Consider the following 110,172-nt stretch of genomic DNA (forward strand, 5'->3'; position numbering starts at 1 on the left):
AACGGCCCAGGCGGCAGGATGCCGGTCGCCGGTTTCAAGAACAAGTTTGTCGAGCTTCTCGGACGCTGCGGTGTTCATGATTTCGGCGAGGATCGTCTTGCCGACACCCCGGCCTTGCCACAACGGCAGCGTGAACATGCGCTTCACTTCGCCGACTGACGAGGAATGCCGTTTCAGCGCACCACACCCGATGACCTTGCCCTGATCGCGCGCGATCCAGACAGTGACCGATGGCTCGGCCATCTGCTCGACGGTCAGATGATAGCAGGCCTCGGGCGGCGTAAGCGCATGCAGGACAGAATTCAGCTCGGCGACAAGGTCGCGAACTTCGTCCTGCAGCGGACTTTCAACGGCGATCGTGATAGCCAAGGCCTACTCCAACACTTTCGGCACGAGGAAGAAGTTCTCGTCGGTGGCCGGCGCGTTGGCGACGATGTCGGCGGCCTTGTTGCCATCGGTGACGGCGTCGGCGCGCTTTTTCATGTCCATCGGCGTGACCGACGTCATCGGCTCGACGCCGGAGACATCGACCTCGTTGAGCTGCTCGACGAAGCCCAGGATCGCGTTCAATTCGCCGGTCATGCGCTGGGCATCGTCCTCGCTCACCGCAATACGGGCAAGATGCGCAACGCGCTTGACGGTCTTGAGATCAACGGTCATCGAAAAACTCCGGAAAGCCGGTAAATTGGTCTGGTCGGGCTATAACGGCGCGGCGCGGCGCGCGCAACATGGATGATCATGCTCACGGCATGGTGACGCCGTCGCACAGGTAATAAGTGCCGGCATTGTCGGTCTGGCCACCCTCGGGATCGACGTCGCGGACCGAGGAGAGTTCCAGTTGGGTCGGGCTCAGTTCAAGGATGGAAAGCACGTCGGGAAACAGGTGCCCGGGCTCCTGGCACAAAGCGGTCACCGCCCAAGCAGGCGAGCGCGTTGCCCTGGTGACGTTGAGGAATTCGCAATTGTATTCGACGCTTTCGATGCCGCGTGCCGACAGCACCAAGCTCCCGGCGTCGATCACCGTCTGTAGCGATTCTTTCTTGGCCTGGGCGCAGAGTTCCTCTGATTGCAGGTAGACGCCCTTGATGGCGTCCTCGGCGGATGCCGTCGAGACGCTGAACACGACAACAGAAAACGCCAGGACAGATCGCCAGTTTTTCATCGCCAATCCCCCATCCCGCGGCCCACCGCGCTCGATCAGATATCTATAGCTACGCCCACTTTCGGCAGCACCACATCGGCGCCCGAGCCTGCGAGACCATCGACGAATTTTTCCGCGGTCTGGTCGATGATCGGGAAGGTGGCGAAATGGCACGGCACCACGGTTTCGAATTTGAAGAAACGCCGGCAGGCAAGGGCCGCCACCGCACCGCCCATGGTGAAGCGGTCGCCGATCGGCACAATGCCGATGGCAGGCTCATGCAGTTCGTTGATCAACGCCATGTCCGAGAAGATGTCGGTGTCGCCCATATGGTAGAGCGTGCGCTCCTGGGCGAAATGCAGCACCAGGCCGCCAGGATTGCCGAGATAGGTGTTGGTGCCGCCAGGCCCGCTCGCCGAAGACGAATGCTGTGCCGTAACGAAGGTGGTGGTGAAGCTGCCGCAATCGACAGTGCCGCCGATATTGCCTGGATTGATCGCCTTGTCGCTGACGCCTTTGCCCACGAGATACATGCAGATCTCGAAATTGGCGACGAGCATGGCACCCGTCTTCTTCAGGATGGCAGCGGCATCGCCGATATGATCGTCATGGCCGTGGGTCAAAAGCACATGGGTGACGCCCTCCGCCGCCTGCTCCCAGGATTTGCCCCATGACGGGTTGCCGCTCAGGAACGGGTCGATCAGGATCTTGGCATCAGCCACTTCGATGCGGAACGCCGAATGTCCGTACCAGGTCAGCTTCATTGTTTCGGCACTCCTCGCAATTTCGTTGTCTAAAGGATAGAACGCGCCAAGCCTCTGTCAAAGGGGCTAAATCAAAAGGAAAGCCGCTTGGCCATAGCCACCATTGAAGAGTTGCCCGCGCTGCTAGCCGGCGGCAAGACGCTGGCCGGGCTCGACCTCGGCGACAAGACGATCGGTGTTGCCGTCTCCGATCGCGGTCTGTCATTCTCGCATCCGCGCCAGGTCATCATCCGCAAGAAGTTCACGCTTGATGTCGCGGCACTGCTAGCCATGCTGGCCACGGAAAACACCGGCGCGATCGTGATCGGCTTGCCGATCAATATGGACGGTTCCGAGGGCCCGCGGGCGCAAAAATCGCGCTCTTTCGTGCGCAACGCGGCCAATTTGACCGACTTGCCATTCATCTTCTGGGACGAACGGCTATCGACTGTTGCCGCTGAACGGGTGCTGATCGAGATGGATGTGTCACGCAAGAAGCGTAGTAAGCGGATCGATTCGGCCGCAGCCGCTTTCATCCTGCAGGGCGTGCTTGACCGGCTTCAGACGCTAGGCGCCGATTCGGCCGAAAAATAGCGCGCCCGCAACACTCTGGCCTTCTCGGCGATTTGCTTGCGGCGGCGGTACGCCCAGATCGACAGCAGGATAAGCGTATCGAGGAAGAAGGCCTTGCCCATCATCCAGGGGATCGTCGTCGGATCAACCCCGAGCAATTCGCCATAAAGATCGAAGATCGCCAGGTTGAATGCGCGGCTCAGCAGCGGGTAGCCGAAGTTGAGATCGTTGATCGACAGGAAGAACCAACCCCAGAAAAGCACCAGCGGTGCAGCCCAAATGCCGAGTATGTAGCGCATCAGACGCACTCCTCCGCACGCGGCTTCGCGACTTCAGTGTCCGGCAAGTGGGTGGCAAAGGCCCGCATCGGGAATCCTGCTTCTTTGAAAAAGACAGTGAGCCCTGCGTTCGCACCATGCAACGTAAACCATTTATTAAGGTTAACGGGATGCGAGCCGTTCCATGCCGCCGCGAAAACGGCGGCGTCTGCTCTCAGCCGACCTGTGGATAAAGCGTGTCGATGATCAACCGCGAATCATGGCGGGCATCAAGCATGCCGTAAGTGCCGCGCCATTGGCCGGCGAGTCTGGTCTCGATGAAGGCGTCGGCGATGCGCCCTGCCCCCATGCGACGCAGCTCCGCGGCGGCTGCCGAGATGGCGAGCTGCTCGGTGAGAATGCGTGCCGAGCCCTCGTCGGAACTCGCAACCTGCATGGCGGCCCTCAGAACGCCTGATATGCTGCGCCCACCCGCGCCGAGGTCACGTTCGATACCGGCAAGTACGTCCTCGAACAGGCTTGGCGCACGCTGAAGCACACGCAGCACGTCGAGCGCCATGACGTTGCCAGAACCTTCCCAGATCGCGTTGACCGGCGCCTCGCGGTAGTAGCGCGCCAGCGGCGCCTCCTCGACATAACCGTTGCCACCGAGGCACTCCATCGCTTCATACAGAAGTCCCGGCGCGATCTTGCAGACCCAGTATTTGACGACAGGTGTCATGGCGCGCGCAAAGGCGGCCTCGCCACGGTCGGAAGCCGCCTCGTCGAACGAACGCGCCAGCCTGAAGGCAAGGGCCGTGGCGCCCGCCACATCGAGCGCCATGTCGGCCAGCACACGTTGCATCAAAGGCTGGTCGACGAGATTGGCACCGAAAACCTGGCGGTGACGCGTGTGATGGACAGCCTCGGCGAGCCCAGCCCGCATGAGCGCTGACGAGGCGACCGCGCAGTCGAGCCGCGTCAGCGTCACCATGTCCATGATCGTCTTGATACCGCCGCCGGGCTCGCCGACCAGATCGCCGATGGCGCCCTGGATCTCGACCTCGGCGGAAGCGTTGGAGCGGTTGCCGAGCTTGTCCTTGAGACGCTGGAATTCCAGCCCGTTGGATGAGCCGTCGCTCAGGATGCGCGGAACGAGGAAGCAGGTAAGCCCCTCCGGCGCCTGCGCCAGCATCAGGAAAGCGTCGGACATCGGCGCCGACATGAACCATTTGTGGCCATTGAGCCGATAGAAGCTGCCACCGGCGCGTTCGGCCTTGGTGGTGTTGGCGCGCACATCGGTGCCGCCCTGCTTTTCGGTCATGCCCATGCCAAGCGTCAGCCCGGCCTTCTCGATCGGTGGCTTCTGCGCCTGGTCGTATTTGCGGGTGGTGACGCGCGGCGCCCATTCACGAAACAGCTTCGGGCTCGCCATCAATGCGGCCAGCGAAGCGTTGGTCATGGTGATCGGGCACAGATGCCCACATTCGAGTTGCGCGGTGAGATAAAAGCGCGCGGCGCGCACCTGGTGGCGGCGGCCGGTCTCGGTGCCGCCGTTTTCCCAGACGGACGAATGCAGACCACCTGATATCGAGCGGCGCATCAGCGCGTGATAGGCAGGGTGGAACTCGACCTGGTCGATGCGTCGGCCCTGACGGTCGTGTGTCTTGAGCTTTGGAACCTCGCTGTTGGCCAGCCGCGCGAGGTCCTGCGCCTCCTGGTTCAGCACGAAACGGCCAAGCCCGTCCAGGTCGCGTCGGACCGGCTCGGAAAAGCTCTCTGCAATCTGGATCAGCAGCGGATCGCCGCGCCAGGCATTGCTGCCCGTCAGCGGAGGGGGCTGGTTCGGCACGTCCTGCGTCACGCCTTGTCCTTCATCGGTGTGGGCAACGGGCACGAATCCGCAGCCATGGCCGGCTTTATAGCCGAAATGCTTATCGATAGCTTATGGCCCAGCTTGGAAGCGACGAAAATCCCGTGGGAGAACTTTCATCATTGAAATGCCGGCTTGCGGGTCACTTAAGCACAGCCTATAGCACCGCCTTGAGATGACAGACCTTTCGTCCCTGCCGCCCTACCCGCACCGCCATCTTCTTGGCATCCGCGACCTTTCCCCGTTGGATATCGAAATATTGCTCGACCGCGCCGACGCGGCCGTGTCGATTTCGCGCCAATCGGAGAAGAAAACGTCGACGCTGCGCGGGCGCACCCAGATCAATCTGTTCTACGAAGCCTCGACGCGCACGCAGTCGTCGTTCGAGCTCGCGGGTAAGCGCCTCGGCGCCGACGTCATGAACATGTCGGTGGCAAGCTCTTCTGTGAAGAAGGGCGAAACGCTGATCGATACGGCGATGACGCTGAACGCGATGCGGCCCGACATTTTGATTATCCGCCACCAGTCGGCGGGAGCCGCAGCCCTGCTTGCGCAGAAGGTCGGTTGCTCGGTGGTCAATGCCGGCGACGGCGCGCATGAACACCCGACACAGGCACTGCTCGACGCGCTCACCATCCGCCGAGCCAAGGGCCGCATTGCCCGCCTGACCGTGGCGATCTGCGGCGACATCCTGCATTCGCGCGTCGCCCGCTCCAATATCCTCTTGCTCAATGCGCTCGGTGCGCGCGTCCGCGTCGTCGCACCTTCGACGCTGCTGCCCTCCGGCATCGCCCAGATGGGTGTCGAGGTGACGCAGTCGATGGCCGACGGCCTCAAGGATGCCGATGTCGTCATGATGCTGCGCCTGCAGCGCGAGCGCATGGCCGGTGCCTTCGTGCCCTCGGTGCGCGAGTACTTCCGCTATTATGGCCTCGACGCCGAAAAGCTGAAGGCTGCGAAACCCGACGCGATGGTGATGCATCCGGGACCGATGAACCGCGGCGTCGAGATCGCCTCGGAGATCGCCGATGGTCCGCAAAGTGTCATCCAGGAACAGGTGGAAATGGGCGTCGCCGTCCGCATGGCGGTGATGGAAGCGCTGCTCGACCCACGCCGCAATCGCGACGGACACAACGCATGAGCATCACGGTTTTCCAGCGCGCCCGCATCGTCGACCCCTCGCGCGGCATCGATGAGACCGGCTCGGTCATCGTCGACGGCAAAAAGATCGTGGCTGCCGGCGCCGACGCGCTCAACCAGGGCATCCCAGGCGGTGCCGAAGTGGTGGATTGCGCGGGCAAGGCGATCGTGCCCGGACTGATCGACGGCCGTGTCTTCATCGGCGAACCGGGTGGCGAGCACCGCGAAACGATTGCCTCGGCAAGCATCGCTGCAGCATCAGGGGGTGTTACGTCCATCGTCATGATGCCTGACACCGACCCGGTGATCGACAATGTCGCGCTGGTCGAGTTCGTACTCCGCACAGCCAAGGAGACGGCATCGGTCAACGTCTTTCCGGCTGCCGCGATCACCAAGGGTCTCGACGGCCACGAGATGACCGAGTTCGGCCTGCTGCGCGAAGCGGGTGCAGTCGCCTTCACCGATGGCCGTCACACGATTGCCAGTTCGATGGTGATGCGCCGGGCGCTGACCTATGCACGCGACTTCGACGCGGTGATCGCGCATGAGACTCAGGACGCAGACCTTGCCTCATCGGGCGTGATGAACGAAGGCCTCTACGCCAGCTGGCTCGGGCTGTCGGGCATTCCGCGCGAGGCCGAGACCATCCCGCTCGAGCGTGACCTTGCGCTCGCCCGTCTGACGCGCGGCAATTACCACGCCGCCAAGATTTCGACCGCGATGGCGGCAGCTGCCGTTTTGCGCGCCAAGGCTGACGGCGCCAAGGTCACCTCGGGCGTTTCGATCAACAGCCTGTCGCTCAACGAAAACGATGTCGGCGAATACCGCACCTTCTTCCGCCTGGCACCGCCCTTGCGCGCCGAGGAAGACCGCATCGCCATGGTCGAGGCGCTGAGGGACGGCACGATCGATCTGATTGTTTCCTCGCACGATCCGCAGGACGTCGACACCAAGCGCCTGCCCTTCGCCGATGCCGCCGTGGGCGCTATCGGGTTGGAGACGCTGCTCGCCGTGGCATTGCGGCTGCATCACAATGATGACGTGCCTTTGTTGCGCATCATCGAAGCACTTTCGACCGCTCCGGCAAAGTTGTTCGGCCTGCCCGGCGGCACGCTGAAGCCGGGTGCCATGGCCGATCTCGCGCTCGTCGATCTCAACGAGCCGTGGGTGGTGCGAGAGGCCGACATTCGCTCGCGTTCCAAGAACACCTGCTTCGAAGGCGCCAGGCTGCAAGGCAAGGTCTTGAAAACCTTGGTCGCCGGACGCACAGTGTTTTCGGCCTGACCGGCCACGGGGGAGTAGACGTATCTTGATGCCGGATGACATTTTTCCGACGGCGCTGCATGTCCTGATTGCCGCTGCCGTGTTCGGCTATCTCTTGGGTTCGATTCCGTTTGGTTTGCTGCTGACGCGCGCGGCCGGCCTCGGCGACGTGCGCAAGATCGGCTCCGGCAATATCGGCGCAACCAACGTGCTGCGTACCGGCAACAAGAAGCTGGCGGCCGCAACGCTGTTGCTCGACGCGCTCAAGGGCACCGTAGCCGTGGTCATCGCCGCGCGCTGGAGCCACGACGCCGCCATCGCCGCCGGCTTCGGCGCCTTCATCGGTCATCTCTATCCTGTCTGGCTCGGCTTCAAGGGTGGCAAAGGCGTCGCCACCTATCTCGGTGTGCTATTTGGCCTGTCGGGGTTTGGCGCGCTGGTCTTCGCTGTCACTTGGCTGCTGGTCGCCTTCGCCAGCCGCTACTCCTCGCTCGCCGCGCTGGCTGCGGCTGTTGCGGTGCCGATCGCACTTTATATGATCGACATGCCCAAGGCCGCTGGCCTGCTGGCGCTGATGAGCGTCATCGTCTTCTTCCGGCACCGCGCCAACATCTCGCGGCTGCTTGCCGGAACAGAATCGCGGATCGGGTCAAAAGGATGAGCCAATCCGCTGCCGGGCCGCATCTCAGCGACCGGCAGCGGCTTCATTGGCTGCGCCTCATTCGCACCCCAAATGTCGGCCCGGCGAGTTTTCGCGGGCTGATCGACCGTTTTGGCTCCGCCGAAACCGCAATCGAAATGCTGCCCGAGGTCATGATGTCGGGCGGCGCGAACCGGCTGGTTCGCATTCCCTCCGTCGCCGAAGCCGAAGCGGAACTGGAGTTGGCTCGCAAATGCGGGGCGCGTTTCGTCGCCATCGGCGAGCACGACTACCCCCAGGTGCTCAAGCGCATGGACAATCCGCCGCCGCTGCTCGCGGTCAAAGGCACGAGCGCGGTCTTCGGTCTGCCACCGGTGGCCATTGTCGGTGCGCGCAACGCCTCGCTTGCCGGCATCAAGATGGCGCGCATGCTGGCAGCTGAGCTCGGCCGCAATGGCTACTCCGTCATTTCGGGCCTGGCCCGCGGCATCGACACGGCGGCGCATCAAGGCAGTCTCGACACCGGCACTGTCGGTGTTTTCGCCGGCGGGCTCGACCGCCCCTATCCGCCTGAAAATGCCGATCTTTGCGACGAGATCGCCGAGCGCGGCGCGATTGTTTCCGAAATGCCATTCGGCTGGGAGCCACGCGCCCAGGACTTTCCGCGCCGCAACCGCATCGTCGCCGGCTTAGCACTTGGGCTGGTGGTGGTCGAAGCAGCGAAACGTTCGGGATCGCTGATCAGCGCGCGGCTTGCCGGCGAAATGGGGCGGCTGGTCTTTGCCGTGCCCGGGTCCCCGCTCGACCCGCGCGCCGCCGGCACCAACGGATTGCTCAAGGATGGTGCAACACTGGTGACGGAGGTCGGTGACATCCTGGAGGCGCTGGTGCCGCTTGTGGGGGGCAAGCCCCTGCTGCCAACCAGCCTGGAAGAGCCGCCGGACTTTGCTGCGACACCGCCGCCGGCAGATGGCGATCGTGCCCGTGTCATCGAGGCGCTGGGGCCGGTACCAGTGGAAGTCGACGAGCTGATCCGCCACACCGGGCTGCACCCGGCGCAGATTTTCATGATCCTTCTGGAACTCGATCTTGCTGGCCGGCTCGAACGCCACTCAGGCGGACGTGTTTCGCTTGTTGATCCCGACATTTGACGGCCGCTCGCCGCGGGCGACATCGCCGGCCTCGACATAGGCCATCTCGATCAGATAGGCGAGCATGCCGCAACCTTCGGCATCCGCCATGATGCGGAGTTGCCCCAGCATCGACTGGATGTAGTCTAGCGTTTCGGCTCGCCTTTGTGTTGGCGCCGGCTTGTGCATCAATGGCTTTCCCTCTGCCGCCGCGTGTTGAAGCGCGAGATTCAGCTCCGATCCAGAGCCTATCCAGACGCAGAAAACGGCCTCAACCGGCAATGGCAGAAACGTATCAAATCTACTAACAATTGCAATGCAGACAATTAATACACCCTGGGTTGTATTCCCGCCATCCGCTGCCGTTTTTGGGTCCCTCCCCTTGACCGAACCGAAAAGCGCGGCCATGTGACGTGCGAATTGAAAATTCTTCGCCACGCGCCGTAGCCGTTGTTTTGGCGCTTCACTGGAAAATCAGACACATATGGACGTCGTTGTCGTCGAGTCACCGAACAAGGTGAAAAGCATCAACAAGTATCTGGGTCGGAACTATAAGGTTCTGGCCTCGTTCGGCCATGTCCGCGATCTGCCGGCGAAGGACGGCTCGGTCAAGCCGGATGACGATTTTGCCATGTCCTGGGCAGTCGACGCCGCGTCGGCGAAACGGCTGAACGACATTGCCAAGGCCGTCAAGGAGGCCGACGGCCTGATCCTCGCAACCGATCCGGATCGCGAAGGAGAGGCAATCGCCTGGCACGTGCTCGAGGTGCTGAAGCAAAAGCGCGTGCTCAAGGACAAGACGATCAAGCGCGTCGCTTTCAACTCGATCACCAAGCAGGCGGTGCTCGAAGCCATCGCCAATCCGCGTGAGATCGACCCTCAGCTGGTCGACGCCTATCTGGCGCGCCGCGCACTCGACTATCTTGTCGGTTTCACCCTCTCGCCTGTCTTGTGGCGCAAGCTGCCGGGCGCTCGCTCGGCCGGCCGCGTCCAGTCGGTGGCGTTGCGTTTTGTTTGCGACCGCGAGACCGAGATCGAGCGTTTCATCCGCGAAGAATACTGGCAGGTCGCAGCCATCCTCGGCACACCGCGCGCGGAAAATTTTGACGCAAAGCTGACCGTCTTTGACGGCAAGAAGCTGCAGAAGCTCGACATCTCCTCGCAGGCAATGGCCGACGACATCAAGGCGATGCTCGATGGGGCGAGCTTCAAGGCAATGTCGGTCGAAGCCAAGCCGACCAAGCGCAATCCGGGACCGCCCTTCACCACCTCGACGCTGCAACAGGCGGCATCCTCGGGCCTCGGCTTCTCCGCAAGCCGCACCATGCAGGTCGCGCAGCGTCTCTATGAAGGCATGGAGATCGGTGGCGAGACCGCCGGTCTTATCACCTATATGCGTACCGACGGCGTGCAGATGGCACCCGAAGCGATCGAGGCCGCCCGCGAGGCGATCGGCAAGGAGTTCGGCGCAAAATACCTGCCCGAAAAGCCGCGCCAGTACACCACCAAGGCCAAGAACGCCCAGGAAGCGCACGAGGCCATCCGGCCGACTGATTTTTCGCGGACGCCAAGCGAGATGCGCAAGTTTCTCGATGCCGATCAGGCGCGGCTCTACGAGATGATCTGGAAACGCGCCATCTCCAGTCAGATGCTGCCGGCCGAGATCGAGCGCACCACCGTCGAGATCGAGGCGCGCAATGGCGCCAGGACCGCCGGCTTGCGCGCCATCGGCTCCGTCACCCGCTTCGACGGCTTCCTCGCCGCCTATACCGAGCAGAAGGATGAGGATTCAGAGGACGAGGAAACCCGTCGCCTGCCCGAGATCCGCGCCGACGAGACGCTCAAGCGCGAAGCCATAAACGCCACGCACCATACCACCGAGCCGCCGCCCCGCTATTCCGAAGCGAGCTTCATCAAGAAGATGGAAGAGCTCGGCATCGGCCGTCCCTCGACCTATGTGGCGACGCTGAAGACGCTTGAAGACCGCGACTATGTGAAGATCGAAAACCGCAAGCTCATGCCCCAGGCCAAGGGCCGGCTTGTGACCGCCTTCATGGAGAGCTTTTTCCGCCACTATGTGGAATACGACTTCACTGCCTCGCTTGAAGAAAAGCTCGACGAAGTCTCCGACGGCAAGCTCGCCTGGCGCGACGTGCTGCGCGATTTCTGGAAAGACTTTTCCGGCGCGGTGGACGAGATCAAGGAACTGCGCGTCACTGACGTTCTTGACGCGCTGAACGAAGAACTCGCGCCGCTGGTCTTCCCCGAACGCGAGGACGGCTCGAACCCGCGCATCTGCCCGAAATGCGGTACCGGCAATCTGTCGCTCAAGCTCGGCAAGTACGGCGCCTTCGTTGGCTGTTCGAATTATCCCGAATGCGGCTTCACCCGTCAGCTCGACGGCCCCGGCGCGAATGGCGACAATGGCGGTCTCGAAGACGGCACCAAGGTACTGGGCACCGACCCATACACCAGTGAAGAGATCACGCTGCGCAGCGGTCGCTTCGGGCCCTACATCCAGCGTGGCGACGGCAAGGAAGCCAAGCGCTCCAGCCTGCCCAAGGGCTGGACGCCGGCATCCATCGACCATGAAAAGGCGCTCGCTTTGCTGGCGTTGCCACGTGACGTCGGCCAGCACCCCGAAACCGGCAAGATGATCTCGGCCGGTCTCGGCCGTTACGGCCCGTTCGTGCTGCACGACGGCGCCTATGCCAATCTCGAAAGCATCGAGGACGTGTTCTCGATCGGCCTGAACCGCGCCGTGACCGTGATTGCCGAAAAGCAGGCCAAGGGCAAAGGTGGCCGTGGCGGCGGTACGCCGGCTGCGCTCAAGGACCTGGGCGAGCATCCGGCCGGCGGTGGCAGCATCACCGTGCGCGATGGCAAATACGGTCCTTATGTCAATTTCGGCAAGGTCAATGCTACCTTGCCGAAGGGCAAGGATCCGTCCACTGTTACGGTGGAAGATGCACTTGCATTGATCGCTGAAAAAGAAGCGAAAGGCGGCGGGGCCAAGAAGCCGGCCCGCAGCGCAGCCAAGAAGCCGGCCAGCAGCGCAGCTAAAAAACCCGCCAGCAAAGCCAAAAAGAAGGACTGACGGCCTTGGCGCGAAAGATCACCGGACGAAACGCCGGCACCAGACGCGCCGCAAGCGACGAGGTCCGTGGCAAGGACGTCTATCGCCCATCGAGGGACGAGATTCTGCGCTATATCGCGGAGAATCCAGACCGCAGCGGCAAGCGTGACATCGCCAAGGCTTTCGCGCTCAAGAACGACGATCGCATCTGGCTGAAGCACCTTCTGCGTGAGTTGCAGGACGAGGGCCTGCTCGAAAAGAGCCGCAAGCGGCTGTCGCGCGTCGGTGCGTTGCAACATGTCGCCGTGCTCGACATTTTTGGCCGAGACGCTGAAGGCACGCTTCTGGCGCGCGCCTCCGAACAGCCTGACGGCCCGATCGTCGCCATCAAGCTGTCGCGCGGCGGCAATGGCCCGACGCCTGGCGTCGGCGACCGCGTGCTGGCGAAAACCTTCCCCATCGAGGATCACCTCGGCGACGACAACGAGCCGGCCTACACCGCGCGCGTGATGAAGATATTCGAAAAGCGCAGCGACACCGCGCTCGGCATCTTCCGAATCCTAAAAGATGGTACCTTCCGCATCGAGCCGGTCGAGCGCCGCCAGCCTGAGCTTGTCGTCGACAAGGATTCCCAGAACGGCGCCAAGGAGGGTGACCTCGTCGAAGTGGTCCCCGAACGCGCCAGCCGCTACGGCCTGCCGCGCGCCAAGGTGGTCTCTGTCCTGGGTTCGCTGACCAGTGAGAAGGCGGTCTCGATGATCGCCATCCACGCCCACGACATTCCTCACATCTTCCCCGCCGACGTGCTCGCCGAAGCCGAAGCGATCAAGCCGGCAACATTTGATCATCGCGAAGACTGGCGCGAAGTGCCGCTGGTCACCATCGACCCAGCCGACGCCAAGGACTATGACGACGCGGTCTATGCCGCGCCAGATACGGATGAGAAAAACCCGGGCGGTTTCATCGTCACTGTCGCCATCGCCGACGTCGCGACCTATGTCCGGCCCGGCACGCCACTCGACAATGAGGCCTTGAAGCGCGGCAATTCAGTCTATTTCCCCGACCGTGTCGTGCCGATGCTGCCCGAGCGCATCTCCAACGATCTGTGCTCGCTGCGCGAAGGCGTCGACCGTCCGGCACTTGCCGTGCGCATGACGTTTTCGGCGGAGGGCCGCAAGGTCAGGCATGCCTTCCACCGCATCATGATGCGGTCTTCGGCCCGCCTCGCCTATCCGCAGGCGCAAGCTGCCATCGACGGCATGCCCGACGACAAGACCGGGCCGATCCTGGAGACCATCCTCAAGCCGCTCTGGGCGGCCTATGACGTGCTCAAGCGCGGGCGCGAGAGCCGCCAGCCGCTCGAACTCGACCTGCCCGAGCGCAAGATCCTGCTCAAGCCGGATGGCACAGTCGATCGTGTCATCGTTCCCGATCGCCTCGACGCCCACAAGCTGATCGAGGAGTTCATGATCCAGGCCAATGTCGCCGCGGCCGAGACGCTGGAAAACAAGAAGCAGAAGCTCGTCTACCGCATCCATGACGGCCCATCGCTCGCCAAGCAGGAATCGCTGCGCGAGTTCTTGCAGACCATCGGCCTGTCGCTAGCGCGTGGTGCCGAGATGCGGCCTGCCCAGTTCAACGGCATTCTCGAGCGCGTGCGTGGCGAAGACAACGAACAGCTCGTCAACGAGGTGGTGCTGCGCTCGCAGAGCCAGGCCGAATACAACCCCGACAATATCGGCCATTTCGGCCTCAATCTGCGCCGCTACGCGCATTTCACCTCGCCGATCCGCCGCTATGCCGACCTGATCGTCCATCGCGCGCTGATCGCCTCGCTGGGTTTGGGCGCCGGCGGACTGACGGCTTCCGAAGAAGCGCGGCTGGAAGAGATCGCCGGCCTGATTTCGCAGACCGAACGCCGCGCCATGGCGGCCGAGCGCGAAACTGTCGACCGGCTGGTCGCCGGCTTTTTGGCTGAGCGCGTCGACGAAACTTTCGACGCGCGCATCTCGGGCGTGGTCAAGGCGGGACTATTTGTCCAATTGCCTCAATACGGCGCGGATGGTTTCATCCCCGTATCATCCTTGGGTGACGACTATTACCACTTCGACGAAGCCGCCCGCGCCCTTTTCGGGGAGCGTACCGGCAAGGGCTACCAACTCGCCGACCGCGTCGAAGTCAAGTTGGTCGAGATTGCGCCGCTGGCCGGTGCCATGCGCTTTGAAATGCTGACCGAACCGAAGCCCCTGCCCGGTTCGAAGCGGTCCTTCCACAAGACCAAGGGGCAGCGAACGCGTGCCCGCGCCTCCCAGCCACGGCGAGGACCGCACGGCAGGAGATGACGATGACTGAACAGGTATTCGGCGGCGACCATCAGCAGGTCGCGCGTGAGCCGCGCCCGGTGTGGCAGGCGATCAAGCGCGGCCTGTTCTGCAAATGCCCGAATTGCGGCCAGGGCAGGCTGTTTGCCTCTTTCGTCAAGACCGTCGACCGCTGCGAAGTCTGTCACGAAGAGATCTTCCATCATCGCGCCGACGACCTGCCCGCCTATCTGGTGGTCGTCATCGTCGGCCACATCGTAGTCGGCGCCTTCATGGCCATCGAGGCGACCAGCACGCTGGCGCTGTGGCAGCATCTCTTGATCTGGGTGCCCCTGACGATCTTCTCCGCGCTCGCCCTGCTGCGGCCGATGAAAGGTGCTGTGGTCGGCATGCAGTGGGCGATGTATATGCACGGCTTCGGTGGCGAAGACGACGTGATCGAGGCGCATCCCGAAGCCTGAACAAGCGCTGGCGCAATGCCCAAGGGCAAGCAAGCGCTTCCGTCCACTCCGACATTCCGTTAGGACAGCCGCGATGGATGGCATTAGCAAAGCAGAACTCGACAGGCTCGAAGCCAGGGAGATGGCGAAAAGCGCTGCCCCCCTGCGGCCGCGTGACGCCGCCACGCTGATCCTGCTCGACCGCAAGGGCGATGACGTGCTGGTGCTGATGGGCCGGCGCCACATGAAGCATGCCTTCATGCCGGGAAAATTTGTCTTTCCAGGCGGCCGCACCGACCCTGCAGACAGCCGAATCAAGGTGGCTGATGAGCTTCACCCCGATGAAGCCGAAAAGCTGCGCGCCGGCACGGGCCGTGTCAGCGTTGCCCGTGCCCGCGCGATTGCACTTTCGGCGATTCGCGAGACCTATGAGGAAGCGGGCCTGTTGATCGGCCGGCGCGCCACATTTTCGACCACCAAGGCCGACTGGCAAGGTTTTGCCGAACATGGCGTGGCACCTGCCTTGGCCTCCTTGCGCTTCATCGCGCGTGCGGTGACCCCTCCGGGACGCGTCCGCCGATTCGACACGCGCTTCCTGTCGGCCTGGCGCAGTGACGTCGCGGTAGAACTGCCAGATGGCGGGCCGACCAACGAACTCGAGGAGCTGGTCTGGCTGCAGCTGGCAGACGCCATGCAGGCCGACATTCCGGCTATCACCCAATCGGTTCTCGGCGATCTCCGGCAGCGGCTCTTGATCGACCCCGGGCTTAGGCCAGGCGGCGAAGTGCCGTTCTACCGCATGTTCAACCAACGCTTCCGCCGCGACATCCTTTAGGCTTTGCATGACTGAGACCATCCAGCAGGCTGAAAACCTCGAACGCGTGCATTGGCGCTCGATTTCAGCGGCGATCGCCTCGATCAGCGTCGTCGGCATCGCTATCGGACTTGGCATACCGCTGCTCAGCGTGATTCTCGAATCGCGCGGCTACTCATCCTCGATGATCGGCCTCAACACGGCGGTCGCCGGCATTGCCTCGATTGCGGCAGCGCCGTTTGCAACGCCGATCGCCATACGTTTCGGCGTCGTTTGGACGATGCTCGCTATGATTGTCGTCGGCGCGCTGGCTTTTGTCGGATTCTATTTCGCGCAATCCTTCTGGATGTGGTTTCCCTTGCGCGCTGTGCTGCACTTTGCGCTGACTGTGCTGTTCATCCTGTCGGAGTTCTGGATCAGCACCTGTGCCCCACCGCATCGGCGCGGCCTGGTGCTCGGCATCTACGCCACCGTGCTGTCACTGGGCTTCGCGGCAGGTCCGTGGCTATTCTCGCAAGTCGGCAGCAGCGGCTTCCTGCCGTTCGGGCTGACCTTCGGCTTCGTCATGATCGCCACGATTCCGGTGCTGCTCGCGCGCAGCGAAAGCCCCAAGATCGTGTCCACGGGCGGCACAGGTGGTTTCTTTCGCTACATCTGGATCGTACCGACCGCGACAGCGGCAGTGCTTGTCTTCGGTGCTGTCGAAACGGGCGGCTTCGCACTGTTTCCGATCTATGGCCAGCGCATCGGTTATTCCGAGGCTGACGCTGCCCTTCTGCTCACCATGATCGGCCTTGGCAATTTCATGCTGCAGATTCCGATCGGCATGCTGAGCGACCGCATCGGCGATCGCCGCAAGCTGCTGTTGATCTGCGCCCTCGTCGGGCTGGCAGGCACCTTGGCGATGCCGCTTCTGACGGTCAACTGGCACCTGATGGCGGGCATGCTGTTTGTCTGGGGCGGCGTTGTGGCAGCGCTCTACACGGTCGGCCTCGCGCATCTGGGTTCGCAGCTTTCAGGCCGCGACCTTGCCTCGGCCAACGCTGCCTTCATCTTCTGCTACGGATTCGGGATGATTCTGGGACCACAGGTGATCGGTATCTTCATGGACGTCTTCGGTCCCAACGGTTTCGGTTGGGCGCTGGCCGTGTTCTTTGGCGGATATATCGCCATCGGACTGGGCCGAATTGCCGTGAAATCGCGTGGATAACGCTCCAAGGCTTGACTTTCTAGGTACGTTCTTTATGTGTCCCGCAGGTTTTCCGCGTCCGGGTTGTTTTCCCGTCCTGAGGCGGGTGCAACTCCAGACAATTAACGGACGAGAATCATGGCCAAGGCTGCAAACATCAAGATCAAGCTTCTGTCGACCGCCGACACCGGTTTCTTCTACGTGACGAGCAAGAACAGCCGCACGAAGACGGAAAAGCTGTCGTTCCGCAAGTACGACCCGGTTGCAAGGAAGCACGTCGAATTCAAGGAAACCAAGATCAAGTAATCTGGTTGCCGATCGGAATTCCAAAACGCCGCCCATTGGGCGGCGTTTTTGTTTGTCTTGATTCTCTTGGCCTGCGGTACGTCAATAGTTGGACCCGGCTGGCGCCTCTCGCCGACGCCTCGTCCGGACGTGTTGCGTCGCCACAGTGCCGACGACAGCAGCACCCATGGGCTCAGTTTTCGAACACGCGACGCAACAATTCACGAAGCGTCAGGTCGTGATCGAACCGTCCGTGGCGGAGGAAGTTCAGCGTCTGCGCGATGACCAGCGGATTGTTCATCATGAAGGTGTGCGTCGTCGGCAGGACGATGTGGTCTTTCATGCCATCAAGCTTCGTGCTTGCGACCGAAACCTTGCCGTCATTCGGGCCCTTGAACATGCCCGACAGGATCGGGTTGACCGAACGGTCGCCAGCGATGATGCCGAGTTCGAAATCGGCGGCGCCCAGCTTGTTGGGTAGACTGTTCGACCCAGTGCCGAGTTGGCCCCCCGCTGGACCATTGAGCATTTTGAAGAGCCTGAGGCTCCCGAATGTGTCCACCACTTCAGAACCGTGGTTGGGCGGCCCGAGCATGACGACGCGGCCGAGATTTTCGGGACGGTTCCGCATCAGCCAGACCCGCACCAGTATGCCGCCCATCGAATGGGTCACAAAGTTGACTTTGCTGGCCTTCCCGCATTTCGCCACCGACGCATCGACGTAGGCGATAAGCTTGTCGATGGGGGCTTCGGTCGAAGGATAGGTGTCATTGACGACGGCGTAGTCGACGGCGCCCAATGTCTCTTCCATCAGGAGAAAGGACGTATCGCTGCGTGACAGGCCATGCAGCATCACCACGCATTCCTGCGCGAAAGCGGCTGGAGAAAACAGCAGAAACAGGAGTGTCGCCAAAAGACGCATCGACACAGTCAATCCCAACCCTGCCGATGTCCCAAGCAGGTGAAACTACCGTATGAAAATCAACTGATTTGAAAAAGAGATAAGGGGGCCGGTCGGCGTCTGACAGCGGTACGAGGAGGCCACTATGTGCCAGTGCCGGCCGGCCGACCCCACGGACCCAGGAGATGCGGCGGACCTGAGCATCATGGGGTATGAATTGGGCTCTCCGGCCTGTGCTCCTCGCGCCGACGCCCGTCCTTCTTTCCACTCCACAGTCGCGCAAGACTTCTTGAAAATCAACACTTTCTTAACCACAGCTACCAAATCTCTGGGGTTAAGGTAAACAATTCAGCTTAATGCACTTGACCGTCGGCGCGCGATTCTCGGTCAGGCCGCACGCGCGACCACACGGTTGCGACCACGCGTTTTGGCATCGTAAAGTGCCAAGTCCGCGCGCTTCATCAGCCCGGCGACCGTATCACCTTCCGGCCAAAGTGACGAGACACCGACGCTGACCGTAACCGACACGCCCATCTCGGCGCCGCCGATCGCAAATGGTGTCTTTGCGACCTCCGCGCGGATGCGCTCGGCCACCATTTCGGCAAGCGCTGCTTCGGTGTCCGGCATCACGATGACGAATTCCTCGCCGCCAAATCGGCAAGCGAGATCAATGCCTCGTACGCTTTTCTTCAGGCGCCGAGCGAATTCGCGCAGCACCTCGTCGCCGCCATCGTGACCAAATGTGTCGTTGATACGCTTGAAGCGGTCGAGATCGGTGATCATGAGGGAGAGCGGCCTGCGACGTGCAGCTGCCCGCTCGACAAGCCGCGGCAGGTGGCTGTCGAGATAACGGCGGTTGTGCAGCCCCGTCAGACCGTCCGTCACCGCCATTTCGATGGTCTGGCTGACACTCTGCCTGAGCTCTTCATTGTAGCGCTTGCGGCGCACCTGCGTGCGCAGCCGTGCAATCAGTTCCTGCCGGTCGAGCGGACGCACAAGATAATCATTGATGCCGAGCTCGAGACCACGAATGATGAGTTCGTCCTCACCCTTGTTGACCAGCAGCACGATCGGCAACGAGCGGGTGCGGTCGAGGGATCGCAGCTGCGAGCACAGCCGCAACGGATCGAACTCGGAAAATCCTGTCGACACGATGACGCACTCGTAGGTGCCTTCGGCGGCATTGAAAATCCCGGATTGCGGGTCGGCGGCGATATGCGCCTCGGCCGCACCATCCAGCAGGGCGCAGATATGAGCCGCTGACGATGTCATCTCGTCGATCAACAGGACCTTCGGCAACGCTCCCTGCAGCAGGTCGGGGCGGGCCAGCATCTCGTCCATGCCGATGTTGTGGGTGGTTGAGGCGCGCAGCCGCAGCTCATCGGTCAGAACCTTGAGGCGGACCAGGCTTTTCACCCGCGTGATCAGCTGCAGGTCGTTGACCGGCTTGGTCAGGAAGTCATCCGCGCCGACATCGAGCCCGCGCACGCGATCGGTGACATGGTCGAGTGCCGTGACCATCACGACGGGTATGTGAGCCGTGGCTGGATCGGCCTTCAGGCGGCGGCAAACCTCGAAGCCGTCCATGCCTGGCATCATCACGTCGAGCAGCACGACATCGACCTTGCCGTCCTCGCAGGCGGCAATGGCGTCGGGACCGTTGAAAGCGGTCAGCACCTCGAAATATTCGGCGAGCAGCCTGACTTCGAGCAGCTTCACATTGGCCGGTATGTCGTCAACGACGAGGATGCGCGCGGTCATACTAATGCCTCGAGCGAGCCGGCGAGCACATCAGGCATCGCCCAGATAAGATTTGATCGTCTCGATGAAGCGCGGCACCGAGATCGGCTTTGAAATGTAGGCTTCGCAGCCACCTTGCCTGATCCGCTCCTCGTCGCCCTTCATGGCGAAAGCGGTGACGGCGATGACCGGGATCGTGTGGAGGTCGTCGTCTTCCTTCAGCCATTTGGTGACTTCGAGGCCAGAAACCTCAGGCAGCTGGATATCCATCAAGATGAGGTCCGGGCGGTGCGTGCGCGCAAGGTCGAGCGCTTCCAAGCCGTTGCGCGTGCGCACGGTCTCATAGCCGCTTGCTTCGATGAGGTCGCGAAAGAGCTTCATATTGAGCTCATTGTCCTCGACGATCATCACTTTCTTAGCCATAGCGTTCCGCCTCGATTGCACACCACGTCGTAGCGGCAATCATCATGCGCGCCGGACGCGCACACCAACCCCGAATCCGACGTTAACTCAAGAACATTACGAAACGTAAAACGCCCTTGCCAAATCACGGATCGTTGCGCGGCTGCTTTACAGGTTGCCGCAAGGCCCGCTTGCGGCTACTCCCGAGGCAGGTCGAACGAAGCGGAACCCGATGCAAAAGAACCAGCAATCGCAAGAGAGCGCCCAGGCTCTGGCCATTCAGGCCCTGGCTTTCGTTGCCTCCGACCCCGAGCTTCTGCCGCGTTTTCTGGCCATCACAGGTATTGAAGCGCAGCACATCCGCCGCGCGGCGCAAGAGCCGGGCTTCCTTGCCGGCGTGCTGCAGTTCATCCTTGCCCACGAGCCGACGCTGCTGCGTTTTTCGCAAGAAGCCGGCATCGCACCTGGTGACGTCGGAGTTGCCGCGCGCACGCTACCCCTAGGCGACAACGATCACGAGCATTCGGCATGAGCGAAGATCCTGAAACCGCACGCCAGATCGCCGAGCTTTCACGCGACACACGCCCGCTGCTGGTGCTCGACGTCGATGAGGTATTGCTGGAGTTCATGGTTCCATTCATGCGCTTCCTCGACGCGCAAGGACTGGCATTCCTGGCAAAATCCTTCCGCCTGACCGGCAACATCGTTGAGCAGAAAACCCAGGCCCCGCTTGAACAAGCCGCGGTATCAGCCCTGCTCGACGGCTTTTTCCACGCCCAGCGCGAATGGCAGACAGCGGCGATGGGTGCTGCCGACGCCGTGGCCGGCCTGGCTGGCCATGCGGAGGTGGTGATGCTGACGGCGATGCCGCATCGCCATCGCGACATCAGGCGGCTGCATCTCGATGCGCTGGGCTTCCCCTACCCGTTGTTGACCACGGAAGCGGCGAAGGGACCGGCACTCAGGCAGTTGCGGGGTGAAAGCGGTCGCCAGGTCGCCTTTGTCGACGACATTCCGCACAACCTCGTTTCGGTGCGAGACGCGGTTGCCGACGCACATCTGTTCAATCTGATGTCTTATCGCGAGATGCGGCTGCTGCTGCCGCCCATGCCGGACGGCATCGTCATTGCAGACGATTGGGCCGAAGCCGCGCCGAAGATCGCCGCGGCCCTCGGGCTCTAATATTCGCCCAGGCTGCGCCACCAGTCGCGTCCGGAATCGAGCCTTTCGATGCCGGCGCTATCAAGTGCTGCCGCCCATTCGGTCGCCGATTTGCCGGCAAGCATCAGATCCGGCGCGATTTCGGCCAACGGAACCATGACGAACGCCCTGTCGAGCATGCGTGGGTGCGGTATCTCCAGCCCGACATCGCTGACATTGCTGTTGCCGAGCAACAGCACGTCAATGTCGATGAGTCGCGGACCCCAGCGCTCTACACGCACGCGTTTGAGCCTGCGTTCGACCTCAAGGCAAAGATCGAGCAGTTCAAGCGGCGCCAGCGAGGTCGCGACCTCGGCGGTGACGTTCAGGAAATCGGGCTGATCGACCTTGCCCCAGGGCGGCGTGCGATGAAGCGAGGAGACAGTAACCACATGCGTACTGCCGCTGGCGTCGAGCAGATGCAGTGCTGCAGCCATCGATTTCGCCGGATCGCCGAGATTGCCGCCGAGGCTGAGAAAGGCTCGCTCCTCAACCTGGCCAGACAACGGTCACCTCTACGTAATCCAGAACGCCGGGCACCGGGGCATTGGGCTTGCGAACCGTGATTTCAGCGCGCTTGATCTGCGGAAAACGCGCGGCAAGCGCCCTGCCGCATTCCTGTGCCAGTGCTTCGATCAGGAACCGGCGCTGGCCGGTGATGATCTTTTCAATGACCTGGAAGGCGACGCCATAGTCGACGGTGCTCTGCATCGAATCGTCCTCCAGCGGACGGTCCGGATCGACAGTCAGTTCGGCATCGACATAGAAGCGCTGGCCAAGTGTCTCTTCTTCGTCGAGCACGCCGTGCCGGGCAAAGAAGGCGCAGTTTTTCATTCGGATAAGATACATCTGGGTCAGCGTCCCGGCAGGTTGGTCTGGCGCGCCAGCATAGCATCGGCGAATGCCAGCGCGTCCACGTTGATTGCGACATTATGGACGCGAAATATATGCGCGCCCTGCATGCGGAGTATGACGCTCGTCGCCGCCGTGCCGGCATCGCGCTCGACAGCGTCGCGCCCGGTGACATGGCCGACAAAGCGCTTGCGCGACGTTCCGGCGAGCAGCGGGTAGCCAAGCTCGGAAAGCTCGGAAAAGCGCGCCATCAGGTCGAGATTTTCGTCCGCGTCCTTGGCGAAGCCAAAGCCTGGATCGAGCATGATCTGCGCGTCGCTGACGCCAGCTTCGGCGGCGATCTCAAGCGAGCGGCGGAGGAAAAGAAACTGATCGTCGATCACGTCGGGCAGTTTGTCGCGATCGCGGCCGGTATGCATGACGACAAGCCCCGCCCCGGTTTGGGCAGCAACCTTGGCGATGCCGGGCTCGCGCTGCAGGCCCCAGACGTCGTTGACGATATGCGCGCCGGCGGCAACGGCAAGCCGCGCCGTCTCCTCGCGATAGGTATCGACCGAAATCAGCACTTCGCCCGACTTGGCAAGCGCAGCGATAATCGGCAGCACGCGATCCTGTTCGTCGGCGGCGGAAACAGGCGCCGCACCGGGGCGCGTCGATTCACCGCCGACATCGACGATCACCGCACCTTCGGCCACCATGCGGCGGGCCTGCTCAAGCGCGCGCTCGGGCGCATTGAAGGCGCCACCATCGGAAAAACTGTCAGGTGTGACGTTGAGGATGCCCATGACAAGCGCCCTGTCGCCGAGGTCGATATGGCGCCCATGCGCCAATTGCCATCGTTTGTCGGTCATGCCGTCGCCACAAAAGAATTCCAGAGCACAGACCACGTCACGAAATATCAACGCTTGCAGCTTCAACTCACTGCACGGTCACTTCTGCGGCACAATCCATTCATTGCGCCGCCAACGCCCCTAACGCAAGGTCGGCCAAGAGGCAACACAATGAAGCATCTCTTCCTCGCTGCCTTGCTTGCCGGGGGCATCTGCATGCCCGCCCAGGCAGCAACCGTTTCGAAATCCTACAGCTATTTTACCATCACCGGTAAGACGCTCGACGAGATCGAACATCAGCTGATGACGCGTGGTCCCGAGGTCAAAAGCACTGGCGGCCGCCATCCCGGCGCGACGCAAATGGAGTTCACCAGCCGCATCGGCTACGCAGAGGTCAAGGGCGGCTGCGCCATCGTTTCGGCCCAGGTCACCGTCAAGGCCAAGGTGATCCTGCCGCGCTGGCGCCAGAGCGGCAAGACGCCCCAGGACGTCAAGCTGATCTGGAACACGCTGTCGGCCGACATCAAGCGCCACGAGGAAAGCCATGTGGTGATCGCCAAGAACCATGCGCGCGAGCTCGAGCAGGCGTTGAAAGCGATCGGCAAGCAGAAGTCCTGCGAAATCGCCGCGACCAAGGCCAAGGCGACGAGCAACCGCATTCTCAATGACCATGACCGCGCGCAGGAAGAATTCGACCGCATCGAAGGCATCAATTTCGAAAGCCGCATCATCAGGCTGCTGCGTTATCGCATGGAGCGGATCGACGCCGGCAAGATCAGGGGCTGATCGCCGCCTCCAAGACAGCCTTAGTCGGGAACGCCGAGCTTCTTGTGCAGGCTGGTCGACGAGGTTGTGTACTGGAAGACGATGCGTTCCTTGGGGCTGACGATGTGTTTGGCCGCTTGCGCCATCAAAGCTGCCTCGTGAAAACCCGACAGGATCAGCTTGAGCTTGCCCGGATACCAGTTGATGTCGCCGATGGCGAAGATGCCCGGCACCGATGTCTCGAATTTTTCGGTGTCGACCGGAATCTGGTTTTCGTGAAGGTTGAGGCCCCACTCGGCCACAGGCCCCAGCTTCATCGTCAGCCCGAAGAACGGCAACAGCCGCGTGCAGGCAACCTCGACGTCGCCTTCAGCACCCTTGATCGTGATCGCCCGCAACGCGCCACCCTCGCCTGAGAGCGCCGACACCTGCCCGATCACCAGGTCGATGGCGCCCGCGTCGCGCAGCGCGTGCATCTTGTTGACGCTGTCGGGTGCTGCGCGGAACTCCGGCCTGCGATGGACAAGCGTGACGCGCCTGGCGATGGGCTGCAGGTTGAGCGTCCAGTCGAGTGCTGAATCCCCGCCGCCGACCACGACCACATCATGGCCACGGAACTCTTCCATGCGCCGGACGGCGTAGCGAACACTTGATCTCTCAAAGGCCTCGATGCCGGGGATCGGCGGGCGCTTGGGCTGGAACGAGCCGCCGCCGGCGGCGATCACCACCACCTTGGCCTCGAAAACCTCGTTCTCGTCGGTGGTGACGCGAAAGCCGCCACCCTCAAGTTTCTCCAGGGCAGTGACCATGCGATTGAATGTGAAGCCGGGTTTGAACGGCGCGATCTGCTGCAACAGCTTGTCGACCAGTTCCTGCGCCCCGATCGCGGGATAACCCGGAATGTCGTAGATCGGCTTTTCCGGGTAAAGCTCGGCGCATTGCCCGCCAGGCCGGTCGAGAATATCGACAAGATGGCAGCGCATGTCGAACAGGCCGAGTTCGAACACGGCAAACAGGCCGATCGGGCCGGCACCGATGATCAGGACGTCGGTAGTGGTGATATCGCTCAAAACCGCCTCGCCGCTCACGCATGCATATGGAGAATGTGCATGACATGTTGCGCCATGCCAAGCGCGGCGCGGATCGGTGGGGCTAGCCCTGGCGCTCCGGAACGGTGACGACGAGGCCGTCGAGCTCGTCCCTGACCTTGATCTGGCACGACAGGCGTGAATTCGGACGCACCTCATAGGCGAAGTCGAGCATGTCTTCTTCCATGGCCTCAGGCTCGCCGACGACCGAAGTCCAGGCTTCGTCGACATAGACATGGCACGTCGCGCAAGCGCAGGCACCGCCGCACTCGGCCTCGATGCCCGGCACAGCATTGCGGATGGCGTTTTCCATCACGGTCGAGCCATTTTCGGCTTCAACTTCGAAACGCGTGCCGTCATGGGCGATGTAGGTCAGCTTGGTCATGCTCGTTCCTAAGAAAAGTCACCCGGCAGATAATCACTCCACCGTGCAAGTCAACTGCCGCGCGAAAGCGCCGCCTGATGTCGGGTTTGCGATCTAGCGGCTGATCGCGGCGATGAAGTCCCTGACTTCGTCGATCAGACGGGCAAGCCGCTTGATCAGCACCGCGTCGTCAGGATGCGCCTCGATCTTGCCAAGGCAATCCGCGATCGGAAATGCGCCGACGCCGCGCGCCGCACCTTTGAGGGCGTGGCAAAGCCTGAGGCGCTCGGCCAAATCAGCCGTGACGATCGCGTCACGAACCGAAAGGGCCTGATGAACAAACATGTCGAGCACCTCGCGCTCGACATCGCGATCACCAATTGTCTGGCGAGAGAGGTGTTCAAGGTCAATGGGGCGGGCATGTGCTGCGGTCGAGGATTCTCCTCCCGGCATGCCGAAAGCCACCGAACCGGTTTCGCGCGTTACCATTCAACCTTGCCTCACCACTCGCCCATGGGTTGGTAACCTAGGGCGACCATGTGGATAACCCGTTAACCCGACAAAGCCCGCTAGCCTGCGGAATCGAGGCCAACAATCACGCCAGTGTTAACCTTATATTTAAACTTTTACGTATCGGGGCGAATGCATGTTTTCTTTACCCGATTGTGTCACTACGATACGGGCGGTCCATATTGAGCCTCGGACGCGGTCAAAAATAGGACAAAAAGTCCAGAGATTCCGCGTCTTTAGTACAGGGTAGCGTAGGCATGGCGAAAAAATCCACTCCGACAAAAAGCTTCGATCTCGACGTAGCCAAGGAGCTCGAGCAGGCGCTCGACCTCGATTTGAGCAGCGGCGATGGCGGCCTCGACATGGCCGCGTCGATGGACGATCTCGAAGCGCAGATTTCCCAGGCAGCCGAGGAACTGGCGCGCGAAAGCGACAAGCACAAGCCGGCGGCGCCCAAGGCGCCCCCAGCACCCGCAGCCGCGCGCGCTCCAGCAGAGCCCCAGCCCCAGGCACAGTTGCGCGCTGTCGAAACCAAGCCGTTGCAGCCGGAAGGTTTCAAGCCGGCCAATGACGACCGCCAGAAGGATTACAAGTCGCTGCTGCACAGCCTCAACCGCCGCGCCTCCAGCACCATCTACTGGATGGTCGGGCTTGTGTCGGTTGCCTGGGTCGCGGGCGCTGTCGCGCTTGCCGACCGTATCGTCACGCCGAGCATCTGGACCATCCGCTCGGTAGACGACGCGCTGGCACGCCCGGGCCTGTTGATGCTCGTCGTCGCCACCATCGTTCCGATCGCCCTGTTCTGGGCCTTTGCCGCGATGATCCGCCGCGCCCAGGAAATGCGTATTGCCGCCCAGTCGATGACCGAAGTGGCCTTCCGCTTGGCCGAGCCGGAGAACATGGCGCAGGATCGCGTCATGATGGTCGGCCAGGCCGTGCGTCGCGAAGTGGCTGCCATGGGCGAAGGCATCGAGCGGACGCTGGCTCGTGCTGTCGAGCTCGAAACCCTCGTCCATACCGAAGTCAACCAGATCGAACGCTCCTACTCGGAAAACGCCGCCCGTATCCGTTCGCTGGTCGATGGCCTCGGCAACGAGCGCGAAGCCGTGGTCTCGCATGCCGAACGTGTCCGTGCGTCGATTTCCGGCGCGCATGAGACGCTGCGTGACGAGCTCGGCTCGGCAAGCGATATCATCCGCGATAGCATCCTGAACGCCTCGACCAAGCTGTCGATGACGATCACCAATTCCGGCGACACGCTCATCGACCGCATCAACGAAGGCGGCATGGGCCTGTTCGAGGCGATCGACAACCGCATGGACACGCTCGGAGACCGCCTGTCGACTTCGGGCGAGGCCTTCGCCAGCCTGCTCGACACGCGCATCGCCAAACTTACCCAGAGCACCGACGAGGCGACCCGGTCGCTGACCGAGCTGCTCGACGACCGTACCTCGGGCATGGTTTCTCTGCTCGGCGGCGCCGCCAAGACGCTCAACTCCGAGTTTGAGGCCAATTTGCACGGCATCGAACGTACATTGGCCGAGCGTGGCCAGGCGCTGATCGGCGAATTCCAGACGCGCGCCGAGGCGCTCGACACCGGCACAGCCAAGCTCAATGCCGCGCTCGAAGCCCGCGCCCGCCAGATCAATGAGACGCTGGTCGAACGTGCTCGCGAGATCGCCTCGACCTTCGTCCAGGGTCGCGACTCGCTGACCGCGGTGATCGACCAGGGCAAGGCCCAGATCGGCACCGACCTCGCCGACATCATCACCTCGACCTCGACAATGCTCGAAACCCGCGCCAGCGATTTCGCCGGCCGGATGGAAGCCGCTCGTCATCAGGTGTCGAGTTCATTCGACGGCGACATCCAGCGTCTCTCCGACGCCCGTGTCGGCATCGAACAGGCGGTCGAAGACCACACCCGCAAGCTTTCCGAGGCGCGCGACCGCATGGCCGCAGCGCTCAGGGACGACCTCAGCAAATTCGCCGAGGGACGCGCCAGCATCGAAGCCGCCGTCGGCTTCCAGGTGCAGAAGCTCGCCGAGGGCCGCAGCCTGATCACGCAGGCCCTCTATGACGACATGCGCAAGCTGGACCAGTCGCGTCAGGTTATCGACGACACGCTCAGCAGCCAGTTCCGTCAGCTCGCCCAGGGCCGCGAACAGCTGGCGCAGGCGCTCGTCGAAGACTCTGAGAAACTCGTCCAAGCTCGTACGAATATTGACGAAATGGTCGCTGGCCATGTCGGCAAGCTGGCCGAAGGCCGCAATATTCTTTCGCGTGCGCTTGAAGCCGACCTCAACAAACTCGCCGACAGCCGCAGCAGCATTGACGGCCTGGTCGCCGGTCAGGTCGAAAAGATCGCCGAAGGCCGCGCCATCCTCGCCAACGCGCTTGAGACCGACCTCGCCGGTATCAAGACGCTGGTCGACGGTCATTCGTCGAAGATCGCGGCTGACCGCGCCGAGCTTTCCAAGGCGCTAGAGACCGACCTCGGCGGAATCCAGGCCCTCGTTGACGGCCATTCGTCCAAGATCGCAGCTGACCGCGCCAGCCTTTCCGACAGCCTCCAGACGGACATCGCAGCCGTCCATGGCCTTATCGAGGAACACGCCGGCAAGCTCGCAGACGAGCGCGTCCTGCTCTCCAAGACCCTGGAGTCGGACCTCGCCAAGCTGGCGGACAGCCGCGCAGGCATTGACGGCCTTGTTGCCGGCCAGGTTGAAAAGCTTGCCGAAGGCCGCGATATCCTCAAGCGTGCGCTCGAAACCGATCTCAACACCATCCACAGCACGATCACCTCGCACTCCGAGAAGCTCGCCGCAGACCGCGCGATGCTTTCACGTTCGCTCGAAACCGATCTCGACAATGTCTCAGGCCTGGTGTCGAGCCATGCCGAGCGGCTGGTTGCAGAACGCGGCGCGCTTTCCAGGGCGCTGGAAGACGACCTTGCCAAGCTGGCCGAAAGCCGCTCGGGCATCGACGGGCTCGTTGCAGGTCAGGTCGAGAAACTGGCCGAAGGCCGCGATATCCTCAAGCGCGCGCTCGAAGCCGACCTCAATGCCATCCGCAACACCGTCGCTTCGCAATCGGAGAAGCTTGCCGAGGACCGCGCGGTGCTTGCGCGTTCGCTCGAAGCAGATCTCGACAGCGTCAAGAGCCTGGTTTCAAGCCACGCCGAACGCCTCGTCGCCGAGCGCGGCACCTTGTCCATGGCACTCGAGGACGATCTCGCCAAGCTGGCCGAAAGCCGCTCGGGCATTGATGGCCTCGTGGCCGGTCAGGTCGAAAAGCTCGCCGAAGGCCGCGACATCCTTCGCCGCGCACTGGAGGCCGACCTTGCCAGGATCGACGGCATGATGCTCGGCCAGGTCGACAAGCTCGCCGCCGGCCGCGATACGCTGACCAGAGCGCTGGAAGCCGATTTGGCCATGCTGAACGACAGCCGCGCCAGCATCGACAACATCGTCGCTGGCCATGTCGGCAAGCTCGCCGAGGGTCGCGACACCATGGCCCGCGCGCTTGACGAAGATCTCGGCAAGCTCGGCGATGCACGTCGCGACATCGATCTCGCCATCGCTGGCCATATCGATCAGATCGCGGCACGCCGCGTCGACATCTCCGACGCGATTGCCGGCGACATCGAAAAGATCGAGGAAACCTTCCGCCGCCAGACCGGCGTCATCGAAGAGCGCACCAGCACCATGGAACGGGCGCTTTCGCTGGGCGTCGACAATGTCCGCGGCGTGCTTGAAAAGAGCGCGGTCTTCGTGGCCGGCGCCCTGCGCGAAAAGGTCATGGAAGTGACCGCAGCTCTCAACGAAGAAGCTGGCCGCGCCTTCACCGACGCCGACCGCCGCATCGCCGAGCGCGCCGAGCAGACATCGACCGCCCTGCTCGCCCGTGCCGAAGACATCGCCCGTGCCTTCGACGACGCCGACAGCCGTCTTGCAGCGCGCGCCAACGAAACCTCGAACGCCCTCCTGGCACGTGCCGAAGAAACCGCCGACACACTGTCGGCCAAGGCAGGCGAGATCGCACGCACCTTCGATACAGCCGACCGTTCGCTGATCGCGCGTGCCATCGAAACGGCGGATGCACTGTCGGCCCGCGCCGGCGACATCCTGCGCAACTTCGACAGCGCCGACGAACGGCTCGGCATGCGCATCGGCGAATCCGCTGACGCACTTGCAGCCCGCGCCGCCGAACTCGGTCGCATCTTCGACGCCGCCGACGAAAAGCTCGCCTCGCGCATTGCCGAAGGTGCGGATTCGCTCGGCAACCGTGCCGGCGAACTCAGCCGCATCTTCGACGCAGCCGACGAGCGCATCGCCGCTCGTGTCGCCGACAGCTCGGCAACGCTCGGTAGCCGCGCCGGTGAAATCGTGCGCAACTTCGAACAGGCTGACGAACGGCTCGCCGCACGCGCCACGCAAACCGCTGACACCCTTGCTGGCCGCGCCGCCGAAATCGGCCGGACCTTCGAGGAAGCCGACAGCCGGATCGCCGCCCGCATCGACCAGACAGCCGACTCGCTGCTTAACCGCGCTGGCGAGATCAGCCGTGCCTTCGAAGAGGCTGACAGCCGGATTGCCGCGCGTGTCGACAAGACGGCCGATTCGCTGCTTGGACGCGCCGGCGAGATCAGCCGCGCCTTCGATGAAGCCGACAACAAGATTGCCGCGCGCGTCGACAGCACCTCGCAGTCTCTGCTTGGGCGCGCTTCGGAGATCGGCCAGGCATTCGACGAAGCCGGCCAGCAGCTTGCAGCCCGCATCGCCGAGAGCACCTCGGGCATCGGAGCGAATGCCGCGCTGATCGCCAACGCGTTCACCGAAACCGAACAGCGCGTCGTTGCCCGCGCCCATCGTACATCAGCCGATCTCGATGCCCGCGCTCGCGCCATCGAAGAGACGCTGGCCAATGTCGATGAGCGCCTCGCAGCCGGCGCCGAAGGTGTTGCGGCTCGCATCGGCGAGCACCTGACGAGTGCCGAAGCCCGCCTCGCCTACGGCGCGGAATCGATGGGCCAGAAGCTCAACGAGCAGGTCGCACAGGCCGAGGCACAACTCGTCGCCCGCGCCAATGTGGTGGCAGAGACCTTCACCGCGGTCGGCCAGCATATCGGCCAGAGCACCAACGAGGCCGCTCGCACGATCGGCACCAACACGCGTGAACTCAACGCCATGCTGGCGGAACGGTCGAACGAGATCGCCAAGATCCTCGACGAGACGGCGCGGCCGCTGGTCGATCGCTTCGCCGAAAGCGGCAACGAGCTGCACCGCAGCATGGAACAGGTCACCGCGCGTGCCACCGAAAAGCTGCGCAGCGAAAACGCAGTCCTTGTCGAGGCGCTTGCCAACCGCACCGCCGAGACCTTGTCCGCTGTCGAAGGCGCACGCTCGACGCTCGCCGAAAGCGTGGCCGATCTCATCGGCCGCATGACGGCGTCCAGCTCGCAGCTCGGCAATCTTATCGATCAGGCTGCCGCGAACCTCGCGAATGTCGACGATCGTCTGACCGGCAGCACGACGAACTTCGCCGCGACAACGGAAAAGGCCGCACAGACCTTCTCCAGTGCCGCGCGACTGGTGGATACCAACACCAATCGCCTGACCGACCTGTCGTCGACAACGTTGCGCGAAGTGGCTTCCATCGCCACCAAATTCGACGAGCACAGCCGCCTGCTGTCGAGCGCTTCCAACCTGCTGTCTTCGGCGCAGAGCAACCTCGAGCACACGCTCGAGCGCCAGTCGTCGCTGGAAGACCTCGCCGTCGGCCTGGTCAAGAAGTCGGAAGACCTCGAGCGCGTCATGCAGTCGTTCGAGCGGCTTGTCGGCCAGACGCTGGAGAACGCCGAAGGCAAGACCATGGAATCGGCGGACAAGATTCGGCTCGCCATCGCCGACGTCGTCGAAACCGCGACCAAGCGCTTCGCCGACGCCACCGAAGACATGCGCCGCACCGCTGGCTCCATCAAGAGCGAGCTGGAAAGCACCCGCGCCGAGCTCAAGAAGGGCGTGCTCGACATGCCTGCCGAGGCCAAGGAATCGACCACGGCCATCCGCCGTGCCGTTTCCGAGCAGATCAATGCGCTCAAGGAACTGTCGGCGATCGTTGCCAAGTCGGGTCGCACCGTCGATGTCTCCGATGCCTCGCTGCGTAACCCGCAGCCGCAGCCGACGCGCCGTCCTGCTCCGCAGCCCGAGCGTCGTGAGCCGCCGGCACCTTTGGGCGGCACGGCCCTGCGTGGCGCGCTCGACATCGAGCGCCCTGCTCCCGCCCAGCCGCAACAGCAGCCGGCGCGTGAGCCGACCAGCCGCGGCCAGCAAGGTGGATGGGTGCGTGACCTGTTGACCGGTGCATCGCGCGAGGAACAGCCGGCTCGTCCATCAGGCCAGCCCGAACCGCGCGCCGTGCCAGCACAGCGTTCGCCCATGCATGTGGTCGAGTCGCTCAACTCGCTGTCGGTCGACATCGCCCGCGCCATCGATCACGATGCCTCGATCGAGCTTTGGGATCGCTATCGCCGCGGCGAACGCGACGTCTTCACCCGCCGTCTCTACACGCTGAAGGGCCAGCAGACCTTCGACGAGATCCGCCGCAAATATCAGTCCGATGGCGAGTTCCGCACGGCGGTCGACCGCTATTGCGACGACTTCGAGAAGCTGCTCAAGGACGTCTCGCGCAACGACCGCGACAACGTCATGACCAAGACCTACCTGACTTCGGATACGGGCAAGGTCTACACCATGCTGGCACATGCGGCGGGCCGCCTAAAGTAAGGCGGCGGCAAGCCGCAAGGCAGTATGGCAATAAGGCAGTAGGGCAGTAGGTTCGGTACCTGCTGCCCTTTTGCTATCTGCGCTTCGTGCTTTGGGGGTGGCGGGGTGTCTCGCGACACGCGCGACTGCGCGTCGTCCAGGCGGCCGCCAAGGGCGGGAATGCGATCAAAACAGGGATTGGCTTACGGCAGCGACTTTGTGCTTACTGCCCTATTCCCTCACTGCCTCAATCAGATAATGGATTCAGTCCACTTGACGATTTCGGACGCGGCCTGGCCGAAGGCCCGGTCAAGCGCTGCCGCATAGGCACCGTTGCCGGTGCCTGAAACCGGCGCGCTGGTGGTGAAGACACGCGAGGCACGCACCTGGCCGGTGCGATCGTTCAGGAGCCTGACGAACAGTTCGACTTCGGCGCGTTCGCCGCCGTTGACCTTGATTTCGAAGCTGCGCAACTCGACGACAACCTGAAAGTCGATTGCAAGGCCCTCGCCGGGCTTGCCGACGCCTATGAAGCCGCCGGCACGCTGGAACGTCTCCGCCAGCCGCGCCTGCACGATTCGCGGCAGCCGATCGGACCACTGCGCACCCTTGAGGAACTGGATGGAGCCGGGCGACGGCTTGATGACGATGCTCTGACCGTCGAGCGATTTGAGCGCCGAGGGTTCGGCGATGAGAATCTGGCGATGGCTCGATCCGCCGCGCCCACTCACCGCAGGCGCCGTAAGCTCGTAGGTGTCGAGCGGCGGCGGCGTGGCAACGAACAACGAGGTACAGCCAGACAGCGCAAGCGCGGCTGCTGTCAGCAGCAATGTTGATCTAGCAGCCTTCACGTGCTGTCCCCGAACAAGACTCAAGCCGCGTCGTGCGCGAACCACCCTCAACCACGTTCATGGTGCGGCATGCCGGCGATGTCAACGACGCACCCGTCCGTCGAACTCGCGCACACTGCCTTCGCCACCGGTGATGATGCGTTGCGGGTTGCGCTCCAGATCAGAGACTGCCTGTTCGATACGGCTGATCGAACGGCGGCTGTCCTGCACCAGCGACTCGACATCGCGTAGTCCCTGACCCGAGAAACGCGAAAGCCCGTCCATAATGGTCGCGAGCCGCGAGTTCAGTGTGTCGGCAACCTGCTTGAATGATTTTAATGTCGCGCTGGCATCGGACATCACGCCCTGCGCCTCGCCCGAGCCAAGCAGCGTGTCGACCCTTGCAAGCACGCCGTCGACGCGGACTGAAGCCTGGTTCAGGCGCGAAGTCAGTTGTTTGGCGTCCGAGATCATCTGGTCGATGTCGTCGGCACGGTTGCCGAACTTGTCGGTGACCTTGGCCACGTCGGCGGCGGCCTTGTTGGCGTTTTCACTGGCCTGTCGGATGTTGTCGAGCGATGCACGCACGCTTGCGGCGTCGACGCCTTCAAGCACACCGTCGACCTTGGTCAGCGTCTGCTGGGTCTTCTGGGCGAAATCGTTGATCGAAGCGACGGCAGTGTTGACGCCCTTGACGATGCCGTCGAGCTGGTCACTTTGTGCGCTGAGGTTCCTGGTGAAGGTGTCGACGCTGGCGACGATGTTCTTGACCTTGTCCGGGTCGACGGATTTGAGCAGCCCTTCGGCCGCAGTGATCGTGCCGTCGAGCTTGCCCGAGACCCCCGACAGTTCCTCCGACAGCGCGCTTACGCTCGCCAGGAATTTGTCGACGCCATCGGCGTTGCGCGCCAGCGATTCGGAGAATTTCTGCGCGTTGTTGACGGTATCGGTCAGCGGACCACGGACATCGTTGGTGAAGCCTTCAAGATTGGTCAGCACCGTATCGGCGCGCTTGAAGATGTCCTGTGCGGTCTGGAGCAGGTTGGTGACGGCGGACGGATTGGCGATGATCTCGGCGATCTTGCCTTCCGCCTCGGCCTGGTCGAGCAGGTTGGGCTCTTTGACGTTGGCGCCTTTGAGCTCGATGTTGGCCTGGCCGGTCAGGCCGGCCAGGCCGATATCGGCCTGGGTCGACCGGGTGATCGGCGTCAATTTGTCGATCTCGGTGTCGGCAATGGCGACCTGCGGGTTGGTGATGTCGAGATAGACGCGACGGACATCGCCGACCTTGACGCCATTGAACAGCACGAAGCTGCCCCTGGCCAATCCCGACGCGGAGCCAGGAATGCGCACGCGCAACGTCACCGTTTCGCCACGATCGCCGATTGCCGCCGTCCAGTAGACGAAAGCAAAGGCGGCCAGGATCGAAAACAGCGTGAAGATGCCGACGATGACGTAGTTGGCCCGGGTCTCCATCACATCATTCCATTCTATGCCCTTGCGGCAAGATCAAGCTGCCGTGCCCGTTTTCCGCGGAAATAAGACCTTACCCACGGTTCTTCGCTCTTAAGCATGTCGTCGATCGTGCCTTCGATCAGAACCTTCTTGTTGCCGAGCACGGCAACCCGGTCGCAGACCGAAAACAGGCTGTCGAGATCGTGGGTGACCATGTAGACGGTCAGCCCCATCGTGTCGCGCATCTTGCCGACCAGCTCGTCGAACTCGGACGCACTGATCGGATCGAGGCCTGACGTCGGCTCATCGAGAAAGACGATGTCGGGATCGAGCGCCAGTGCGCGTGCCAGGGCCGCGCGCTTGATCATGCCGCCGGAAAGTTCGGAGGGGAACTTGCGCGCCGCATCCGGCGGCAGCCCCACCAACTCGACCTTGAGCATGGCGAGTTCGTCCATCAGCTTTCTGGGCAGATCGAGATATTCGCGCATCGGCACCTGAACGTTTTCCAGCACCGTCAGCGCCGAAAACAATGCCCCGTGCTGGAACAGCATGCCGAGCCGCATGTCGATCCTGAGCCGCTCTTCCTCGCTCGCAGTCTCAAGATCGACGCCGAACATCTTGATTGTGCCGGACCTTTTGCGGACCAGACCAAGGACAGTGCGCAACAGCACCGATTTGCCGGAACCTGAAGCACCTACGAAGCCGAGGATTTCGCCACGTTTGACATCGAGATCGAGCTTGTCGAGGATGACCTTGTCTTCGAAGGCGACCGTCAGGCCGCGCACTGAAAGCAGCACCTCGCCTTGGGCGTCCTGGATCTGGCTCAACGCCTGGATGGTCTTTGCGCGGCTTGCCATGTCAGAAACTGATCGCTGCGTAGAACATGGCAAACAGGCCATCGAGGATGATGACGACGAAGATGGACTTGACCACCGATGCGGTGACATGACGCCCAAGCGACTCCGCGCTGCCGCCTACCTTCATGCCCTCGACAGAAGCAAGGGTGCCGATGATCAACGCCATGAACGGCGCCTTGATCAGGCCGGCGGAGATGGTGCTGAGGTCGATTGCCAGACGCAGGCGATCGATGAAGGCGGCCGGCGGGATGCCCGAATAGAGCCAGGCTGCCACTATGCCGCCACCGAGGGCCGCGAAATTCGCGATGATGGTGAGGCACGGCAATGCGATCACCAGGGCCACCAACCTGGGAAAGACGAGCACGCCGATCGGGTTGAGACCAATCACGGTCAGCGCGTCGACCTCTTCGCGCATCTTCATCGAGCCGATCTCGGCGGTGATCGCGCTGCCCGAGCGGCCAGCGATCATGATCGCTGTCATCAGCACGCCGAGTTCGCGCAGGACCAGCACGCCGACGAGGTCGACGACGAAGATGTCAGCGCCAAAATAGCTGAGCTGGTAGGCGCCCTGCTGGGCGACGATGCCGCCGACGATGGCCGACATCAGCACGACGACAGGAATGGCGCCGACGCCCATGCGATCGATCTGGTTGAAGATGGCGGCCGGGTTGACTGCATGACCGCGCCCGAGCTTCATCTGGGCGCCGCGGATGGTCGCGCCAAGAATGTTCATCGAGGCGAGGAAATCGTCGCGCATCTCGTAGACGCGGCGACCCATGGCCTCGAGCAAACGCATGACGACATTGGGTGCGCCTGCCCCGGCCGATTCGCCTTCCCGCCGCACCGCATCGCTGACGGCGCCGAGAAGGATCCTGGCCACATCGCTGAGGCCCTCCATCTTGACCTCAACGCCCTTTTTCTCGTTGGCGCAGACGAGCCGGTCGATGACCCAGGCACCGGCGGTGTCCATCTTCTCGATTCCGGAAAGGTCGAGCGCCAGCGTCGCAAAGCCCTTGCGCGCCTCGATCTTGCGCATTTCGGCATCGATGAAGGCAACCGTGCGGGTGGTCCAGATGCCTGTGAACACGCAGGCAAGCACGCCTTCACGCTCCGCCACCGCAACCTGCGGTCGGTGATCCTGGCCGTCGGCTGCCCCGCCGCTTGCTTCCCGTTTGCCGATGGTGAACATGGCACCTTACTTAACGCGTCGGCTGCGCCATGTCGATTTTCGCAACCGCGCCAAGCAGTTGAACGGAGAAGATTTTCATGTCGCGTGTCCTTTCGGTCGAAGATGAGCGCTTTCCCATCGCCGGAACGTTCACCATCTCGCGTGGTTCCAAGACCGAAGCCGAAGTCATCACCTGCACGATTGCCGAATCAGGCTTTGTCGGACGCGGCGAATGTGTGCCCTACAAGCGCTATGGCGAGACCTTGGGAAGCGTGCGGGAGCAGATCGAAACGGCGCGCCGCGCTGTCGAAGATGGCGCCTCCCGCACTGACCTGCTGAGCCTCATGACGGCGGGCGCGGCCCGCAACGCCGTCGACTGCGCCTTGTGGGACCTGGAGGCGAAAACAAGCGGCACACACGTCACGTCGAGGCTCGGCCTTACCGCGCCGCGCGCACTTGAGACAGCCTATACGCTGTCGCTTGGCGAACCAGACGCGATGGCAGCACAAGCACGTGCCAACGCCGCGCGGCCTCTGCTCAAGGTCAAGATCGGCGGCGACAATGACATTGCCCGCATCCGCGCGGTGACCGAAGCAGCTCCCAACAGCCGCATCATCCTCGACGCCAATGAAGGCTGGACCGATGCCAATATCGTCGAAAACCTTGCCGCGGCAGCCGAACTCGGCATCGCGCTCATCGAGCAGCCGCTGCCGGCCGGCGCCGACCAGATCCTTGGCAGTATTCCGCATCCTGTGCCGATCTGCGCCGACGAGAGCGTTCACATCGCCGCTGATCTCGGCAAGCTCAAAGGGCTATACGATGCGGTCAACATCAAGCTCGACAAGTCGGGCGGACTGACGGCCGCCCTCGAACTGCGCGACCAGGCTCGCGCCCTTGGCTTCAAGGTGATGGTCGGCTGCATGGTCGGAACGTCGCTCGCCATGGCGCCTGCTGTGCTGCTCGCCCAGGGCGCCGATTTCGTCGACCTCGACGGTCCGCTGCTTCTGGCGAGCGACCGTTCGCCCGGGCTTATCTACGAGGGCTCAATGGTGTCGCCGCCCCTGCCCGAGCTTTGGGGCTGAACGGGACGCCAGCACCACAAGCACGATGGCACAGGCAGCGACGACGGCCATGAAATAGAAGCCGTCGGCGCCGAACCGCTGGTAGAGCGGGCCTGAAAGCAGCGTCACGATCGCCATCGACATGCCATTGGCGAAGTAGGCAACACCTTGAGCAGCACCCGTGCGCTCTTCGGGTACCGACTCGGCGATCAGCTTCTGTACGCCGATCAGCACCAGCGCGGTCGACACCGAATGCAGGCTTTGCACGGCAAAGAAGCCGGGCACGCCGAGCCCAAGCGGCCAGATCAGCGGATAGGCAATCCAGCGCATGATCGCGCCGATGCCGGCCAAAATGAGCACTGAGGCAGTGGATTTGGAGCCGAACAGGCGCGTGAAGAACATGAACATGACGATTTCGGTGACCACGCCCCAGCTCCACAGCAGGCCGACCACGGTTTCGTTGATGCCAAGCGATTTCCAGTAGATCGACACGAAGCCGTAGAGAAAACCGTGGCTTCCGATGATGACGCCGGTACCTGCGGCCATCAGCAGGAAATAACGGTTGAACAGCTTGGGCGCCGCCTGCTGCATGTCGGTCGCCGACAGCGGCGAGGCAAGCCTGGGCCGGCCGAGACGTGGCGTGATGAACGACATCAAGAAGCAGCCGAGCAGGCCGATGGAGATAATTACCGGCACGGCATCGGCCCCTGTCAGCGACAGGATGAAACCCGCGCCAAGACTGCCAGCCAGAAAGGCGATCGAGCCCCAGATCCGCATTGCCGCATAATCGGAACCGAAGCGGCGAACGCCTGAGAGCGCGAGCGAATCGGCGATCGGCGAATGCGGTGTCCACACCACTGAAAGCGCGAGCGAAACGGCGAGTACGATGAGATAAGTCGGTTCCAGGAAGTAGCCCAGCGACAGCAGCAAAGCCGAGGCGGCGAGGAAGATGAAGACGTTGGCACGGTCCTTGGCACGGTCAGCCATGGCCGCGATCAGCGGCGTGGTGATGACGCGCAGAAACATCGGCGCCGACAAAACGATGGCGATCTGCTCGGGATCGAAGCCTTTTGCCTCAAGCCACAGCGGAAAGTACGGCAGGTGCACGCCCATCGGCACGAAAAGTGCCGCGAAAAGCAGTGAGATACGCAGTTCGAAGCGCTGCGGCTTGATCTGCTGTTCTGGCGTGAGTGGCGGAAGCTTCATGGCGAGTATGCGTGTCCGGGCGCGACCCGAACAAAACAAGCCTCACCGATTTGCCTGATCCATTACCATGGGTGCCAGCCGCACGAAAGCCGCCGGACCTGCCGAAGCAAGCAAAGGTTGGGCCACACACCTGATGCAGTGTCGACCAAGTTTCATCGCGGGACTTTCGTCCACGCCGAGACGTTGTGCCCGCCGCAACACGAACGGCGTTGGGCGCGACGAACCGATGTCGGCATGGCCGGGTCCCGCCCGCCTTTGGCGCGAGATGCAAGTCGAATCACACATGGCTGCTTTTCCGCTCAGGCGGCCTTGTCGACGCGCTGGTCGACGACCATTGGCGCGAAGGGTTCGTTGACCAGCTTGCCGGCCAGGACATGCGGCCAGCGCAGGATGACGAAGGTGCCGTCGAAATCTTCCGCCACCGCTGTGCAGTTTTCGACCCAGTCGCCGGTGTTGATGTAGGCGATGCCGCCGAAATTCTCGATCGCCGGATGATGGATATGACCGCAGATGACGCCGTCAACCTCCGAGCGCCTGGCTTCGTCGGTCAGCACGTCCTGGAAGGCGCCGATGAAGTTGACGGCCTTCTTGACCTTGACCTTGGCCCAGGACGAAAACGACCAATAAGGCATGCCGAAGGTGCGGCGAAAGCGCGCCACCAGACGGTTGAGGGCCATGGCCGCGTCATAGGCAAAGTCGCCGAGATAGGCGAGCCAGCGCGCGTTCTGCACCACGGCGTCGAACTGGTCGCCATGGATGACCAGGAAGCGCTTGCCGTCGGCGGCCTCGTGGATGGCGCGGTCGGCAACGACGATGCCGCCGAAATGCACGCCCTGGAACATGCGGGCGAACTCGTCGTGGTTGCCGGCGATGTAGGTGATGGCAGTGCCCTTGCGGGCCTGGCGCAGCAATTTCTGCACGACATCATTGTGCGCCTGCGGCCAGTGCCAGGTGCGGCGCAGACGCCAGCCATCAACGATGTCGCCAACGAGGTAGATGCTTTCGGCTTCGTGGTGGCGCAGGAAGTCGATCAGATACTCGGCCTTCGCCGCCTTCGAGCCGAGATGGACGTCGGAGATGAAAAGCGTTCGGAATCTGCGTGTGCTGGTGCCGGACATGGCATTCCACCCGTTGCTGTCGCGGTGGCTATGCCCAGATTCATGCAACAGGCGTATGACGGTTGCGGCAGTCGCCCCTTGGACATAGGGTGGGCCATCACCGACAGGAGACGGACATCATGGATCTCGGAATCCGGGGCAAGAAGGCAATCGTGTGCGCGTCGAGCCGTGGGCTCGGCAAGGGTTGCGCGATCGCACTCGCCGAAGCGGGCTGCGAGCTTTTCCTCAATGGCCGCGACGCCGGCGCGCTCAGCCGAACGGCGACGGAAATCCGCCAGCGATTCGGCGTGAAGGTGACGGAAATCCTAGGCGACGTCTCCAACCCCGAGGTGCAGAAGGCACTGCTCGCCGCCTGCCCGTCTCCCGACATCCTGGTCAACAACAATGGCGGGCCGCCCTATCGCGATTTCCGCGAACTCGACCGCGCCAAGATCCTGGAAGGCGTGACCAACAATATGGTCACCCCCATCGAGCTGGTCAAAGCGGTGATCGACGGCATGGCCGAGCGCGGCTTCGGGCGCATCGTCAACATCACCTCGCTGTCGGTCTATACGCCCATCCCCGGCCTCGACCTGTCGTCGGGCGCGCGCGCGGGCCTCACGGCATTTCTCGCGGGCGTGGCGCGCACAGTCGCCGACCGCAACGTGACTATCAACAATATGCTGCCGGGCAAGCTCGACACCGACCGTTTGCGCGGACCGCATGAGCCGGGCAGCATCGAGGACCCGGCGCAAGGGGCAGCAAGACGGGCAAGGCTGAGTGCGGAAATTCCCGCTGGCCGACTCGGCACGCCGGAAGAATTCGGCCAGATCTGCGCCTTCCTGTGCTCGGTTCATGCCGGATACATGACCGGTCAGAACATCCCGGTCGATGGCGGGCTCTATGTCAGCTCGTTCTGAGCACCACGAAAGCTGAAACGACATCTCAGCAAATTACGTCAAGCGGTTGGAATGATTGCCATTCCAACAATTGAAAGTGATTCAACTGCCGTCTGGTCGTTGACACCTCGAAAAATGCCATGGTCGTGCTAATAACGGCCTTTGAAGCGGAATCTGTAAGGAGCTAGATATGACCGGGGACAACAAGAAGAAGGAAGCGCTCTCCGATCTCGATCAGGCCGCGCTCTTTTTCCACAAGTACCCGGTTCCCGGTAAGCTCGAAATCCAGGCGACCAAGCCACTTGGCAATCAGCGCGACCTGGCGCTTGCCTATTCGCCGGGCGTGGCCGCGCCCTGCCTCGCCATCAAGGACGATCCCGAAACCGCCGCCGACTACACCGGCCGCGCCAATCTCGTCGCGGTGATCTCCAATGGCACCGCCGTGCTCGGTCTTGGCAATATCGGCCCGCTGGCGTCCAAGCCGGTGATGGAGGGCAAGGCTGTCTTGTTCAAGAAGTTCGCCGGCATCGACGTCTTCGACATCGAGATCGACGCGCCCGAGATCCACCAGATGGTCAGCACGATCTCGGCACTGGAGCCTACCTTCGGCGGCATCAACCTCGAAGACATCAAGGCGCCCGAATGCTTTGAAGTCGAGGAGCAGCTCAAGGCCAAGATGCGCATCCCGGTCTTCCATGACGACCAGCATGGCACCGCGATCATCGTCGCAGCCGCTGTGCTCAACGGCCTGGAGCTTGCCGGCAAGAACATCGAGGACATCAAGATCGTGACGTCAGGTGCAGGCGCTGCCGCGCTCGCCTGCCTCAACCTTCTGGTATCGCTCGGCGCCAAGGTCGAGAATATCTGGGTCACCGACCGCTTCGGCGTCGCCCACAAGGGGCGTGTCGAGGAAATGGACCGCTGGAAGGATCCTTACGTCAAGGACACCAATGCGCGTGTGCTGGCCGATGTCATCGGCGGAGCCGACGTCTTCCTTGGCCTGTCCGCCGCCGGTGTGCTGAAGCCCGAACTGCTCAGCCAGATGGCCGAGAAGCCGTTGATTTTGGCGCTGGCCAATCCAAAACCCGAGATCATGCCGGAAGAGGCACGCGCCGCCCGTCCCGACGCGATGATCTGCACTGGCCGTTCGGATTTCCCGAACCAGGTCAACAATGTGCTGTGCTTCCCCTACATCTTCCGTGGCGCGCTCGACTGCGGCGCGCGCGCCATCAATGAAGAGATGAAGATGGCCGCCGTGCGCGCGATTGCGGCGTTGGCGCGGGAAGAACCGTCCGATGTCGCCGCGCGCGCCTATTCCGGTGAAACACCGACCTTCGGTCCCGATTTCCTCATTCCCTCGCCCTTCGACCCACGGCTGATCCTGAGGATCGCGCCGGCCGTGGCCAAGGCTGCCTGCGAAAGCGGCGTGGCGACCCGCCCGATCACCGACTTCACCGCCTATATCGAAAAGCTCAGCCGCTTCGTCTTCCGCTCAGGCCTGGTGATGAAGCCGATCTTCTCCAATGCCAAGCAGGCAGCATCCAAGCGTGTCATCTATGCCGACGGCGAAGATGAGCGCGTGCTGCGCGCCGCCCAGGTGGTGCTCGAGGAAGACCTGGCCAAGCCGATCCTTATCGGTCGTCCGCACGTCATCGAGGTGCGGCTCAAGCGCTACGGCCTGCGCATCCGTCCCGGCATCGACTTCGAGGTCATCAATCCCGAGGACGATCCGCGCTATCGCCATTATGTCGACCACCTGATCGACCTCGGCGGCCGCCAGGGCATCACGCCTGAGGCCGCGCGCACCATGGTGCGCACCAACAACACGGTGATCGCGGCCATCGCCCTCAAGCGCGGCGACGCGGACGCCATGATCTGCGGGTTGGAGGGGCGTTTCGAGCGCCACCTGCGCAACGTCACCTTGATCGTCGGCGCCCGCGATGGCGTCAAGGATCGCGACCTGTCAGCGCTTTCCATGCTGATCACGCAACGCGGGGTGCTGTTTTTCACCGACACCTATGTGACCGTCGACCCGACCGCCGAAGAGATCGCCGAGATGACGATGCTTGCGGCCGACGAAATCCGCCGCTTCGGCATCGAGCCCAAGGCAGCGCTGCTGTCGCACTCGAACTTCGGCTCGCGCGATTCGTTGAGCGCGCAAAAGATGCGCGAAGCAGCAGCCATCCTAAAGCGCATCGCCCCCGAACTCGCCAGCGACGGCGAGATGCATGGCGATTCCGCGCTGTCGGAGGTGCTGCGCCAGCGCGTCTACCCAAATTCGACGCTGAAGGGCGAAGCCAATCTGCTGGTCTTCCCCAATCTCGACGCCGCCAACATCGCGCTGACCACGGTCAAGACGATGATGGATGCGCTGCATGTCGGCCCGATCCTGCTCGGAACCGCCCAGCCCGCCCATATCCTGACGCCGTCCGTCACCTCGCGCGGCATCGTCAACATGACGGCGCTGGCCGTCGTTGAGGCGGCGCAGCTGGCGCACGCGACGAACTGACCTCCAATCCGAGGTTAGCCGTTTCCAAGGAAACGGTTAACCTCATCGACGCTAGGGTTGAGTCTACCCTTGCAAGGAGCGGCATGCTCGGGCTCGGCACAACAGGATTGTCGATGATGCGGCCAGGCTTGGCCTGCCTGGCGGTAGCCCTTTTGACGCTTGCGACCGGGTCGTCGATTGCCGCCTCGCCGCAATGCCTCAATCTGGAGGCCGAACTGGCCCGCCTGCCCGCGCAGACGACCAGCAGTTTCGTTCAATCAGACGAATTTGCCGTTGCTGCCAACACCCAGCAGGACCAGATCGACCTGGCCCGCATAAAGGCCTCGGATCTCGGCTGTGGCCGCGCCATTGCGGGCGACATGATCGCCCAATGCGCCGCCTTGAATGCCAAGATCGCCGAGATGGAGAACAATCTCGGCAAACTCGACCGACAGCCGATGCGGCCGAACAAGAATGCGCGGCGCGAGCGCATCCGCATTCTCGATGCGATGCAGTTGGCGGGCTGCAACGACCAAGACGACGAGCAAGAGGACGCTGCCACCAGCACGGAACCGCTCGAAGACCAGATCCGTGAGGCGATCATCCGTGGCGGCAGTGTGGAAAACCTGAGCCCCACCGAGAGCTATCCGCAGCACATCGTGATCAGCAGAAGCCAGGAACAGGCCAACGGCGACTACCGCACGCTCTGTGTGCGAACCTGCGACGGCTATTTCTTTCCCATGTCCAACGCTGCCGGTCTCCAGGATTTCCAGCGCGATGAGAAGAACTGCGAAGCGAGCTGCCCGGGAACCGAGATCGAGCTTTTCTATCACCTCAATGAGGGGCAGCTGCAGGACAGCATGGTCTCCGCCCGTTCCGGCCAGCCCTACCGAAACCTGCCGACGGCCTACCGCTACAAGCGGGTTGATCTGCCGCGCGTGCCGGCATGCGGCTGCAATGTCAGCCAAAACAGGAGTTTTTCCGTCATCGCCGGCGAAGGGCGCCCAGTTCCGAGCGCCCCGCAGGCCAAGCCGGTGGTGGAGGCCCCTGTTGCCGTCGCCCCGCGCCCGGCGCTTGATGCGAACCGCAAGGTCAGGGCCGTCGGGCCAGCGTTCCTTCCCGACCCACAAGCGGCAACAGATCTGCGAGCTCCGGGCCTGACTCCAGCCCGGTGAGCGCAAGCCTCAGTGGCATGAACAGCGCCTTGCCCTTGCGGCCAGTCGCTTTCTTCACCGTGGCCGTCCAGTCCTTCCAGACGTTGGCGCCCCATGGCTCTTCCGGCAAAAGGTCCAGCGCCTGGCCAACGAATTCGCGATCCTCTTCGGCGAGCTCTGCCACCGGCTGTGGTCCCTCGCGCAGGATGCGCCACCAGGATGCAGCATCCGACAGCCGGTCGAGATTGCCCCGCACCGCCACCCAGAACGCCTCGGCATGCTCGCCGCTGACGCCGAGCAGCAACAGCCGGTCGCGAACCTCGTCAAACGACATGTGGTGCAGAAGCGTCCGGTTGAGGACGACCAGCTCGTCGGGATCGAATTTGGAGGCCGACTTGGAGGTCGCCGCCGGATCGAACTTTTCGGCAAGATCCAAAAGATTGGGAACCGCCGTCACATTCTCGGACGTGCCCACGAGCACCGCGAGCGAGGCAACCGACATCGGCTCGATGCCGCGTTCACGCAGGCTTTCGATCGACAATGCGCCGGTGCGCTTGGACAGGCCCTCGCCTGAGGCGGTGGTCAGCAAATTGTGGTGGCCGAACACCGGCGGCTCGGCGCCGAGCGCTTGGAACAGCGCGATCTGCACGCCGGTATTGGTGACATGGTCGTCGCCGCGAATGACGTGGCTGATCTCCATCTCGATGTCGTCCACCACAGATGGCAGCGTGTAGAGATAGGTGCCATCGCCGCGCACCAGCACCGGATCGGAGAGCGACGCCAGATCGACTGTCTCTTCGCCGCGAACCAGATCGTTCCAATGGACCTCGGTCCGCTCGGTTTCGAACGGGTCGGACTTGAAGTTCGGCAGCAGGAAACGCCAATGCGGCTTGCGCCCGTCCTGCTCGTAGGCGGCACGTTCCGCCTCGGTCAGTTTCAGCGCCTCGCGGCCATAGACCGGCGGCAGGCCGCGTGTGCGGCGCACCTTGCGGCGCAGGTCGAGTTCCTCAGGCGTTTCATAGCACGCATAGAGCACGCCAGCCGCCTTGAGCTTGTCGACCGCCGCATCATAGCTGGCAAAGCGGCGCGACTGGTATTCGGTCTGATCCGGGAAGATGCCGAGCCAATGCAGGTCGTACAAAATCGAGTCGGCGAATTCCTGGCGCGAACGCTCGACATCGGTGTCGTCGAAGCGCTGGACGAAACGTCCTTGGTGCTTGAGGGCAAACAGCCAATTGAACAAGGCCGTGCGCGCATTGCCGATATGGATGCGGCCGGTGGGAGAAGGGGCGAAGCGAACTGTAACTGTCATGATCGGGGCGTAGCGGATGGCTCGTTTGTTGACAAGGCAGCGCCCCCGCACCTGACCTTCAGAATTAACGCAAGCTCAGCTTGAATGGAAGCCGGCCAAAGGGCCGACACCTGCCCGAAATGAAAAATGGGCCACGATTTCTCGCGGCCCATTTGCGGCTCAAACAAGCCCTTTGGTAAGCTCGAGCGCCTGGCGTTCGAACAGGCGGCGGTAGATGCCGCCGTCGCGCCGGACCAGCGCTTCGTGGCGGCCTTCCTCAACGATCTTGCCGCGATCGAAGACCAGCAACCTGTCGAGCGAACGAACGGTCGACAACCGATGCGCGATGACCAGCGTCGTGCGCCCGACCATCAGCCGTTCCATCGCCTCCTGGATCAGCACCTCCGATTCCGAATCGAGGCTGGACGTCGCCTCATCGAGAATCAGGATCGGTGCGTCGGCCAGGAAGGCGCGGGCAATCGCCACGCGCTGGCGTTCGCCGCCCGACAGCTTGACGCCGCGTTCGCCGACAAGCGTGCCGTAGCCCTTGGGCAGGCGCTCGATGAAATCATGCGCGCTGGCAAGCTTTGCCGCGTGTTCGATCTCAGCCTGCGTCGCGCCCGGCCGGGCATAGGCGATGTTCTCGGCCAACGAACGGTGGAACAGGATAGGCTCCTGCTGGACGATGGCGATCTGCGAACGCAAAGACGATTGTGTCGCCTTGGCGATGTCCTGCCCGTCGATCGTGATCCGGCCTCCGCCGACATCGTAGAGCCGCTCGATCAACTTGACGAACGTCGTCTTGCCCGAGCCGGAGTGGCCGACAAGACCGACGCGCTCGCCCGGCTTGATCGACACCGAGAAATCCCGGTAGAGCGGAAGCGCGTGCGTGCCATAGTGGAACGTCACATTGTCGAACTCGATGCCGCCGTCGCGGATCTGGATCGGCTTGGCGCCAGGACGATCGGCGACGCCGAGCGGCTGGCCCTGGATGTCGACAAGCTCTTCCATGTCGTTGACCGAGCGCTGCAGGTTGCGGATGTGCATGCCGACATCGCGCAGATAACCCTGAAGCAGGAAGAACGAGGTCAAGACGAACGCGATGTCGCCTGCACTTGCCCGCCCGCCGGCCCACAGCATCAGTGCAAAGCCGATGATCGCCGCGCGCAGCAGAACCAGAGTGACGTTCTGCGCCGTGCCGTTGATCGTACCACGCACCCAAGTGCGTGCGGTGCGGTTACGCCACTTGGCGATCACCTTGGCGAGCCGCCCTTCCTCGCGCTCCTCGGCGCCAAAAGCCTTGACCACCTGATTGCAGCTGACGGCATCGGCCAAGGAACCGCCGAGCCGCGTGTCCCAACGGTTGGCGAGGCTCGCGGCCGGCGCGACAAAACCGAGCGACATCACCACTGTCTGGGCGATGAAGATGACCGAGCCGGCGGCAACGATCAGGCCCATCAGCGGCCAGTGCCAGCCGAGCAGGATGGTCGAGCCGAGCAGCATCACGAAGGACGGCAGCAGCGCAACCAGCAGCGTATCGTTGAGCAGGTCGAGCGCCCACATGCCGCGCGTCACCTTGCGCACTGTCGATCCGGCAAAGCTGTTGGCGTGCCAGTCGGTCGAAAAGCGCTGAATGCGATGGAACGCGTCCTGGGCGATGTCGGACATCATCTTCAACGTCAGGTCGATGATGCCGATAAAGGTGATGTGACGAAACACCAGCGAACCGGTCGCCAGTGCGAGCAGCGTGAAGAACGCCGACAGAGCGGCGTTCCAGGCGACCTCGTTTGTCGCCGCACCGCTTGCCACAGCATCGATCAGCCTGCCCGCATAGAGCGGCGTCAAAACGTCGGCCATCGTCGAGATGAGCACTGTCGCCGCAATCAAGACGATCCGCACAGGCTGATGCCGCCAGTGCTTGAAAGTGAACCCTAAAACACTGCGAAACGCACCGCCGCGCAGATCGATACCAAAACGAGCCATGATGCCATTGAGGCGCCGGAACCGACGCCATCCCTAGAAATAGATGTTCAAAGGCGCGACGAATAATTCGTGTCGAATCAGGAAGTCGCGGTACGGGAGCGTCGGAAATAATGGACGCCGAAAGCTGTTCGCCGGGTCAGTGACCCCGGTTCGAACCTCGGGAGGACATGTCATATTCTGGCATTCAGACCTCCCTGCTAGTGGCCGCGAAGAGTTTGCTTATAACTGAGCATTTTTGCTTAGCCAAGCCCCGCTCTGGACCGAAGCCTGTTGTGCCAGAAACGACACGCGAAACGAGCCCTCTTGTGCGATAGATAAGTCTATGCTTATCTCAACGCATGAACGAATCCGATGTTTTCCGTGCCCTGTCCGACCCGACCCGCCGCGCCGTGCTCGACCGTCTGATTGCTGGTGCCAGAAATGCCACCGAGCTGCGCGAAGGCCTGGAGATTTCCCAGCCGGCCGTTTCGCAACACATCGCCGTGCTGCGCGGTGCCGGCCTGGTCAAAGAGGAACGTGCCGGCAGGCATGTGAACTACTCCGTCAATCCCGATGGGATGCGGCCGCTGTTCGACTGGCTGACACGCTACCGTGCTTTCTGGCCGGACCGTGTCGAGAGGCTGAAGACGCTGCTCAAGGAAATGGACCAATGATGGACGCTCACTGGCAGGACAAAAGCGGCGAAGATATCGTTGTCGAATGCGAGCTGGAGGCCACTCCGGAAAAAGTCTGGCGGGCGCTGACCGTGCCAGAGCTCGTCGCGACATGGCTGGACGTGCCGGCAGTCGAAATCGGTGACCGTGACGAGGCTGGACCGGCCTATCGGATTGTCGAGGCCCTGCCCTATTCGCGCGTGCGCTACGCCTGGAGCGATAGGGCAACGACCGAATCGGAAAGCTTCGTCACCTTCGACCTGTCGCTGAACCCTGATGGTGGAACCTCGTTCCGCCTGACCCACAGTGTGGACGTGGCGCGGACCGTTGTGGCCCCGGCAAATTCGAACAGCCCGCCGCTGATGCGTCTCGCCGCCTAAGCCCCGAACAAATCAACGATCGAAAGGATTTCGCGCATGCGCGACACGATGCAACTCGTCCCTATGGTGGTGGAGCAGTCGCCACGCGGCGAACGCTCATTCGACATTTTTTCACGGCTTTTGCGCGAGCGGATCGTCTTCCTCAACGGCGAAGTCGATGACAATTCAGCGTCGCTGATCTGCGCGCAATTTCTGTTTCTCGAATCCGAAAACCCTACCCGCGAAATCTCGTTCTACATCAACTCGCCCGGCGGCGTGGTGACGAGCGGCTTTGCCATCTACGACACGATGCAGTTCATCCGCTGCCCTGTTTCGACGCTGTGCATGGGCACGGCGGGTTCGATGGGCTCGTTCCTGCTGATGGCCGGCGCACCTGGCAAGCGCATCGCCTTGCCGAATGCGAGCGTAATCCTGCATCAGCCGAGCGGCGGCTTTCGCGGCCAGGCTTCCGACATCGAGCGCCATGCCGAAGACATCATCAAGCTCAAGCGCCGGATGACGCGTCTTTACGCCGAGCATTGCGGCCGGACGGAGGAAGAAGTGACGCGCGTGCTCGACCGCGATTTCTTCTTCACCGCCGACGAAGCCAAGGAATGGGGTCTGGTCGACCACGTCTATGACCGCCGCGAGACCGTCGAAGGCTTTTCGGCAAAGTAGCTGGTTCCAATCAAGCCTCGACAGGTACCGCCGAGACCTGGCTTCGCGCGCGCACTCGCCGCGAAGCCAGCAACAGGACAAATGAAACGGCGAAGCAGTAGATGCCCATGGCCACGATCTGGCCGGGATAGCTGACGCCACTATCGATCAGATATCCGGTCAGGCCCGGGCCGATGGCCGAGGCGAACACGCCGACCGCAACGATCAGCGCCCGGATCGAGCCGAGATATTTCAGGCCGTAGACTTCGGGCCAGACGACACCAAACAGCGTCGTTGACAAACCGTTCGAAACGCCAAGCAGCGCCATGAAACCGAAGGCACCCCATTGCGCGTCGACGAGGCCCAGCAACAGGCAGGCGAAGCCCAGGGGCAGCAACACGAAAGGCAGCAGCGATACGCCGGAAAAACGGTCGATGAGCTGGCCGACAACCAGCGTGAAGGCGGCATTGACCACCGCCGTCACCAGAAAGGACGAAGCAAAGACCTCAAGCGACCAGCCACGCAATTCCACCAGATAGACCTGATGGAAGAACAGGGTCGTCACGATCAAGCCCGGCACCATGACGCCCAGCAGCAACAGGTAGAAAATCGGATCGCGGACCACCTCGGCACGCGTCCAGTCGCGCGCGTCGATCCGGCGCGCCACGGGATCCGACGAGCGCGGCTTTCGATCTGTAGCCACCAGCAACGCGATTGCCGGCACCGCGATCAACGCCAGCACAGCTGCCGCCAGCAGCCAGCTGTTGCGCCAGCCAACGGAGGTGGCGAGCAGCACAAACCCCATCGGGATGATCGCATCGCCCGCGTTATGCCCAAGAATAACTGTCGAAAGCGCGCGCCCCCTTTGGGCCGAAAACCAACGTGCGGTCGCGGTGTAGGCGGAATGCACCATCATGCCCTGGCCAAACAGGCGCAGGAGATAGATGGTCACAAACAAAAGCACGAGGTGCTGGGACAGCGCCATCGATGCGCTTGCGAGCGCCAGCATCGGCACAACGAACAACACCACCTTTTGCACGCTGTAGCGATCAACGATCTGGCCAAGGCGCGGCAAGCTCAACGCGCTGGCGAGCGTCGCGAACATGTAAAGCGTGCCGAACTCGCCATGCGACAGCCCATAATCGCGGCGGATGTCGCCGGCCGACAGCGCAATGAACGATGTCATGCCAAAGGTCGAAAAGAAGGTGAGCAAAAACCCGCCGGCCAGCCAGCGCGGGTTGTCTCGGACGAAGGCTATGTAAGACACGCGCTCTGTCTATTCGGCCGGCTGCCGCGTCAGGCGCATGTACATGCCGTCGTTGGAAACCTCGAAGCCGAACTTGTTGTAGAGGGTATGCGCGTCGCTGGTGCGCAGGCTCCAGCCCGTCACGGTCGCAAGGTCGGGATGATCGAGCAACGCCTGCATCAGCTTCTTGCCGATGCCCAGCCCGCGATGTTGGGGCCAGACGATGACGTCGCAGACATAGGCAAAGCAGGCATAGTCGGTGACCGCGCGGGCAAAGCCTACTTGCAGCCCGTCTAAATAGGCGCCGACACAGAGCGAGTTTTCGAAGGCGCGGCGATTGAGATCGTCGCTTCGCCGCGCACCCCAATAGCTCGCCTTGATGACTTCCGACGTCCTGCCGAAATCGATACGCGACAGGTCAAAGCTGATCTCGACCGCAGTCATAGGCATTCCTTCCGGCGGCGCTTACCGCAATATATTGTTCAGAGTCAGAGCCTTATCCGCGATCCCTGAACCTATTTGTGATCGGATAGCGCCGGTCGCGACCGAAATTCTTCTTGGTGATCTTCACGCCCGGCGCTGCCTGCCGCCGCTTGTATTCGGCGATATAGAGCAGATGCTCGATGCGGTGGACGGTGTCCCGGTCATGGCCGCGCGCCACGATCTCGTCGACGCCCATTTCGTTTTCGACCAGGCATTCCAGGATGTCGTCGAGTGCCGGATAGGGCGGCAGCGAATCCTGGTCGGTCTGGTTGGGCCTGAGTTCCGCCGACGGCGCCTTGTCGATGATATTTTGCGGGATCACGATGCCGGAGGGACCGAGCGCACCGGGCGGCACATGGGTATTGCGCCAGCGCGACAGGGCATAGACCTGCATCTTGTAGAGGTCCTTGATCGGGTTGAAGCCGCCATTCATGTCGCCATAAAGCGTGGCGTAACCGACCGACATCTCGCTCTTGTTGCCGGTGGTCACCACCATCGAACCGAACTTGTTGGACACCGCCATCAGGATCGTACCGCGCGCGCGAGACTGCAGGTTCTCTTCGGTGATGCCCTCTTCGGTGCCCTCGAACAGTTGCGTCAGTGCGTGCGAGAAGCCGTCGACAGGTTCATGGATGGGTACGATGTCATAGCGGCAGCCGAGCGCACGGGCGCAATCTTCGGCGTCCTTCAGCGAGTCACCGGAGGTGTAGCGATAGGGCATCATGATCGCCCTGAGCCGCTCTTCGCCGAGCGCGTCGACGGCAAGGGCAGCACAGATCGCCGAATCGATACCGCCGGAAAGACCGAGCACGACGTTCTTGAAGCCGTTCTTGTTCACGTAGTCGCGCAAGCCAAGAAGGCAGGCGCGGTAGTCGGCCTCTTCCCGCTCGGGGATCTTCGACATCGGGCCTTCGACACAGGACCAGCCCTGATCGCTGCGCTTCCATGTGGTCATGGCCAACGCCTCTTCGAACTGGCTCATCTGGAAGGCCAGCGAGTGGTCGGCGTTGATCGCAAACGATGCGCCGTCGAAGACAAGTTCGTCCTGGCCGCCGAGCTGGTTGGCATAAAGCAGCGGCAGGCCACTTTCGATGACCTGGCGGATCGCTACCTGATGGCGCACGTCCATCTTGGCGCGGTAGTAGGGCGAGCCGTTGGGCACGAGCAAAATCTCAGCACCACTTTCGGCCAGAGTCTCGCAAACGCCGAGTTCGCCCCAGATGTCCTCGCAGATCGGGATGCCGAGGCGCACGCCGCGGAAATTGACCGGTCCGGGCATGTCGGGACCCGGCTGAAAGACGCGCTTTTCATCGAACTCGCCATAGTTGGGCAGGTCGACCTTGAAGCGCTCGGCAATCACCTTGCCGCCATCGGCGACGATGATCGCGTTGTGCACCCCGCTCTTGCGCTTGAGCGGCACGCCGATGATGACGCCGGGGCCATTGTCGGCCGTGTCCTTGGCAAAATCTTGCGCCGCACGCTCGCAGGCCGCTAGGAACGCCGGCTTGAGTACCAGATCCTCCGGCGGATAACCTGCCAGGAAGAGTTCGGTGAACAGCACCAGATCGGCACCCTGACGCGCCGCGTCCGCCCGCGCCTCGCGTGCCTTTGCAAGATTGCCCGAGATGTCGCCGACCGTCGGGTTGAGCTGGGCGACAGCGATGCGAAGGACGTCGGGAATGGATTTTTTCGTCATGTCAGCGATTTAGCCTGCGTATCTGTGTCGGGCAATGCCGTTCGATTGGACCATCATTCGCCCATATAGGAGCGCAACTCGTCGGCCGAGTGATTGACGCCGATCGACATCGACAGGATGCGCGAGATATGTGCCCGTGGCAGCTTGGTCTTCGCCGCCCACTCGTTGATCTGAATCTGAACCTTGGCGAGATCCTTCTTGGAAGTGGCGCTTGCACCTATGTCGAGCCCGGCGTCGCGCAACGCCAGGATCATGTCCTGCGACATGATGAACGTATCCCATCCAAGCCAGCGCAACAGATACTGGCCGGTGTTGCCGCCAAGCCGGCTGCCGTGCTTGCCGAGATAGGCTGTGAGGCCGACTTGATCGTCGGCAGGCCATGCAGCCAGGAATTTGCCGAAGCCGCCATACTCCTTCGACACTTGTTCGACGAAGGCCGCGTTGTCGCGCACCGACCTGATCTTTTGCGGATTGCGCACGATGCGTTTGTCCGAAGCCAGATCGTGCCAGAAATCGTCGGGCTGGAACAACAGGCGCTTTGGCTCGAAGCCGAGGAAGGCTTCCTCGAAGCCCGGCCATTTCTGTTCGATGACGCGCCAGACAAAGCCCGCCGCAAAGACCCGTTCGGCCATGGTGGAAAGAATACGATCGTCGCTGATCTTGGCGAGCATTGCATTGTCGGACGCTGGGCCAAGCAGCGACTTCAGCACCGCTTCGCCGCCCTTTCGCTCGGCTGCCCGCGCCCTGATCTTTGCGAAATCTGCCATCTGGTCTTCCCTCCTCGCCGCATCGCAGCGCGATATGCCATCATCTTGGTATATGGATATGCGGCTGCCAAGCTTGCGCCTTCATTGCGGAGTGGAAGATGGACCCTCGCAGAACCGGCACGCGGAACCGCATCGACGCCGAACGCGATTATGCAGTAAACATCACGGCCGGGGCTGAGATCATGGCGTTGCGCGAAAAACTCAATGCAATCGGCAAGCAGCTCGGACGCATCGCAACGCCAGTCACAGGCAACGCATCCGCGCAATGATCGAGACCCTCCACCATCTTATCGAGCGCTTCGGGTTGCTGGCCGTTTTCATCGGCTGCATGGCCGAAGGCGAAAGCGTGGCGATCCTCGGCGGCTTTTTCGCCCACCAGCAGATATTCGCACCGTGGCAGGTTTTTGCAGTCGCATCCGTCGGCGCCTTTTTGGGTGACACGCTGTTCTTTGTCCTTGGTCGCCGATTCTCCGGCCATAAATGGGTGCGCCTGCTCAGGCGCCGGCCCGGCTTCAGCCATGCCTATAACATGGTGCAGGCCCACCCCAATCTGTTCGTGCTGGCCAACCGCTACATCTACGGGATGCGGCTGGCAGGCGGTATCGCCGCCGGCCTTTCACGCATCCCGATCATGCTCTTTGTTGTGCTCAACGCGCTGTCAGCGCTGGTCTGGGCCGCGATCTTCGTCAGCCTGGGTTATGTTTTCGGCCTCGGCGCCGAGCACATCATCGGCGACACGCTGAAGGGTCATCACCGCTTGCTGATAGGGCTGGGTATCGGTGTGGCTGTCGCGATCGTGGCATGGCTGCTCGCCCACCACATCGCCAAGAAAGAGCCGCGCGAATAGACGTCAGCCGACGCCGAGCGCGCGGTCCCCACGGTCGAGAATAAGCGGAATGATCAGGTCCTCTTCGTCGTCGAGGTGCCGGGTCAGCATGGCGACCAGCCGCGCATTTTCATCGGCATAAGCGTCGGCGGCAAAACGCTGCTTGTCTTCACTCTCCTGCAGCGCACGGAGAAACGCATTGGCGGTTTCCGCGTTGCGCTCCAGCGCCTCGTGGATGAGATGATGGTCGGCGTCGAGGATCTCGAAACCGCGCTTCAGCCGCGTCTCGGCATTGGCGAAGGCCGGGAAATAATGCTGGTCCTCGACATTGTGATGGCCATCGAGATTGCCGAGGAAGAAGTTGAGCCGCGGCGCGAACCAGTTGGCGAATTCAGGCGCGTCGAGCCGACCCTCGCGATAGTCGCCAATGCCTCCGGTCAGCGTCCCGCCCAGTTCGCGGAACATGTCGTGGCGCTGCAGCCACATCGATGCCATGCCATGGACGTTGTCGTGGGCGCGCCAGTCTTCGCGCGGATATTTCTCGACCAGCCAGCGCAGGTCTTCGGGCAAGCCAAGTCGGGCTTCGAGATGATGAGTGTTGGCCAGATCAGCCATATGTCGGTCTCCTTTGGTGACCGACATATGGGAACGCGCACCTCAGATCGGAAGACCGAGCGCGCGCTCGACGATGGCGAAGCCCCAGAAGCCGAGAACGATGACGATCGAGATCAGCACGGCGAGCGAGCCGCAATCCTTGGCGAGCTGGATGTCGATGTTGAATTCGCGGCTGACAGCGTCGCAGGCTGCCTCAATCCCGGTGTTGAGCACTTCGACAGTGATCAGAAACAAGATCGAGCCGATCAGCAGCGCGTAACCGCTCCAGGTGCCGGCGACGAACCAGCCGACAGGCAATGCTGCGATGAGCAGCATGATCTCCTGCTGGAATGCCGCTTCGGTGCGGATGAGCCGCGAAAACGCGCGCACCGAATTCTGGAAAGCCTTGGCCAGCCGCTCCATGGAATGCCCTTTCAACATCTTCGAAAGGGCATCATGTAGCGGCTCGGCGGTCAGTCGAACAGATAGGAATCGTTGGCAAAGAAGCCGTGATCGACCGAATCGTGCACGCGGCGCCCCTTGGCACCCTCGCCTGCCGCCCCATAGGCAAAGAAGATCGGCATCAGATGTTCGTCGGTTGGATGGTTGTCGGTCGGGAACGGCGCCTTGGCGCGCCAATCCAAAAGCGCTGCGGTATCGCCTGATACAAGCTTGCCGGCGAACCAGTCGGTGAAGGCCTGAACCTTGCCGGCGAGCGCCGGATCGGGCTCCGCCCCACGTCGCAACCGGCTGAAATAGGCCCGCAGATTGTGCGTGATATGGCCCGATCCGATCAGCAGCACGCCCTCGTCGCGCAACGGCGCCAATGCCTTGCCGATGGCATAGTGCCATGCGGCGTCGCGATTGGGGTCGATCGACACCTGCACGATCGGAATGTCGGCATCCGGAAACGCCAGCTTCATCGGCGTCCAGGTGCCGTGGTCGTAGCCACGCTTTTCATAGGTGTGCGGATTGAGCCCGGCAGCCTCGATCATGCCGAAGACCTTCGCCGCAAGCGCGGGTTCGCCCGACGCAGGATAGACCATCTTGTAGAGTTCCGGAGCAAAACCACCGAAATCATAGATCATGCCCGGCTTGGGGTCGGTCACCACGGCAACGCCATCGGTCTCGAAATGCGCAGATACGATGACGATCGCCTTGGGCTTCGGCATCAGCTGCGAGACGGTTTCGAGATAGTGGCGTGCCGGCGTTTCGGCCAAAACGATATCGGGGCCGCCATGCGAAATGAATAGTGTGGGCAACGAGCTCATGTTCTTTCTCCTTGCCTGCAATATATGCGTCATCGATTGTTTAGAGCAGACCGCTGCCAAGCGACGAAGCGTTCACCAATTGAGAACAGGATCGAGACCTTCGTTCAATCTTCCGCCAAGGCGACGTCGAGCCGCGCACAGGCGCGATCCCTGATGCGAGTTGTCCACAGCCTTCTCCCCCACGAGCCGGACCTGGATTGATCCTGGTCGAGAAACCATGCGCGAGGATTTGCGATATTGGGCATACTGGCCCACGCCGCACCACAGCTGGCAGAGTGAAAATACACCCTGTGGTAGAAAAATAGCCGTGACAGGGCCGCAAATTAAGGAAGCCTTAGCAAGCCTAAATTAGATATCAACGCAAGCGAGGAGCGCAGAGGGGACCTGCGCCATTGCAAGCTTTCTCTTTCACGCCGCTCGCGCCCCCGACCGGTTGCCCGCCAGCTTCACGCCGGCGCGCCGCCGGCCGCTTGGCCAACTGAAACGGGACATAAATGCATTCTGCAGCCGCCCCGACAGACCGAGGCAACGATATTGCGAGCACTGTCGTGGCAACCATGGGCCAGATGGGCGTCATCGGCCTGCCGCGCAACTACGAGATCTTCTACGAGGCGCTGACCGGGGCCAATCCGGCGCTCTCCCTGGAGGTCATCGCGCTCGGCAATCGCCCAACCCAGGAACAGCTCGACCTGCTTGGCCAAAAGTTCTTCGCCCAGAATCACGGCCAGGGCATTGTCGAGCAGGCACGTGAAGTGCTTGCCCGCGAACTGGAAGGCGTCGCCAGCCTGCTGCGCAACGAGCGCACCCATCTGGAACGCTACGGCAAGGTGCTTGACGAGACATCGAGCGGGCTGAACAGCCGCACCGCCATGTCGCAGGAACTGCTGCAGAAGATCGTCGGCGTGATGTCAGTGGCGACCGCGTCCACCATCGACCACGGCAAACACGTGGCAAGCACGCTCGGCGACAAGTCGAGCGAACTCGAAAGCGTCAAGTCGAAGCTCGAAGAGTACAAGAAGCTCGCCGACACCGACCCCCTCACCCATATCTGGAATCGCCGTGCCTTCGACAAGCGGATCGCCAGAATCTACAACGACAACAAGGGCATCCTGTTCAGCGCGCTGATCCTGGCGGATATCGACCGCTTCAAGGACATCAACGACCGGCACGGCCATCCGGTTGGCGACAAGATCTTGCGGATCATCGCCAGCATCTTCCAGTCCAGCGTTCATCGCGACATGTTCGTTGCCCGCACTGGCGGCGAGGAGTTCGCGCTTATCGTTGAGGGCACCACCGAGGAAGCCACCTTCGAGATCGCCGACAGGGTTCGCCTGCTGGTTGCGCAGACGCAACTCAAGGAAATCCAGCCGGGCGTGAACTGTGGTCAGGTGACGGTCTCGATGGGCGTGTGCATGGCATCCGACGCAGAGAGCGCCGAAGACCTCTATGCCAAGGCTGACCGCGCGCTGTACCGTTCCAAGCTGATCGGCCGCAACCGCGTCACCCGCTACTCGACGATCGCCGAACGCCAGGGCAAGAACTGGATGCTCTACAAGAAGGATTGACGCGAGGCTCGCCCTCGCAACGCCCGCCTCTTTCCATGGGAATATTTCTGGACTATATTTGCCAGAGAAATGGAGAGTTCGATGCGAAGTCATCCAGGTCGAGAGACAGTCACGGCACCCAGCGCGGTCATCACCAAGGCGACGTTGCGCGCCGCCGATCTGCTCGGCATCACCGCCAAGGTGCTGTCCTCGATCATCGGTGTGTCCGAAGCCACAGTCTCGCGCATGCGCAAGCAGGAGTTCGCGCTGGACGCCGGCAGCAAACCGTTTGAGCTCGCCGTGCTGTTCGTGCGCCTGTTCCGCTCACTCGACGCCATCGTCGGCGGCGACGACCCGATAGCCCGGGCATGGCTGCGCAACGAAAACACGGCACTTGGTGCCGTACCGCTCGAAAAAATCGTGACCATAGCCGGGCTTGTCGATGTCATCGCCTATCTGGACGCCCGCCGCGCTCTCATCTGAGGTACGCACTCTCGACGGCCGCTGCTGGCGGCTGGTCGAAGCACAGCACCGCGTCTCGACCTTGAAGCTTGTCGACGATCTCGATGAGCAGGCAGCGCTCGAGGAGCTGATCGAAACGACCAAGCCGGTCGTTCCGCTCGAATGCCGGCACCTGCACTATCTCCTGGCAACGCCGTTCCGCTATGGCTCGAACTATCCCAGCGGATCGCGTTTCCGCCGCTCAGGCAAGACACTCGGCGTCTATTATGCGGCGGAAAAGGTGGAAACCGCGGTCTCGGAAATGGCCTTCTACCGACTGCTGTTTTTTTCGGAGTCGCCCGATACACCCTGGCCGAGCGATGCCGCCGAGTACACGGCGTTTTCGGCAGCTTTCAAAACGGCACGCGCCACTGACCTGACCGCACCGCCGCTTGCCCAGCACTCGGAAGGCTGGACGCATCCGACCGACTATGCCGCCTGCCAGCAACTGGCCGATACGGCCCGCGAGGCCGGCATCGAGGCAATCCGCTACCGCTCGGTGCGCGCGCCGGCTGGCGGCGCCAATGTCGCTTTGCTGACCTGCCGGGTCTTCACCAAACCCATACCTGTGGAGCGCCAGACCTGGCGCATTCGGCTCGGCCCGTCAGGCGTCCAGGCCATCTGCGAATTCCCCGAAATCCGCATCGGCTTTGACCGAACATCCTTCGCGGCCGATCCACGCCTTCAGCACATGCGCTGGCAGCGGAAATGAAAAAGGCGCCGGTCGAGACCGGCGCCTTTTCGATTCTTTGAACCGCGCTTGCGGATCAGGCGTTGGCGGCCTTCTTCACCGGCGTCGGCGCGCTCTTGCGGAGCAGTTCCGAAACCAGGAAAGCGAGCTCGATCGCCTGGTCGGCGTTGAGACGCGGGTCGCAATGGGTGTGGTAGCGATCCTGCAGCTCTTCCGCCAAAATGGCGCGGGCGCCGCCTGTGCATTCCGTGACATTGTTGCCGGTCATCTCGACATGGATGCCGCCCGGGTGCGTGCCCTCGGAGCGGTGGATGTCGAAGAAGCTCTGCACTTCGCTCAGGATGCGGTCGAAGGGCCGCGTCTTGTAGCCGGCAGCGGTGATCGTGTTGCCGTGCATCGGGTCGCACGACCACACAACCTTGCGGCCTTCCTTCTCGACGGCGCGGATCAGCTTCGGCAGGTGATCGCCAACCTTGTCGTGGCCGAAGCGCGCGATCAGGGTCAGACGGCCGGCCTCGTTTTCCGGGTTGAGCAGGTCGATCAGCTTCAGCAGGCTGTCAGGCGTCAGCGAGGGACCGCACTTGAGCCCGAGCGGGTTCTTGACGCCACGGCAGTACTCGACATGGGCATGATCGGGCTGGCGCGTACGGTCGCCGATCCAGATCATGTGGCCCGAGGTCGCGTACCAGTCGCCCGAGGTCGAGTCGACGCGGGTCAGCGCCTGCTCGTAACCAAGCAGCAGCGCCTCATGGCTGGTGTAGAAATCGGTCTCGCGTAGCGCGTAGTTGGTCTCGGACGTGATGCCCACCGCACGCATGAAATCCATGGTCTCGGTGATGCGGTTGGCCAGAGCCTCGTAACGCTCGCCCTGCGGGCTGTTCGATACGAAGCCGAGCATCCACTGATGCACGTTCTCAAGGCTGGCGTAGCCACCCTGGGCGAAGGCGCGCAAAAGGTTCAGCGTTGCCGCCGACTGCCGGTAAGCCATCTCCTGGCGCGCCGGATCGGGGATGCGCGACTTCTCGTCGAAGGCCGGGCCGTTGATGATGTCGCCGCGGTAGCTTGGCAGCGTCACGTCGCCCTTGGTCTCATTGTCGGACGAACGCGGCTTGGCGAACTGGCCGGCGATACGGCCGACCTTCACCACCGGCTGCGCGCCGGCGAAAGTCAGCACGACCGACATCTGCAGAAAGACGCGGAAGAAATCGCGGATGTTGTCGGCGCCATGCTCGGCAAAGCTTTCGGCGCAATCGCCACCTTGGAGCAGGAATGCTTCGCCATTGGCAACGGCAGCAAGCTGCTTCTTCAGCTTGCGGGCCTCACCTGCAAAAACCAAGGGGGGAAAGGTTGCGAGACGGGCTTCCGTTTCTGCGAGCGCCGCAAAGTCCGGATAAGCCGGGACCTGCTGGATCGGCATGCTTCTCCAGGAATTCGGTGACCATTTCGTCATGTTCGCACCTAAAAAGTTCGCTAACGGGCACCTCACCCGCGCCATAGCCCGCCATTGCGGGAACGCGGCTCCTTACACGATGAGGAGCCCCTAATCTACCCCGGAACATGCCCGAGATCGAACGTTTCCCTGCGGAAGGTTACAAGTGGCCGCAACGTCAACCGTCGACGCGCGCACCGTCCTTCACCAGATAGGTCGGCTTGTACATCGTTACCAGTTCTTCGGCGGCCGTAGGGTGCACCGCCATGGTGCGATCGAAATCGTCCTTGGTCAGTCCAGCCTTGAGCGTAATGCCCAGCAGCTGCGCCATTTCGCCGGCGTCCGGACCCAGCACATGGGCGCCAAGCACCAGCCGCGTGTCACCGTCGACAACCAGCTTCATCAGCATCTTTTCCTGGCGTCCCGAAAGCGTATGGCGCATCGGGCGGAAGCTGGTGCGGTAGATTTCGAGATGCTTGAAGCGCTTGGCCGCGTCGTCTTCCGACAGGCCGACGGTGCCGATCTCGGGCTGCGAAAACACCGCGGTCGCCACGCAATCGTGATCAGGCTCGGTCGGGTTGTTCTTAAACGCCGTCTCGATGAAGCACATCGCTTCGTGGATCGCGACCGGGGTCAACTGGACGCGGTTGGTGACGTCGCCGACGGCCCAGATATTCTCGACATTGGTCCGCGACAGACGGTCGACGACGATCGCGCCCGCCCTGTCCATCGCCACGCCGGCAGCTTCGAGCCCGAGGTTTTCGGTATTGGGCGTGCGGCCGATGGCCAAAAGCACCTGGTCGACGGTCAGCGACTGGCCTGAGCTGAGCTTGACGTCGAGCCGGCCGTCGCCGCGCTTGACCACCTCCTGCGAAACGGAATGCAGCAGGATCTTGATGCCCTTCTGCTCCATCGTTTCATGCAAGGTGCGCCGGAGATCCATGTCGAAGCGGCTGAGGATTTCCTTGCCGCGATAGACCAGGGTCGTTTCAACGCCGAGCCCGTGGAAGATGTTGGCGAACTCGACGGCGATGTAGCCACCGCCCTCGATCATGATCGCCTTGGGCAATACCGGAAGGTCGAAGACCTCATTGGAATAGATGCAGTGCTCATGCCCCGGCAGTGCCGGGTGCGCGGCGGGCCGTCCACCGGTGGCGATCAGGATCTGATCGGCGGTCACGGTGCGGTTTTCCGCCTCAAGCCGGATGGTGTGGCTGTCGACCAGCACAGCCCGCGACTGGATCGTTTCGCCGCCCGAGCCTTCGACATTGCGCTTGTAGATCGCCTCGAGCCGCGAAATCTCGCGCTCCTTGTTGGCGACCAGCGTGCCCCAGTCGAACTTGGCTTCGCCAACGGTCCAGCCATAGCCGGCAGCGTCTTCGAAATGCTCGGGGAACTGCGAGGCATAGACATAGAGCTTCTTGGGCACACAGCCGCGAATGACACAGGTGCCGCCGAAACGGAACTCTTCCGCCAGTGCAACGCGCTTGCCGAGTGCCGCCGCAACGCGCGCTGCGCGCACCCCGCCCGAGCCGCCGCCGATGACGAAGAGATCGTAGTCGTACTGGGGCATGATGTCCTTCCTGCGGTCAGAGCCAGCGCGCGCATTTGATGCTCGCGCAAAAGTCGCTCCAAGTCTTTGAAATTGCGCATCGCATTTGATGCGCCGACGGTCCGGTCACAGGTAGTGGCAGCAGCGCCAAAAGAAAAGCCCGGCAATTGCCGGGCTCCTGGATCGTGACCGTTGGTCGCGGCGGATCAGTTCTTGGGAGCAACCGGTGCGGTGCCGGCAGCAGGGGCCGCGCCGTCGGTTGCAGCAGGCGCTGCGCTGCCCATAACGGCCTTCAGCTGCTCGCCAACCTGCTCGGAGAGGTCACGGGCGATGCCGTTCTGCCAGATCTCGGCAGCCTTGACCAATTCACGCGAGGCGATAGGGCCATTTTCGATCAGCTTCTTGCCGGCTTCCGAATTGTAGAAGGCGGCGATATCGGTGAGGTTTTGTTCGGAAAAAGCCTTGGCATAGGCAAGTGCCGACTCACGCTCGAGGTCGGCACGGCGCGACGCCATCGCCAGCGTCTTTTCGTCGACGGTATTGGTGATCACTTCCTGCATATCGGGGTTCTGCTGGATCAGCTGCTGCTTGAGGGCAGCGGCGGCCTGCGGCAGGATCGCATCAAAGCTGTCGGTTGCGTGGATCGCAGCAATCGCCGCATGCGCTGCCTTGAGGTGGGATTCGCCGATCTCCTGGGCCTGGGCCGAGAATGCGACGGCCGCGAATGCCGAAGCCGCCACCATGACGGAGAAGCGGCGAAGCCGGTTTGTCAAAATCATGATGAATAGAACTCCTGTTTAGCGGGTCGGATGGACGGTTCTGACACCATCCGAGCCGGCGATGACGGCAACGGTAGCCAGACCCAGAAAGAGACCGTGCTCCACCACGCCGGGAATGGCATGGAGGGCATCGGAAAGCGCTCTTGTATCGGGAATGCGGCCAAAAGATGCATCGATAATGAAATGTCCACCGTCGGTTACGAAGGTTTCGCCACCTGCCTTGCGCAGCACGAGCGGCCCCGAAAGCCCGAGCTTGGCGGCAGCCTTGGCGATGGCGATTTCGGTGGCCCTGAGACCAAACGGATTGACCTCGATCGGCAGTGGGAAACGCCCAAGCGTGTCGACCAGCTTGGTCTCGTCGGCAATGACCACCATGCGCGCGGAAGCGGCAGCCACGATCTTTTCGCGCAGCAGCGCGCCGCCGCCACCTTTGACCAGCGTCAGGGCCGGATCGATCTCGTCGGCACCATCAATAGTGAGGTCGAGTTCGGGCGTCTCCTCGAGCGTCGACAGCGGCACCGAAAGTTCGCGGCACAGCGCTGCGGTGCGCTCGGACGTCGGCACGCCGATGACCTGCATGCCGGCGGCGACCTTCACCGCGAGCAGCCTGACGAACTCCTCGGCCGTCGAACCAGTCCCGATGCCGAGGCGCATTCCGCTCTCGACATAGCCCAAGGCGGCGCGTGCCGCCTCGATCTTCAAAGCCTTGGCATCCATGACTGTTCGTAAAATCCTCGAATATCAGGCTTGGCTCCTAGCATTTTTGCCCGTTGGGTCAAAGGCTTTATGACCCCTGCCTTGCGCCATGACCGGCCCGGGGCTATCGCCTGTGCAACGCGCAAACTTTTGAAAGTGAGCAATGTCCAAACCGATCATCGTTTTCGATCTCGACGGAACGCTTGTCGATACCGCTCCCGACCTGCTCGACAGCCTGAACCACACGCTTGTCGCCGGTGGCCTGGCGGAAGTCGACGACACCGCTTTCCGTCGTTTTGTTGGTCAAGGTGGCCGGGTGATGATCGAGCGCGCCTATACAGCCCAGCAAAAGCAACTGGCAGCCGCCGAGCACGATCGCCTGCACGACATTTTCCTCGATCATTACACGGTCAACATTCCGGGCCGCTCGCTACCCTACCCTGGCGTGGTTGCGGCGATGGACCGTTTTGCCGAGGCCGGCTACCTGCTCGCTGTCTGCACCAACAAATATGAAAACCTCGCCAGGGGCTTGATTGGGGCACTTGGGCTGTCCGACCGCTTTGCTGCCATCACCGGTCCTGAAACCTTCGGCATCCGCAAGCCTGACCCCAGGCATCTGACGGAAACCATCGCCAAGGCTGGCGGCGACGTGTCGCGTGCCGTGATGGTCGGCGATTCGGTTACCGACATCGATACGGCCAAGGCAGCCGGGATTCCTGTCGTGGCCGTCGATTTCGGCTACACCGAGCGCCATGTGCGTGAATTCGAGCCTTCGGTGATCATCTCGCACTATGACGAACTGACGCTTGGCATGGCACAAAAGCTGATTGACGCAGCAAGTCGCTAAAGTCGCCTTGACACGACTCCCAGCCCTCCCCTATATCGCCCGAACGTTCGGCCCTTGAGGCCTCGGACGGGCGATTAGCTCAGCGGGAGAGCACACCCTTCACACGGGTGGGGTCGCAGGTTCAATCCCTGCATCGCCCACCATTTTTTCAAGCACTTAGCCAATTCTGAAATTTCCCTTGCACAGTTTCCGCACAGTTTCAGCCGTCAAAATGTTCGTCGTTCGATGTAGCGTGCAATTTCGGTTGGCGTGATTGCGCGACTTCAGTCGCTATCTGACAACGAAGCGTTGATGGCCGTTGAACGCATCGGCGGCCAGGTTCGGGTAAAAACCTCCCGCTTGTGCGGTAACGGGCACCTCCAACGGCAACAACCTCACCACCATTTGAGTGGCCAGATAGTTCGGCCTAACCCGAATGGAGCAGATGCATCGCGTGTGCGCCTGATGTCATGATTGTGATAGCTGGGAGCCGTTTTCCCGCTGTGGCCGACGCACTGATGCTCCCCGCCCGGCGTTCGCAGTGCGCCGGCCACTCCTAAACCTTCGAAAATGCAAAACCCCGCCGACCGAAGCCAGCGGGGCTGTTGCCTGAGGCGGGAACTCAAACTTGCCCGCCGCCGCCCGATGGGGATGCATTGTGTTGAAAATAGGCCCAGCAGGCGGCAAGTGCTGGATTGGCGTGGATTTTACGCGATCAGGCGACCTTTGTGCGGTCCCCTCACCCCTTGGAGAACCACGCCTCAATCCATTGAGCTAATTGCAAATGAGGCCCCTAAAGCGCAACATTTGCATCTGGGCGGATGGAGCGGCCGACGCGACGCCGTACATCTTCTAAATGAGTGTGGCGTCGGCCATCCGCCAGCTTCTTCCTCAAAATGCAACCGACCACCCCTCATCCGCAAGGCAGAGCCAAGCGCCTGCCCTTGACCTGCTTCGTCATCGCCCCACTTTCTTTGGCAGCTGCCGAAAGTCGGCAGCTTTCGCTTGCTCAAAACACGCCCAAGAAAATGGAGGAAGTGATGAGAGCCAAGGCTTTCAACCGCCCGCTATTCGTCAAGCACGAACACGTCGTTCGCGAACTCGCCTGCATCACCGACGCGATTGCCTTTCTGGCAGACTGGCCCGAAAAACGCCGGGGACCGATCTACAGCGTCGCTGCACGCGCTTGCCAGGCAGCGCGCAGCGGTCAGTTGCCGATCGAAGGCGCGCGCAGTGCCGTGCAGAGTTTCGCAAGGTCGGCAAACATCCTCGAGCAAGGCCCCGTGTCGGTCGCGCCGTGGATGGTCACGACCAAAAGCGGACGCGGTGGCCTGCCGGTCTGAGGGATGACGCGTTAGACAAAAAAATCAGATGCTCGGCACCCGTGCAGCGTCGGTGCGTGTCATGGCCTCCTTCAGCCGTGCATCGCGGTCATAGACATCGCCGAAATATTCGACCTTGCCGTTGAGATCAGGCCAGGCGGTGAAATAGGCGACATAGACGGGGATCTTGCGCGTCACCCTCTCAGAGGAGTGGCCCTGCTTGAGCTTGGCCGCGATGTGGTTGACATCGGTGCCAAGCACGGCCGCTGCCATGCCGCGCGGATCGGACAGGCGGATGCAGCCATGGCTGAAGGCACGGTTGTCGCGGTCGAACAGCGCCTTCTGCGGCGTGTCGTGCATGTAGATCGCATGTTTGTTTGGGAACAGGATCTTGAGTTCCCCCAGCGCATTGGCCTCGCTCGGGGCCTGGCGCACGCTGTAGGGCACCTTGGCGCCATACTGGCCCCAGTCGATCGCTGACGAGGGAATGCGCCTGCCGCTGGAATCGGTGACCTCGTAGCCGGCACGGTCGAGATAGCTCGGATCGTTGCGCAGGCGCGGCAGCATCTCGTTGACGATGATCGACTGCGGCACGCCCCAGTAGGGATTGTAGTCGACCTGCTCGACATCATCCTGGAAGAAGCTTGTCTGGTTGGTGGTCTTGCCAATCACCGTCTTCATCTTGAGCTTCTCGACGCCGCCGTCGATGTAGCTCGCCGTGTAGGCTGGCTGGTTGATGAAAACGCGCGGGCTACCGAGATCGGACGGCAGCCAGCGCAGCTGTTCGAGCGCGACAAGCACCTTGTCCAGGCGGTCGGCCTTGGACGTGCCGGCAAGGATCGACACCGTGCGCGGACCAACGACGCCGTCGGCCTTGAGCCCTGCCCGCTTCTGCACCGCCTCGATGACCGGCACCAACTCGGGAGAATAGACCTCGCTGCTGGCGAGCCGGGCAAGGGTCTCGCCATATTCGCCGCCCATCTCGTCGTCGAGATCGCGGGCGATCAGATGCAGAAGCTTGGGCAGTTCAGGGTTGGTCTCGCCCGGCTTGAGCAGCAGCTTGGGGTCAACGACAATGTCGTTTTCCTCGCTCGCCCTCAATGCTTCGAGCTCGACGCGCAGCGCCTTGTATTCCGGGTTCTGCGGGTGCTTCGATTCGAGGAAGGCGCGAACATCCGGCGTCTGGCTGAGCGCCTTGAGCGTGGCCACCATGTCAAGCGGCTTGGGCGCGAAATCGTAGTAGCCAGAGATGCGGTTCGGATCGATCCTGCCGCCTTGCGCATCATGCACATAGCGAAGTACGCGCGCTGACATCGCCATTTCGAAGCGGATCAGTGTCTTCAAGCGGTCTGCCGCATCGTCGGTCGCGTAAGCGGCGGGCGGCACCGAAACGGCATAGTCAGCCGGCATCAGCCCATGGCTGGCGGCGTCGCTCAAGGTGCGGATCGCCTCTTCGGCGCGGGCGTTGGCAGCGTGGCCGCTCACCCAGATGAAATCGGGATTGGCCGAATAATAGTCGAGCAGCGCCTTGGCGATGTCTTTTTCGGCAACGAGGTCGAACGCGTTGAGGCCGGCGAGCGCTTCGCGGAAAGCGGTACCGGCAAGCGACGGGTCCAGCGATACCGACTGTGTGCCAGCGACCAGCTTGGAAAAATCGACAGTCACCATCGGGTCGGTCTTATAGGTGTAGTAGGACGGCGCGCTGATCTTGGCTGCCGGGGCTGGCGCCCGCTTCTTCTGCGGCGAGGGAGCTGGAGGAAATTCGCGCTGCGGCTGACGCGGCTCGCGGCTGTTGTTGCCGCCGAAAAGCATTTGGAACAAACCCTGCGCGCCCGCCTGCGGGGCGCCCATGGCGAGCGTCGCGGCCAGGGCGGCCAGCGGAAACGAAATCGGCTTTTTCAGGAAAGAAAACGTCATAAAACACCCAACCTCGCCGGAAATTGCATCGGAATCTCCACGCGCCAGTGGAAGAATTCCAGTCGCCGCATGGCTGATGTAAGGCGCGACTGTCTCGATTCATACCGATAACGTTAAGCTTCCATAAATTTCCCGATAGCTGTTGCCGAACAGTTTCACATCATCGTGAGGCAGCCAGACCGAGGGCACAAGCCACAGTTAGGATGGCAGGTCCTGCCGCTTCATGCGATCATTTGGGCAACAAGAACGACGCTCAACAGGATCGACGCGAGGGAACGATGAAAAAGGGTTATCGGGAGTTGCTCGACGAGGCCAATGCGGTGGTCGAGGTGGTGTCGCCGGAGGAAGCGGCAACGCTGCTCGACGATGCCGGCACCATCTTCGTCGACCTGCGCGATCCGCGTGAAGTCGAGCGCGAGGGCAAGATTCCGGGCGCCCAGCATTGCCCGCGCGGCATGCTCGAATTCTGGATCGACCCGGAAAGCCCCTACCACAAGCTGTTCTTTTCGAGTGGCAAGAGCTTCGTGTTTTTTTGCGCCGGCGGCTGGCGCTCAGCGCTTGCAGCAAAGACGGCGCAGGAGATGGGGCTGGAGCCGGTCAGGCACATTCTCGGCGGCTTCACCGCCTGGCGCGCCGCCGGCCTGCCGACCGAACCGGGCGGCAAGAAGAGCTAAGCTAAGCCGCCACGGCGAAGCCTTGCCGAGCGCTTGACCTCGCCCCAGGGGCTGACCCTAGACATGGCTCATGACCGATTCCTATCTTCTTGCCGGACGTTTCGGCGCCGCCACACGCCTGTCGCCAAAGGCGTTGCGGCTCTATGCCGAACAAGGCCTGCTGGTGCCGGCCTATGTCGATCCGCAGACGGGCTATCGCTACTACGCCCCCGAACAGGCGCCACGTGCGCGGCTGATCGCCAGGCTACGGCGGCTCGGCCTGCCGGTGGCGCGGGTCGCACATCTCGTCGAGCTCACGCCCCAGGCGCGCGTGGTCGAGCTGCAAACATGGCTCACCGCGCAAAACGATTTTTTGGCCGAGCAAGCTGAGGGTGTGCGGGCGCTTGCCCGGCAAGCCGATGGCGGTGAACCGGCATTGGTCGCGGCGATCGGTCTGCGCGAGATAGCGGCAAGCAAGGTCGTGTCCCGCCAACGCCAGGTCTGCGTCGAGGCCTTGGACGATTTCATAGCCCGCGCCGAGACCGATATCCGCGCGCATCTGCATGCCCAGTCATTGCCGAACGACGGGGCGATGAGCGTGCATTTTCACGACCTCATCAGCCGCGACAACGAAGGCCTTGTCGAGGTCGCCATCGCCTATCAAGGCAGCCTCGAGCCAGCGGACGACCTGCGCATCAGGCTGCATCAGGCGCAGCGCGAGGTCTATATGCCGGTGCCCAAGGCCTATGAGGATTTTCCGCTCATCCTGCGCGTCTACGACGCCTTGGAAGCGTGGCTCGACGCACGAAGCGATCTGAACTGCATCGACAGCCCCTACGAGACCTATCCCGGAACAGCCGGCGCACGTTTCGATGTCGCCTATCCGATCACCCAGTAAGAGAGACCCCACCATGACGCATTTTTCCTACGCGGGCTCCGGCCCGTATTGCTACGCCAATTCTTTCGCGATGATGTTCGGGGCCGAGGCCCCCTCCATAGCCGTCATCGAGGTCGCCACCGGCAGCCCGTTCGGCATGCAGATGATCGGCGGAACGTTGCCGTTCTTCGATCCTTATGGCTGGGATCCCGAAAAAGGTTTTGAAGACGCGCTTTCGGCGCTTGGCTGGACATCGACAGTCGCCCAGGGCGGCGAGGCTGACGAGGCCCTGGCCCGCCTCAAGGCGGCACTTGCTGGTGGACCGGTGTGGATCGGCCCGGTCGAGATGGGGCATCTCCGTCACCAGCCCAACATGCGAGGTCCGATTGAGGCCGACCACTATGTCGCCGTGATCGAGATCGATGACGAGCGCGTACTGATGCACGATCCGCAGGGCTATCCCTACGCCAGCCTGCCGGTCGCCGACTTCATGGCAGCCTGGAGCGCCAAGACGCTGATCTATGGCACGCCCTACACCATGCGGACGGATTTCAAACAGGTTGCGAAAATCGCGGAAATCGACACCATCAAGGCGTCGATCCCAGCGGCGATCCGCTGGCTGTCGATGGAGGGCGATCTCGGCATGCCCGCGGGGAGCCTCGGCAATGGCCAAGCTGCCGAAGCGCTTGCGGCACGCATCGACGCCGGATGCGATGACGCGTTGCGCGGCCATATGATCCATTTCGCGGTCAGGGTCGGTGCCCGCCGCGCCGCCGACGCCGCGACGTGCCTTGGGCGCGCCGGCTATGCCGAGGCGGCGCAGATTGCGGATAGGCAGGCGCGCCTCATCGGCGCAATGCAACATCCGCTGGTCGTCGGCAACGACGCGGCGGCTGCGGCAGCACTTCGTGATCTGGCGCCGACCTACGACATGTTGCGTACGGCATTGCAAAAACAAAACTGAATGCGGGCGTGAGCCTTCGCTATTGAACGTTGGTGAGTTCGGGCGCGTGGGCGAGAAAACCGACCGCCTCGTCCACCACCTTCGCGGCAGACAAGATACGCCTGTGACCGAGTCCGTCGGCCCAGAGAAGCCTGACATGGCCGCCCGCGCCAGCGATGGCGCGCGCGTCCGTGGCCGGCACCTCCCTGTCGTCGGGTGCGTGGATGACGAGCGTCGGAACTGCCATGCGCATCAGCAGCCTATGGCTGACAAAATGGCTGAGTGGCGTGCCGGTGACGCGCTCGACCTGGCTCGCGATGGCATGTTGCGATTTCGGTCCAAGCTTGATGTAGCGGCCGAAATCCTCAAACAGCTTGGGCATCGAATCGGGCGCTGAAATCAGCACAAGCCGTGCTGTTGCCAGCGGTGCGAAGCCCTTGACCGTGCCGGCAGCGGCGTTCACCGCAACCGCCCCACCGAAGGAATGGCCGACGATCGCCTCAAACGGGCCGAACCACTGGGCAGCGACGTCAGCGGCTTCGACCGCCTTGGCCATGTCGAGCGCGCGGCCGAGTGAGCCGCCATGGCCCGGCAGGTCGAGCGAAATCACCCGATGGCCGGCATCCCGGTAGCCTTCGATCAGGGCCCGCATATATTCGGTGCGCGAGCGCCAGCCGTGGATAACGAGCACCGTGCCTCGATCACGGCTGCCCTGAGCAGCACGAAACTCATGCATCGCCACGCAGCCGCGTTGTGTCTTGATTCGGTGATGGCGGGCCTCCGCCATGAAATCGGAGGCCTTGGCGATGGCACGCTTTTCGCCGTCGGACAGAGATCGTTCGCTTGGCGTGCGCCGGAAAAGCTCAAATGCCACACGGCCCGCGAGACGTGGCGAAACCAGCTCGGCCATAGCGAACAGCCGCTGGATGACCTTCAGCCCGATTGATGCCATAGTGATCGCCCATCCATAAGTTCAATCATGAACATAATAGTTCAATCATGAACAATAAGCAAGATTTGCCGTGGGACAACCCGCGGTTCCGCAACTGGGTCGCGGTGGCGAAAGCGTGCCACTCGATGGAGCGTGCCTTGGCGAGCGCGCTGCAGCCGCATGACCTCAAGCCGGCACAGCTCGATGTGCTGATGAACCTGTACCGCCATCCCGGCATGTCGCAGCACGATCTCGCCCGCAAGCTTTTGGTCGGGCGTTCCAACATCACCATGCTGTTGCCGCAACTGGAAAAGCGCGCGCTGGTCAGCCGCGAGGCCGACGCCAAGGACCGCCGCATTATGCGGCTGACGCTGACCGGAGACGGCGAATCTCTGTTGATGCGGGCGCTGAAGACCTACGGCGCGCTGATCGAAAAGGCGATGAGTGCCTCGACGCCTGAGCAATGCGACCTGATCGGGGCGCACATGCTGCGCGTCGCCGACGCCTTGAAGGAATAGCTGCTCAGGCCGGTGCCCTGGCAGCCCGCCTGCCCCGTGGCGCTTCGGCCTTGCCCAGCGATCTGACATAGCCGAGCGCAGCCGCGCCGAGGCCTGTCGCCAGGATCCACCATGCCGGCCGGATGGTGTAGGAAAACTGCAGATTGGCCCAGAGCACCCGGCTGGGCGGCACACCGGTCGCAAGCCCATACCAGGCCACCTCGACCACGACAGTCGAAAGAGACGCTGCAACTGCGATGCCGATGAGCACAAGCGGCGACGTCAGGCTGAAACCGCGCCACTGCGCCAGCCGGTAAAACATCAGCAGCATGAAGAAGCCTGCCATCAAGGTCGGCTGATAGACGTCAGCTTTGGACTGCATGAAGAAATGCAGCGCCGCCAGGATGCCGATGCCATAGACGATCTTGTGCAGCCGGTTCCAGTTGCGCCCGAGCTTCTTGATCGCCGCATCGGTCGACGTCGCACCCAGAATGGCCAATCCGACCAGCGCGACAAAGCCAATGGTGAGATAGATGCGCAGCGCGATCTCGCTGACCACGCGCAACACATCCCAATTCTGGTCGAAGAAATAGAGCACCAGATGCCCGAGCGCGTAACACAGCGCCGCCACCCCGAGCATACGGCGGATGAGGATCAGCTTCGGCCATTGCCCGATGCGCCGCAGCGGCGTCACCGCCAGCGACAACAGCAAGAAACGGATCGCCCAGTCGCCGGTTTCATGGATCGCCGCCGTGAACGGTCGCGGGCCAAGCAGCGTGCCGGCGCCGGCCCCTTTCGGAAAGCCTGCGAGCGCGTAGTAGGCGAGCAGCAAAACCGGCATCAATGTGCCGGCAAATGCCGTTGCTTTTAACGGCGAGAATTTTCCGGCGCGGTCTGTCCAAGGCGTCATGCGAAAGCTCCAGCAGTTTTGCCGGTATACGTCGCCAAAGCCGCCCGAGTTACACCGGCCGCAATCACTTTGTTTTGAGGCTTAGCGATGGGCCGCAAGCAGAAGCATCATCGGCCGCAGCCGCTCTTCCGCCAATGCTGGCCACGCCTCGATCTGGGCATCGCTCGGTCCCCACTCCTCGACATGGGCAATGGTGAAGCCAAGGCCGATCAACAGATTGAGATAGGTGCCGATCGTGCGATGCTGTTTGATCACTCCCTTGGCGAGCCAATTGGTGCTGCGGCGCCCCTCCAGCTGATAGTTGTCGACCGGCCAGGTCTTGTTGCCATCGGCATCGACCGACCAGCCCGGATGCGTCGGTGCGGTGTAGATCGGGTGCTCCACCGAGGCGACCAGCCGACCGCCGGGCACAAGCGCCCGATGCACATTCGTCAACATCGCGGGCAGATTTTCGATGTAGTGGAATGCAAGCGAACTGTAGGCCAGATCGAATGAGGCTTCCGGCAGCGCAAGCTTTTCGAGGTCCGCGCGTTCGTAAGTGACCGCCGCATCGGGCGTCATCTCGCGGGCGCGGGCCAGCATTTTCTCCGAAACGTCGAGGCCGAGCACTTCGGCAGCACCCTGCTCGCGCGCCCAGCGGCTGAACCAGCCGAAGCCGCAACCCAGATCCACGACCCTTCGGCCATTGAGATCAGGGACAAGTGCACGCAAGGCCGGCCACTCCGGCGCGCCTGCCAAGCCTTCGACGGATCGGTTGAGGCGGCTATAGCCTTCGAAGAAATCAGGATTGTCGTAGATATTCTGGGTCATGGAAGCACTCACGTGTAAGGCAGCAGCCTACCACATCGATTTTTTGGCGCGCTCGGGCCATTCGCGGTCATAGGTTTCGCCGTCGATGCTTTCGCGGCTGGTGACGGCAAGGATCTGCCCGGGTGTCGGCAAGGATTTCGGATCGACATGGCGTTCGGGGTTCCACAGCTCGGAACGAACGATGGCGCGGGCACACTGGAAATAGACCGCATCGACTTCGATCACAGTCACCGAGCGCGCTGGCTTGCCTTCGACGGTGAAGGACGCGCACAGCTCGGCATCGACGCTGATGTGGGCGCGACCGTTGACCCGCAGTGTCGTACCCGACCCCGGCACCAGAAACAGCAGCGCCACGCGCGGGTCGCGGATGATGTTCTTCAGCGAATCCGCGCGATTGTTGCCGCGCCGATCGGGCATCATCAGCGTACGGGCATCGTAAATACGAACGAAGCCAGCCAGATCGCCGCGCGGCGAGCAGTCGAGCCCCTCAGGTCCGCTGGTTGCCAAGGACACAAAGGGCGAAGCCTCGATGAAGGCGGCGTATTCGGGAATGACGTGGTCGAGTTCCTTGACCAGCGACGTTTCGCCGGGAAGGCCGTAAAGCGTTTCGAGTTGTTCGACCGTTGAAATGACCGACATCGCTTGCCCCTCTTGCTTTGCTCCCGCTGCCCTTAGCCGGCCAATGTGAACTGCCAAAGACAGTTACCGCTCGCGGCTCAGCCCCTTTTGCGCCAGCTCGTCGACATATTCCTGCCAGCGCTTGTCCTTCTCGTGGCCGAGCGTGTGCAGGTAATTCCAGGTGAAGATGCCGGTGTCGTGGAAATCGTCGAAGGTGATGCGCACGGCGTAGTTGCCCACCGGCTCCATCTTGAGGATCGCAACCTCCTTCTTGCCGGGAACCGTCACCCGCTGCTCCGGCGAGTGGCCCTGCACCTCGGCCGAGGGCGAAAGCACGCGCAGCAACTCGGCTGAAAGCTCAAACGGGCGATGGTCCGGAAAGGTCACCGTCAACAGCTTGCGGTCCTTGGAGACCCTCAATTCCTTCGGTGCCGTCATGATCCGTCCTGCCGTTTTGAGCTGCCCTTCACTACTGCGCTTCGAACGCCGCGAAAAGCACTATCACCGCGCCAACGAGACAAAGAGTGCGGCGCTACCCCAGGGCAACAAACTTTCATCTTGATTGACAGGCTCATGCGTACAACATAGCCGTAATATACGGGCGTCGAACAAGACGCCACAAAACGGGAAACGGAAGCGCAGACCATGGATATGATCGATCCTTTCGGTCGCTCGATCAGCTACCTGCGCGTGTCGGTGACCGACCGCTGCGATTTCCGCTGCACCTATTGCATGGCCGAAGACATGGCCTTTCTGCCCAAGAAGGACCTGCTGTCGCTCGAAGAGCTCGACCGGCTCTGCACGGTCTTCATCGAAAAGGGCGTCAAGAAGCTGCGTCTGACCGGTGGCGAACCGCTGGTGCGCAAGAACGTCATGCACCTGATCCGCCAGCTGTCGCGCCATCTCGAAAGCGGCGCGCTGGAGGAATTGACACTAACCACCAACGGCTCGCAGCTGTCGCGTTTCGCCCAGGAGCTGGCCGATTGCGGCGTGCGCCGCATCAATGTCTCGCTCGACACGCTCGACCCCGACAAGTTCCACGCCATCACGCGCTGGGGCCATCTTGCCAAAGTGATGGAAGGCATCGACGCCGCCCAGGCGGCCGGCCTGCACATCAAGCTCAATGCTGTTGCGCTCAAGGGTTTCAACGACGCCGAGATCCCCGAAATGCTGCGCTGGGCCAATGGCCGCGGCATGGACCTGACCGTCATCGAAACCATGCCGATGGGCGAGATCGACGCCGACCGCACCGACCAGTATATGCCGCTGTCGCTGCTGAGAGCCAATCTCGAGCGCCAGTTCACGCTGACCGACATTCCGTTCAAGACGGGCGGTCCGGCGCGTTATGTCGAGGTTGCTGAAACCGGCGGCAAGCTCGGCTTCATCACGCCGATGACGCATAATTTCTGCGAGAGCTGTAACCGGGTGCGGCTGACCTGCACCGGCACTCTCTACATGTGCCTCGGCCAGGAGGATGCAGCCGACCTCAGGGCGCCGCTGCGTGCCTCCGAGGGCAACGACCTGTTGTCGAACGCCATCGATGAGGCGATCGGGCGCAAGCCCAAGGGCCATGACTTCATCATTGACCGCCGCACCAATCGTCCGTCCGTCTCCCGCCATATGAGCGTGACTGGCGGCTAAGCAGCGCCGTAGCCGACACGGGCCGTGACGCCGAATGATGCCTGGTCCAGCCGATTGGCATTGCTGTTTCGCGCACCGGTGCTAAAGCCGTAGAAACAGCAGCAACGGAAAGCTCAATTGCCACTTTCCTCGAATATTCGCGGCGCCATGTTCATGGTGGTCGCGATGGCCGCATTCACCTTCAACGACACGCTGAGCAAGCTTGCGTCCCAGACGATCAATCCGGGCCAGCTGATGCTGGTGCGTGGGGTGTTCGCCACCACTCTGATCAGCCTTCTGGCCTGGCAACAGGGCGCGCTCAAGGGTTTTCGGCAATACTGGCACCACATGGTGCTGCTGCGCCTTGTCGGCGAGGTCGGCGGCACGGTTTGCTTTCTCGTGGCCCTCCCGCATTTGCCGCTGGCCAACATTTCCGCCGTGCTCCAGGCACTGCCGCTCGCCGTCACCATGGGCGCGGCACTGTTTTTGGGCGAGAGTGTCGGCTGGCGCCGCTGGCTGGCAATCGCCGCCGGCTTTGGCGGCGTGCTGATCATCGTGCGTCCCGGCTTTGAAGGCTTCAACGCCTTTTCAGTGCTGGCACTGCTTTCGGTTGCCTTTTGCGCGGTGCGCGACCTTGCGACGCGCAGAATCCCCGGACACATCCCTTCTTTGTTCGTCTCGACCACCACGACGATCATCATCACCATCACCGGCGCACTGACGATCGTGCCGTTCGGCGGCTGGGTGCCGATGACATTCGACCTCGTCTTGTTCCTCGCCGGGGCGGCGGTGCTGGTGCTGTTTGGCTACCAGTTCGTCATCATGGCGATGCGCGAAGGCGAAATTTCCTTCATCGCGCCGTTTCGCTACACAGCTCTCATCTGGGCGATCACGCTCAGCATCGTGGTCTTCGGCGACGTCCCTGACTTCGCTATGATCGCCGGTGCCACAGTCATCGTCGCTTCCGGCCTCTATTCGCTCTATCGCGAACGCGTCGTCGGCAAGGGTCGACCGGCAGCGGACAGCACAAGCGCCTCTATGGCGCCTGACGGGGTGTAGTCATGGCGATACAGATCGCAGGTCTGATCCTCGCCGGCGGCCGTTCGAGCCGGATGGGCGGCAACGACAAGACATTGCTGCCGCTCTTTGGGCGTCCTTTGATCCGCCAGGTGCTCGATCGTCTACAGCCGCAGGTGTCTCCGGTTGTCATCAACACCAACGCTGATCCGTCTCAGTTCGCTGGCCTCGGTGTGGAAATCATCGCCGATACGATTGCCGGCTATCAGGGACCGCTTGCGGGAATTCTTGCCGGGCTGGAATGGGCGGCCAGCAAGACTGGTGTCACTCACCTCCTCAGCGTTGCCGGCGACACGCCATTCTTTCCGACCGATCTTGCCCGGCAACTCGCCGCGCGCGCTGCTGAAGGGGGAGCCGTGGCAGCCTCCAACGGGCGCGTGCACCCGACTTTCGCGCTATGGCCGGTTTCGCTTGGTGAAGCGCTTGCAGCCTTTCTGGAAAGCGGCGATACCCGAAGGGTGATGACGTTCATCGAGCAGGCAGGCCTAGACGTGGTGGATTTCCCGATCGAACAACGCGGCGCAACCACTGTCGACCCGTTCTTCAACATCAATACGCCCGAAGAACTCGCTGAGGCCGAACGCCTTTTTGGCGGAGCCAACTAATGGCGCATCGGGTATTCGGCATCACCGGCTGGAAGAACTCCGGCAAGACGACCTTGACCGAGCGCCTGGTGACGGAACTCGTCGCGCGCGGCTGGAGGGTCTCGACGATCAAGCACGCCCACCACGATTTCGACATCGACAAGCCAGGCGCCGACAGTTTTCGCCATCGCGAGGCTGGCGCTACCGAAGTCGCCATCGTGTCAGGTCGCCGCTGGGCGCTGATGCACGAATTGCGCGGCGAGGACGAGCCCACACTCGACGAGGTCTTGGCGCGGATCGCGCCTTGCGACCTGGTGCTGGTCGAGGGTTACAAGCGCGAGAACCATCTCAAGATCGAGGCACGCCGGCTGGAGGCCAAGGACCGCTCGCCGCTGACCTCCAAGGATCCGGCGATCGTTGCGATTGCATCGGATCATCCGGTCGAGGGAGAGCTGGTGCCGGTGTTCGGCATCGACGACATCATGGCGATTGCCGACTTTGTCGAAAAGCGGTGCGGCCTGAAGATCACTGACGCTACGTCAACTTAGTTGCATAGTGCCAGCATCGCAAAAGCCCTTTTCACGATTGATTTTTAACTGAAAACAGTGGGAGTATCCCCGCCATCGGCGGAGATCATCCGCCCAACGGCCGCAATGGACAGGAACCGGCCGGACGGTAACAGAGAGGAACATTATGCGTATTTCCAGGATCGCCTTGGCCGCCTCGGCAGCACTCGCGCTGACCATCGGCATGGCTCAGGCGCAAGAAAAGAAGCTCACGATCGCCACCGAAGGCGCCTACCCTCCCTACAACAATCTGACCCCCGACGGTAAGCTCGTTGGCTTCGACGTCGACATCGCCAACGCGCTCTGCGACGAGATGAAGGTCAAGTGCGAGATCGTCGCCCAGGAATGGGACGGCATGATTCCGGCGCTCCAGGCCGGCAAGTTCGACGCCATCATCGCGCAGATGTCGATCACGCCCGAGCGCAAGGAAAAGATCGACTTCTCCAAGAAGTACATCAACACCCCCGCCGTGATCGCCGCTCCCAAGGACACCGACATCAAGGGCGTGACCAAGGCCGACCTCGCTGGCAAGACCATCGGCGTCCAGGGCTCGACCATCCACTACAACTATGCCGAGAAGGTCTTCACCGACAGCACGGTCAAGTCCTATCCGAGCGCGGAAGAGTACAAGCTGGACATCATCAACGGCCGCGTCGACGCAGTCAGCGATGACCTCGTGTCCATCCAGGGTTGGCTCGACACCCCAGATGGCGCCTGCTGCAAGATCGTCGGCACGATCCCGAACATGCCTGAAATCCATGGCGAAGGTGCCGGCGTCGGCGTCCGCAAGGGTGAAACCGCGCTTGCCGACCAGTTCACCACGGCGATCGCAGCCATTCGCGCCAACGGAAAGTACAAGGAAATCAACGACAAGTACTTCAAGTTCGACGTTTATGGCGATTGAGCCGACCAGAGGCTGACGAGATTGAACAGGCGGCGGGACAAGTTCCCGCCGTTTGTCTAACATAGGCACAACAACAAGCCGTCATTGAAGGCGGCGGCATTCCCGCAGCGGGAATGCAATGGGGATAGTCTACCGATGCAAAGCGTTTGGGCGCTTCTGGGTTTCGGGCCCGACGGATGGGGAAACGCGCTCGCCTATGGCGTGCTCGTCACCGTTTCGCTCGCTGTGGTAACGTTGCCGCTGGGGTTGCTGATCGGTTTCCTGGTCTCACTCGCCAAGCAGTCGAGCGAACCGTCGATGCGGCTCGCCGGCAACATCTACACCACCATCTTCCGTGGCCTGCCGGAACTGCTGACGCTGTTTTTGGTTTTCTATGGCGCGCAGATCGGCATCCAGCAGATCGTACAATTTATCAGCCCTGGCACGACTGTAGATATCAACAGCTTCGTCGCCGGCATGGTCGCGCTCGGCGTGGTGTTCTCGTCCTACGCCAGCGAGGTTTTTCTCTCGGCCTTTCGCGCCATCCCGCGCGGCCAATATGAAGGCGGCTATTCGATAGGGCTGTCGCCGCGCCAGACCATGCGGCTGGTGATCCTGCCGCAGCTCGTGCGCATCGCCCTGCCCGGCCTGGCCAATCTCTGGCTCATCCTGCTCAAGGACACGGCTCTTGTGTCGGCAATCGGACTGACCGACATTTTGCGCCAAGCCAGCATCGCCTCCAGGGCAACCAAGCATGCCTTCCTGTTCTTCGGAGTCTCGTGCCTGATCTATCTCGTGCTGGCCATCATCTCGTCCTTCGGCATCAACGCCATAGAGCGCTGGGTCGGCAAGCGGGAGGCGCAACGATGAGCTCGACCAGTGAGCCAACGGCAAAGGCACTGCGGCCAGTGGCACCGCCTCGCGGATGGTCGCGCGAACGTATCTTCGGCTGGGTCTTTGTCGCCCTTTGGATCGCGCTAGGCCTTGGCCTTGTCACCTATCTGTTCAGCGCCTGGAATCCCGACCTCTTCGCCAAATACGCGCCGTCCTATCTCTCCGGCCTACGCGTAACGCTGACACTTGTGACGATCTCCATTGTCCTCGGTGCCATCCTGTCGCTGCCGATTTGCTATGCTCGCATGTCGAAGAACCGCGTGCTGAACGCAATATCTTACGGCTATGTCTATTTCTTCCGCGGTACGCCGCTGCTCGCCCAGACCTTCCTGATCTACTACGGCTTCGGCTCGTTCAGGCCACAGCTGGAGGCTATCGGCCTGTGGGGCTTCTTCCGCGAAGCCTGGTATTGCGCGGTTTTTGCCTTTGCGCTCAACACGGCGGCCTATCAGGCCGAAATCCTGCGCGGGGCGATTGAAAGCGTTGGCAAGGGACAGTGGGAGGCAGCATCCTCGCTAGGCCTGTCGAAGCTGCAGACGCTCTACAAGATCGTCCTGCCGCAGGCCTTGATCGTAGCGCTGCGCCCTTATGGCAACGAGGTCATCCTGATGATCAAGGGCTCGGCCATCGTCGCCATCATCACCGTCTACGACCTGATGGGCGAGACACGCCGTGCCTTTTCACGCACCTTCGACTTCCAGACCTATCTCTGGGCTGCCCTGCTCTATCTCTCGCTGGTCGAAACCTTGCGCCATTTTGTCGATTGGATCGAACGTCGCATCACCCGCCATCTGCATCGCTGAGCAAACCCTGGCCCAACCACGATCGCCTTGACGAATCCGCCTGATGTCATAGACCTCGGGCACCACAACATTTGCACTTCGAAAGGGTGAACCATGGCATCGGTCGCGTTCCTTGGTCTTGGCGTCATGGGCTACCCCATGGCAGGGCATCTCAAGAACAAGGGTGGTCACGACGTGACCGTCTACAACCGCACCACCGAAAAGGCGCAAAAATGGGCCACCCAGCATGGCGGTGCCTTTGCGCCAACGCCTGCGGAAGCCGCCAAGGACAAGGATTTCGTCTTCGCCTGCGTCGGCAATGACGACGACCTGCGCGAAGTCACGACAGGTGCACAAGGCGCGTTCCGTTCGATGAAGAAGGGTTCGATCTTCATCGACAACACCACCGCCTCGGCCGAAGTCGCCCGCGAGCTCGATGCAGCAGCCAAGGCCGGTGGCTTCCATTTTCTCGACGCACCGGTGTCGGGTGGCCAGGCCGGCGCTGAAAACGGTGTGCTGACGGTCATGGTCGGCGGCGAACAGGCCATCTTTGACCGTGCACGGCCGGTGATCGATTCTTTTGCCCGCATGGTCGGCCTGATGGGGCCAGCCGGTGCTGGCCAGCTGACCAAGATGATCAACCAGATCTGCATCGCAGGCCTCGTCCAGGGGCTCGCTGAAGGCATCCACTTCGGCAAGAAAGCGGGCCTCGACATCGAAAAGGTCATCGACGTGCTCTCCAAAGGGGCAGCCGGCTCCTGGCAGATGGAAAACCGCCACAAGACCATGAACGCCGGCAAGTACGACTTTGGTTTTGCCGTCGACTGGATGCGCAAGGACCTCGGCATCTGTCTCGACGAGGCTGATCGCAACGGCGCCAAACTGCCGGTCACAGCCCTTGTCGACCAGTTCTACAAGGACGTGCAAGGCATGGGCGGCAAGCGCTGGGATACCTCCTCGCTGCTCGCGCGCCTCGAGAAATAGAGCCATCCGCCGTGACGCTGTCGCCGAAGTCGACCGTCGATGAGATCGTCGCGCATCTGCGCACGCTCGGCTCGGAGGAAGACCGCGCCGGCATCGCTCGCTTCGGCATCCGCAACGACCAGGCGCTCGGCATTTCCAATGCCGTGCTGCGGCCACTCGCCAAGGCGCTCAAGCAGGATCACGACCGCGCGCTGGCACTATGGGCCACGGGTATCCGCGAAGCGCGTATCCTTGCGGTTGCCACTGATGAGCCCCAAAAGGTTACGCGTGCGCAAGCCAACGCCATGGCCGCCGATTTCGACAGCTGGGAGATCGTCGACCATGCCGTCTACCTGTTCTGCGATGCCGGGCTCGCGCATGAGCTCATCGCAGCCTATGCCACGGACGAGCGCGAATTCGTCCGCCGTTCTGCCTTCTCGGCCATCGCCACGGCTGCGGTGCACCTGAAGAAGGAGCCGGACGAGACTTTCATCGGCTGGCTCGACCTGGTTGAAACGTATTCAACCGACAGCAGGAACTTCGTCAAAAAAGCAGTGAACTGGGCGCTGCGCCAGGTCGGCAAGCGTTCGCCGGCCCTGCACGTCCCCGCACTCGCGTTGTCGGAAAAGCTTGCCGGCTCGTCTGACAAGACGGCCAGATGGATCGGCAAGGACGCGGTGCGCGAACTTACCGATCCAAAGACGCTTGAGCGATTGCACGCTCAGAAGCGCCGATCAGGCGGCTGACGCACCGCTTTCCTTGTCGAGGGTCATGTAGTCGAGCGGCATCTCGGTGGTGTATTTGATCTGCTCCATGGCGAAGGCCGACGACACGTTGCGGATCTCGATCTTGGCGATCAGGCGCTTGTAGAAGGCGTCATAAGCGGCGATGTCGGGCACGACGACGCGAAGCAGGTAATCGACATCGCCGCTCATGCGGTAGAATTCGATGACCTCGGGGAACTCCTGGATCACTTCGGAGAAGCGGCGCAGCCACTCATGACTGTGAGAGTTCGTGCGGATCGACACGAAGACGGTGACGCGCGCATTGATCTTTACCGGATCGAGGATGGCGACACGCCGCTTGATGACGCCTTCTTCCTCAAGCTTCTGGATTCGGCGCCAGCACGGCGTGGTGGACAGGCCGACTTTCTTGGCGACGTCGGCCACAGCCAAGGTCGCGTCCTCCTGAAGGAGGCGAAGGATTTTCCGGTCGAGGCGATCCATATGCAGGCTCCGTTAGAAAAGGTTCGCCATAATCCTGTGATTTACCCCATCATACAAGAAAGGAATTCTCCGCACACCCTACATTTTCGGTATCGCTTTCCAAGCGGCCTAGGAAAGACGACGTTGGATTTCCGCCCGGAGAAAAGGCAGCAATTCCATTTCGAACCACGGATTCCGTTTGATCCAGCCAGTGTTGCGCCAGGAGGGATGCGGCAATGGCAGCACATGCGGGCCTGATGAGCGCTCCCAGACTGAGCGCCAATCGGCAACCGTATCGGTCAGCGACGCGCCACGCGCGGCTCCCATATGCCAGCGCTGCGCATATTGGCCAATCGCCAGCACCATATCGATCTGCGGCATCAGCGCCATCAGCCGCGCGTGCCAGGCCAGCGCACATTCCCGCCTCGGCGGCAGGTCGCCACCCTTGGCATCCTGCCCCGGAAAGCAGAAGCCCATCGGCACGATGGCGAACTTTTCCGGATCGTAGAAAGCTTCTGGGGAAACGCCCAGCCAGTCGCGCAGGCGGTCGCCTGAAGCGTCGGTGAAAGGCGCGCCGCTCAGATGCACTTTGGTCCCGGGCGCCTGCCCAGCGATGAGGATACGTGCGCGAGATGAGGGCACAACCACCGGCCGCGGCTCATGCGGCAAGGGTTTGCCCAATGGCTGTTCGACACAGATGCGGCAAGCCTTGATCTCCACAACGAGCTGATCGAGTTCGGCGGACATTGTCAGGCCGCGGCACTCGGTCGGGCGGCAATCATGCGATACCAGCGCAGTACGTGGGAGAACTCTTCCGGTACCACGATGCGCGCCGGCTTCATGAAGTCGATGGCAATCAGCCCGGTGATGTCGGCGATGGAAAAGTCGTCGCCGGCGGCGAATTCGCGCGACGAAAGCTCCTTGTCGAGCAGCGCCAGGAACGCGATCACCTTCGGCTTGTTGGCCTCGCCCCATTCCGGCACCTGCGGCACCTCCCACTCCTTCATTGCCGGATGGATGTGCCGGAACGCGAAGCCGACCGGCTGGAACAGGTTGAACTCGATGCGCCTTTGCCACATCTCGACAAGCGCCTTGCCAAGCGCCCCACGGCCAAACAGCGCCGGTTCTGGGTGAAGTTCCTCGAAGTAGCGGCAGATGGCGACGGATTCCGTGAGGATTGTACCGTCGTCCAGTTCGAGCACCGGCAGGCGCTGCAGCGGATTGCGCGTGGAAACGTCCGCCTTCTTGTGCTCCATCGCGCCCATGTCGACTGAAACCATCGGCACTTCGATGCCCTTTTCAGCGAGGAACACACGCACCCGCCTGGGGTTCGGCGCGCGGCCTCCGTCAAACAGCTTCATCTGCTTCTCCTCGGTTGCTGCGATCTCGCAACTATAGGCCGCAAGCTACGAGAATCGAAAGATTTCCCGCAGCCAGTTGAGTATCCGCCCATAGCTGCCGTGCTCGATTTCGGTCATGTCGCCATGCATGTTGCGCCAGTCGCGTGGCCGGTCGAATTCCCCGGCCCACAATCCCCTATGGTCGCGGCGAGCAGCGGATTCTTCAGCCTCGTAGCCGCCATAGGCAATCGCCCAGCCGGCTTCGACCTGCGTGCGGTTGAGATCGGTGCCCGCCACACTGCATTCGCCGAGCAGGCGGCCGTATCTGTCGCGCTCCCAGCCGGTGCATGTCACCTGACGTCCAGCGACAAGTTTCGACAGCGCCTCGCGCGAACGGCGGCCGCAGGGATACTCAGCGCCGTCCTTCGTGCAGATCTGGGAATATTCCGGCGCATCGATGCCACGCAGACGGATGCGTTCGTTACCCAAGGTGATCGAATCGCCGTCGTTGATGACTGCGGCCCCCTCGGTCTTGCGTGTCTCCACCCTGTCGAGGCGCGCCGACACGAGGATGAGGGTGCCGAGTATCGCGGCCGTCAGCGCATAGTCAGCGATCTTGCGCCAACGGCTGCGCGGACGCTGAAAATACCGCTGTCGCGGCCTGCCCGACCACGAACGGCTCATATGGCAAACAATCCCTTAATCATTCGGACGTAGCGTGCAGACTTGAGATAAGCGCGCGAAAATCGAATTATCACATGCCGTTGCAACGCTCTAACACGGCGGACAAGATCATTGTGGACCGCAGGAAACGCCATCGCAACAGCGATGTCGCGCGTGCTGTGCGCAAAACACGTGATCAGCTGGCGCAGCAACCCGGCGGGCTGGGCTTCGACCGTGAACTGCTGAAGCTCCATGCCGCCTCGATCAGGGCCAATTCAGCCACCCTCCCATTATTGGTCGTCATCTTTGCCGGCATTGGCCTGCTGCTCGGCGCGGAAGGGGACATCCTCACCTGGGCGCTCGTCGCGATTTTGGGTTATGGCGGCCTGGCGCTGCTTGCCCGTCGCGCCGATGAGGCCGCACCGGCTGCCATGTCCCCGTCGGCCATGCGCCGCAACTTCCTCGTTGGCCATTTCGTCACCGGCCTTGCCTGGGCCTACCTGGCTGCGATGACATGTGCCGCCTGCGCGCCTGATCTGCTGGCCATCGTCAAAGGCGTATTCCTGCTTGTCGCCATGGCCGCGACAGCAATCGTGGCATCTTCGTTGCGCGGCGCCCTGACTGCGACCTTCCTCGTTCCGGTCGCTGCCTATGCCGCCTTTGGCGTCAGGCTGTCCGAGCCGCTCGGCATGATCATGGTGGCGTTGCTGGTCGTTGCCCTTCCCTTCTTCTCGCAGGTCGCCAAGCTCAAGAACCGGTCGGCATTGATGCTGATGTCGTTCCGCTCCGAGATGGACGCGCTGATTGCCGAACTGGAAACGGCCAAATCCATGTCCGACGAGGCACGCCGCCGCGCCGAGGACGCCAACCTGGCCAAGTCGCGCTTCCTTGCAACGATGAGCCACGAACTGCGCACCCCGCTCAATGCCATTCTCGGCTTCTCCGAGGTGATGGCGGGCGAAGTGCTCGGGCCAATCAACAGCCCGACCTACCGCGAATATTCCCGCGACATCCACGATTCGGGCCAGCATCTGCTCGATCTCATCAACGAGATCCTCGACCTGTCGCGCATCGAGGCGGGCCGCTACCAGCTCAACGAAGAACCATTGATGCTGCTTTCGGTCGTCGAGGACTGCTGCCACATGATGGAGCTCAAGGCACGCAACAAGGATTTGCGGATCGTCGAGCAATTCGAGCCTGCGCTGCCGCGGCTGCTCGGCGACGAACGCGCCATTCGCCAGATCACGCTCAACCTGTTGTCCAACGCGATCAAGTTTTCGCCCACGGGCGGCGAAATCCGGGTTCGCGTCGGCTGGACCGCCGGTGGCGGACAATACATCTCGGTCAAGGACAATGGCCCCGGCATCCCGGCCGAGGAAATCCCTGTCGTGCTGTCGGCTTTCGGCCAGGGCTCGATCGCGATCAAGAGCGCCGAACAGGGCACAGGCCTCGGCCTGCCCATCGTGCAGGGCCTGCTTTCGCTCCATGGCGGCGAATTCGAACTGCGTTCAAAGCTGCGCGAAGGCACCGAGGCCATCGCCATATTCCCGGCGGCGCGGGTGATCGACGGCTTGCCGAAGATGGAACCTCGCGGCGCCGCCAGAGCGTGATCCCGAACCGAAGGTCCGCGTAACTGGCGTCAGCTGACCGCTGCTGCCATCCCCGAGCTGATCTGGGCAGCGGTCTTGACGAGGCCAGCCGCCAGCCCCGCTCCCACCGCCTCGCCATGATCGATGCCCAGGCCGAGCAAAGGCCTCGCGCCGAGCTTTGCGAGCAGGCGGGCATGGCCGGGCTCGGTCGAGACATGTGAGAACATGCAGTGGTCGAGAGCCGTCGGATTGACCGCGTAAAGCACAGCCGCTGCGGCAGACGTCGCAAAGCCGTCGAGCAGCACCGGTATCTTTTCCATGCGCGCCGCAAGGATGGCACCGGCAATGGCGGCGAATTCACGCCCGCCGACACGACGCAGCACCTCGAACGGGTCCTTGAGATGCGGGCCATGCAGAGCCAGGGCGCTGTCGACCACTTCAGCCTTGCGCGCCTGCATTGCGGCGTCCGCTCCGGAGCCAGGCCCGACCCAATCGGCACCCTTGCCGCCGAACAATGCGGCGCAAAGTGCCGCCGCAACGGTGGTGTTGGCGACACCGAGGTCGCCGATGCAAAACAGATCGGTTCCCCCAGCAATCGCCTCCATGCCAAAGGCCATGGTGGCGGCACAGCCGCGTTCGTCGAGCGCGGGCTCAAGCGTGATGTCGGCGGTCGGCAGATGCAGCGCCAGATCAAGCACTTTCAGGCCGAGATCGTTGGCAAGGCAGATCTGGTTGATCGCAGCCCCACCGGCGGCGCACAGTTCGACGCGCCGCGCCGTCGCTTCCATCGGCCTTGGCGACACGCCCTGGGCAGCCACGCCATGATTTCCGGCGAAGATGGCGACCATCGGCTTGAGCACCGAGGGCGGCGCACGCCCGGTCCAGCGCGCCAGCCAGGCCGCGATGTCTTCGATGCGGCCAAGCGAGCCTTTTGGCTTGTCGGCTTTGGCAAACAGCGCCCACACCTTGCCAGCCTGTGCGACATCGCCCTCGGGCAGATGCGCAAACAGATTGCGGAAATCGTCAAAGGGGGAAGCGCTGGTCATGCGGAGCTACCTGCTGTTCGTCATCGTCACGCGCGGCATAGCCGCCTGAGCGCGCGAAAACAATCGCGACAAAGCGCTCGTGGAAAGGCAGCACGTTGATGTGACGTCGCGGGAAAGCGCTTGCAATGCCGCACAGGCTACATCATCTGTGATTGGCCCAGTGTATACATCGGCGCAAAGCATAGCCGCCACGGACGACGCGATGACCGCCATTGAATCTCCCTGCATCATGCTGTGTTCGGTCGACGATACGACGGGCTATTGCTTTGGCTGCGGGCGCACGCGCGAGGAAATCGGTGCCTGGCTTGGTATGACGCCGGAAACCCGCCGCGCCGTGATGGCCACCCTGCCCGCCCGCCTCGAAACCATCGAGCGCAAGCCGCGCCGCGAAACCCGCCGTTCGCGCATGGCCCGCGAAAACGCATCCAACTGAGGATATCCAGTAGACATGAGCCGCCTTTACTGGGTCGTCACAGCCTTGCTCGGCGGCGGACTGCTACTTTTGCTGTTCAACCACTCCTCTGGAGAAACCCTTGGTCTCAACAATGACAGCTTCGGACAGCTGATCTATGCCGGCGCGCTGGCCCTTGTCATCGGTGCTGGCATCCTGCGCCGTGGAACACGCCTGGGCGACACCATGCGCAGCCTCGCATTGTGGGTGCTGATTGTGCTGGTGTTTGTCGCCGGCTATCAGTACCGCTACGAATTGCAGGATGTCGCAAGCCGCGTGACCGCAGGGCTGGTGCCGGGCAGCCCGATGTCGGCGCTGGATGGCGACGGCCGCGCCACTGTCACGCTGGACAAGCTGCCAAACGGGCATTTTGGCGCGCGCATGCAGATCAACGGCGCGACGATCCAGGCAATGGTCGACACCGGCGCCACCAGCACCGTGCTGACGATTGCCGACGCCCGCAAGGCTGGCTTTGATCCGGCAAGCCTGAGCTTCACCATTCCGGTCTCGACCGCCAATGGCATCGCGCACGCAGCGCGCATTACCGCAGGCAGCGTCCAGCTTGGAGCGATCGAGCGCAAGAACCTGCCGATGCTCGTCGCCGATCAGGGGCTCGAGCAGAGCTTGCTCGGCATGAATTTCATCGGCTCGCTGTCGGGCTTCGACGTGCGCGGCGACCGGATGATTTTGCGCGATTAGTGCTACGCCGCTTCGCTTGTACGGCTCATGTCGACAGCGGCGAAGGCATCACGCAGCACCTCAGGCCCCGCCCCCGGCTTGTTGGCTTCGGTCGACAGGATCTGGCGAAAGCGCCGCGCGCCGGCCAGGCCATGGAACAGCCCGACCATATGGCGCGTGACGTGGCCGAGGCGGCCACCGGCTGCGATATGGCGACCGGCATAGTCCGCCATGGTCTCGATCAAGGCTGCGAAATCGAAGTCTTTGGCAGCTTCGCCGCGCAACATTGCATCGACGCCAGCCAGAACGCTCGGCGTGTGGTAGGCAGCGCGGCCGAGCATCACGCCATCGACATTTTCGAGATGTGCGCGTGTTTCGTCCAGAGTCTTAATTCCACCATTTATACCTATGAATCGGTGAGGCATTCTGGCTTTGAGACGATAAACGCGGCCATAATCGAGCGGCGGGATATCGCGGTTTTCCTTCGGGCTCAGCCCCTCCAGCCAGGCCTTGCGGGCGTGCACCCAAAGCGCGTCCGCGCCGGCCGCAAAGACTGCGTCTGCCAGCGTATCAAGCGCTGTTTCGGGATCCTGGTCGTCGACACCAATGCGGCACTTCACGGTGACGGGAATCTTGACCGCGCCCTTCATCGCCGCAACGCCTTCGGCCACCAGATCCGGCGTCTTCATCAAACACGCCCCGAAGGTACCGGATTGCACACGATCCGACGGGCAGCCGACATTGAGATTGATCTCGTCATAGCCGAAATCCGCGCCGATGCGCGCGGCCTCGGCGAGCTTGCCCGGATCGGAACCACCCAGCTGCAAGGCGACCGGATGCTCGCAGTCGTCGAACCCCAAAAGCCGCTCGCGCGCCCCATGGATGACCGCATCTGCCACCACCATCTCGGTATAGAGCAGCGAATCCCCGGTGATCTGCCTGTGAAAATAGCGGCAGCACCGGTCAGTCCAGTCCATCATGGGTGCAATGGCGAGTATTTGGGCGCCGTCGGCGTAGAGCTTGGTCATGGGTTCTTCGAATTTGCGCCAGCGCTGAGGTGGCCTTCAGATAAGGCCGCTCCCTAACACGACAAGGCCACCAAGGCCAAATCGTCCGACTGCAAGCAACGGATCGCAGCTTACCCGCTTCCCGGAAGGCCCTTGGCCAACTACGCACCTCGCCGCCGCTCGATGATGCACGACGCTGGGCTCTTGAAGCGGAGCGTCGCATTGATCGCGATCGAGCTTCAGGCTGCGCTTGAGATGGGCGAATAGCATCTCGACCTTCTTCCGTCCCCGGCTAGACCAGCACGAGCCCCTGGCGCATCGCTGTGGCGATGGCATCGGTGCGGTTGGCCGCGCCGAGCTTCACCAGGATCGCCGCAACGTGGAACTTGGCGGTATGTACGGAAATGTCGAGATGCCGCGCGATGACCTTGTTTGATGCGCCCTCGGCAAGCAGTGCCAATACCTCCGCCTCGCGCGGTGACAATCGGACCGGGGAAGCCTCGTGATTGGCCTCGCCACCGTTAAGCAAACCGCCACCCAGGCGGTCATCGACCGAGCCGAGGCTCCTGTCGCGCCCATCCATTTCGGCCGATGCAAGGTCGATGCGATAGCCCGCAGCGACAAGCCGTGCTGCCGCCGCGATCAGCACCGTGTCCACGTCCCACGCCAGCACCGCCGCGACAGCCGCCGGCCGCTGCGCCGTTCGGGAGGCGAGGACAAGTAGCGGCACGCCTTGCATCCGCATGCGGCTTGCGGTGTCGTCATCGACGATCGCCACGTCGGCGTGGTCGCCTTCGGCCAGATCCTCTGCCGTCACCGGCATCAGTCCGTCGTCCTCCGACAGGCGAAGGGCAAGCTGCTCGCTCGACGCCACGTCGCCGAGCGCCACGACAACGAGCAGCCTGTGTTGCGTCTCCGGCATAGCCAGCACCCGGCCCTCTCAGATCAGCGGTTTTTCGCCAATCGTGACCGCCACGTCACGCGTCTCCCCGCCGCGCAAGATATTCAGCACGACCGCCGTGCCTGCGCTGTCCGGCCCCAGCCGAAGGATCAGGTCGCGGGGTCCATGTAGCGGCTCTCCGTTCCAGGCGGTAACGATGTCGCCCAGCGCAATGCCGGCAGCCTTGGCCGGCCCTTCATCGTCGAGCCCCATGACCATGGCGCCCTGCACATGGCCGTGATGGATGGGATACAGGCTGGCGCCGAGATAACCGCGCAGGACGTGGCCTTTCTCGCGCAGCGTCGCAACGGTACGCTCGATTGTCTCGTAGGGGATGACCAGCGCCCGGCGGCGCGGCCCGAAAAGCAGCATGCCCACCAGTCCGCCACCGGCATCGAGCACCGGTCCGCCCTCGAACCGCGCGCCAGCCTGCACTGCGAGGTTGATGCGGCGGTCGATGGCGCCGCCGCGCCGCGAACGCCACATCGGCCCGACCTCGCCCACGGTGCCGAGCACGGCAAGAGGCGAAGCGCCGTCACGCCCGGCCGCAACGACGACATCGCCGATGCGCACCGGTCCGGCCTTTTTGAAGCTAGTTCCGATGACGGCCGTCAAAGGCTTCAGCAGGGCTATCCCGGTCGAAGGATCGCGACCGATCAGTTCGGTCTTCACCGACTCAACACTGGGCAGGGAAAGCTGCAACTCCTCGTCCGGCTCGACCGCCTCCTCGGCGGCGACGAAGAGGCCCTCGCCCCAGTGGAAAGCCGTCGCGGTGCGGCCATGATGGGATAAAAAGCTCGCAGTCACAGACGCCGCTTGTCCGGCGATGTCGGCGACTGCATTGGAAAAGGCGGCAAGGTCGAACCTGGTCATCACACACTCCTGGGTTGGGACTTTCAGAACCAGATATTGCCGAACGGTGTCGTACTTCCAACTCGCCGAACGGCTAGGAACCGCAGCCACTAGCCATCAGGTCAGGTCGCGCCGTGCTCGGGCACACAGCACATATAGGCATCGATTGTTCGACCGACATGGAGGCCCCCAATGGCCCTGCCCGCGACTGACCCGCAACCCCATGATCCCGGGCTGCTTGACGCCTATTCTTCCACCGTTGCCGATGCTGTCGACCGCATCGGCCCGGCCGTGTGCCGTATCGGCCCCGCGACCGCCACGGGCGGCCAGGGTTCGGGCTTCGTCATTGCGCCGGACGGGCTGATCGTCACGAACTTCCACGTTGTCGGCGAGGCACGCGCCGTGCGCGTTGCAATGCCCGACGGCACAGCTACCGAAGGGCGCGTGCTTGGCAGCGACGCCGATACCGACATTGCCCTGGTGCGTGCCGACGGACATTTTCCCGACATCGCCCCGCTTGGGGATTCGAAGCGCCTTCGCCGTGGCCAGATCGCCATCGCCATCGGCAATCCGCTTGGCTTTGAATGGACGGTGACGACCGGCGTCGTCTCGGCCCTGGGCCGGTCGATGCGCGCCGTGAACGGCCGGCTCATCGACGACGTGATCCAGACCGACGCCGCGCTCAACCCAGGCAATTCAGGTGGACCGCTGGTATCGTCGGGCGGCGAGGTGATTGGCGTCAACACCGCCACGATCCGCGGCGCCCAAGGGATCGCTTTCGCTGTCGCCTCCAATACGGCCAGTTTCGTCATTGGCGAAATCATTCGCTTTGGCCGCGTGCGCCGTGCCTTCATTGGCGTGTCGGCCGACACTGTCGCCCTGCCACGCCGCGTGGCGCTGCTTGCCGGGGTGACCTGCCGCGCGGCGGTGCGGCTGCGCTCGGTCGAGGCGGGCGGACCGGCTGCGAAAGCCGGGTTGAAGGAAGGCGACGTCATCGTCGCCATCGACGGTCACGCCGTCGGCGGCGTCGACGATCTGGTGCGGATGCTGGACGCCGAGAAGATCGGCAGGGAAACGGTGTTTGCCGTCGTCGGGCGCCTCGGAGTCAACCAGGTGAAAGTGACACCGGTTTCACGGCCCTGACGTAAAGGCTTTTGGGTCTTGCTGCGGCTTCGGTCGGTTTGTCAGCTTCGACGTCGCGCTGACGCGTGGGCCATGGCTCGATGCATTAGACCTCGTCGCGCTCCATCGCCAATTCCGCCTTGAGACTTTCCAGGTCCCGGAAGATGGTGGCGACAGCCAGCACGCGTCCGCCGCGCTTGAAGCGCAGGAGGCAGTCCCTGGCGGCAATATCGCCCTCGACCTCGATTGCGTCCCATCCCTCTCCGTGTCCGACATAGTTGATCGACACATCGTAATGCTGGCTCCAGAAGAACGGCACATCCGTGAATGGCTTGTGCTGTCCAAGCATGTTGAGCGCAGCAGTTGCACCTTGGCGCTCCGCCACCACCCAATGCTCGACCCGGATGTTTTCGCCGCTATGGGGATCCGGCCAGCGGGCAATATCGCCGGCCGCGAAAATGCCCGGCACGCTGGTCTCGAGACAGGCGTCGACAAGCACGCCGCGATCCATGGCGAGACCGGCCGCTTCGGCGAGGCCCAACCGCGGCTTCACGCCGATGCCGGCCACCACCATCTCTGCGGCCACGGTTCCACCGCCGCTCAGCTGCACTTGTCTTGGGCCGATGCTCGTCGCGGTATTCTCAAGGTGGAAGATGACGCCGTGCTGCTCATGCAAAATACGGATGAATTCGCCCATCTGCGGGCCGAGCACCCGTTCCATCGGTCGTTTGCCGGGCGCCACCACATGCACTTCGACTCCACGCGTCCGAAGGGCAGCGGCGACCTCGAGGCCGATGAAACTCGCGCCGAGAACCACGGCCCGCCGCGCCGCGCCGGCCTGGGCGATGATGCTGCGGCTATCGGCGAGCGAGCGCAGCGTGTGGACATGGGGCTGGTCGGCGCCGGGTATGGTCAGCCGGACCGGCTCGGCGCCTGTGGCGAGCAGCAGCTTGTCGAAGGCGAGCCTGGTCCCATCGGCGAGCACGACTTCGCGGGCGCCGACATCGAGGCCGGCAACCTTGGTTCCAAGACGCAGATCGATACCGTTCTTGGCATAAAAGCCCTCCTTGCGCAGCGGCAGCCAATCCTCTGGCGCCGTGCCGGCGAGATAGTCCTTGGAAAGGTTGGGGCGATCGACTGGCAGCGCCTCGTCGTCGCTGAGCATGGTGATCGCGCCCTGATATTGCTCGCGCCGCAACCTCTCGGCGGCGGCAAATCCAGCGGCACCGCCGCCGACGATGACGATATTCTTCGGCATCGCGGGGTCGCCTGCGCGGGGACCGGGCGAGACCTTCTTGCGCTTTTCGCCGACGAATATCCTGTCGTCGCGTTGCTCGACCGACCAAAGGCCAAGAGGCGTGAGTGCCGGCGCACGCAACGCCTCTCCGGTGCGCAGGTCAAAGCAGGCGTGGTGCCAGGGGCAGCGCACCGTGTCGTCTACAACGAGGCCTTCGGCCAGCGGTCCGCCATAGTGCGAGCAGGCAGCGGCGACAGCGAATATCTCCCCACCGCTGCGTACCAGCAGTACGGGCTCGCCGTCGCGATGGCCGAGAAACCTGCCGCCATCGGGAAGATCGGCGATCGCTATGCCATGGGCGAGATCCGGTCCGCTCGCATCCGAATGACTGCCGGCCATTTTCTCCCTCCTTCAAAGGACGGCTGCTGGAATTGATCAGGTGACGCTGGGCTTGCCCAGCGGGGCAGCTTGCCGGAGTTTTCCGCCTTTCCTTCCGGCAGGCAAATGAATTCGGCCTGCCGTTGAATGCAATTGGTAAATTTGGGGAGTGCCGGCGAGGCCCAGTATATTGGCTCCGATCCAAAATCGGACCGCACATTTCATCCCAGCTATGCCGGCAGGCCCGCTATCCGCATGGCGTCGGTGACGTCGTCAAGGACGGCCGGTACAAGCCCAACGGCTGCCGACCAGCGGCCGATTGTGAAATGCGGGTCGAGTGACATGAGCCGTGCGGCCGATGCCTTTGCTTCGTCGAGCCGGCCAAGCCTTGCAAGCGGCGCCGCCAGCCAGCCGTGCAGGATGCTGAAACCGGGGTTCAGTTCCACCGCCCGCCGCCCCGCTGCCACGGCCTGTTCGGGTCGGCCGGACAGGAAATTGCAAAAGCCGATGATGCCTTGGGGCACGCAGCTCATGGCATCGAGCGGGCTCAGCCGCATTGCCCGCTCGCACCAGTCGATTGCGCGCGCTGTATCGCCGCCATAGGCAACCGGCACGCAGCCGAAGGCATAGACGAAGGCACAGGAGGCACTGAGCGCCAAGGCTTCCGCGAAGGCCTCGTCCGCCAGCCTGCGGTCATGTTCCACCAGGCCGATGGTGAAGCCGGCGAGCGCCAGCGCCATCGCGTCGCCCGAACCGTGCTCGATCGCCGCATGGGCATGGCGGAGCGACTTCTCGCGGTGCTCTGCCCACATGCCGCCGCGTACGAACAAGGTCTGATGCGCCCAGGCGGCAAAGCCATGCGCAAGCGCGTAGCTCGGCTCGATGGTGAGAGCCTGGTCGAGCAGCGGCAGGCCCTTTGCCGCTTCCTGTGGCATGAAGGTGTAGACATCGGGCAACGCGCGCAACAAGAGATCGTAGGCGTCCAGGCTGTCGGGACGCTTGCGTTTGACGCGCTCGATCTCGGCCCGGCGCAGATTGGGCTCGATTGCCGCGACAACGCTGATGGTGATCTCGTCCTGTATCGCGAACACGTCGGTCAGGTCGCGATCGTAGCGTTCGGCCCACAGATGGCCGCCGTCTTCGGCATCGATGAGCTGGCCAGTGATGCGCACGCGGTTTCCCACCTTGCGAACGCTGCCTTCCAGCACATAACGCACGCCGAGCTCGCGCCCGACCTGCTTCACGTCCACAGCCCTGCCCTTGTAGGTGAAGGACGAATTGCGCGCGATGACGAACAGCCAGCGGATGCGCGACAGTCCTGTGATGATGTCTTCCACCATGCCGTCGGCGAAATAATCCTGCTCCGCATCGCCGCTCATGTTGACGAAGGGCAGCACGGCGATGGATGGCCGGTCGGGAGCAGCAAGGTCAGGCGTCGGCTGCTCTGCCGTCGTCGTAGGGGCGCTACCGTCCTCGCGAACGGCGCCGACGAAGCGCAGGCCCCGGCGCAGAATGGTGCGGATGAGACGCTGCTCCTCGCCACTGTCATGGAGCGCATTGCGGGCGGAATTGATGCGGCTGGAGAGAGTGGCATCCGAGACGATGCGCCCCTGCCAGACTGCGTCGATCAGATCGTCTTTGCTGACCACCCGGTCGCGGTTGCGGATCAGATATTGCAGCAGATCGAACACCTGCGGCTCGACAGAAATCAGGTCGTTGCCGCGACGGAGCTCGCGCCGATCACCGTCCAGAGTAAAATTCTCGAAATGATACGACAAGACGGCTCGCTCCAGAGCACACGGCGAATTACACTTTAATCGCGTCGTGGATGCAAAATCAAAGCGATCTCCATGGAAAATCAAGAGGTCCTGAAAGTCGCCTGAAAGCAGGCCCGGCAGCTCCGTCGCATAGTCCTCCTGCAACAACCGCTTCAACAGCAATTTGAAAAGGAGAACTCACATGTCGAACACCACAGCAATCATCGCCTCCGCAGCCCTGGCCCTAAGCGTCAGTGCATCTGCAGTCTTGTCGGCACATGCTCAGCCGGTGAAATCAGTCGTCCTCGTGCATGGCGGCTTTGTCGACGGTTCCGGCTGGGACGGGGTCTATCAGATCCTCAAGAAGGACGGCTATGACGTCACCATCGTCCAGAACCCGACCACTTCGCTCGCCGACGATGTCGCGGTGACCAAGCGCGCCATCGCTTCCGCGCCCGGCAACGTCATCCTTGTCGGCCATTCCTACGGTGGTGTCGTGGTGTCGGAAGCCGGCACCGATCCCAAGGTGGCAGGCGTCGTCTATATCGCTGCCTTCGCGCCGGATGCCGGGGAGTCGGTATCGAGCCTGATCGCCAACCCGCCGGCCGGTGCGCCGGTGCCGCCGATCCTGCCGCCCGTCGACGGCTTCCTGATGCTCGACAAGGCGAAGTTCGCTGCCTCCTTCGCCGCCGATGTAAAGCCTGAACTCGCTGCCCTCATGGCCGACTCGCAGGTACCCTGGGGCGTGGCCGCGCTCGAAGGCAAGGTCACCGCGCCGGCCTGGAAGGCGAAGCCGTCCTGGTATCTCGTCGCCACCGATGACCACATGATCCCGCCGCCGGCGCAGCGCCAGATGGCAACCCGCGCCAAGGCAACGACGGTGGAAGTGCCCGGCAGCCACGCCGTCTACGTTTCCAACCCCAAGGCTGTCGCCGACCTCATCGAACAGGCGGCCGCCGGCAAGAACTGAACCGATCGTCCTTGATCGACAGCCCGGGCGCTTGGCGGCGCCTGGGCTTTTCGGCCGAGAGCTCCAATCGAATACCGGCAAGACCTGCCTGTTCAGGAGGAAAGTCCGCTTCGGGGCACATGTCGCCCGTTTGGTGCAAAGGGGACGATTTCAGCGGCGGCCACGTTTCGGCGCGCTGGCGGCTGTGTTCTCATCATGCAACTTACGCCAGCGCGAAAAGCGCTTGGGATCGATGCTGCCACGCGCAAGGGCGCTGAGCACGGCGCAGGAAGGCTCGTGGGAGTGCGTGCAATCGCTGAACTTGCACTGGGCCGCCAGTTCGATGATCTCGGCGAACACCACATCCAGCCCCTCGGCCATCTCGCCCAGATGCAACGTGCGAATCCCGGGAGAATCGAGCACCCAGCCACCGCCTTCGACCGGATGGAGCGAGCGCGCCGTCGTCGTGTGCCGCCCGGTTGAATCATGGACCCGAATGGCGCCGGTGAGTTGGGCTGTATCCCCGCCCGAAATGGCTAGCGTGTTGACGAGTGTCGACTTGCCCACCCCCGACGACCCCGTGAGCGCCACCGTCCTGCCCAAGCCGAACCAGGTCTGGAGCTTTGTCAACGCGTCGGGCTTTCGCGGATCGACAACCACCACCGGCAGGTCGCGCGCCAGCTCGGCGGCTTGCGCGAGAAAGGGAGCGGCGTCATTGGCCGTGTCGGCCTTGGTCAGAACAAGGACCGGCGCGATTTCCGCTTGGCCTGCCATGGCGAGATAGCGCTCGAGCCGTGGCACGTTGAAATCGCCATTGCAGGAGGTGACGATGAACAGTGCGTCGATGTTAGCGCCGGACAGCTGTGTGCTGCCGTCCGCCATACGCCGCGTGAGAAGCGAAGTGCGAGCGAGCCGCCGCCGCACCAGGAAATCGCCTGGCTCGGCGAGCACGAAGTCGCCCACCGCATAATCGCCGGTGGCACTGTTAGCCGGCAAGGTGAGACGGACCGCACCATTGACGGATTGCCCGCTCATTCGCGCGCGATGAACATGGGCGATGCGGACTGGCACAAGGCCGGCCTCTTCTTCGCCGACCTGATCACCAAAGAAGGAAGACCAGCCCAACCCGATGAGTTCTGCTTGGTCTAGCGGTTCTGTCAATGCCATTTTCCTTGTCCAAACCCGCGCGTAGCTGAGGCAGCATAGAGACGCCGCCGACTCCAAACCGCGACCCCTATCACAGCGCAAGGAGCCCGCGCCTCAGGAAATAGGTGTCGTTGCGCGGCGGGCCTCGTGCCCCAAAGCGCATTTCGCATATACGTCCGGGACATTGCCTCGGTCATGTCCGAAGCGATGGCGTGCCAGGCACCTAAGTAGCGCGTCCTAGGTCCGGCGGCTACGGGGCCGGCTCACGAGTTGCGTCGCACGCCCCCGGTCATGCCCCTTTTTGGGCGCTGATCAGCCCGATCAAGGCGTCGAGCATGACATACATCGACACGCGCTCGCTCGGCAGGAAGCCTGCATTCTTCTTCTGGCGATAGGCGTTGATGGCGATGTTGACGTCCGCCATTTTGGCGATCGGCGACCCTGTCGGGGTCAAGGCAATGATCCTCGCGCCGGCGTTGCGGGCAATCTCGAGGTTCGGCATCATGTGCGTGGTCACCCCTGAGAAGGACAACGCCATGATCGTATCCTTGGCCCCCAGTGCCAGCGCCGAAAACATCTGCAGCGCCGGGTCGGAATAGGCGACGCTGGCGATACCCAGATGTGCCAGCCTGTGTTGCGCCTCGCCCGCCAGAAAACCTGAGCCGCCGTGACCGTAGAGCTCCACGCGCCGGGACTTCAAAAGGATGTCGACGGCCTTTGACACCGCAGCGCTGTCGATATCGCGCGCGAGGTCGTTGATCGACGCGATGGCGCGATTGCAATTGTCGAGGATGCTCGCCTTGACCGGATCGTCGGTGGCCCCCAGCAGGGGCTGGTCGTCCTGCCTGATCAACGCCACGGCCTGCGCGAACTTGAGGCGGAAGTCCGAATAGCCGTCAAAACCCAGGCGCCGGCAGAAGCGGATGATCGAGGGTTCGCTAACGCCGGAAAAGCGTGCGGCGTCTGCCAGTGACCAGCCAATCGTGGCCTGGGGGTTGCCCAGAATCGTCTCGGCGGCACGCCGTTCGGCCGGCGTCATGTCGTTGAGAGATGCTCTGATCTGGGCCAGCATGCCGGTCCCCCCGTTTTCGACACCTAAGATCGCCCGCCGCACTTAGCGCTCTGGCTCAAGAAACTGAAGCCCACCCGCTCAAGACTGCCGAATTCCTGACGTCATAGCCCGGTGTGGTGACAACCAATTTGCCCACACGCTCAAGATTACGCAGCGGATCGCTCATGAGCTTGCCGTCCCTTTTTGACCAGCACAACAGTTGCCCGCCCGACGCGGCGACAAGCTGCAGGCCGGCGGCGATATCCCATGGATGGCAACCCTCGTCATAGTTGATGGCCGCGCGCCCAATGGCAACATAGGCCAGTTGCAAGGCAGCCGAGCCGAGCCGGCGCACGGCACGGAAATTCAGCACAAGATCGCCGAAGCGCTCAAGCTCCGCCGGGCTCGGACGGCTACCCTCGCGTGGCAGATTGGTCAGCAATTCAGCATCCCTGTCGCTCCTGGCGCGTATTGCGGGTTTTACAGCATCGCCATTGAGCAACAGTTGGCCAGAGTGGGTCGTGAACATCTCATCTTGCATGGGGTCATAGACCACGCCCGCGATTGGCCGGCCGTCAGCAGAAAAGGCCGCGATCGACACGCAAAAGAAGGGAAGCCCGGAAGCAAAATTGCTGGTGCCGTCGATGGGGTCGACATACCAGACCACCCTGCCCTCGCCCTGCCAGCCGCTTTCTTCGCCAAGGATGCGCGAGTCGGGCACGCGCTCGCGGATCACCCGCCAGATCAGTTGCTCGGACTGCTTGTCGACGAGCGTGACAATATCGGAATAGCCGTGTTTCTCCTCGACGCCCAGGACCGCTCCCTGCGCCGCATCGAGGAACGATGTGCGAATGAGGGCTCCGGCCTCCAGGGCGGCGACTTCCGCGACCTGGGCGATGAATGCGTCCGTCAATGTCGTCATGTCACGCCCCCGTCCTGGCGGCCAGCGGCCACGGTACCGATGAGGCAAGATCGATCCGCAGCTTCGAGCCAACGGGGTGCACGCCGTGCATATGGTGGCGGTAGTCGACAACGGTGCAAGGCTGGCCGTCGATGGCAACCTGATATTCGGTGTAAGCGCCCTGATAGACGACGCGCTCGACCACAGCCGACACCGGACCACTCCCGGCGATCAGCATCTGCTCGGGGCGGATGACATAGTCGACAAGATCGCCCACGTTCAGTTTCAGGCCGTTGGTCGGAAGCTGCACACGACCGCCGCCAATATTGGCCTCGATGTGGCCGGTCGCCACGAGGTCGGCGCGCACCTTGATGATGTTGGCCTTGCCCATGAAATCAGCTACGAAAGCCGTGCTCGGACGGGCGTAGATATTGTTGGGCGCGTCATCCTGTTCGATGACGCCATTGCGCATCACCACCACGCGGTCCGAAATCGCCATGGCTTCATTCTGATCGTGGGTCACGTAAAGGCTGGTGATCCCCAAGCGCTGCTGGAGCAAGCGCAGTTCGTCACGCATGCGCTCGCGCAACTGCGCATCGAGATTGGAGAGCGGTTCGTCGAACAGCAGCACGCGCGGCTCGACCACCACTGTGCGGGCGAGCGCCACGCGCTGCTGCTGGCCACCAGAAAGCTGGGAGGGCTGGCGATCGGCAAGCTGGGACAGGTCCATCACCGCCAGGATTTCAGCGACCTTGCGTTCGACCTCAGCCGACGACAGGGCAAGCACCTTGAGCCCGAACGCTACGTTTTCGCGCACCGACATATGCGGAAACAGCGCATAGGACTGGAACACCATGCCAATGCCGCGCTTGTTGACCGGCGTGGTGGTGATGTCGCGGTCATCGATCAGGATCTGGCCGGTGGTGGGAATTTCAAAGCCTGCCAGCATGCGCAGGGTTGTGGTCTTGCCGCAGCCGGACGGTCCCAGCAACGTGACCAGGCTGCCGTCTTCGACGACGAGGTCGAGATCCTTGACCGCATGGGCGTCCGGCCGCCCGTTGCGCCCCGGATAGACCTTGTTGATGCCTTTGAGTGTGACGCGGGACATGGCGGGCTACCTTTGATTGTGGCTGCGTCCAACGAGCAGCTGCATGACCGCCAATACGGTCAGAACGATTGCAATGAGAATGACGCTATAGGCGGCGGCGAGACCCATCCTGAGCGTTTCCACCTGGTTGAGGATGGTCACTGTGATGAGCGTCCAATTGGCCGACACGAGGAAGATGATCGCGCTGAGCGTCGTCAGCGAACGGGTGAACGCATAAGACATCGCCGCAAAAAGCGCCGGCTTGAGCAGCGGAAGCGTCACCCGCGTGAAGACACGCGCGTTCGAGGCACCGAGCACCGAAGCGGCCTCCTCGATCGCCGGGTCAACCTGGCGGATCTGATTGGTGCCTGCTTCAATGCCGACCTGCAGCGTTTTCACCACCATGGCCGCCACGATGATGAAGGCAGTGCCCGTCAGCAGCAGCGGCGCGGTGTTGAACATCGAGACATAGCCGATGCCAATGATGGTACCCGGCGCGGCGAAGGCCAGCAGCGTGCCGAAGCGAAGAATGAAGCTGCCGGGGAAATTGCGGCGCGACAACAAATAGGCGATCAACACACCGACAATAGTGACGATCGGCGTGGCAAAAGCGGCGAGCGTCAGAGAATTCCACAGCGGCTGCAGGCCGGTGGCGGCGATCTTTTCATAGTGCTCCCAGGTCAGCGCCCAATCGATACCGGGGATTCTGGTAAAGCTCACCCAGACAATGGTGCTGTAGAGCAGGACGATAACGCCGACGAGCGCGTAGCACACCAGCGCCAGCGGCAAGACGATGGCTGGATGGACAATGCGAATGGTCTGGGTGCCGGGCTTGCCGGTGACGGTCACGTAGCTGCGCTTGCTGACCCAGTAGCGATGGACCATGAAGGCCAGCAGCGATGGCAACAGCAGAACACTGGCCAGCAATGCACCCGCCTGAAGATTGAAATAGCCGATCAGCTGGGAATAGGCCTCGACCGCCAAGGTGTTGAAGTTGCCACCGATGACCAACGGGTTGCCGAAATCTTCTATCGACTTCACGAACACCAGCAGCATTGAGCTCAGGATCGCCGGCATCGCCAGCGGCAATGTGATCCGGCGAAAGATGGTCCACTGCGATGCGCGCAACATGGCGGCAGCGTCTTCCAGCGCGCTGTCCATTGCCTCCAGCATGCCGCGGATATTGAGGTAGGCGATCGGCGTGAACGCCAGGGCCTGAATGAACACGAGGCTATGAAAGCCATAGATGTTGCTGTTGCGGATGCCCAGCAGGTCCCGGGTGATGAGCCCCGAACGGCCAAACAGCAGGATCATTGCCAGCGCAATGACAAATGGCGGCGAAATCACTGGCAGCAGCGCGATCAGATGCACCGCGCGCTTGCCCCACATATTGGTGCGGGTCATCGCAAAGGCGAGGACAAACCCGACCAGCGTGGCCACCACGGCCGAGGTCGCTCCCAGCATCAGCGTATTGCCGAATGCCCTGAGGACGAGAGGCGATGTCAGGCGGTCGACGATCGTGCCAACCACGTCGCCCTCCCCGCCCGAAACCGCCAGGCTCAGAACGCTCAGGATGGGCAGGATGCCGAAAATCAGCACCGTGATCGTCAGAAGGACGAAGATGCCGAACAGCCAGGGATCGGCCAATATTTTTTTGACACCCGCGGAAAGCGGTTGCCGCGTGACGGCCTCAGCCATGCCAGCCTCTCAGCAAATGGGGAAGAGGTGGGAAGGCGCCGAGAACGCCTTCCCACACTGCGGAGAGTGCTTACTTCGCGGCCGAGGCGTCGCGCACGTCAGCTTCGTAGCGCTGCAGCAGGCGAGCACGGTTTGCGCCGGCCCACTTGGAGTCATAGTCGATCAGCTTGATGTTCGTGGTCTTGATCTTGAGATCGGGATTCTCAAAGCCTGGGATCACCGATTCACGATGGGTCGCGCCGAGCGCCTTCTGCCCGGCATCGGTCAGGACCCAGTCGAGGAACTTCTTGGCGGCATCGCGCTGGGCTTGCGGAGCTTTGGCGATCACGGCGACCGAGTTCAATTCATAGCCGGTGCCTTCCTTGGGGAATGACACCTCGATCGGATAACCCTGCTTGAGGGCCGCCTCAAGTCCGTGGGTAAAGGACTGCGAGATGGCGACTTCGCCCGACGCGACCATTTGCGTGAGCGAGCCGGCGGAACGCGAGTACTGCAAGACGTTTGGATCGGTCGCCTTGAGGATTTCAAAGGCTTTGTCCTCGCCGTAGATCTGCACCATGGTGGCCAGAACCACCGAGGCCGTGCCCGAGGACGCCGGATGGGTCAGAACGACGGCCCCCTTGAAGACCGGATTGGCGAAGTCTTCCCAGCTGGTGGGCGGTTCGGCACCGAGTTCGGCCAGATATTTGGGATTGTAAAAGAACGCGATCGGCGAGATCGCCATTGGCGTCCAGCTATTGTCTTCACTGCGGAACTTGGCATCGACCTTGCCGATATTGGCTGCGGCATGTGCCTCAAGGAGGCCTTCGCTTGCCGCTTGGATGAAGAGGTCGGCTGTCCCCGCGAGCCACAGACCGGCCTGCGGGTTCGCGGCTTCTGCCCTTACGCGCGCCAGAACTTCACCGGCGCCCATGCGGACAAAGCTTGCCGAGATTCCGGACTCGGCCTCAAAAGCCTTGAGCACCGATGCACAATCGTCTTCAGACATTGGGCAATAAGCGGTCAAATCCTGCGAATAGGAAGCTGTCGTCGACAGCGCCAGCGCGACGCCTACCGACAGAAAGATTGTACGAAGTTTGATCATGTTTCCCCCTCACCGACCCCCAACCAACGGGAGTCCGACACGATATGCATCAAAACTACAGACAGTCAACATTTGTGGAGTTTTACTACAAATTTGACCCCAGCGCTGCCCCAACGCCGCGCTCCAGCCTCTACCGACCTAGTAACTTCCAGGGAATCCGAGACGCGCCCATTGGTCGCGCGGGATCGTGGCGCCGACACGGAAGGAGAACGACAAGACGCTCGTCGCGGCATCATCGACCTCGCATCGGAAGCTGAGATCGTGCCATGTTGTTTGCGTGCGGAAAGCAGCCTTCTGGACGTCAAGGACATTGCCGGCCTTCAGCGGCAAAATTGGCACCAGGTCGGGGGAATAAGAGGCGTCCAGCAGTCGCTGCTGCAAGGTTCTGGCGCAAAGTTTGGCAATCCGTTTGTCGCGAGGCACGCCAGCCATCGAGCTTGTGGCCAACATATCGCCGGTAGCACTTTGCGATTGGGGCCTTCGAACACCCGGCAATCCCGAAAATCCCTGCGATGTGGCAACATCCACATCCCTGGAGTTTGGCCTCCCGGCGCTCCCGCTCCCAGGCTTCGAGACCTTTGCAGGGCTGGGCTTTGGCGCATTCGCGGGTCTGGGCTGTGGCGCTTTGGCCAACGCGGGAAGTGCGACCTCACCGTCGCTGCCGGCAGCACCCAACGGCGTTGGTGCCGCGGCTGTTTGCTTGTCAGCGTCGTTCTGGTTTGAGGTTGCCTCACTCGTGGGTTCGATATTCTTGGCTGCGGCTGCCTGCTTGTCGGCGTCGTTGACTGGATCCAGCACCTCCTCGGCGCCCGGCGACGTGGCGGTTTTGTTCTGTGAACCCTTCGCTTCGAGAGGCGGTTTCGAATCGTCAACCTTCGCCGGCGACGGCGAGGTGTCTTGAACGCCGCCCCCCTCCGGCGATTTGGTGGGGCCGGCATCCTTGTCCCCGAACCGGAAAACAGGCTTGAGCACCTCGATTGGCGCCGGCTTGGGTGGCTGCCGTTCCGGGGTGGGCAGTTGTTCTGCCTTCGGTTCCGGAGGCTTTTCAGCCTTGGGTTTTGAAGACGGCAAAGGAGCAGGTTTCGGCTTTGGCTGTTCGGGCGCAGGCACGAGCGTGACGTTTACCGCTTGCTCCTCCTGCTGCTGATGAGGGGGCGACGGCTGGACCACCAAGATCGCGATGAACAGCGCATGCAGGATCAGCGATGCGGGCAAGGCCCACAACAAGTCCCGACGTCGGTCCCTTGTCTCATCCTTCATGCTGACCGATGTGCAGTGAAATATAGGCGGCATCAAGCATGATCGTCGAAGTTGCGCAAAATAGCCGCTGGAGGCCCCGAGTAGGCAAATTGGGTCTCGGACCTGAATTTATCGGGGCCAGCGGAGTGTGACCGAGCCAGCTTACTTCCTTGCGCGCGTCTCTCCGGTTGGCTGGAGCGGGCTTGTAGGTGCCGCGAGCGGATGGTCCGCCTTCGGGATAAACGGGCTGGAAAGCCGACGTCCTGATTCAAGAGATTGTCTGTCGCATCGTATATGTCGCTCGCAAAAATTCCGCGTTGTGCGGCCGATTTTTTGAAACCTGAATGACTGGAATCCACCCCTTGCATTCCGTTTCTGCCGAAGCCAGCCGTCAAATTGTTGCAGCTTTGTTGTCGGCCGTAGGTTATCCGGTAGCCAACAATGTTCGACAGGGAGTGCCGACCAATTGAGCGTAGCATTCGCCAAGGAGGAAAGCGCCGAGGCAGCATCGGAAACCATCCTGCCGGCTCGCCCTATCTCCGATCGGATCAACCTCGTCACGGAGGCGGGCCTCCAGATGCTGCAAGATGAATTGGCCCGCGCTCAGCAGGCTCTTGGGGCCGCTAACCTGCTGGAAGATGTCAATGAGAGGCGACGGCAGTCGGCGGTTCCGGTTCGAGATATGCGCTATTATGCCGAGCGCGTCCGTACAGCTCAGCTTGTGTCGGTGCCCACGTCCAATGTCGTGATCGCCTTCGGCCACACCGTCACCTTCGAGCGTGACGATGGCCGCACTCAGACCTTCCGCATCGTCGGCGAGGATGAGGCCAACCCGTCTCAAGCTTCCATATCGCATGGTTCACCGGTTGCCATCGCGCTGATCGGCAAAACCGTTGGCGACGTTGTCCTGCTAGGCCAACGCGAACTCGAAATCCTGTCCATTTCCTAGTTGGACAGTGGCGTACGACCCACGACCCATTGCAGTCACGTTCGGTAACCTCGGCACGGCCAACCGTCACGTTTGGCGTACCGTCAGGTGACGCGCAGCGAGCTACACCTGACGCCATAACCATGGCAGCGTCGTTCGGCTGAAATTTTGCGCCACAGGCAAGGGCCGCCTGTATAAAGGTCAAACAAAAAGGGGGAGACGACGGTGCAGGAAAGAGGAAGAAAGCCAACTCTTTCTCCAAAAGGTATGAAGCAGGAACCGGCAGTGCCTGACGGCTCGTCACGTACCACAAAGCAGGACTGGCTGGACCTCGCGATCAGGACGCTGGTCGACGATGGCATCGACCAGGTCAAAATTCAGGCTATGGCAAAGAAACTCGACGTTTCCCGGTCGAGCTTCTACTGGTTCTTTGAAAGCCTGCAGGATCTGCATGACCAGTTGCTTCAGAACTGGTTGCGCCGCAACACGGACCCCGTGGTCAACCACGCGCAACGGCCAGCAGCCAGCATCAACCGGGCCATCCTCAACGTCTTCCAGTGCTGGATCGACGACAGCATTTTCGACCCGCAACTGGACACTGCCGTGCGGATCTGGGCTCGTCGCGATACATCTATCCGTACCGTCATCGACGAAGCCGACCAACGCCGCATTGAAGCGATCACGGCCATGTACCAGCGCTACGGCTATGACCGGGAAAACGCCTTCATCCGCGCCCGCGTGCTCTATTTCATGCAGATAGGCCACTATACGCTCGACGTCGACGAAGCGCTCGATGTCAGGGTCTCGCATGTTCCGGCCTATCTCCTGGCATTCAGCGGCCAGCAAGCCGAGCCCGGCGACATCGCCGCCTTCGACGAGTTCATCAGTCATCTCACGCGCAGGCGCAGCATGTCTGGCGACTGAACCGCAGGCGTGGAGCTCAAGCGTCACTTCCAGCCACTTCGGCGGTGGCATGACGCTGGGCACCGGCAAGTACGGGCGCTATCGCCACTGCACCTGCGCAGCGCAAGGGGCCGCTACATCCCGATGAACAAACCCGACGGCCGCGGCTTCCAGCTTCACAATGAACGCCTTGTGGGCGTCCGAAAACGTCGTTGCCTTCTTCGTCTTCCGCTCCTCCCAGCCAAGGGGAGCGCGGAAAACTGCTGTTTCGAACGGTTCAGTTTCCTGGGATCAGTGCATCGGCGCCGGGCGCCAACTGTTGATCATGTCATTTGTTGATCACGTCACTCCCATCATTCCGCCGGTGGCGCCAGTCTGTCAGTGACGAGCGCCTTCCAGTAGCGAATGCCGTGGATGATTGCGTCGTCGTTGAAATCGTAGGCGGGATTGTGAAGCCCGGCGGAATCGCCGTTGCCCAGCCAGATGATCGCCCCGGGGCGCTTCTCCAACATGTAGGAGAAGTCTTCCGCACCCATTGTGCACTGACAGTTACCGTCGACACGATCTGTTCCTGCGACTTGGGAGGCGGCCGCTATCGCGACCTTCGTCATGTCCGGGTCGTTGACAGTGACCGGGTAGCCCGGTCGCCAGTCGATCTCGGCTTGCGCTTCAAAGAGCCGCGCGGTGTTGGTTACGATATCCCGGAAACGCTGCTCGACGGCTTTCCGTGTTTTCGGGTCGATCGTGCGGATTGTTCCGCCAACGATCGTCGATTCCGGAATCACGTTGAGCGCATCGACGCTGCCGCCGGCGAGATAGGTGACCGACACGACAACGGGGTCGAAGGGATCGACGTGGCGCGAGGCGATTGACTGGAGCGCCGTCACCAAATGCGCGCTGATCAAAACAGGGTCGCGCGAATCATGCGGCGAGGCGGCATGGGCGCCTTTGCCGCGCAGGGTCACGACAAAGCGGTCTGCTGCCGCCAGCATCGGGCCTGGGCGGATCGCGAAGGAACCGACAGGAAGGCCCGGCTCGTTGTGCATGCCGAAAACCTCCTCGATGCCGAAGCGTTCCAAAAGCCCCTCTTCGAGCATCACGCGCCCACCGGCACCGCCCTCCTCCGCCGGCTGGAAGATGAGCACGACCGTACCGGCAAAATCCCTTGTGGTGGCGAGGTGGCGAGCGGTGGCGAGCAGCATCGCCGTATGGCCGTCGTGGCCGCACGCATGCATCCTGCCCGGTGTCTTCGAAGCGTGCGCCAGATTTGTCTGTTCGCTCATCGGCAGCGCATCCATGTCGGCCCGCAGGCCGATGGTGCGGCCGCTGCCCAGCCTCCCCTTCACGACCGCGACAACGCCCGATTTCGCGATGCCCGTGACGACATCATCGCAGCCAAACGACTTAAGCTTGTCGGCGACGAAGGTCGACGTCACGGGGAGGTCAAACAAGAGCTCGGGATGCTGGTGGAGATGGCGGCGCCACAGGACGGCTTCTTCGGCAATCGTCGCAATCGTGTCTGGGGTCGTCATCTCTTCCTCTTTCTTCCGGCTGGCTCAGCTTCGCCGCGCAGCGCAGCGACAAGGTCTCCGACGCTTGTGCGCCGACGTCTTCGACGCCGTAGGATGAAACGCTTGCCTTCACAAGATGCAGGTGCGACAGACTGGCCAAAACCAACAATGACGGTCCGCCATGCCTGTAATAGAACAGATCGCCCAGTTCGCCGACGATCTCACCGCGATACGCCGGGATTTCCATCAGCATCCAGAGCTTGGCTTCCAAGAGCATCGCACCTCACAGCGCGTGGCGGAGTTGCTTGAGAGCTGGGGCATTGCCGTCGAGCGCGGGATCGGTGGAACCGGCGTGGTGGGCATCATCGAGGGGACCCGACCGGGCCGCAGCATCGGCTTGCGTGCCGACATGGATGCCCTGCCGATGGATGAGCTGACCAACCTGCCCTATGCATCGAAGAACCCCGGCGTGTTTCACGGCTGCGGCCACGACGGGCACACCACGATGCTGCTGGGGGCTGCGCGATATCTCGCTGGCAATCGCAATTTCTCAGGTCGCGCCGTCTTGATCTTCCAGCCGGCGGAGGAAGGCCTTGGCGGAGCCAGGGCGATGCTGCGCGACGGCCTCTTCGACCGTTTCCCCTGCGACGAGCTGTATGGAATGCACAATTCTCCGTACCAGGGGCATTCCCAGCTGACGATACGGCCGGGCAAGGCGCAGGCTGGCGCGAGCTTCTTCGACATCACCCTTCATGGCCGCGGCAGCCATGGCGCCATGCCGCAGGCCAGCCGCGATCCGATCACCATCGGCTCGGGCCTGGTGAAGGAGATGCAGGAGATCGTCTCGCGCAACACCGACCCGACGCATCCTGCCGTCGTTTCAGTCACACAGTTCCATGCCGGCTCGGCCTACAACGTCATCCCGGAAAGCGCGGTCCTTCGCGGCACCTTCCGCTATTTCGACGAAGCTGACGGCGAACTGATCGAAAACCGCATCCGCAAGCTCTGCGCCGGCTTTGCCCTCGCCCACGAGATCGAGATCGTGGCCGATATCCGCAACATCTTCGACGTCCTGTCGAACGATCCGGAGCGGGTCGATAACCTCATCGAGGTCGCGCAACAGATAGTCGGCGACAAGGCGCAACCGAATGCCGAGCTGACCATGGGGTCGGAGGATATGGCCGACCTTCTGCGCGTCGTGCCCGGCGCATTCTTCAATCTGGGCCACGGCGGCACGGTTCCACTGCACAATTCCGGATTTATTTTCGACGACACGATCCTGCCCGTCGGCGCCAGCCTGCTGGCCCGCCTCGTCGAGGTCCGGGGCGCCGCCTGACGGCGCCTGCGCTAACAAAATCAATTTCTTGGTCTGAGGAATTCGCCCGATCCCGGCCACGCTTTCGGGACTGGCGAAGCATTGCCTTCGCCGTCCGTCGCGCTGTCCGCTTAATGGCATCGAGAAGTCGGCTCATTTTTTAGCTTGACCGAATGAACAGGCGGGAGCATTAGTTGCGTTAAATGGAACTCGGGTTCCATTTTATGGAACGGCTCGGAGGAGCAATGTCGGTCCTGAACAATGCCGCAGATGTGCTGAGATGCTTTGGCAACGACTGTCCCGACCTCACGGTCTCGGATGTCGTGAGGCTGCTTGGCATGCCGAAGGCCAACGCGTCGCGTCTCTTGAAGGCGATGCGTGAGGCCAACATGCTGGAGACGATCGGTGACAGCCACCGGCATCGCCCGGGCCGCCTGATGCTCGATCTTGCCGCCGCATACCGTCGTTCTTCATTGCTGATCGGCCGCGCCAGCGACGTGGTCGCCGAAGCCAGCACAACCTTTGGCCATACCGGCTACATTTCCGTGCGTGATGGCAAGGAGGTGACGGCCGTGGCCGACTTCCAGGGCACAAACGCGCTTCGCGTCGTCAGCAATATCGGCAGGCGCCTGCCCGCCCACCTCAGCGCGACGGGTCGGTCGCTGCTGGCGCGGCTCACCGAAAATGAGGTGCTTGCACTCTACGCCGGACACGGCGCGCTTGCTGACTTGACCGAGCAGCTCGCGAAAGTACGGCATCAAGGCTTCGCATATTCGAGCCAGGAGGCGACACCCGGCGTCGATGCCATCGCGATATCAGTGGCCGATCCTCGGACCGACGAAGCCGTCAGCCTCTGTATCGTCTACCCCCATGCACTCGTCGACACCA

Annotated in this window: 110 protein-coding genes and 1 tRNA gene (2 of these 111 cut by a window edge); 52 read left to right on the forward strand and 59 right to left on the reverse strand. The window is 62.4% G+C overall.

The window, feature by feature from the left end; all coding sequences use genetic code 11:
- The 4 genes from AC1RTB_RS00835 to AC1RTB_RS00850 form a co-directional block, all read right to left on the reverse strand.
- A protein-coding gene (locus tag AC1RTB_RS00835) for a GNAT family N-acetyltransferase (RefSeq protein ID WP_492877006.1) crosses the window boundary here: on the reverse strand, positions 1-369 show its 5' portion. Its footprint begins 96 nt before the window's first position; 369 of the gene's 465 nt are visible here — the first part of the coding sequence; it begins with the start codon at positions 367-369; its stop codon lies beyond the left edge, outside the window.
- A gap of 3 nt (positions 370-372) precedes the next feature.
- Positions 373-660, reverse strand: coding sequence for an Asp-tRNA(Asn)/Glu-tRNA(Gln) amidotransferase subunit GatC (gene gatC, locus AC1RTB_RS00840; RefSeq protein WP_492877005.1), 288 nt, complete (start codon positions 658-660; stop codon positions 373-375).
- 82 nt (positions 661-742) lie between these two features.
- Positions 743-1,162, reverse strand: coding sequence for a hypothetical protein (locus AC1RTB_RS00845; RefSeq protein ID WP_492877003.1), 420 nt, complete (start codon positions 1,160-1,162; stop codon positions 743-745).
- Positions 1,163-1,197: 35 nt separating this feature from the next.
- Positions 1,198-1,905: a metal-dependent hydrolase gene (locus tag AC1RTB_RS00850; RefSeq protein WP_492877001.1), complete on the reverse strand. Its 708-nt coding sequence runs from the start codon at positions 1,903-1,905 to the stop codon at positions 1,198-1,200.
- An 87-nt stretch (positions 1,906-1,992) separates the two neighbouring features.
- Here AC1RTB_RS00850 and ruvX point away from each other — a divergent pair, with 87 nt between their 5' ends.
- A complete protein-coding gene (ruvX, locus tag AC1RTB_RS00855) occupies positions 1,993-2,478 on the forward strand; it encodes a Holliday junction resolvase RuvX (protein ID WP_492876999.1) in 486 nt (161 codons plus the stop codon).
- Here the strand turns inward: ruvX and AC1RTB_RS00860 are convergent.
- Positions 2,445-2,756: a DUF6105 family protein gene (locus tag AC1RTB_RS00860; RefSeq protein ID WP_492876997.1), complete on the reverse strand. Its 312-nt coding sequence runs from the start codon at positions 2,754-2,756 to the stop codon at positions 2,445-2,447. The two genes, ruvX and AC1RTB_RS00860, sit on opposite strands and share 34 nt — an antisense overlap.
- A gap of 193 nt (positions 2,757-2,949) precedes the next feature.
- Positions 2,950-4,578 (reverse strand): acyl-CoA dehydrogenase family protein, encoded by a 1,629-nt coding sequence (locus AC1RTB_RS00865; RefSeq protein WP_492876995.1) that lies wholly within the window; start codon positions 4,576-4,578, stop codon positions 2,950-2,952.
- A gap of 184 nt (positions 4,579-4,762) precedes the next feature.
- Between AC1RTB_RS00865 and AC1RTB_RS00870 the strand changes: the two genes are divergently transcribed.
- From AC1RTB_RS00870 to dprA, 4 genes are read left to right on the forward strand one after another with little or no spacing between them, the layout of a single operon-like run.
- Positions 4,763-5,728 carry an aspartate carbamoyltransferase catalytic subunit gene (locus AC1RTB_RS00870; protein WP_492876993.1) on the forward strand — a complete coding sequence of 322 codons (966 nt, stop codon included), beginning with the start codon at positions 4,763-4,765 and terminating at the stop codon, positions 5,726-5,728.
- Positions 5,725-7,011, forward strand: a complete 1,287-nt coding sequence (locus AC1RTB_RS00875) for a dihydroorotase (protein ID WP_492876991.1) — start codon at positions 5,725-5,727, stop codon at positions 7,009-7,011. Before AC1RTB_RS00870 ends, AC1RTB_RS00875 begins: the two co-directional genes overlap by 4 nt.
- 28 nt (positions 7,012-7,039) lie before the next feature.
- Positions 7,040-7,651 (forward strand): glycerol-3-phosphate 1-O-acyltransferase PlsY, encoded by a 612-nt coding sequence (plsY, locus tag AC1RTB_RS00880; RefSeq protein ID WP_492876989.1) that lies wholly within the window; start codon positions 7,040-7,042, stop codon positions 7,649-7,651.
- Positions 7,648-8,781: a DNA-processing protein DprA gene (gene dprA / locus AC1RTB_RS00885; protein WP_492876987.1), complete on the forward strand. Its 1,134-nt coding sequence runs from the start codon at positions 7,648-7,650 to the stop codon at positions 8,779-8,781. The genes plsY and dprA overlap by 4 nt, the downstream gene beginning before the upstream one ends.
- On the opposite strand, the gene AC1RTB_RS00890 is transcribed toward dprA, so the two are convergent.
- A complete protein-coding gene (locus tag AC1RTB_RS00890; protein WP_492876986.1) occupies positions 8,743-9,198 on the reverse strand; it encodes a hypothetical protein in 456 nt (151 codons plus the stop codon). The two genes, dprA and AC1RTB_RS00890, sit on opposite strands and share 39 nt — an antisense overlap.
- A gap of 46 nt (positions 9,199-9,244) precedes the next feature.
- On the opposite strand from AC1RTB_RS00890, the gene topA reads away from it, so the two are divergent.
- The 6 genes from topA (at position 9,245) to rpmG (ending at position 16,906) form a co-directional block, all read left to right on the forward strand.
- The gene (gene topA / locus AC1RTB_RS00895) at positions 9,245-11,857 is read left to right on the forward strand and encodes a type I DNA topoisomerase (protein WP_492876984.1); all 2,613 of its coding nucleotides are present in this window, start codon (positions 9,245-9,247) and stop codon (positions 11,855-11,857) included.
- A 5-nt stretch (positions 11,858-11,862) separates the two neighbouring features.
- Positions 11,863-14,178, forward strand: a complete 2,316-nt coding sequence (rnr, locus tag AC1RTB_RS00900; protein WP_492876982.1) for a ribonuclease R — start codon at positions 11,863-11,865, stop codon at positions 14,176-14,178.
- Between the two features lie 2 nt (positions 14,179-14,180).
- The gene (locus AC1RTB_RS00905; RefSeq protein ID WP_492876980.1) at positions 14,181-14,618 is read left to right on the forward strand and encodes a DUF983 domain-containing protein; all 438 of its coding nucleotides are present in this window, start codon (positions 14,181-14,183) and stop codon (positions 14,616-14,618) included.
- 73 nt (positions 14,619-14,691) lie between these two features.
- Positions 14,692-15,432, forward strand: a complete 741-nt coding sequence (locus AC1RTB_RS00910; protein ID WP_492876978.1) for an NUDIX hydrolase — start codon at positions 14,692-14,694, stop codon at positions 15,430-15,432.
- 7 nt (positions 15,433-15,439) lie between these two features.
- Positions 15,440-16,621, forward strand: a complete 1,182-nt coding sequence (locus tag AC1RTB_RS00915) for an MFS transporter (RefSeq protein ID WP_492876976.1) — start codon at positions 15,440-15,442, stop codon at positions 16,619-16,621.
- 117 nt (positions 16,622-16,738) lie between these two features.
- Positions 16,739-16,906, forward strand: coding sequence for a 50S ribosomal protein L33 (gene rpmG, locus AC1RTB_RS00920; RefSeq protein ID WP_250018653.1), 168 nt, complete (start codon positions 16,739-16,741; stop codon positions 16,904-16,906).
- Between the two features lie 172 nt (positions 16,907-17,078).
- Here rpmG and AC1RTB_RS00925 read toward each other — a convergent pair whose 3' ends face one another.
- The 3 genes from AC1RTB_RS00925 to AC1RTB_RS00935 all read right to left on the reverse strand — a co-directional run bounded on the left by AC1RTB_RS00925 (position 17,079) and on the right by AC1RTB_RS00935 (position 19,949).
- Positions 17,079-17,807, reverse strand: a complete 729-nt coding sequence (locus tag AC1RTB_RS00925) for an esterase/lipase family protein (RefSeq protein ID WP_492877309.1) — start codon at positions 17,805-17,807, stop codon at positions 17,079-17,081.
- 366 nt (positions 17,808-18,173) lie between these two features.
- Positions 18,174-19,547, reverse strand: coding sequence for a PleD family two-component system response regulator (locus AC1RTB_RS00930; protein WP_492876974.1), 1,374 nt, complete (start codon positions 19,545-19,547; stop codon positions 18,174-18,176).
- A 30-nt stretch (positions 19,548-19,577) separates the two neighbouring features.
- Complete coding sequence (locus AC1RTB_RS00935; protein ID WP_476785764.1) at positions 19,578-19,949, reverse strand: response regulator; 372 nt, start codon at positions 19,947-19,949, stop codon at positions 19,578-19,580.
- Positions 19,950-20,160: 211 nt separating this feature from the next.
- Here AC1RTB_RS00935 and AC1RTB_RS00940 point away from each other — a divergent pair, with 211 nt between their 5' ends.
- Positions 20,161-20,460 (forward strand): DUF3572 domain-containing protein, encoded by a 300-nt coding sequence (locus tag AC1RTB_RS00940; RefSeq protein ID WP_492876972.1) that lies wholly within the window; start codon positions 20,161-20,163, stop codon positions 20,458-20,460.
- Complete coding sequence (locus AC1RTB_RS00945; protein ID WP_492876970.1) at positions 20,457-21,110, forward strand: hypothetical protein; 654 nt, start codon at positions 20,457-20,459, stop codon at positions 21,108-21,110. The genes AC1RTB_RS00940 and AC1RTB_RS00945 overlap by 4 nt, the downstream gene beginning before the upstream one ends.
- Here the strand turns inward: AC1RTB_RS00945 and folK are convergent.
- From folK to folP, 3 genes are read right to left on the reverse strand one after another with little or no spacing between them, the layout of a single operon-like run.
- Positions 21,107-21,634, reverse strand: a complete 528-nt coding sequence (folK, locus tag AC1RTB_RS00950; RefSeq protein ID WP_492876968.1) for a 2-amino-4-hydroxy-6-hydroxymethyldihydropteridine diphosphokinase — start codon at positions 21,632-21,634, stop codon at positions 21,107-21,109. The two genes, AC1RTB_RS00945 and folK, sit on opposite strands and share 4 nt — an antisense overlap.
- The gene (folB, locus tag AC1RTB_RS00955; RefSeq protein WP_476785760.1) at positions 21,618-21,977 is read right to left on the reverse strand and encodes a dihydroneopterin aldolase; all 360 of its coding nucleotides are present in this window, start codon (positions 21,975-21,977) and stop codon (positions 21,618-21,620) included. Before folB ends, folK begins: the two co-directional genes overlap by 17 nt.
- A 5-nt stretch (positions 21,978-21,982) precedes the next feature.
- Positions 21,983-22,831: a dihydropteroate synthase gene (gene folP / locus AC1RTB_RS00960; protein WP_492876966.1), complete on the reverse strand. Its 849-nt coding sequence runs from the start codon at positions 22,829-22,831 to the stop codon at positions 21,983-21,985.
- Between the two features lie 150 nt (positions 22,832-22,981).
- Between folP and AC1RTB_RS00965 the strand changes: the two genes are divergently transcribed.
- Positions 22,982-23,596, forward strand: a complete 615-nt coding sequence (locus AC1RTB_RS00965; RefSeq protein ID WP_492876965.1) for a DUF922 domain-containing Zn-dependent protease — start codon at positions 22,982-22,984, stop codon at positions 23,594-23,596.
- A gap of 20 nt (positions 23,597-23,616) precedes the next feature.
- Here the strand turns inward: AC1RTB_RS00965 and AC1RTB_RS00970 are convergent, their stop codons facing one another.
- The 3 genes from AC1RTB_RS00970 to AC1RTB_RS00980 all read right to left on the reverse strand — a co-directional run bounded on the left by AC1RTB_RS00970 (position 23,617) and on the right by AC1RTB_RS00980 (position 25,516).
- Positions 23,617-24,645, reverse strand: a complete 1,029-nt coding sequence (locus tag AC1RTB_RS00970; RefSeq protein ID WP_492876963.1) for an NAD(P)/FAD-dependent oxidoreductase — start codon at positions 24,643-24,645, stop codon at positions 23,617-23,619.
- A gap of 82 nt (positions 24,646-24,727) precedes the next feature.
- Positions 24,728-25,048 (reverse strand): 2Fe-2S iron-sulfur cluster-binding protein, encoded by a 321-nt coding sequence (locus AC1RTB_RS00975; RefSeq protein ID WP_492876961.1) that lies wholly within the window; start codon positions 25,046-25,048, stop codon positions 24,728-24,730.
- Between the two features lie 93 nt (positions 25,049-25,141).
- Entirely contained in the window at positions 25,142-25,516 is a 375-nt protein-coding gene (locus AC1RTB_RS00980) for an Hpt domain-containing protein (RefSeq protein ID WP_492876959.1), read from the reverse strand.
- 278 nt (positions 25,517-25,794) lie between these two features.
- On the opposite strand from AC1RTB_RS00980, the gene AC1RTB_RS00985 reads away from it, so the two are divergent.
- Entirely contained in the window at positions 25,795-32,322 is a 6,528-nt protein-coding gene (locus AC1RTB_RS00985; protein ID WP_492876957.1) for a coiled-coil domain-containing protein, read from the forward strand.
- A gap of 230 nt (positions 32,323-32,552) precedes the next feature.
- Here the strand turns inward: AC1RTB_RS00985 and AC1RTB_RS00990 are convergent, their stop codons facing one another.
- The 4 genes from AC1RTB_RS00990 to AC1RTB_RS01005 all read right to left on the reverse strand — a co-directional run bounded on the left by AC1RTB_RS00990 (position 32,553) and on the right by AC1RTB_RS01005 (position 36,632).
- Positions 32,553-33,131: an ABC-type transport auxiliary lipoprotein family protein gene (locus tag AC1RTB_RS00990; RefSeq protein WP_492876955.1), complete on the reverse strand. Its 579-nt coding sequence runs from the start codon at positions 33,129-33,131 to the stop codon at positions 32,553-32,555.
- A gap of 102 nt (positions 33,132-33,233) precedes the next feature.
- Complete coding sequence (locus tag AC1RTB_RS00995) at positions 33,234-34,607, reverse strand: MlaD family protein (protein WP_492876953.1); 1,374 nt, start codon at positions 34,605-34,607, stop codon at positions 33,234-33,236.
- A gap of 14 nt (positions 34,608-34,621) precedes the next feature.
- A complete protein-coding gene (locus AC1RTB_RS01000; RefSeq protein WP_492876952.1) occupies positions 34,622-35,443 on the reverse strand; it encodes an ABC transporter ATP-binding protein in 822 nt (273 codons plus the stop codon).
- A 1-nt stretch (position 35,444) separates the two neighbouring features.
- Entirely contained in the window at positions 35,445-36,632 is a 1,188-nt protein-coding gene (locus AC1RTB_RS01005) for an ABC transporter permease (protein WP_492876950.1), read from the reverse strand.
- Between the two features lie 77 nt (positions 36,633-36,709).
- Here AC1RTB_RS01005 and dgcA point away from each other — a divergent pair, with 77 nt between their 5' ends.
- Complete coding sequence (gene dgcA, locus AC1RTB_RS01010; RefSeq protein ID WP_492876949.1) at positions 36,710-37,693, forward strand: N-acetyl-D-Glu racemase DgcA; 984 nt, start codon at positions 36,710-36,712, stop codon at positions 37,691-37,693.
- Here the strand turns inward: dgcA and AC1RTB_RS01015 are convergent.
- Both AC1RTB_RS01015 and AC1RTB_RS01020 read right to left on the reverse strand, forming a co-directional pair.
- Positions 37,655-38,878 carry an MFS transporter gene (locus tag AC1RTB_RS01015; RefSeq protein ID WP_492876947.1) on the reverse strand — a complete coding sequence of 408 codons (1,224 nt, stop codon included), beginning with the start codon at positions 38,876-38,878 and terminating at the stop codon, positions 37,655-37,657. The two genes, dgcA and AC1RTB_RS01015, sit on opposite strands and share 39 nt — an antisense overlap.
- A 299-nt stretch (positions 38,879-39,177) precedes the next feature.
- Entirely contained in the window at positions 39,178-39,996 is an 819-nt protein-coding gene (locus AC1RTB_RS01020) for a UDP-2,3-diacylglucosamine diphosphatase (protein ID WP_492876945.1), read from the reverse strand.
- Positions 39,997-40,115: 119 nt separating this feature from the next.
- On the opposite strand from AC1RTB_RS01020, the gene AC1RTB_RS01025 reads away from it, so the two are divergent.
- The 3 genes from AC1RTB_RS01025 (at position 40,116) to AC1RTB_RS01035 (ending at position 44,537) form a co-directional block, all read left to right on the forward strand.
- Positions 40,116-40,895, forward strand: a complete 780-nt coding sequence (locus AC1RTB_RS01025; RefSeq protein WP_492876944.1) for an SDR family oxidoreductase — start codon at positions 40,116-40,118, stop codon at positions 40,893-40,895.
- Between the two features lie 169 nt (positions 40,896-41,064).
- On the forward strand, positions 41,065-43,383 hold the full coding sequence (locus tag AC1RTB_RS01030; protein ID WP_492876942.1) for an NADP-dependent malic enzyme: 2,319 nt from the start codon (positions 41,065-41,067) through the stop codon (positions 43,381-43,383).
- A 152-nt stretch (positions 43,384-43,535) separates the two neighbouring features.
- Positions 43,536-44,537: a DUF2865 domain-containing protein gene (locus AC1RTB_RS01035; protein ID WP_492876940.1), complete on the forward strand. Its 1,002-nt coding sequence runs from the start codon at positions 43,536-43,538 to the stop codon at positions 44,535-44,537.
- On the opposite strand, the gene gltX is transcribed toward AC1RTB_RS01035, so the two are convergent.
- Positions 44,455-45,828, reverse strand: a complete 1,374-nt coding sequence (gene gltX, locus AC1RTB_RS01040) for a glutamate--tRNA ligase (RefSeq protein ID WP_492876938.1) — start codon at positions 45,826-45,828, stop codon at positions 44,455-44,457. The genes AC1RTB_RS01035 and gltX overlap by 83 nt on opposite strands.
- A 159-nt stretch (positions 45,829-45,987) precedes the next feature.
- Entirely contained in the window at positions 45,988-47,790 is a 1,803-nt protein-coding gene (locus AC1RTB_RS01045) for an ABC transporter ATP-binding protein (RefSeq protein ID WP_492876936.1), read from the reverse strand.
- Between the two features lie 338 nt (positions 47,791-48,128).
- On the opposite strand from AC1RTB_RS01045, the gene AC1RTB_RS01050 reads away from it, so the two are divergent.
- From AC1RTB_RS01050 to AC1RTB_RS01060, 3 genes are read left to right on the forward strand one after another with little or no spacing between them, the layout of a single operon-like run.
- Positions 48,129-48,443, forward strand: a complete 315-nt coding sequence (locus tag AC1RTB_RS01050; protein ID WP_492876935.1) for an ArsR/SmtB family transcription factor — start codon at positions 48,129-48,131, stop codon at positions 48,441-48,443.
- Entirely contained in the window at positions 48,440-48,823 is a 384-nt protein-coding gene (locus AC1RTB_RS01055) for an SRPBCC family protein (RefSeq protein WP_492876933.1), read from the forward strand. The genes AC1RTB_RS01050 and AC1RTB_RS01055 overlap by 4 nt, the downstream gene beginning before the upstream one ends.
- Before the next feature lie 36 nt (positions 48,824-48,859).
- The gene (locus AC1RTB_RS01060; RefSeq protein ID WP_492876932.1) at positions 48,860-49,480 is read left to right on the forward strand and encodes an ATP-dependent Clp protease proteolytic subunit; all 621 of its coding nucleotides are present in this window, start codon (positions 48,860-48,862) and stop codon (positions 49,478-49,480) included.
- A gap of 10 nt (positions 49,481-49,490) precedes the next feature.
- On the opposite strand, the gene AC1RTB_RS01065 is transcribed toward AC1RTB_RS01060, so the two are convergent.
- Genes AC1RTB_RS01065 through AC1RTB_RS01080 form a run of 4 tightly spaced genes read right to left on the reverse strand, consistent with a single transcriptional unit; the run spans position 49,491 to position 53,651 of the window.
- The gene (locus AC1RTB_RS01065) at positions 49,491-50,726 is read right to left on the reverse strand and encodes an MFS transporter (protein WP_492876930.1); all 1,236 of its coding nucleotides are present in this window, start codon (positions 50,724-50,726) and stop codon (positions 49,491-49,493) included.
- 9 nt (positions 50,727-50,735) lie between these two features.
- Entirely contained in the window at positions 50,736-51,149 is a 414-nt protein-coding gene (locus AC1RTB_RS01070) for a GNAT family N-acetyltransferase (protein WP_492876928.1), read from the reverse strand.
- 52 nt (positions 51,150-51,201) lie between these two features.
- Positions 51,202-52,884, reverse strand: coding sequence for an NAD+ synthase (locus AC1RTB_RS01075; RefSeq protein WP_492876926.1), 1,683 nt, complete (start codon positions 52,882-52,884; stop codon positions 51,202-51,204).
- A gap of 53 nt (positions 52,885-52,937) precedes the next feature.
- Positions 52,938-53,651 carry a DNA-3-methyladenine glycosylase I gene (locus AC1RTB_RS01080; protein ID WP_492876924.1) on the reverse strand — a complete coding sequence of 238 codons (714 nt, stop codon included), beginning with the start codon at positions 53,649-53,651 and terminating at the stop codon, positions 52,938-52,940.
- Positions 53,652-53,749: 98 nt separating this feature from the next.
- On the opposite strand from AC1RTB_RS01080, the gene AC1RTB_RS01085 reads away from it, so the two are divergent.
- Together AC1RTB_RS01085 and AC1RTB_RS01090 are read left to right on the forward strand one after the other, a co-directional pair.
- Positions 53,750-53,920, forward strand: coding sequence for a hypothetical protein (locus AC1RTB_RS01085; protein WP_492876922.1), 171 nt, complete (start codon positions 53,750-53,752; stop codon positions 53,918-53,920).
- Entirely contained in the window at positions 53,917-54,498 is a 582-nt protein-coding gene (locus AC1RTB_RS01090; protein WP_492876920.1) for a DedA family protein, read from the forward strand. The genes AC1RTB_RS01085 and AC1RTB_RS01090 overlap by 4 nt, the downstream gene beginning before the upstream one ends.
- 3 nt (positions 54,499-54,501) lie before the next feature.
- Here the strand turns inward: AC1RTB_RS01090 and AC1RTB_RS01095 are convergent, their stop codons facing one another.
- The 3 genes from AC1RTB_RS01095 to AC1RTB_RS01105 are packed head-to-tail and all read right to left on the reverse strand — an operon-like array spanning position 54,502 to position 56,342.
- Positions 54,502-55,092, reverse strand: coding sequence for a hemerythrin domain-containing protein (locus AC1RTB_RS01095; protein WP_492876918.1), 591 nt, complete (start codon positions 55,090-55,092; stop codon positions 54,502-54,504).
- A 42-nt stretch (positions 55,093-55,134) separates the two neighbouring features.
- On the reverse strand, positions 55,135-55,494 hold the full coding sequence (locus AC1RTB_RS01100; protein WP_492876917.1) for a diacylglycerol kinase: 360 nt from the start codon (positions 55,492-55,494) through the stop codon (positions 55,135-55,137).
- Positions 55,495-55,544: 50 nt separating this feature from the next.
- Positions 55,545-56,342, reverse strand: a complete 798-nt coding sequence (locus tag AC1RTB_RS01105) for a DODA-type extradiol aromatic ring-opening family dioxygenase (RefSeq protein WP_492876915.1) — start codon at positions 56,340-56,342, stop codon at positions 55,545-55,547.
- A gap of 494 nt (positions 56,343-56,836) precedes the next feature.
- Here AC1RTB_RS01105 and AC1RTB_RS01110 point away from each other — a divergent pair, with 494 nt between their 5' ends.
- The 3 genes from AC1RTB_RS01110 (at position 56,837) to AC1RTB_RS01120 (ending at position 59,099) form a co-directional block, all read left to right on the forward strand.
- A complete protein-coding gene (locus AC1RTB_RS01110) occupies positions 56,837-57,907 on the forward strand; it encodes a GGDEF domain-containing protein (RefSeq protein ID WP_492876913.1) in 1,071 nt (356 codons plus the stop codon).
- Positions 57,908-57,988: 81 nt separating this feature from the next.
- Positions 57,989-58,369, forward strand: coding sequence for an antitoxin Xre/MbcA/ParS toxin-binding domain-containing protein (locus AC1RTB_RS01115; protein WP_492876910.1), 381 nt, complete (start codon positions 57,989-57,991; stop codon positions 58,367-58,369).
- A complete protein-coding gene (locus AC1RTB_RS01120; RefSeq protein WP_492876908.1) occupies positions 58,329-59,099 on the forward strand; it encodes an RES family NAD+ phosphorylase in 771 nt (256 codons plus the stop codon). Before AC1RTB_RS01115 ends, AC1RTB_RS01120 begins: the two co-directional genes overlap by 41 nt.
- 55 nt (positions 59,100-59,154) lie before the next feature.
- Here the strand turns inward: AC1RTB_RS01120 and AC1RTB_RS01125 are convergent, their stop codons facing one another.
- The 4 genes from AC1RTB_RS01125 to rpiA form a co-directional block, all read right to left on the reverse strand.
- Positions 59,155-60,528 carry a class II 3-deoxy-7-phosphoheptulonate synthase gene (locus AC1RTB_RS01125; protein WP_492876906.1) on the reverse strand — a complete coding sequence of 458 codons (1,374 nt, stop codon included), beginning with the start codon at positions 60,526-60,528 and terminating at the stop codon, positions 59,155-59,157.
- A 157-nt stretch (positions 60,529-60,685) separates the two neighbouring features.
- On the reverse strand, positions 60,686-62,080 hold the full coding sequence (gene gor / locus AC1RTB_RS01130; RefSeq protein ID WP_492876904.1) for a glutathione-disulfide reductase: 1,395 nt from the start codon (positions 62,078-62,080) through the stop codon (positions 60,686-60,688).
- Positions 62,081-62,265: 185 nt separating this feature from the next.
- Positions 62,266-62,838 carry a DUF2059 domain-containing protein gene (locus tag AC1RTB_RS01135; protein ID WP_492876902.1) on the reverse strand — a complete coding sequence of 191 codons (573 nt, stop codon included), beginning with the start codon at positions 62,836-62,838 and terminating at the stop codon, positions 62,266-62,268.
- A gap of 18 nt (positions 62,839-62,856) precedes the next feature.
- On the reverse strand, positions 62,857-63,555 hold the full coding sequence (gene rpiA, locus AC1RTB_RS01140) for a ribose-5-phosphate isomerase RpiA (protein ID WP_492876900.1): 699 nt from the start codon (positions 63,553-63,555) through the stop codon (positions 62,857-62,859).
- A 142-nt stretch (positions 63,556-63,697) separates the two neighbouring features.
- Between rpiA and AC1RTB_RS01145 the strand changes: the two genes are divergently transcribed.
- From AC1RTB_RS01145 to AC1RTB_RS01155, 3 genes are all read left to right on the forward strand, one after another.
- Complete coding sequence (locus AC1RTB_RS01145) at positions 63,698-64,381, forward strand: phosphoglycolate phosphatase (RefSeq protein WP_492876898.1); 684 nt, start codon at positions 63,698-63,700, stop codon at positions 64,379-64,381.
- A 68-nt stretch (positions 64,382-64,449) separates the two neighbouring features.
- Positions 64,450-64,524 (forward strand) — tRNA-Val (locus AC1RTB_RS01150).
- An 876-nt stretch (positions 64,525-65,400) separates the two neighbouring features.
- Entirely contained in the window at positions 65,401-65,703 is a 303-nt protein-coding gene (locus tag AC1RTB_RS01155; RefSeq protein ID WP_492876897.1) for a DUF982 domain-containing protein, read from the forward strand.
- A 24-nt stretch (positions 65,704-65,727) separates the two neighbouring features.
- Here AC1RTB_RS01155 and AC1RTB_RS01160 read toward each other — a convergent pair whose 3' ends face one another.
- Positions 65,728-67,599, reverse strand: a complete 1,872-nt coding sequence (locus tag AC1RTB_RS01160) for a L,D-transpeptidase family protein (RefSeq protein WP_492876895.1) — start codon at positions 67,597-67,599, stop codon at positions 65,728-65,730.
- Positions 67,600-67,877: 278 nt separating this feature from the next.
- Between AC1RTB_RS01160 and AC1RTB_RS01165 the strand changes: the two genes are divergently transcribed.
- The 3 genes from AC1RTB_RS01165 (at position 67,878) to AC1RTB_RS01175 (ending at position 70,093) form a co-directional block, all read left to right on the forward strand.
- Entirely contained in the window at positions 67,878-68,273 is a 396-nt protein-coding gene (locus AC1RTB_RS01165) for a rhodanese-like domain-containing protein (RefSeq protein WP_492876894.1), read from the forward strand.
- A 70-nt stretch (positions 68,274-68,343) separates the two neighbouring features.
- Positions 68,344-69,150, forward strand: coding sequence for a MerR family transcriptional regulator (locus tag AC1RTB_RS01170; RefSeq protein ID WP_492876892.1), 807 nt, complete (start codon positions 68,344-68,346; stop codon positions 69,148-69,150).
- A gap of 13 nt (positions 69,151-69,163) precedes the next feature.
- A complete protein-coding gene (locus tag AC1RTB_RS01175) occupies positions 69,164-70,093 on the forward strand; it encodes a YobF C-terminal domain-containing protein (protein ID WP_492876891.1) in 930 nt (309 codons plus the stop codon).
- Positions 70,094-70,112: 19 nt separating this feature from the next.
- Here AC1RTB_RS01175 and AC1RTB_RS01180 read toward each other — a convergent pair whose 3' ends face one another.
- Entirely contained in the window at positions 70,113-71,024 is a 912-nt protein-coding gene (locus AC1RTB_RS01180) for an alpha/beta fold hydrolase (protein ID WP_492876889.1), read from the reverse strand.
- A 47-nt stretch (positions 71,025-71,071) separates the two neighbouring features.
- On the opposite strand from AC1RTB_RS01180, the gene AC1RTB_RS01185 reads away from it, so the two are divergent.
- On the forward strand, positions 71,072-71,521 hold the full coding sequence (locus tag AC1RTB_RS01185; protein ID WP_476787612.1) for a MarR family winged helix-turn-helix transcriptional regulator: 450 nt from the start codon (positions 71,072-71,074) through the stop codon (positions 71,519-71,521).
- Between the two features lie 4 nt (positions 71,522-71,525).
- On the opposite strand, the gene AC1RTB_RS01190 is transcribed toward AC1RTB_RS01185, so the two are convergent.
- The 4 genes from AC1RTB_RS01190 to AC1RTB_RS01205 form a co-directional block, all read right to left on the reverse strand.
- Positions 71,526-72,410 carry a protein-methionine-sulfoxide reductase heme-binding subunit MsrQ gene (locus tag AC1RTB_RS01190; RefSeq protein ID WP_492876887.1) on the reverse strand — a complete coding sequence of 295 codons (885 nt, stop codon included), beginning with the start codon at positions 72,408-72,410 and terminating at the stop codon, positions 71,526-71,528.
- Between the two features lie 81 nt (positions 72,411-72,491).
- Positions 72,492-73,220, reverse strand: coding sequence for a class I SAM-dependent methyltransferase (locus AC1RTB_RS01195; protein ID WP_492876885.1), 729 nt, complete (start codon positions 73,218-73,220; stop codon positions 72,492-72,494).
- A 27-nt stretch (positions 73,221-73,247) separates the two neighbouring features.
- The gene (locus AC1RTB_RS01200) at positions 73,248-73,859 is read right to left on the reverse strand and encodes a pyridoxamine 5'-phosphate oxidase family protein (RefSeq protein WP_492876883.1); all 612 of its coding nucleotides are present in this window, start codon (positions 73,857-73,859) and stop codon (positions 73,248-73,250) included.
- A 63-nt stretch (positions 73,860-73,922) separates the two neighbouring features.
- Entirely contained in the window at positions 73,923-74,276 is a 354-nt protein-coding gene (locus AC1RTB_RS01205; RefSeq protein ID WP_492876881.1) for a gamma-butyrobetaine hydroxylase family protein, read from the reverse strand.
- 207 nt (positions 74,277-74,483) lie between these two features.
- Here AC1RTB_RS01205 and moaA point away from each other — a divergent pair, with 207 nt between their 5' ends.
- The 9 genes from moaA (at position 74,484) to AC1RTB_RS01250 (ending at position 81,953) form a co-directional block, all read left to right on the forward strand.
- Positions 74,484-75,479 carry a GTP 3',8-cyclase MoaA gene (gene moaA, locus AC1RTB_RS01210; protein ID WP_492876880.1) on the forward strand — a complete coding sequence of 332 codons (996 nt, stop codon included), beginning with the start codon at positions 74,484-74,486 and terminating at the stop codon, positions 75,477-75,479.
- 117 nt (positions 75,480-75,596) lie between these two features.
- Entirely contained in the window at positions 75,597-76,517 is a 921-nt protein-coding gene (locus AC1RTB_RS01215; protein ID WP_492876878.1) for a DMT family transporter, read from the forward strand.
- A 2-nt stretch (positions 76,518-76,519) separates the two neighbouring features.
- Complete coding sequence (mobA, locus tag AC1RTB_RS01220) at positions 76,520-77,140, forward strand: molybdenum cofactor guanylyltransferase MobA (RefSeq protein WP_492876876.1); 621 nt, start codon at positions 76,520-76,522, stop codon at positions 77,138-77,140.
- Positions 77,140-77,667, forward strand: a complete 528-nt coding sequence (gene mobB, locus AC1RTB_RS01225; RefSeq protein WP_492876874.1) for a molybdopterin-guanine dinucleotide biosynthesis protein B — start codon at positions 77,140-77,142, stop codon at positions 77,665-77,667. The genes mobA and mobB overlap by 1 nt, the downstream gene beginning before the upstream one ends.
- Before the next feature lie 145 nt (positions 77,668-77,812).
- Positions 77,813-78,589 (forward strand): ABC transporter substrate-binding protein, encoded by a 777-nt coding sequence (locus AC1RTB_RS01230; RefSeq protein ID WP_492876872.1) that lies wholly within the window; start codon positions 77,813-77,815, stop codon positions 78,587-78,589.
- 135 nt (positions 78,590-78,724) lie between these two features.
- Positions 78,725-79,438, forward strand: coding sequence for an ABC transporter permease (locus AC1RTB_RS01235; protein WP_476782511.1), 714 nt, complete (start codon positions 78,725-78,727; stop codon positions 79,436-79,438).
- Positions 79,435-80,265: an ABC transporter permease gene (locus AC1RTB_RS01240; RefSeq protein WP_492876870.1), complete on the forward strand. Its 831-nt coding sequence runs from the start codon at positions 79,435-79,437 to the stop codon at positions 80,263-80,265. Before AC1RTB_RS01235 ends, AC1RTB_RS01240 begins: the two co-directional genes overlap by 4 nt.
- A 93-nt stretch (positions 80,266-80,358) precedes the next feature.
- Positions 80,359-81,228, forward strand: coding sequence for an NAD(P)-dependent oxidoreductase (locus AC1RTB_RS01245; protein WP_492876868.1), 870 nt, complete (start codon positions 80,359-80,361; stop codon positions 81,226-81,228).
- An 11-nt stretch (positions 81,229-81,239) separates the two neighbouring features.
- Entirely contained in the window at positions 81,240-81,953 is a 714-nt protein-coding gene (locus tag AC1RTB_RS01250) for a DNA alkylation repair protein (protein ID WP_492876866.1), read from the forward strand.
- Here the strand turns inward: AC1RTB_RS01250 and AC1RTB_RS01255 are convergent.
- The 4 genes from AC1RTB_RS01255 to AC1RTB_RS01270 all read right to left on the reverse strand — a co-directional run bounded on the left by AC1RTB_RS01255 (position 81,942) and on the right by AC1RTB_RS01270 (position 84,436).
- Positions 81,942-82,433 (reverse strand): Lrp/AsnC family transcriptional regulator, encoded by a 492-nt coding sequence (locus AC1RTB_RS01255; protein ID WP_492876864.1) that lies wholly within the window; start codon positions 82,431-82,433, stop codon positions 81,942-81,944. The two genes, AC1RTB_RS01250 and AC1RTB_RS01255, sit on opposite strands and share 12 nt — an antisense overlap.
- Positions 82,434-82,541: 108 nt before the next feature.
- Positions 82,542-83,159 carry a uracil-DNA glycosylase family protein gene (locus tag AC1RTB_RS01260; RefSeq protein ID WP_492876862.1) on the reverse strand — a complete coding sequence of 206 codons (618 nt, stop codon included), beginning with the start codon at positions 83,157-83,159 and terminating at the stop codon, positions 82,542-82,544.
- Between the two features lie 2 nt (positions 83,160-83,161).
- Positions 83,162-83,773: a glutathione S-transferase gene (locus AC1RTB_RS01265; RefSeq protein ID WP_492876860.1), complete on the reverse strand. Its 612-nt coding sequence runs from the start codon at positions 83,771-83,773 to the stop codon at positions 83,162-83,164.
- Between the two features lie 45 nt (positions 83,774-83,818).
- Positions 83,819-84,436, reverse strand: coding sequence for a thermonuclease family protein (locus AC1RTB_RS01270; RefSeq protein ID WP_492876858.1), 618 nt, complete (start codon positions 84,434-84,436; stop codon positions 83,819-83,821).
- 74 nt (positions 84,437-84,510) lie between these two features.
- Between AC1RTB_RS01270 and AC1RTB_RS01275 the strand changes: the two genes are divergently transcribed.
- Entirely contained in the window at positions 84,511-86,025 is a 1,515-nt protein-coding gene (locus AC1RTB_RS01275) for a sensor histidine kinase (RefSeq protein WP_492876856.1), read from the forward strand.
- A 29-nt stretch (positions 86,026-86,054) separates the two neighbouring features.
- Here the strand turns inward: AC1RTB_RS01275 and AC1RTB_RS01280 are convergent, their stop codons facing one another.
- Positions 86,055-87,050 carry a nicotinate-nucleotide--dimethylbenzimidazole phosphoribosyltransferase gene (locus AC1RTB_RS01280; protein WP_492876854.1) on the reverse strand — a complete coding sequence of 332 codons (996 nt, stop codon included), beginning with the start codon at positions 87,048-87,050 and terminating at the stop codon, positions 86,055-86,057.
- Between the two features lie 202 nt (positions 87,051-87,252).
- Between AC1RTB_RS01280 and AC1RTB_RS01285 the strand changes: the two genes are divergently transcribed.
- Entirely contained in the window at positions 87,253-87,483 is a 231-nt protein-coding gene (locus AC1RTB_RS01285; protein WP_492876852.1) for a DUF1289 domain-containing protein, read from the forward strand.
- 15 nt (positions 87,484-87,498) lie between these two features.
- Positions 87,499-88,200, forward strand: coding sequence for a TIGR02281 family clan AA aspartic protease (locus tag AC1RTB_RS01290; RefSeq protein WP_492876850.1), 702 nt, complete (start codon positions 87,499-87,501; stop codon positions 88,198-88,200).
- 2 nt (positions 88,201-88,202) lie between these two features.
- On the opposite strand, the gene dusA is transcribed toward AC1RTB_RS01290, so the two are convergent.
- The 3 genes from dusA to AC1RTB_RS01305 form a co-directional block, all read right to left on the reverse strand.
- Positions 88,203-89,207 carry a tRNA dihydrouridine(20/20a) synthase DusA gene (gene dusA, locus AC1RTB_RS01295; protein ID WP_492876849.1) on the reverse strand — a complete coding sequence of 335 codons (1,005 nt, stop codon included), beginning with the start codon at positions 89,205-89,207 and terminating at the stop codon, positions 88,203-88,205.
- Positions 89,208-89,478: 271 nt separating this feature from the next.
- Positions 89,479-90,108 carry a helix-turn-helix transcriptional regulator gene (locus AC1RTB_RS01300; RefSeq protein ID WP_492876847.1) on the reverse strand — a complete coding sequence of 210 codons (630 nt, stop codon included), beginning with the start codon at positions 90,106-90,108 and terminating at the stop codon, positions 89,479-89,481.
- An 18-nt stretch (positions 90,109-90,126) separates the two neighbouring features.
- The gene (locus AC1RTB_RS01305) at positions 90,127-90,999 is read right to left on the reverse strand and encodes a S1C family serine protease (RefSeq protein WP_492876845.1); all 873 of its coding nucleotides are present in this window, start codon (positions 90,997-90,999) and stop codon (positions 90,127-90,129) included.
- 171 nt (positions 91,000-91,170) lie between these two features.
- Here AC1RTB_RS01305 and AC1RTB_RS01310 point away from each other — a divergent pair, with 171 nt between their 5' ends.
- Positions 91,171-92,121 carry a S1C family serine protease gene (locus AC1RTB_RS01310; protein ID WP_492876843.1) on the forward strand — a complete coding sequence of 317 codons (951 nt, stop codon included), beginning with the start codon at positions 91,171-91,173 and terminating at the stop codon, positions 92,119-92,121.
- 85 nt (positions 92,122-92,206) lie between these two features.
- Here AC1RTB_RS01310 and AC1RTB_RS01315 read toward each other — a convergent pair whose 3' ends face one another.
- Together AC1RTB_RS01315 and AC1RTB_RS01320 are read right to left on the reverse strand one after the other, a co-directional pair.
- Positions 92,207-93,736, reverse strand: a complete 1,530-nt coding sequence (locus AC1RTB_RS01315; RefSeq protein WP_492876841.1) for an FAD-dependent oxidoreductase — start codon at positions 93,734-93,736, stop codon at positions 92,207-92,209.
- A gap of 209 nt (positions 93,737-93,945) precedes the next feature.
- Positions 93,946-95,493 carry a winged helix-turn-helix domain-containing protein gene (locus AC1RTB_RS01320; protein WP_492876839.1) on the reverse strand — a complete coding sequence of 516 codons (1,548 nt, stop codon included), beginning with the start codon at positions 95,491-95,493 and terminating at the stop codon, positions 93,946-93,948.
- Between the two features lie 181 nt (positions 95,494-95,674).
- On the opposite strand from AC1RTB_RS01320, the gene AC1RTB_RS01325 reads away from it, so the two are divergent.
- Positions 95,675-96,442 carry an alpha/beta hydrolase gene (locus tag AC1RTB_RS01325; protein WP_492876837.1) on the forward strand — a complete coding sequence of 256 codons (768 nt, stop codon included), beginning with the start codon at positions 95,675-95,677 and terminating at the stop codon, positions 96,440-96,442.
- Between the two features lie 150 nt (positions 96,443-96,592).
- Here AC1RTB_RS01325 and rsgA read toward each other — a convergent pair whose 3' ends face one another.
- The 7 genes from rsgA to AC1RTB_RS01360 form a co-directional block, all read right to left on the reverse strand.
- Positions 96,593-97,588, reverse strand: a complete 996-nt coding sequence (gene rsgA, locus AC1RTB_RS01330) for a ribosome small subunit-dependent GTPase A (RefSeq protein WP_492877306.1) — start codon at positions 97,586-97,588, stop codon at positions 96,593-96,595.
- Positions 97,589-97,856: 268 nt separating this feature from the next.
- The gene (locus AC1RTB_RS01335; RefSeq protein WP_492876835.1) at positions 97,857-98,639 is read right to left on the reverse strand and encodes a MurR/RpiR family transcriptional regulator; all 783 of its coding nucleotides are present in this window, start codon (positions 98,637-98,639) and stop codon (positions 97,857-97,859) included.
- 55 nt (positions 98,640-98,694) lie between these two features.
- Positions 98,695-99,540 (reverse strand): inositol monophosphatase family protein, encoded by an 846-nt coding sequence (locus AC1RTB_RS01340; RefSeq protein WP_492876833.1) that lies wholly within the window; start codon positions 99,538-99,540, stop codon positions 98,695-98,697.
- Between the two features lies 1 nt (position 99,541).
- Complete coding sequence (locus tag AC1RTB_RS01345) at positions 99,542-100,627, reverse strand: ABC transporter ATP-binding protein (protein WP_492876831.1); 1,086 nt, start codon at positions 100,625-100,627, stop codon at positions 99,542-99,544.
- 6 nt (positions 100,628-100,633) lie between these two features.
- Positions 100,634-102,304 carry an ABC transporter permease gene (locus AC1RTB_RS01350; RefSeq protein WP_492876829.1) on the reverse strand — a complete coding sequence of 557 codons (1,671 nt, stop codon included), beginning with the start codon at positions 102,302-102,304 and terminating at the stop codon, positions 100,634-100,636.
- 70 nt (positions 102,305-102,374) lie between these two features.
- Positions 102,375-103,388, reverse strand: a complete 1,014-nt coding sequence (locus AC1RTB_RS01355) for an ABC transporter substrate-binding protein (RefSeq protein ID WP_492876827.1) — start codon at positions 103,386-103,388, stop codon at positions 102,375-102,377.
- A 138-nt stretch (positions 103,389-103,526) separates the two neighbouring features.
- On the reverse strand, positions 103,527-104,603 hold the full coding sequence (locus tag AC1RTB_RS01360) for a DUF930 domain-containing protein (protein ID WP_492876825.1): 1,077 nt from the start codon (positions 104,601-104,603) through the stop codon (positions 103,527-103,529).
- Positions 104,604-105,093: 490 nt separating this feature from the next.
- Here AC1RTB_RS01360 and greA point away from each other — a divergent pair, with 490 nt between their 5' ends.
- The gene (gene greA, locus AC1RTB_RS01365; RefSeq protein ID WP_492876823.1) at positions 105,094-105,576 is read left to right on the forward strand and encodes a transcription elongation factor GreA; all 483 of its coding nucleotides are present in this window, start codon (positions 105,094-105,096) and stop codon (positions 105,574-105,576) included.
- A gap of 246 nt (positions 105,577-105,822) precedes the next feature.
- Positions 105,823-106,479: a TetR/AcrR family transcriptional regulator gene (locus AC1RTB_RS01370; protein WP_492943782.1), complete on the forward strand. Its 657-nt coding sequence runs from the start codon at positions 105,823-105,825 to the stop codon at positions 106,477-106,479.
- 332 nt (positions 106,480-106,811) lie between these two features.
- On the opposite strand, the gene AC1RTB_RS01375 is transcribed toward AC1RTB_RS01370, so the two are convergent.
- Complete coding sequence (locus AC1RTB_RS01375) at positions 106,812-107,990, reverse strand: M20 aminoacylase family protein (RefSeq protein WP_492876819.1); 1,179 nt, start codon at positions 107,988-107,990, stop codon at positions 106,812-106,814.
- Between the two features lie 160 nt (positions 107,991-108,150).
- Between AC1RTB_RS01375 and AC1RTB_RS01380 the strand changes: the two genes are divergently transcribed.
- Both AC1RTB_RS01380 and AC1RTB_RS01385 read left to right on the forward strand, forming a co-directional pair.
- Positions 108,151-109,305, forward strand: a complete 1,155-nt coding sequence (locus AC1RTB_RS01380) for a M20 aminoacylase family protein (RefSeq protein WP_492876817.1) — start codon at positions 108,151-108,153, stop codon at positions 109,303-109,305.
- A gap of 224 nt (positions 109,306-109,529) precedes the next feature.
- On the forward strand, positions 109,530-110,172 hold the 5' portion of the coding sequence (locus AC1RTB_RS01385; protein WP_492876815.1) for an IclR family transcriptional regulator. The gene runs 95 nt beyond the window's last position; the window shows 643 of its 738 coding nt (coding positions 1-643); its start codon is at positions 109,530-109,532; the stop codon falls past the right edge of the window.

This window comes from Aminobacter sp. GW821-FHT11F06 (genome assembly GCF_058808215.1).

What these genes read in the sequence shown, in the direction of transcription:
- gatC (WP_492877005.1), bottom strand. Translation starts at nt 660, where the DNA reads ATGACCGTTGATCTCAAGACCGTCAAGCGCGTTGCGCATCTTGCCCGT.
- AC1RTB_RS00845 (WP_492877003.1), bottom strand. Translation starts at nt 1,162, where the DNA reads ATGAAAAACTGGCGATCTGTCCTGGCGTTTTCTGTTGTCGTGTTCAGC.
- AC1RTB_RS00850 (WP_492877001.1), bottom strand. Translation starts at nt 1,905, where the DNA reads ATGAAGCTGACCTGGTACGGACATTCGGCGTTCCGCATCGAAGTGGCT.
- AC1RTB_RS00860 (WP_492876997.1), bottom strand. Translation starts at nt 2,756, where the DNA reads ATGCGCTACATACTCGGCATTTGGGCTGCACCGCTGGTGCTTTTCTGG.
- AC1RTB_RS00870 (WP_492876993.1), top strand. Translation starts at nt 4,763, where the DNA reads ATGACAGACCTTTCGTCCCTGCCGCCCTACCCGCACCGCCATCTTCTT.
- AC1RTB_RS00875 (WP_492876991.1), top strand. Translation starts at nt 5,725, where the DNA reads ATGAGCATCACGGTTTTCCAGCGCGCCCGCATCGTCGACCCCTCGCGC.
- plsY (WP_492876989.1), top strand. Translation starts at nt 7,040, where the DNA reads ATGCCGGATGACATTTTTCCGACGGCGCTGCATGTCCTGATTGCCGCT.
- dprA (WP_492876987.1), top strand. Translation starts at nt 7,648, where the DNA reads ATGAGCCAATCCGCTGCCGGGCCGCATCTCAGCGACCGGCAGCGGCTT.
- topA (WP_492876984.1), top strand. Translation starts at nt 9,245, where the DNA reads ATGGACGTCGTTGTCGTCGAGTCACCGAACAAGGTGAAAAGCATCAAC.
- AC1RTB_RS00905 (WP_492876980.1), top strand. Translation starts at nt 14,181, where the DNA reads ATGACTGAACAGGTATTCGGCGGCGACCATCAGCAGGTCGCGCGTGAG.
- AC1RTB_RS00910 (WP_492876978.1), top strand. Translation starts at nt 14,692, where the DNA reads ATGGATGGCATTAGCAAAGCAGAACTCGACAGGCTCGAAGCCAGGGAG.
- AC1RTB_RS00915 (WP_492876976.1), top strand. Translation starts at nt 15,440, where the DNA reads ATGACTGAGACCATCCAGCAGGCTGAAAACCTCGAACGCGTGCATTGG.
- rpmG (WP_250018653.1), top strand. Translation starts at nt 16,739, where the DNA reads ATGGCCAAGGCTGCAAACATCAAGATCAAGCTTCTGTCGACCGCCGAC.
- AC1RTB_RS00925 (WP_492877309.1), bottom strand. Translation starts at nt 17,807, where the DNA reads ATGCGTCTTTTGGCGACACTCCTGTTTCTGCTGTTTTCTCCAGCCGCT.
- AC1RTB_RS00930 (WP_492876974.1), bottom strand. Translation starts at nt 19,547, where the DNA reads ATGACCGCGCGCATCCTCGTCGTTGACGACATACCGGCCAATGTGAAG.
- AC1RTB_RS00935 (WP_476785764.1), bottom strand. Translation starts at nt 19,949, where the DNA reads ATGGCTAAGAAAGTGATGATCGTCGAGGACAATGAGCTCAATATGAAG.
- AC1RTB_RS00940 (WP_492876972.1), top strand. Translation starts at nt 20,161, where the DNA reads ATGCAAAAGAACCAGCAATCGCAAGAGAGCGCCCAGGCTCTGGCCATT.
- AC1RTB_RS00945 (WP_492876970.1), top strand. Translation starts at nt 20,457, where the DNA reads ATGAGCGAAGATCCTGAAACCGCACGCCAGATCGCCGAGCTTTCACGC.
- folB (WP_476785760.1), bottom strand. Translation starts at nt 21,977, where the DNA reads ATGTATCTTATCCGAATGAAAAACTGCGCCTTCTTTGCCCGGCACGGC.
- folP (WP_492876966.1), bottom strand. Translation starts at nt 22,831, where the DNA reads ATGACCGACAAACGATGGCAATTGGCGCATGGGCGCCATATCGACCTC.
- AC1RTB_RS00965 (WP_492876965.1), top strand. Translation starts at nt 22,982, where the DNA reads ATGAAGCATCTCTTCCTCGCTGCCTTGCTTGCCGGGGGCATCTGCATG.
- AC1RTB_RS00975 (WP_492876961.1), bottom strand. Translation starts at nt 25,048, where the DNA reads ATGACCAAGCTGACCTACATCGCCCATGACGGCACGCGTTTCGAAGTT.
- AC1RTB_RS00980 (WP_492876959.1), bottom strand. Translation starts at nt 25,516, where the DNA reads ATGGTAACGCGCGAAACCGGTTCGGTGGCTTTCGGCATGCCGGGAGGA.
- AC1RTB_RS00985 (WP_492876957.1), top strand. Translation starts at nt 25,795, where the DNA reads ATGGCGAAAAAATCCACTCCGACAAAAAGCTTCGATCTCGACGTAGCC.
- AC1RTB_RS00995 (WP_492876953.1), bottom strand. Translation starts at nt 34,607, where the DNA reads ATGGAGACCCGGGCCAACTACGTCATCGTCGGCATCTTCACGCTGTTT.
- AC1RTB_RS01000 (WP_492876952.1), bottom strand. Translation starts at nt 35,443, where the DNA reads ATGGCAAGCCGCGCAAAGACCATCCAGGCGTTGAGCCAGATCCAGGAC.
- AC1RTB_RS01005 (WP_492876950.1), bottom strand. Translation starts at nt 36,632, where the DNA reads ATGTTCACCATCGGCAAACGGGAAGCAAGCGGCGGGGCAGCCGACGGC.
- dgcA (WP_492876949.1), top strand. Translation starts at nt 36,710, where the DNA reads ATGTCGCGTGTCCTTTCGGTCGAAGATGAGCGCTTTCCCATCGCCGGA.
- AC1RTB_RS01015 (WP_492876947.1), bottom strand. Translation starts at nt 38,878, where the DNA reads ATGAAGCTTCCGCCACTCACGCCAGAACAGCAGATCAAGCCGCAGCGC.
- AC1RTB_RS01020 (WP_492876945.1), bottom strand. Translation starts at nt 39,996, where the DNA reads ATGTCCGGCACCAGCACACGCAGATTCCGAACGCTTTTCATCTCCGAC.
- AC1RTB_RS01025 (WP_492876944.1), top strand. Translation starts at nt 40,116, where the DNA reads ATGGATCTCGGAATCCGGGGCAAGAAGGCAATCGTGTGCGCGTCGAGC.
- AC1RTB_RS01030 (WP_492876942.1), top strand. Translation starts at nt 41,065, where the DNA reads ATGACCGGGGACAACAAGAAGAAGGAAGCGCTCTCCGATCTCGATCAG.
- gltX (WP_492876938.1), bottom strand. Translation starts at nt 45,828, where the DNA reads ATGACAGTTACAGTTCGCTTCGCCCCTTCTCCCACCGGCCGCATCCAT.
- AC1RTB_RS01045 (WP_492876936.1), bottom strand. Translation starts at nt 47,790, where the DNA reads ATGGCTCGTTTTGGTATCGATCTGCGCGGCGGTGCGTTTCGCAGTGTT.
- AC1RTB_RS01050 (WP_492876935.1), top strand. Translation starts at nt 48,129, where the DNA reads ATGAACGAATCCGATGTTTTCCGTGCCCTGTCCGACCCGACCCGCCGC.
- AC1RTB_RS01055 (WP_492876933.1), top strand. Translation starts at nt 48,440, where the DNA reads ATGATGGACGCTCACTGGCAGGACAAAAGCGGCGAAGATATCGTTGTC.
- AC1RTB_RS01060 (WP_492876932.1), top strand. Translation starts at nt 48,860, where the DNA reads ATGCGCGACACGATGCAACTCGTCCCTATGGTGGTGGAGCAGTCGCCA.
- AC1RTB_RS01070 (WP_492876928.1), bottom strand. Translation starts at nt 51,149, where the DNA reads ATGACTGCGGTCGAGATCAGCTTTGACCTGTCGCGTATCGATTTCGGC.
- AC1RTB_RS01075 (WP_492876926.1), bottom strand. Translation starts at nt 52,884, where the DNA reads ATGACGAAAAAATCCATTCCCGACGTCCTTCGCATCGCTGTCGCCCAG.
- AC1RTB_RS01080 (WP_492876924.1), bottom strand. Translation starts at nt 53,651, where the DNA reads ATGGCAGATTTCGCAAAGATCAGGGCGCGGGCAGCCGAGCGAAAGGGC.
- AC1RTB_RS01085 (WP_492876922.1), top strand. Translation starts at nt 53,750, where the DNA reads ATGGACCCTCGCAGAACCGGCACGCGGAACCGCATCGACGCCGAACGC.
- AC1RTB_RS01090 (WP_492876920.1), top strand. Translation starts at nt 53,917, where the DNA reads ATGATCGAGACCCTCCACCATCTTATCGAGCGCTTCGGGTTGCTGGCC.
- AC1RTB_RS01095 (WP_492876918.1), bottom strand. Translation starts at nt 55,092, where the DNA reads ATGGCTGATCTGGCCAACACTCATCATCTCGAAGCCCGACTTGGCTTG.
- AC1RTB_RS01100 (WP_492876917.1), bottom strand. Translation starts at nt 55,494, where the DNA reads ATGGAGCGGCTGGCCAAGGCTTTCCAGAATTCGGTGCGCGCGTTTTCG.
- AC1RTB_RS01105 (WP_492876915.1), bottom strand. Translation starts at nt 56,342, where the DNA reads ATGAGCTCGTTGCCCACACTATTCATTTCGCATGGCGGCCCCGATATC.
- AC1RTB_RS01110 (WP_492876913.1), top strand. Translation starts at nt 56,837, where the DNA reads ATGCATTCTGCAGCCGCCCCGACAGACCGAGGCAACGATATTGCGAGC.
- AC1RTB_RS01115 (WP_492876910.1), top strand. Translation starts at nt 57,989, where the DNA reads ATGCGAAGTCATCCAGGTCGAGAGACAGTCACGGCACCCAGCGCGGTC.
- AC1RTB_RS01120 (WP_492876908.1), top strand. Translation starts at nt 58,329, where the DNA reads ATGTCATCGCCTATCTGGACGCCCGCCGCGCTCTCATCTGAGGTACGC.
- AC1RTB_RS01125 (WP_492876906.1), bottom strand. Translation starts at nt 60,528, where the DNA reads ATGACGAAATGGTCACCGAATTCCTGGAGAAGCATGCCGATCCAGCAG.
- gor (WP_492876904.1), bottom strand. Translation starts at nt 62,080, where the DNA reads ATGCCCCAGTACGACTACGATCTCTTCGTCATCGGCGGCGGCTCGGGC.
- AC1RTB_RS01135 (WP_492876902.1), bottom strand. Translation starts at nt 62,838, where the DNA reads ATGATTTTGACAAACCGGCTTCGCCGCTTCTCCGTCATGGTGGCGGCT.
- rpiA (WP_492876900.1), bottom strand. Translation starts at nt 63,555, where the DNA reads ATGGATGCCAAGGCTTTGAAGATCGAGGCGGCACGCGCCGCCTTGGGC.
- AC1RTB_RS01145 (WP_492876898.1), top strand. Translation starts at nt 63,698, where the DNA reads ATGTCCAAACCGATCATCGTTTTCGATCTCGACGGAACGCTTGTCGAT.
- AC1RTB_RS01155 (WP_492876897.1), top strand. Translation starts at nt 65,401, where the DNA reads ATGAGAGCCAAGGCTTTCAACCGCCCGCTATTCGTCAAGCACGAACAC.
- AC1RTB_RS01160 (WP_492876895.1), bottom strand. Translation starts at nt 67,599, where the DNA reads ATGACGTTTTCTTTCCTGAAAAAGCCGATTTCGTTTCCGCTGGCCGCC.
- AC1RTB_RS01165 (WP_492876894.1), top strand. Translation starts at nt 67,878, where the DNA reads ATGAAAAAGGGTTATCGGGAGTTGCTCGACGAGGCCAATGCGGTGGTC.
- AC1RTB_RS01170 (WP_492876892.1), top strand. Translation starts at nt 68,344, where the DNA reads ATGACCGATTCCTATCTTCTTGCCGGACGTTTCGGCGCCGCCACACGC.
- AC1RTB_RS01175 (WP_492876891.1), top strand. Translation starts at nt 69,164, where the DNA reads ATGACGCATTTTTCCTACGCGGGCTCCGGCCCGTATTGCTACGCCAAT.
- AC1RTB_RS01180 (WP_492876889.1), bottom strand. Translation starts at nt 71,024, where the DNA reads ATGGCATCAATCGGGCTGAAGGTCATCCAGCGGCTGTTCGCTATGGCC.
- AC1RTB_RS01185 (WP_476787612.1), top strand. Translation starts at nt 71,072, where the DNA reads ATGAACAATAAGCAAGATTTGCCGTGGGACAACCCGCGGTTCCGCAAC.
- AC1RTB_RS01190 (WP_492876887.1), bottom strand. Translation starts at nt 72,410, where the DNA reads ATGACGCCTTGGACAGACCGCGCCGGAAAATTCTCGCCGTTAAAAGCA.
- AC1RTB_RS01195 (WP_492876885.1), bottom strand. Translation starts at nt 73,220, where the DNA reads ATGACCCAGAATATCTACGACAATCCTGATTTCTTCGAAGGCTATAGC.
- AC1RTB_RS01200 (WP_492876883.1), bottom strand. Translation starts at nt 73,859, where the DNA reads ATGTCGGTCATTTCAACGGTCGAACAACTCGAAACGCTTTACGGCCTT.
- AC1RTB_RS01205 (WP_492876881.1), bottom strand. Translation starts at nt 74,276, where the DNA reads ATGACGGCACCGAAGGAATTGAGGGTCTCCAAGGACCGCAAGCTGTTG.
- moaA (WP_492876880.1), top strand. Translation starts at nt 74,484, where the DNA reads ATGGATATGATCGATCCTTTCGGTCGCTCGATCAGCTACCTGCGCGTG.
- mobA (WP_492876876.1), top strand. Translation starts at nt 76,520, where the DNA reads ATGGCGATACAGATCGCAGGTCTGATCCTCGCCGGCGGCCGTTCGAGC.
- mobB (WP_492876874.1), top strand. Translation starts at nt 77,140, where the DNA reads ATGGCGCATCGGGTATTCGGCATCACCGGCTGGAAGAACTCCGGCAAG.
- AC1RTB_RS01230 (WP_492876872.1), top strand. Translation starts at nt 77,813, where the DNA reads ATGCGTATTTCCAGGATCGCCTTGGCCGCCTCGGCAGCACTCGCGCTG.
- AC1RTB_RS01235 (WP_476782511.1), top strand. Translation starts at nt 78,725, where the DNA reads ATGCAAAGCGTTTGGGCGCTTCTGGGTTTCGGGCCCGACGGATGGGGA.
- AC1RTB_RS01240 (WP_492876870.1), top strand. Translation starts at nt 79,435, where the DNA reads ATGAGCTCGACCAGTGAGCCAACGGCAAAGGCACTGCGGCCAGTGGCA.
- AC1RTB_RS01245 (WP_492876868.1), top strand. Translation starts at nt 80,359, where the DNA reads ATGGCATCGGTCGCGTTCCTTGGTCTTGGCGTCATGGGCTACCCCATG.
- AC1RTB_RS01255 (WP_492876864.1), bottom strand. Translation starts at nt 82,433, where the DNA reads ATGGATCGCCTCGACCGGAAAATCCTTCGCCTCCTTCAGGAGGACGCG.
- AC1RTB_RS01260 (WP_492876862.1), bottom strand. Translation starts at nt 83,159, where the DNA reads ATGTCCGCCGAACTCGATCAGCTCGTTGTGGAGATCAAGGCTTGCCGC.
- AC1RTB_RS01265 (WP_492876860.1), bottom strand. Translation starts at nt 83,773, where the DNA reads ATGAAGCTGTTTGACGGAGGCCGCGCGCCGAACCCCAGGCGGGTGCGT.
- AC1RTB_RS01270 (WP_492876858.1), bottom strand. Translation starts at nt 84,436, where the DNA reads ATGAGCCGTTCGTGGTCGGGCAGGCCGCGACAGCGGTATTTTCAGCGT.
- AC1RTB_RS01275 (WP_492876856.1), top strand. Translation starts at nt 84,511, where the DNA reads ATGCCGTTGCAACGCTCTAACACGGCGGACAAGATCATTGTGGACCGC.
- AC1RTB_RS01280 (WP_492876854.1), bottom strand. Translation starts at nt 87,050, where the DNA reads ATGACCAGCGCTTCCCCCTTTGACGATTTCCGCAATCTGTTTGCGCAT.
- AC1RTB_RS01285 (WP_492876852.1), top strand. Translation starts at nt 87,253, where the DNA reads ATGACCGCCATTGAATCTCCCTGCATCATGCTGTGTTCGGTCGACGAT.
- AC1RTB_RS01290 (WP_492876850.1), top strand. Translation starts at nt 87,499, where the DNA reads ATGAGCCGCCTTTACTGGGTCGTCACAGCCTTGCTCGGCGGCGGACTG.
- dusA (WP_492876849.1), bottom strand. Translation starts at nt 89,207, where the DNA reads ATGACCAAGCTCTACGCCGACGGCGCCCAAATACTCGCCATTGCACCC.
- AC1RTB_RS01300 (WP_492876847.1), bottom strand. Translation starts at nt 90,108, where the DNA reads ATGCCGGAGACGCAACACAGGCTGCTCGTTGTCGTGGCGCTCGGCGAC.
- AC1RTB_RS01305 (WP_492876845.1), bottom strand. Translation starts at nt 90,999, where the DNA reads ATGACCAGGTTCGACCTTGCCGCCTTTTCCAATGCAGTCGCCGACATC.
- AC1RTB_RS01310 (WP_492876843.1), top strand. Translation starts at nt 91,171, where the DNA reads ATGGCCCTGCCCGCGACTGACCCGCAACCCCATGATCCCGGGCTGCTT.
- AC1RTB_RS01315 (WP_492876841.1), bottom strand. Translation starts at nt 93,736, where the DNA reads ATGGCCGGCAGTCATTCGGATGCGAGCGGACCGGATCTCGCCCATGGC.
- AC1RTB_RS01325 (WP_492876837.1), top strand. Translation starts at nt 95,675, where the DNA reads ATGTCGAACACCACAGCAATCATCGCCTCCGCAGCCCTGGCCCTAAGC.
- rsgA (WP_492877306.1), bottom strand. Translation starts at nt 97,588, where the DNA reads ATGGCATTGACAGAACCGCTAGACCAAGCAGAACTCATCGGGTTGGGC.
- AC1RTB_RS01335 (WP_492876835.1), bottom strand. Translation starts at nt 98,639, where the DNA reads ATGCTGGCCCAGATCAGAGCATCTCTCAACGACATGACGCCGGCCGAA.
- AC1RTB_RS01340 (WP_492876833.1), bottom strand. Translation starts at nt 99,540, where the DNA reads ATGACGACATTGACGGACGCATTCATCGCCCAGGTCGCGGAAGTCGCC.
- AC1RTB_RS01345 (WP_492876831.1), bottom strand. Translation starts at nt 100,627, where the DNA reads ATGTCCCGCGTCACACTCAAAGGCATCAACAAGGTCTATCCGGGGCGC.
- AC1RTB_RS01350 (WP_492876829.1), bottom strand. Translation starts at nt 102,304, where the DNA reads ATGGCTGAGGCCGTCACGCGGCAACCGCTTTCCGCGGGTGTCAAAAAA.
- AC1RTB_RS01355 (WP_492876827.1), bottom strand. Translation starts at nt 103,388, where the DNA reads ATGATCAAACTTCGTACAATCTTTCTGTCGGTAGGCGTCGCGCTGGCG.
- AC1RTB_RS01370 (WP_492943782.1), top strand. Translation starts at nt 105,823, where the DNA reads ATGAAGCAGGAACCGGCAGTGCCTGACGGCTCGTCACGTACCACAAAG.
- AC1RTB_RS01375 (WP_492876819.1), bottom strand. Translation starts at nt 107,990, where the DNA reads ATGACGACCCCAGACACGATTGCGACGATTGCCGAAGAAGCCGTCCTG.
- AC1RTB_RS01380 (WP_492876817.1), top strand. Translation starts at nt 108,151, where the DNA reads ATGCCTGTAATAGAACAGATCGCCCAGTTCGCCGACGATCTCACCGCG.